This is a genomic window from Streptomyces sp. NPDC001594, assembly GCF_042893675.1.
GTDB lineage: Bacteria > Actinomycetota > Actinomycetes > Streptomycetales > Streptomycetaceae > Streptomyces.
In genome coordinates this window covers 115344-225154 of the sequence record NZ_JBIAVB010000008.1, presented here as the reverse complement: position 1 = coordinate 225154, position 109811 = coordinate 115344, and the positions used below count along the sequence as shown (strand labels likewise).

The window sequence follows — 109811 nt, the reverse complement described above, 5'->3', positions numbered from 1 at the left end:
CTTCAGCTCCAGGTCGGGGCGGTGGAGGATGACGCGGCGGAGCCGCCCGGTCTCGGAGTCGACATGGAATCCCATGCCGTAGACGTACCCAGACCGGACGGCTTTCCGACCCGGCGTCGGGTGTGCCTCTCAGCGCAGGCCGAGGAGCGCCGACGGGGTGCCGATGAGCTCCGGGGCGACCACGCCCAGCTTGGGGGCGGTCAGGTTCGGGATGCCCCGGTTGCCGGCGTCCGGCATGGTCAGCGGGGCGCCGACGACCGCGCCGGGCGTCCGGGTGAGCAGGGTGGTGGCGGGCGACTCGAGGGAGCCCTCGCCGTCCGTCTCCTTGGAGCCCAGCAGGTTGGGCACCGGGGAGGTGATCCTGGTCAGCCCGAGGTCGGTGGCCACCGGGACCGCCGGGAGCAGTGGGTTGGGGAGCAGGTCGCCCTTGTGGAGGACGGGTGCCTCGGGCGCGCCGACGACCGGCATCGGGACGGCGGTGCCCACCTGCGGCGTGGGTACGCCGAGCGTGGTCTCCACGGCGTCCAGCGGGACACCCACCGGAACCGTGGCGGCCGTGGCCGGGGAGGCCGCTGCGGCCGCGGCCATACAGGTCATGAGCGCCGCAATGCTTCCGCGCGCGGTCATCTTCATAGGTGACGTTCCGTCCTTCCAGGGTCGCGGACATTCCGCTGCCCTGGTTGAACGATCCCGCCACCGGTTTCCCCGGCCTTCTCGGCGAAAGTTCCCCCATACGACCTAATTCCGGGCCGTACGGGGGCCTTCGCTTTACGCGGTCCTCCCGCCGCGCGGCGGGGGCCGGCTCACAGCCGGGGGTCGACCGGCTCCGACTCCAGGGCGAGGACGGCGAACACCGCCTCGTGGACCCGCCACAGCGGTTCCGCCGCCGCCAGCCGGTCCAGCGCCTCCAGCCCGAGCGCGTACTCGCGCAGGGCCAGCGAGCGCTTGTGCCCGAGGAACCTCTGCCGCAGCCGCTCCAGCTGGTCGGGGCGGGTGTACTCCGGGCCGTAGATGATCCGCAGGTACTCGCGCCCGCGGACCTTCAGCCCGGGCTGGACCAGCCGCCCCTTGCCGTCCCGGGCGTACGCCTGGAGGGGTTTGACGACCATGCCCTCGCCGCCCGCCCCGGTCAGCTCCAGCCACCAGTCGGTGCCCGCCCGGACGGAAGCGGCGTCGTCGGTGTCCACGTACACGCGGCGGGTGCGGCGCAGCAGCGGGGCGGCGGACCGCTCGTCGGCGTCGGCGAGGCGGTCCAGCCAGGCCAGCTGCTCGTCGTGCGGTACGGCCGCCAGCGACCGCCCTGCCGCGGCGAGCAGCTGGAACGGCGCGAACCGTACGCCGTCCAGCCCGTCGGTGGTCCAGCAGTAGCGGCGGTACGCCTCGGTGAAGGCCTCGGCGTCGCCGGCCCGGCCGCGCTGGCGCTCCAGCAGCCCGCCCGTGTCCACGCCCCGGGCCTCGGCGGCCGCGAGGGCCGCCACGGCCTCCGGGAGGACCGTGCGGGAGGCGGCTCCCACCGCCGCGTACTGGCCCTGCAGCAGGCCGGTCGACTTCAGGGACCAGGGCAGCAGTTCCCCGTCCAGCAGCAGCCAGTCCGTGCCCAGCTCCTCCCACAGGCCGGCGCCGTCCACGGCGGCGCGGAGCCGGGCGAGGAATTCCTCGGCGAGCTCCCGCTCCTGGAAGAAGGGGCGTCCCGTGCGGGTGTAGACGGAGCCGGTGGGGCCGTCCTCGACGCCGAACCGGGTCCGGGCGGTGGCCGCGTCCCGGCACAGCAGGACGGTGGCACGGGAGCCCATGTGCTTCTCCTCGCACACGACCCGGCCGATGCCGTCGGCCCGGTACTGGGCGAAGGCCTCGGCGGGGTGCTCCAGCCAGCCGTCCTCCGCGGAGGTGGCGGTCGGCGCCATGGTCGGCGGCAGGTACGGCACCAGGCGGGGGTCGACGGCGAACCGGCTCATGACCTCCAGGGCCGCGGCCGCGTTCTCCTCGCGGACCCCGACGTTGCCCAGGTGGCGGGTCTCCACGACCCGGCGGCCCTGGACGTCGGCCAGGTCGAGCGGGCGTCCGTCCAGCCCGCCGGGCGTCGCGGCGGCCAGCGGCCTGACCGGCTCGTACCAGACCCTCTCGGCCGGTACGTCGACCAGTTCGCGCTCGGGCCAGCGCAGGGCGGTCATCCGGCCGCCGAAGACGGCGCCGGTGTCGAGGCAGATGGTGTTGTTGATCCAGGAGGTGTCCGGGACCGGGGTGTGGCCGTAGACCACGGCGGCCTTGCCCCGGTAGTCCTCCGCCCACGGGTAGCGCACGGGCAGGCCGAACTCGTCGGTCTCACCGGTGGTCTCGCCGTACAGGGCGTGCGAGCGGACCCGGCCGGAGGTGCGCCCGTGGTACTTCTCGGGCAGCCCGGCGTGGCAGACCACCAGCCGGCCGCCGTCGAGGACGTAGTGGCTGACCAGGCCGGAGATGAACTCCCGCACCTCCTTCACGAACTCCTCGCTCTCCCGGGAGAGCTGCTCGACGGTTTCGGCGAGGCCGTGGGTCTGCTGGACCTTGGAGCCCTTGAGGTAACGGCCGAGCTTGTTCTCGTGGTTCCCGGGCACGCACAGCGCGTTGCCGGACCCCACCATGCCCATCACCCGGCGCAGCACGCCCGGGCTGTCCGGCCCGCGGTCGACGAGGTCTCCGACGAAGACCGCGGTACGGCCGGCGGGGTGGACCCCGTCCTCGTAGCCGAGCTTTGCGAGCAGGGTCTCCAGCTCGGAGGAGCAGCCGTGGACGTCGCCGATGATGTCGAAGGGGCCGGTGAGGTGGGTGAGGTCGTTGAAGCGCTTCTCCAGCACCACCTCGGCGGAGTCGGCCTCCTCCGGGGTGCGCAGGACGTGCACCTTGCGGAAGCCCTCGCGCTCCAGTCCGCGCAGCGAGCGGCGCAGTTCGGAGCGGTGGCGCTGGATGACGCGGCGCGGCAGGCCGGCCCGGTCGGGGCGGGCCGCGTTGCGTTCGGCGCAGACCGACTCGGGCATGTCGAGGACGATCGCGATGGGCAGGACGTCGTGTTCGCGGGCCAGGCGGACGAGCGCGCGGCGGGACTCCTGCTGGACGCTGGTGGCGTCCACGACGGTGAGGCGTCCGGCGGCCAGCCGTTTGCCGGCGATGTAGTGCAGGACCTCGAAGGCGTCCTTGCTGGCGCTCTGGTCGTTCTCGTCGTCGGCGACCAGGCCGCGGCAGTAGTCCGAGGAGAGGATCTCGGTGGGCTTGAAGTGCTTGCGGGCGAAGGTGGACTTGCCCGATCCGGTGGCCCCGACGAGGACGACGAGGGCCAGGTCGGTGACGGGGAGTACGCGGTGGTCCGTACGGGTGGTCATGCTGCCTCTCCCTCCTTCGGGGTGGCGGTGGTCGCGGTCTCCGCGCTCTGTGCGGTCTCTGCGCTCTCGGCGGGGGCGTCGGCGCGGGTGAAGACGGCCATCTGGGTCGGCGGGCCGACCTCGGGGTCCTCGTCACCCACGGGCCGGTACGCGACGGCGTAGCCGTGCCGGGCGGCGACCCGCCCGGCCCAGGCCCGGAACTCCTCGCGGGTCCACTCGAAACGGTGGTCGCGGTGGCGGACGTGTCCGGCCGGCAGGGACTCCCAGCGGACGTTGTACTCGACGTTCGGGGTGGTCACGAGGACCGTGCGGGGGCGGGCCGAGCCGAAGACGGCGTACTCCAGGGCGGGCAGCCTGGGCAGGTCCAGGTGCTCGATCACCTCGCTGAGCACGGCCGCGTCGTAACCGGCCAGCCGCTTGTCGGTGTAGGCGAGGGAGCCCTGGAGCAGCCGGACGCGCGAACTCTGCCGCTCCCCCATGCGCTCCAGCCGCAGCCGGCGGGAGGCGGTGGTCAGGGCCCGCATCGAGACGTCCACGCCGACGATCTCGGTGAACGCGGTGTCCTTCAGCAGCGCCTGGACCAGCCGGCCCTCCCCGCAGCCCAGGTCGAGGACCCGGGCCGCACCGGCCTCGTGCAGCGCGTCGAGGACGGCATCGCGGCGGCGTACCGCGAGGGGCACGGACCCCTCGCGGGCCGCGTCGGCCGCGTCGTCCTGCCCGGCCGCGGTGCCGTCGACGGCGTTGTCGAGTTCTTCGGCCTCGCTGCCGTCGGCCTCGGCGAGGCGGGCCAGTTCCAGGCGTTCCATGGCCCTCTCGGTGAGCCGCTTGTGTCGGGCCAGGTAGCGGGAGGTGATGAGCGCGTGCTCGGGGTGCGCCGCCAGCCAGCCGTCTCCGGCGCGCAGGAGCTTGTCCACCTCGTCGGGGGCGATCCAGTAGTGCTTGGAGTCGTCGAGCACCGGCAGCAGCACGTACAGCTGGCGCAGCGCGTCCTCCAGTCGGAGCTCTCCCTCCAGGACCAGCCCCAGGTAGCGGCTGTCGCCCCAGTCGGGGAACCGTTCGTCCAGGACGATCGGGGTGGTCTCCACGCGGTCCCAGCCCAGCGGGGCGAACAGCCTGCGCACCAGGCCGGCGCCGCCGCGGGCGGGCAGCACCGGGATCTCGACGCGCAACGGACGCGGCTGCCCGGGGAGTTCGGGCCGGGCGGCGCACTGGCCCTTGAGGGCGGTGCGGAACACCGCGCTCAGGGCGACGGCGAGCAGCGAGGAGGCCGCGTACGGGCGGTCGTTGACGTACTGGGCGAGGGTGGCGTCCGGGGCCGCGCCCCGGCCCTTGCCCTGGCCGCGCCGGACGAGCGCGACCGGGTCCACTTCCAGGAGCAGCGCGGCCGTGCACTTCCGGTCACTCGCCTCGGGATAGAACACGTGGGCCGTGCCGTGGGAGGTGGCGAAGGCCTGCGTCTTCCCGGGATGCTTGTGCAGCAGGAATCCCAGGTCAGTGGCGGGTTTCTCCGGGGAGCCGGTCGTGCTGATCGTCAGGAACATGCGCTTCAGTATGTGCCGGGGCTCCCCGGCGGCCCACTGGTTTTCATACCTCCGGCGGCGGGGGTCCGAGGGCTGCGCGGAGCCCGGCGATCCAGGGCGGGCCGACCCGGCAGCAGCCGCCGACGAGGCGGGCGCCGGCCGCCCGCCAGGCGGCGACGGGCCAGGGGGCGGGGTGCGCGGGGACGTGCCAGGTGCGGGTGGCGGCCTCCCACACGGAGCCGTCGTTGGGGTACGCCAGCAGCGGCTTGGCCGTGACGGACGCGGCCGCCTCGAGCGCGGGCAGCACGTCGCGCGGATCACAGCAGTTGACGCCGACCGCGATCACCTCGGGGGCGTCGGCGGCCAGGGCGAAGGCCTCCCGCAGGGGCTGCCCGGCCCGGGTCCGGCCGCCCTCGACGGTGTAGCCGAGCCAGGCCCGCGCCCCGGTGCCGGCCAGGACCCGCAGCAGGGCCTCGGCCTCGTCGGAGTCCGGGACGGTCTCCAGCGCCAGGACGTCCGGCCCGGCCGCGAGCAGCGCCTCGATCCGGGGGCGGTGGAAGGCAACCAGCGCGTCCCGGCTGAGCCCGTACCTGCCCCGGTACTCGGAGCCGTCCGCCAGGACGGCCCCGTACGGGCCCACCGAGGCGGCCACCCACACCTCGTGCCCGGCGGCCCGCGCCGCGCCGTCGGCCACCCGGACGGAGCGCTCCAGCAGGCCGGGGTCGTGGCCGAGCTGGTAGCTCGCGGTGCTCACCACTTCGGCGCCGGCCCGGACGTACGCCGTGTGGGCGGCCGCCACCTGTTCCGGGCGCTCGGCCAGCACCCGGCCGGTCCAGAGCGCGCCGGACAGGTCGCAGCCCTGGTCGGCGAGCTGGTTGCTCAGCCCGCCGTCCAGCAGCACGGGCCTGCGGGCGAGGGCATCGGCGAGCGGGCCGGTGGCGCGGGGCACGGTGCGGTCCTCCGTCCTGTGGTGCGGTGCGGCCGGGCCGGGCGGCTCAGCCGAGCTGGGACATGACCTGGCCGGCGATCAGCTCCAGGTGGTCCAGGTCGTCGAGGTCGAGGACCTGGAGGTAGGCGCGGGAGGAGCCGATGGCGGCGTAGGTGCCGAGCTTCTCGACGACCTCGGCCGGGGAGCCGGCCAGGCCGTTGGCCTTGAGCTCGTCGACCTCGCGGCCGATGGCGGCGGCCCGCCGGGCGACCTCGGCGTCGTCCTTGCCCACGCACACCACCAGGGCGTTCGAGTAGACGATCTCCTCCGCCTTGCGCCCGGTCTCGGCGGCGGCCTCCCGGACCCGGGAGAACTGCCGGCGGCTGTCCTCGACCGAGGCGAAGGGCATGTTGAACTCGTCCGCGTACCGGGCGGCGAGGCGCGGGGTGCGCCGCGCCCCGTGCCCGCCGACGAGGACGGGGACCTTGGCCTGGGCCGGCTTGGGCAGCGCCGGGGAGTTCTCCACCTGGTAGTAGGTGCCCCGGAAGTCGAAGGACGCGCCGGGCTCGGTGGCCCACAGCCCGGTGACGATGGCCAGCTGCTCCTCCAGGCGGGCCATCCGCTCCGCCGGGAAGGGGATCCCGTACGCCTTGTGCTCCTCCTCGAACCAGCCCGCGCCCAGCCCGAGTTCGATGCGGCCGCCGGACATGGCGTCGACCTGCGCCACCTGGATGGCGAGGACGCCGGGCAGCCGGAAGGTGCCGGCCGTCATCAGCGTGCCCAGCCGGATCCGCTTGGTCTCGCGGGCCAGGCCCGCCAGGGTGATCCAGGCGTCGGTGGGGCCGGGCAGCCCGTCGACCGACCCCATCCGCAGATAGTGGTCGGAGCGGAAGAACGCGTCGAACCCGAGTTCCTCGGTGGCCTTGGCTACGGTCAGCAGGGTGTCGTAGTCGGCGCCCTGCTGCGGCTCGGTGAAAATGCGAAGATCCATGACTCCATCCTGCCCCGCCCGCTCCCCTGCCGGGTGAATCTGCGTCAACCGGGAGGCGCGCGCCCCGCCGCGTCAGTGACCAGCGCGGATGGGGCTCGTTGGCTCGGACGGGGCCGGACCGCCCGGCCCGCGCGCCGGCGGCCTCCCGCCGGTACGACCACCGCCCCCTTCCGCACCGGAAGGGCCAGGGCCGAGGAGGCCGCCATGTCCCACGAGTCCGTGCCCGAGTACCCCGGACAGACCGGACAGGCAGCACACGACCACGCACACCAGGAGCCGGCGGTGCCCGCCCAGGGCGGCGCACCGAAGGGCCTGCTGCAGCAGATGGAGGAGCTGATGGCCGCGCTCAACGCCGACCTGTCCCAGCTCGACGCCGACCTCCAGCACTCCGCGGACCGCACTCCCCCCGCCGAGCCGGTCACCCCGGGCAGCCGCGCCCACGAGAGCGAGCGCAGCTCCGACCGGTCCTTCTGACCGGCCGGGGGTCCCGTCGCACGCGGCGGGACCCCTCCACCGCACACGCCTCCACCGCACACGCCTCCACCGCACACGCCTCCGCCCGCCCGTCTCAGAGCACGCCCGAGGCCGACCCCCGTTCCCTGACGGCCATCCGGCGCAGCAGGGCCCGCACCCGGTCGCTCGACTCGTCCGCCGCGTCGATCGACTCTATGCACTGCCAGTAGAGGCCCTCGTCGTCCGTCGCGCAGGCCACTCCGACGAGCGCTATACCGACCTCGCCGAGCAGCGCCTGGAGTCCCAGCAGCGCCTGCCGTACGTCGGCCACACCCGTCAGCTGCGCCGCCCGCGGCGGCTGGTCGGGCGCAACTCCCTCCCCCTCGCCCAGGGCGGAGCGGTCTATGGCCCCGCAGCCTCTGCCTCCGGCTTCCCCCAGCCCCCTCGACTCCGCTCTGAGCTCCGGCGGCCCCTGCACCGCCAGCCAGCTCCCCACTCCCTGGGCCAGCGCCTGGGCCTGCCAGGCCTCGCCCACGATGTCCCACGCGGCCGCGCTCCTTGCCAGCGCGTGCCGGCCGGCCGCGATGAGCCGTACCGCATCCATATGCCGTCCCCCGTCCGCACGACACCCCGCCAATCTCCACTACCCAGAGTGAAGGCAACGAGCCAGTAAAGCCAGGGGTATTCGGAAATCTGTGGACACAATCAAGGTTGTGGACGACGCCATCACTCCGAAGAGTGACGATCTGGGGTCCATGTCTCGCTCGCCGGGAAACGGTGTTCGTTCCGTTCGATCTTCGCGGCGAGCGCATCCAGCACATCCACCCCGAGAACCTCACAGAACTGCAGCAGATACGCCAGCACGTCGGCCACCTCATCGGTCACCCGGTGGGCGCTTTCGGGCTCTTCCATGATCGCCGCCGACTGTTCCGGTGTCAGCCATTGGAAGATCTCGACCAGTTCGGAGGCCTCCACGCTCAGCGCGACGGCCAGGTTCTTGGGCGTGTGGTACGGGGCCCAGTCCCGGGCGGCCGCGAACTCGGCCAGCCGTCGCTGGAGTCGGTACAACCGTTCGCCTCGCGGTGGCGGCTCCGGCCCGTCGTCCGTGGGTGCAGCACTCATGGGGACAGGTCTACCACTGAGACGCCGGGGACCTCCCGGGCGGTTCCCGCGGTGTCCTCGCCGACCGCCCCCACCAGGCGGATGTGGCCGCGTTCCCCGGACAGCAGGGCCAGGCGCAGCAGTTCGGCGGTCTGCCGCCGGTCCAGGCCCCGGTCGATGCCGTCGGCGAGCACGGTCAGCGCCTGCCGGGCGGAGAGGAGTTCGGCCGCCGGGTCCACGGCCAGCACCCCGGGGCCGGTGAGCAGGACGAGGGCCAGGGCCAGGAAGCGGAGTTCACCGTCGCCGAGCCGGGCGAACTCCGTGGCGGGCAGCCCCGAGCCGCGCTCCAGCAGGGCCGTCACCAGCCCGCCGGGCCGCCCGGCTCCCGCCCCGGCGCCGCCCGGGCCGTCCTCCCGTACCTCCAGCCCGGCCACCGGCCCCGCGCACCCGGTCCGCGCCGCCCCGGCCAGCAGGGCGTGGCGGGTGCCGCATTCGTGCCGGGTCCGGCGCAGGACGTCGGCCAGGTTCCCGCAGTCGCCCCGCAGCCGGCCCTCCCCGGGCGGCACCGGCGCCCGCATCGTGGCGGGTCGGGGGTCGCACGGGAACACCGACCGCAGCGCCACCACCACCTGTTCGGCGGCGGCCAGCACCCGCCGCTGCCCGGCCGTGGCCCCGGAGACGCGCAGCGGCAGCAGGGCGGTGCCGAGCCGGTCGCCGGGCAGCGGAGCGCGGGTCATGCCGGCGGTGCCTCCGGTCAGCCAGGCGGCCTGGACGGAGGGCCGGCGGGGGTCGCGCAGGGCGGTGGCGAGGAGCACGGTCCCGTCCTGGGAGAGCCGTTCACCGGCGATCCGCAGCGTGGGTTCCGCCTGTACGGCGAGGTCGAGGCGGACGGGGCCGGCCGGGCCGTCGACGGTGCAGCCGATCCGGAAGCCGCGCCGGCCGCCCGCGTCGGGACGGGCCGCTTCCGGCACCCGGGCCGCCGGGTCCGGGAAGACCTCCTCCAGCGCGGCCCCCGAGGCGAGCCGGGACAGGGCCGCGTAGGCCTCCAGCGCCTGGGACTTGCCGCTGCCGCTGGGTCCGGTGAACAGGGTCAGCGGGCCCAGCGGGAACACCGCTGCCCGGTGCCGCCCGAAGGCGGACAGCCGTAACCCGGTGACGGCGGGCCGCCGGTGCCCGACGGCTCCGCGGGCATCGGCGCGCGCGGGGCCGGCGGCCCGGTCCGGGGCCGTCCCGGCCGCGCCGGAGGGCTCGCACGACAGGTCGTCAGGAGTGGTCGCGGCGCGGGGCGGCGTACCGGGAAGGGCGGCGAGGGCGGGCGTCCCCGCCGTGTCCAGTGTGGCGTCCATGGCCGGACGGTACGGTCCACGGGACCCGGGCCGGGTCCGGCGAACCGTTCCACCGCCGCCACCTTCCTACGATCGGGGGACGGCCGCGGCGGCGATCCCCTCGACCTCGGTCCCGACCGGCGCCAGCAGGAAGACGTTCCGGTCGACCCGGTGCATCCCGCTGCCCAGTCCGAAGACCACACCGCTGCTGAAGTCGAGGATCCGCTTGGCCACTTCGGTGTCCGCGCCGGTGAGGTCCAGCAGCACCGGGATCTGCGCGATCAGGTACTCCGCCACCTCCCGCGCGTCGGCGAAGATCTGGACCCGGATCACCACGAAGCGCCGCTGCCGTTCCGCCGAGGACGCTCCGGCGGCCTTGGGGATCGTGCGGTGGTCCACCCGGGAGGGCCATTCGTTGCGACTGCGCAGCGGCACCACCTGCGCGAGTCCCTCCCATTGCTCGTCGGTGACGTCGTACCTGCTCACCGGGCCCCCTCGGCCGTGCGCTTCATGTGCATCCCCCCATCCTCTCGCGTTTCACCCGTTCGGCCCAACACCGACACGGAGCACGTAGGGTCGCCGCCATGACCAATGGCGACGAGGTCCGCACGTTACGCGACGTCGCGGGTGCGGTTCCCCTCCGGCGCGCCGCCGCGGGGGCGTCCGGCGCGGGTGCCGGGCGGCCGTCGCGGCGCGAGGAGGCGATCCGCAACCACGCCCAGATCCTCGCGGCCGCCGAGCAGTTGTTCACGGAGCGGGACCCGCGCAGCGTGACGATGGACCAGATAGCCAAGGCCGCCGGGGTGGGGCGGGCGACGCTCTACCGCCGTTTCCCCGATCCGCCGGCGGTGGCCGCGGCCCTGCTCGACGAGCACGAGCGCATCCTGCAGGGCCGCCTCGCCTTCGGCCCGCCCCCGCTGGGCCCCGGCGCGCCCCCGGCGCAGCGGCTGGCGGCCTTCTACGGCGCCGCCGTGGACCACCTCGAACGACACCTCCCGCTGACCCTGGGCATCCGTCCCGGTCCGGCCCGCTTCGCCGCGGGCGCCTACCGGCACTGGCGCGCGCACGTCCGGTCCCTGCTGGTGGAGGCCGGCTCCCCCGATCCCGACGTCAGCGTGGACGCGCTGCTGAGCCCGCTCGCCCCGGAGGTCTACCAGTTCCAGCGGCACACCCTCGGCTTCCCGCCCGAACGGATCGCCGAGACCCTCGGGCGGCTGGCCCGCGGGGTACTCCCCGAATCACGGATGGGTTAGGTTAGGCATGCCTAACCTGCTTTCCGCTGAACGAGGGAGAGATCCGCATGCGCCTGCCCGGTGCCCCCGCCGCCACGCCCGCCGCCGCCCGGCCCACCGACGCCGAGCGGGTCCGCTCCGTCCTGGCCGCCGCCCACTCCATGACGGTGGTCGTCGAGGGCGTGCGCCACGAGGTCCGCCACCTCGACGACGGCGACCCCCTCGGCCGGCTCCATCTGCACCCGGCGGCACCCGCCGCCGGGGACCCCGCCTCCCTCCTCGGCGACGGCCGGCCCTCCATCCGGCTGGAGTTCACCGACATCGCCCCGACCCCGGTCCGCGACCGGGTGCGGGCCCGGGTCACGGTGCTGGGCCGCCTGCTGGGCCCGTACGCCGACCGGGAGGCCGGCCCCGGCGCCACCACCTGCGTGGAATACGGCCAGGCCGTCCTGGAGACCGCGGAGGGGACCTCGTACCTCGGACTGGAGGAGCTGGACGGGGCCTGGCCCGACCCGCTCGCCCCCTACGAGGCGGGCATGCTGACGCACCTCCTCGACGAACACCCCGAACTGGTCACCCTGCTGTTGCGGCTGGTCCGGCCCCGACCCACGGCCGCCGTCCAGCGCGCGCTGCCGCTCGCCCTGGACCGGTACGGGATCACCCTGCGCCTGGAGGAGCGCTCCGGGCACCGCGACGTACGGCTGCCCTTCCCCTCGCCGCTCGACGACGTGGAGCAGTCGGGGGCGCAGATCCAGGCCCTGCTCAGCGCGGCCCGGCGGCGCTCGCACCCCAACACCCTGCCCGCATGACCGTACCGCGCGCCCGAAGGCCGCCGGAGGGTTGCCGAAGGAGTGCCGGAGAAGCGGACGAAGGCCGGTGGAGGACCGCCGGAGCGCGGGAACCGGGCGGAACACCTTCCCCCGCACCGTTCGTTGCCCCCTACATGAAGGCAATCACCTACAGCAGCTACGGAACTCCCACCGCCCTGGGGCTCGTTGAGGTACCCGAGCCCAAAGTGGGTCCCGGCGAGGTGCTGATCCGGGTCAGGGCCGCCGGGGTCAACCCCGTGGACTGGAAGCTGGCCGCCGGCTTCCTCGGGCACGTCCTGGAGGTCCGCCACCCGGTGATCCCGGGGTGGGACGTGGCCGGCGTCGTCGAGGCGGTCGGCCCCGACACCGACGACTACGCCGTGGGCGACGAGGTCTACGGGTACGTCCGCAAGGAATGGGTCCAGCTGGGCACGTACGCGGAGCTGGTCTCGGCCCCCGTGCGCACGCTCGCCCGCAAGCCCGCGACGCTCTCGTTCGAGGAGGCCGCGGGCCTGCCCCTGGCCGGACTCACCTCCTACCAGGCCGTCACCCGCGCCGGTGTCGGCGCCGGACAGACCGTCGTCATCCACTCCGCCGCCGGCGGGGTCGGCTCGCTCGGCGTCCAGATCGCGGTCGACCTCGGCGCCCGGGTCATCGGCACCGCGAGCGCCCGCAACCACGACTACCTGCGCTCGCTCGGCGCCGAACCGGTGCTCTACGGGGACGGCGTGGCCGAGCGGGTCGCCGCGCTGGCCCCCGAAGGCGTCGACGTCGGGCTCGACTTCTACGGCGAGGGCGGCGTCGAGCTGCTCCAGTCCATCGTCCGGCCGGGCGGTCCGGTGATCTCCGTCGCCGACAACGACGCGGGCGAGAAGGGCGCCAAGCACATCTGGGCGCGCTCCTCGGCCACCGACCTCACGCGCCTCGCGGAGCTCGCCGACACCGGGAAGATCACCGTCAAGGTGGGGCACGTCCTGCCGCTGGCCGAGGCCGGCCGGGCCTGGGAGCTCAGCGCGGCGGGCCAGGCCCGAGGCAAGATCGTCCTCTCGGTCTGACGCCTCCTCGCGGCCTCCTCCCACGGGGGCGACGCGCCCGGGGGCGGGTGGAGCTCCGCGTGCGGGACTCCACCCGCCCCCGGGCGTGGGACGGCAGGGTCAGGCGTACCGGTTGGCGGGGCGCGCCAGGCCGTAGTGCTCGCGCAGGGTGCTGCCGGTGTACTCGGTGCGGAAGAGGCCGCGGCGCTGGAGGACCGGTACGACGTGGTCGACGAAGTCGGTCAGGCCGGTGGGCAGGACGGGCGCCATGATGTTGAAGCCGTCGGCGGCCCCCTGGGTGAACCACTCCTCCAGCTGGTCGGCGATCTGCTCCGGGGTGCCGGCGTACACGCGGTGGCCGCGGCCCGCGCCCAGGCGGGCGATCAGCTCGCGCAGGGTGAGCCCGTCGCGGCGGGCGAGTTCGGCGACGAGGGTGAAGCGGCTCTTGTTGCCGTTGATGTCCCGTTCCTCGGGGAGGTCGGGCAGGGGGCCGTCGAGCGGGAGGCCGGTCAGGTCGGTGCCGAGCATGCCGGAGAGCTGGGCGAGGCCGTACTCGGGGACCTGGAGCTCGGTGAGCTCCTGCTCCAGCGCCTTCGCCTCGGCCTCGGTGGAGCCGATGACGGGGGCGATGCCGGGCAGGACCAGGAGGTCCTCCTCGGCCCTGCCGTACCTGGCGAGGCGGGACTTGAGGTCCTTGTAGAAGGTCTGGCCGTCGGCGAGGGTCTGCTGGGCGGTGAAGACGGCCTCCGCGTACCGGGCGGCGAACTCCTTGCCGTCCTCGGAGGAACCGGCCTGGACGAGCAGCGGCCGGCCCTGGGGCGAGCGGGGCACGTTGAGCGGTCCGGCGACGGAGAAGTGCTCGCCGCGGTGGGCGGCCGGGTGCAGCTTGTCGGTGTCGGCGTAGACGCCGCGCTCCTTGTCGAGGACGATCGCGTCGTCCTCCCAGCTGTCCCAGAGCTTGGTCGCGACGTCGAGGAACTCGTGGGCGCGCTCGTAGCGCACCGCGTGCTCCAGGTGTTCCTCGCGGTTGAAGTTGCGGGCCTCGTCGACGGTGCCCGAGGTGACGATGTTCCAGCCGGCCCGGCCGCCGCTGATGTGGTCGAGGGAGGCGAACTTGCGGGCCAGGTTGTAGGGCTCGTTGAAGGTGGTGGAGACGGTCGCGATGAGCCCGACGCGCGAGGTGACGGCGGCGATCGCGGACAGCAGGGTCAGCGGCTCGAACCCGCCGAGGGCGTTGTGGCGGGCCTTGCCCCACAGGGCGACCCCGTCGGCGAAGAAGATCGAGTCGAGCAGGCCGCGTTCGGCGGTGCGGGCGAGTTCCTGGAAGTACGCGACGTCGGTGATCCGCTCGGGGCTGGCGGCCGGGTGGCGCCAGGCGGCGTCGTGGTGGCCGGCGTTCATCAGGAAGGCGTTGAGGTGGAGGGTGCGGGGAGCTGCGGGCATGTCTGTTCCCTTGGGACGGCGGGGCGGGTCAGGCGGGGACGCGCCAGAGGCTGAGGCGGCGTTCGACCGCGACCAGGAGCTGGTTGAAGGCCACCCCGATCACGGAGATCGTGACGATCCCCGCGTACATCTGGGGGATGGCGAAGTTGAACTGCGAGGCGTTGATCAGATAGCCGAGCCCGGCCTTGGCGCCGATCATCTCGGCGGCCACGAGGACCAGGATCGAGACCGCTCCGGCGAGCCGGATGCCCGTGAAGACGGCGGGCACCGAGGCCGGGAGGATCACCTTCTGGAACAGCCTGGGGGTGGACAGGTCCATCGAGCGGGCCAGCCGGACCAGGGTGGGGTCGGCGTTCCCGACGGCGCTGATGGTGTTCAGCAGGATCGGCCAGACGCAGGCGTAGACGACGATCGACACCTTCGAGGTCTCCCCGATGCCGAGGAGGAGCACGAAGACGGGCAGCAGGGCGAGGGCCGCCGTGTTGCGGAACAGCTCCAGCAGCGGCCCGAGGAAGACGGCGACGGGCCGGTACCAGCCGATCAGCAGGCCGAGCGGGACGGCGATCAGCACGGCGATGGCGAAGCCGCCGAACGAGCGGGTGAGGCTGGCCCGGGTGTGCTCGCCGAGCTGCCCGTCGGCGAGCAGCTCCCACCAGGCCCGGGCCACCTCGCTGAAGGGCGGCAGGAACGTGGCGTCGACCAGCCCGAGCCGGGGCGCGGCCTCCCACAGCACGAGCAGGGCGAGCACCGCCGCCGACCGCAGCAGCCCGGTCCGCAGCCGGCGCAGCACGGCCGCGGCCGCGCCGGGGCGGCGGACGGGGGCCGCGGGCTCCGCGGGGGCGGGGGCGGGGGCGGCCGGCCGCGGGCGGACCCCGGCGGGCCGTGCCGGGTGCGCGGGGTCCCGTACGGCTGCCCGGGCGGGGGCCGGGGCGGGGTCGAGGGCGGGTTCCGCCCCGGGGGCGGGACGGACGGGAACGGGGGTCTCGGTGCTCATGCGGCGGCCTCTTCCTTCTCCAGTTGCCGGGCGCGGGCCACCTCGTCGTGGAGCAGGGTCCAGATCTCGTGGCGGTGACGGGCGAACTCGGGGCTGGAGCGCAGGTCCTCGCCCGTCGCCCCGGTGGACCGGTCGCCGAGGGAGACCGGCACGACCTCCTTGACGCGGCCCGGGCGGGAGGTGATGACGGCCACCCGCTGACCCAGGTACACGGCCTCCTCGATGCCGTGCGTGATGAAGACGACGGTCTTGCCGGTGCTCTGCCAGATGCGCCGCAGCTCGTCCTGGAGGGACTCGCGGGTCTGCGCGTCGAGCGCGGCGAACGGTTCGTCCATGAGCAGCACGTCCGGGTCGTACGCCAGCGAGCGGGCGATCGCGACCCGCTGGCGCATTCCGCCGGACAGCTCGTGCGGGTGCCGGTCCTCGAATCCGGCCAGGCCCACCAGCTCCAGGAACTCACGGGCCCGCGCCGCGCGTTGTCTGCGCGGGACGCCGGTCGCCTCCAGGCCGAAGGCGACGTTGCCGAGCGCGGTGCGCCAGGGCAGGAGGGCGTACTGCTGGAAGACGATGCCCCGGTCCAGGCCCGGGCCGGTGACGGGCCGGCCGTCGAGGAGGATCTGTCCGGAGGTGGGGCGGGTGAGGCCGCCGAGGAGGTCGAGGAGGGTGGACTTGCCGCAGCCGCTGGGGCCGACGACGACGAGGAACTCCCCTTCCCCGATCTCCAGGTCGATGCCGTCGAGGGCGGTGAACTCCTCCCTGCTCCTGCCCTTGACCGGGAAGGTCTTCGTCACCGACCGGAATTCGATCTTCGCCATGGCCGGTTCAGCCCTTCCCGTACCCGTTGAACTCGTTCGTGTACAGATCGGACGGCTTGAGCTGCCCGGCCTTGATCTCCCCGCGCTCGGCGAGCCAGTCGAGCCAGAGGGCGAACTCCTTGTCCTCGATGCGGCCGCCGGTCTCGGCGACCCCGTACGAGCGCCAGTACTTGAGCGTGGCCGTGTCCTCGTTGCGGCCGCGCTTCTTGATGATCGACTCCATCCGGGCTACGACCTCCTCGCGCGGGGTGGTGCGGGACCACTCGATGGCCTTGGCGACGCCGGTGGTGAAGGTGCGGACGGTGTCCGGGTTCTCCTTGATGAAGCGCTTGGTCATCACGTAGGAGCCCGCGCTGAACTTGCCGAGCAGGTCGAAGTCGCTGAACAGCGGGCGGATCCCGCCGGCGGCGAGGGCCTTGTCGCGCAGGACGCCGCCCAGCACGCCCACGTCGATCTGCTTCTGGCGCAGCGTCTGCTCGGTGTTGACGGGCGGTACGACCAGGGCTTCGACCTTGGCCGCGTCGGCCTTGGCGACGCCGCCCCGGCCCAGGTAGATGTCGAGGATGGCCTGGGAGTGCGCGCCCAGGGTGTTCATGCCGACCTTCTTGCCGAGCAGGTCGCGCGCGGAGCGGATCGGGCTGTCCTCCAGGACGTAGTAGCCGCTGAAGACGTCCTTGTCGACCCCGTAGTAGGAGATGACGGCCTGGATCGGGGCCTTGCCGGCGGCCAGTTTGATGATCGCCCCGTTGAAGGCGCCGCCGAAGTGGATCTGGCCGGTCGCGGCGGACTGGATGTCCTGCGGGCCGCTGATGGTGTTGCCGACCCACTCCAGGGTGAGGCCGCCCAGGTAGCCGAGGTCGGCGGCCAGCTCGGGCAGGGTGACGGCGCCGACGTTGCCCTGGTACTTGAGGGTGGTGACCTGGCCGCCCGGCCGGGCGGACCCGCCACTGGCGGTGGCGGTGCCGCAGCTCACCGCGGCCGCCGAGATGCCGAGCAGGGTGAGGAACTGGCGCCGGGTGCGGGTGGCCGGGGTGACGGGTGCTGCGGGCATGGCGGGTCCTTGTCGGTACGGGTTACGGGGTGGCGGCGAGGGTCGGCGCCGTGGCGCGCAGGGCTTCGGCGAACTCGTCGACGGCCTGGTAGAGGTCCAGTTCCGCCTCGGGGCGCAGCCGGTCCGGTCCGGCGCCGCGTTCGACGGAGGAGTCCAGGACGAAGCGGCCGGCGGTGACGTGGCGGGCGCCGAGGGCGGCGAGGACCGGGCGCAGGGCGTAGTCGATGGTCAGGACGTGCGCGAGGCTGCCGCCGGTGGCGAGCGGCAGGATCGTCTTCCCGGCCAGGCCGTCCTGCGGGAGCAGGTCCAGGAAGGCCTTGAGCAGTCCGGTGTACGAGGCCTTGTAGACCGGGGTCGCAATGACCAGGCCGTCGGCTTCGGCGACGGCCTCCAGGGCGCGGCGGATCTCCGGCTCGCCGCGCCGGGCCGACAGCAGGTCGGCGGCGGGCAGCAGGCGTACGTCCAGGTGGGCGGTGTCGAACCCGGCGTGGTCGAGGCGGCGCAGCACGTGCTCGGCGACGACGACGGTACGGGAGTGGGCGGAGGGGCTGCCGGTCAGGGCGAGCAACTTGGGCACGGGGGCTCCTCGTGGACGGGTCAGGCGGAGGTGGAGGCGCCGGAGGCGATGCCGAAGGCGGGGTCCGGGACGGTGTCGGGGCTGATCAGCCGGGAGGGCGTGCCGTCGGGGCCGACGGGGACGTCGCCGTCGACGGTGACGCGGCGCAGGGTGCGCTCGTGGTCGTCGGAGTCGTCGACGCCGTAGTGCTGGGTGGCCCGGTTGTCCCAGATGGCGACGTCACCGGTCCGCCACTGCCAGCGGACGGTGTTCTCGGGGCTCTCGATGTGGGCCTGGAAGAGGTCGAGGAGGGCGCGCGAGTCCCGGCCGGTCAGTCCGGCGATGCGCTGGACGAAGTTGCCGAGGAGCAGGGTGCGTTCGCCGGTCTCGGGGTGGACGCGGACCACGGGGTGCTCGGTGAGGAAGGTGGTGGAGGTGAACACCTCGCGGTACTGGGCGAGGGCCTCGGGGAGGGCGTCCGGCTTGAGGGCGGCGTAGTCGTACTCGTTGGAGTGAACGGCGCGCAGTCCGTCGGCGAGGGCGCGGAGCGGGGCGGGCAGCTGGGCGTAGGCGGTGGCGGTGTTGGCCCAGAGGGTGTTGCCGCCGTACGGGGGGACGGTGACGGCGCGGAGGATGGAGAAGGCGGGGTAGGCGGGGACGAAGGTGACGTCGGTGTGCCACTGGTTGGCCCGGGCGCCGTGGTGGGAGTCGATGCCGAGGGCGTAACGGCCGTCGGCGGAGGGGACGGTGGGGTGCGCGACGGGGGTCCCGAGCAGCCGGGCGAAGTCCTCGTGGGCGGCCTCGTCGAGGTGCTCCTGGCCGCGGAAGAAGACGACCTTGTGGGCGAGGAGGGCGGCGCGGACCTCCGCGACGGTGGCGGGGTCGAGGTCGCCGCCGAGGCGGACGCCGCCGATCTCGGCGCCGATGCGGCCGCCGAGGCGGGTGACGGTCGTGGCGGTGGCGGTGGTCATGGGGGCTCCTGGAATACGGCGTGGCTCCGCCGGACGGCGGGGCGGGACGGCGGCTCCGCCGGGGCGGCCGAGCCGAGGGCTCTGCCGGGGGGGGCGGGGAGGTGAGCGGGCGGCGCGGGTCCGCGGCGGACCGGTCCCGGGATCACCGGGCGGCGGGTCCCGGCCGCCGACGCGCTGCGGGGTCCGGGCCCTCGGGGCCGGCGGGCGGACGGTGCGCCGCCCTCCCGGCGGGCCGGCCCTACCGGGCGGGCCCCGCCGGGGTGGCGGGTTCGGGGGTCAGGCCCCGAGGAGGGCCGGACAGCGGCCCGGACACGCGCCCGGCGCGGTACAGGGGCCGGGGGTGTGGAGCCGCGGGGCGAGGTGCGCGGTCGCGGTCATGGCTCGGAGCGTGTCAGCGGGGGCCGACGGGGTCAAGCCGCGGCCGGGGGCGCGGCGGGGGGCGGCGTACCCGGGCTGAGCTGGGCTTTTGCCGGGCGGGGCGGCCGGAAAGGCGTGGCTGGATTTCATGGGGCCGCAACGCCGTTGCCATCCGGCTTTCGTGTGGCGCCGTCGAGCGGCTGCGCGAGCAGTCCCCGCCCCGCCCTTCCCCCGTTCCCTGGAGCTCCGCCCCAGCCCCCTCCGGGACCGCAGCCCGCCCGCCTGCGGACCGCGTCCTGGGGCTCCGCCCCAGACCCCGCGCCTCAATCGCCGGCGAGGCTGGATTTCGCCCAGCCGGGACCAGACAGGCACCCCCAGCGCCGGCTAGGCGGATTTTGGCGGCCGGGGCCGAACACGGACCCCCAGCGCCAGCCAGGCTGGAATTTAGCGGCCGGCACCACACAGGGACCCCCAGTGCAGGCCAGGCTGGAATTTGGCGGCCGGGGCCGAACAGGGACCCCACCCCAGGCGCTGATGAGGTTTCCCGGTCTGCCCGGTCGGGGGCGGGGACGGGGTGGGGTGTCGTCCGGGGCTAAAACGAGATGACTTCGGCGCCCTGGGGAGTTCCACGACAGTGATCCGGCCCGGAGCGCCGAACATCGACGCCCGCCCCGGACGGCACCCCGCCCCGGCACCGACCCCGGCCACCCCCGACCCCGCCAACCCCCACCCCGCCCGGCCAGGGCAAAGGCCGACCCCGTAACCGCCCGGCCAGGGCACGGGCTCATCTGAGAGGGGGAGATCACATCCGGTGGTTCTGGTACCGCCGAGTAGCCACCCCTAGCATTCGGGCCATGACGGTCCTGCCTGACGACGGGCTCTCCCTGGCCGCCGAGTTTCCTGACGCGACACATGAGCAGTGGCAACGCCTCGTCGAGGGCGTACTGCGCAAGTCCGGCAAGGAAGTCTCCGGCGAGGCAGCGGAAGCAGCGCTGTCCACCACGCTCGAGGACGGGCTCACCACCCGCCCGCTGTACACGGCGCCTTCCGGCGCGGACGCGGAGGCCCGCACCCCCGGTACCGGCTTCCCCGGTTTCGCGCCCTTCGTCCGCGGCGGCACCCCGGACGGAACCAGCGCCTCCGGCTGGGACGTGCGCCAGCGGATCGCGGGCAGTGACCCCGTACGCGTCAACGAGGCGGCCCTGGCCGACCTGGAGAACGGCACCACCTCCCTCTGGCTGACCGTCGGCCGCCACGGGATCCCGGTGGCGCAGCTCGGCCGGGCCCTGGACGGGGTGTACCTCGACCTGGCGCCCGTCACCCTCGACGCCGGCGCCGACTTCGCCGAGGCCTCCCGCGCGCTGCTCGCCCTGTACGCGGAGCGCGGCGTGGCCCCCGAGGCCGCCCGCGCCGCGCTCGGCGCCGACCCGCTGGGCCACGAGGCCCGTACCGGGGAGGCCCTGGACCCCGCACCCGCCGTCGAGCTGGCCCGGGAGGCGGCCGCGTCCTGGCCGGGCGTGCGCGCCCTGACCGTGGACGCCCTGCCCTACCACGAGGCCGGCGGCTCGGCCGCCGAGGAACTCGGCCTGTCCCTGGCCACCGGGGTCGCCTACCTGCGCACCCTCACCGACGGCGGCCTCGGCACCGAAGCCGCCCTCGGCCAGCTGGAGTTCCGCTACGCGGCGACCGCCGACCAGTTCCTGACCATCGCCAAGCTGCGCGCCGCCCGCCGTCTGTGGGCCCGGGTCGCCGAGGCCTGCGGCGCCCCGGAAGCCGGCGCCCAGCGGCAGCACGCCGTCACCTCGCCGGTGATGATGACCCGCCGCGACCCGTGGGTGAACATGCTGCGGACCACCGTCGCCTCGATGGCGGCCGGCGCGGGAGGCGCGGATTCCGTCACCGTGCTCCCGTTCGACAGCGAACTCGGCCTGCCCGACGCCTTCGCCCGGCGCATCGCCCGCAACACCTCCACCATCCTCCTGGAGGAGTCGCACCTGGCCCGGGTGATCGACCCGGCCGGCGGCTCCTACTACGTGGAGCAGCTCACCGACGAACTGGCGCACGCCGCCTGGGAGTTCTTCCAGACCGTCGAGCGTGCCGGCGGTCTCGCCGCCGCCCTGCGCTCCGGCCTGGTCGCGGAGCGCCTCGCGGCCACCTGGGCGGCCCGCTCGAAGAAGCTGGCCACCCGCCGCGAACCGATCACCGGCGTCAGCGAGTTCCCGCTGCTCTCCGAGAAGCCCGTCGTGCGCGAGGCCGCCCCGGAGGCGCCGTCCGGGGGCCTGCCCCGGGTGCGCCGGGACGAGGCGTACGAGGCGCTGCGCGCCCGCGGCGACGCCCACCTGGAGTCGACCGGCGCCCGGCCGCGGATCTTCCTGGCCGCCCTCGGCCCGGCTTCCGCGCACACCGCCCGCGCCACCTTCGCCTCGAACCTCTTCCAGGCCGGCGGCATCGAGCCCGTGCACGACCCGGTGTCGGTGGACGCGGCGACCGCCGCCGGGGCCTACGCGGCCAGCGGCGCGGACGGCGTGGCGGTGCTGTGCTCCAGTGACGCCCTGTACGAGGAGCAGGTCGAGGCGGTGGCGGCGGCCCTGCGCGCGGCCGGCGCCTCGACGGTGTTCCTCGCCGGCCGGCCGGGCACCGCGGCCGGCGCCGTGGACGAGTACGTCTTCGCCGGCTGCGACGCGGTCGCCGTGCTGTCCTCCGTACTCGACCGGATGGGAGTCTCGGCATGAGCATCCCCGATTTCTCCGAGCTCGCCCTCGGCGCGGCCGCTCCGGCCGCCACCGAGGACCAGTGGCGCGCGGCGGTGAAGGAGTCCACCGGGGCCGCCACGGGCGACCTGGTGTGGGAGACCCCCGAGGGCATCGGCGTGCAGCCGCTGTACACGGGCCGGGACCTGGAGGGCCTGGACTTCCTGGGGACGTACCCGGGCGTGGCCCCGTACCTGCGCGGCCCGTACCCGACGATGTACGTGAACCAGCCCTGGACGATCCGGCAGTACGCCGGCTTCTCCACGGCCGAGGAGTCCAACGCCTTCTACCGGCGCAACCTCGCGGCCGGCCAGAAGGGCCTGTCGGTCGCCTTCGACCTGCCCACGCACCGCGGCTACGACAGCGACCACCCGCGCGTGACGGGTGACGTCGGCATGGCGGGCGTGGCGATCGACTCGATCTACGACATGCGCCAGCTGTTCGACGGCATCCCGCTGGACAAGATGTCGGTGTCCATGACGATGAACGGCGCGGTGCTGCCGGTCCTCGCCCTGTACATCGTGGCGGCGGAGGAGCAGGGCGTCTCCCCCGACAAGCTCGCCGGGACCATCCAGAACGACATCCTCAAGGAGTTCATGGTCCGCAACACCTACATCTATCCGCCGAAGCCCTCGATGCGGATCATCTCGGACATCTTCTCCTTCACCTCGCAGAAGATGCCGCGGTACAACTCCATCTCGATCTCCGGGTACCACATCCAGGAGGCGGGGGCCACGGCCGACCTGGAGCTCGCGTACACCCTCGCCGACGGCGTGGAGTACCTGCGGGCCGGGCAGGGCGCCGGGCTGGACGTGGACGCGTTCGCGCCGCGCCTGTCGTTCTTCTGGGCGATCGGCATGAACTTCTTCATGGAGGTCGCCAAGCTGCGCGCGGCGCGCCTGCTGTGGGCGAAGCTGGTGAAGCAGTTCGACCCGAAGAACACCAAGTCCCTCTCCCTGCGCACGCACTCGCAGACCTCGGGCTGGTCGCTGACCGCGCAGGACGTGTTCAACAACGTGACGCGCACCTGTATCGAGGCGATGGCCGCGACCCAGGGCCACACCCAGTCGCTGCACACCAACGCCCTCGACGAGGCCCTCGCCCTGCCGACGGACTTCTCGGCGCGCATCGCCCGCAACACCCAGCTGCTGCTCCAGCAGGAGTCGGGGACCTGCCGGTCGATCGACCCGTGGGGCGGCAGCGCGTACGTGGAGAAGCTGACGTACGACCTGGCGCGCCGGGCCTGGCAGCACATCCAGGAGGTCGAGGCGGCGGGCGGCATGGCGCAGGCCATCGACGCGGGCATCCCGAAGCTGCGCGTGGAGGAGGCCGCGGCCCGCACCCAGGCGCGGATCGACTCGGGCCGGCAGCCGGTGATCGGCGTCAACAAGTACCGCGTGGAGAACGACGAGCAGATCGACGTCCTCGTGGTCGACAACTCCTCGGTGCGCGCGCAGCAGATCGCCAAGCTGCGGCGGCTGCGCGAGGAGCGTGACGAGGCGCGTACGCAGGACGCCCTGCGGGCGCTGACGAACGCGGCCGAGCGCGGGGCGGGCCAGGGGCTGGAGGGCAACCTGCTCGCCCTGGCGGTGGACGCGGCGCGGGCCAAGGCCACGGTCGGGGAGATCTCGGACGCCCTGGAGAAGGTGTACGGGCGGCACGCGAGCCAGATCCGTACGATTTCCGGTGTGTACCGCACCGAAGCAGGCGAGTCCCCGTCCCTGGAGCGCACCCGTGCGCTCGTCGACCGGTTCGAGCAGGCGGAGGGCCGTCGTCCGCGCATCCTGGTCGCGAAGATGGGCCAGGACGGCCACGACCGCGGCCAGAAGGTGATCGCCACGGCCTTCGCCGACCTGGGCTTCGACGTGGACGTGGGCCCGCTGTTCCAGACCCCGGCGGAGGTGGCCCGCCAGGCCGTCGAGGCGGACGTCCACGTGGTGGGCGTCTCGTCGCTGGCGGCCGGCCACCTGACCCTCGTACCGGCGCTGCGCGAGCAGCTGGCGGAAGAGGGCCGTGAGGACATCATGATCGTGGTGGGCGGTGTCATCCCGCCGGCCGATGTCCCCACGCTGCTGGAGATGGGCGCGGCGGCGGTGTTCCCGCCCGGAACGGTCATCCCGGACGCGGCCCACGACCTGGTGACGCGGCTCGCCGCGGACCTGGGCCACGAGCTGTAGGCGGACGCGGGATGCCCCCGAAGATCGACATCGACGTGTACGTGAAGGGCGTGCTCGACGGGAAGCGCGCGCAGATCGCGCGCGCCATCACCCTGGTCGAGTCCACCCGGGCCGACCACCGGGCCCTGGCGCAGCGGCTGCTGACGGAGCTCCTCCCCCATGCGGGGAAGGCGCGCCGGATCGGCATCAGCGGGGTGCCGGGGGTGGGCAAGTCCACCTTCATCGACGCGTTCGGCACGATGCTGACGGGCCTGGGCCACCGGGTGGCCGTCCTCGCGGTCGACCCCTCGTCCACGCGGACGGGCGGCTCCATCCTGGGCGACAAGACCCGGATGGAACGCCTGTCGGTGGACCCGTCGGCCTTCGTCCGCCCCTCCCCGTCCGCGGGCACCCTGGGCGGGGTCGCGAAGGCCACGCGCGAGTCGATGATCGTGATGGAGGCGGCGGGCTACGACGTGGTCCTGGTGGAGACGGTCGGCGTGGGCCAGTCGGAGACCACGGTCGCCGGCATGGTCGACTCCTTCCTCCTCCTTTCCCTGGCCCGCACGGGCGACCAGCTCCAGGGCATCAAGAAGGGCGTCCTGGAACTGGCGGACGTCCTGGCGGTGAACAAGGCCGACGGCCCGCACGAACGCGACGCGAAGGCCGCCGCCCGGGAACTGTCGGGCGCCCTGCGCCTGATGCACCCGGCGGACGCGGCGTGGACCCCGCCGGTGCTGACGTGCAGCGCACGGGAGTCGGCGGGGCTGGACGAGGTCTGGAACCGCCTGGAACAGCACCGGACGGTCCTGGAGACGGGCGGCCGCCTGGCCGCGAAGCGGGCGGCGCAGCAGGTGGAATGGACCTGGTCGATGGTCCGCGACGCACTCCTGGAACGCCTGCGCGCCAACCCGTCGGTCCGCGAACTCGCCCCCGCCCTGGAGGCGGGCGTCCGAACGGGCACGATCACCGCCACGTCGGCGGCGGACAGGATCCTGGCCGCGTTCACGGGTGGTTGACCGCGGGTGCGGGCCCGGGGTACCGGGCCCGCACCGGGATCGTTGCGGGGAACCCGATGGCGCCCGGGGCTCCGGCGGGTCGGAATCGGCTCAGGCGTCGACGAGGGCCGGGTCGTCCTCCGACAGGGATGCGCGCAGGACGCGGGCCTGTTCGGCCGGGTCTTCGGAGGACAGGAGGGCGGAGAGGACCGCGATGCGGGCCTGGCCGGCGCGCAGGGTGCCGGTGGGGACGGCGCCGGCGGCGACCAGGTCGACCGCGCCGCCGTGGGTGTAGATCTCGGTGACCGGGCCGGCCGGGACGCGGGTGGTCAGGGCGACGAGCACGCCGCGGGCCACGGCCTGCCGCACCGCTTCGACGATCTCGGGGGTGGCGTTGCCCGCGCCGGTGCCGACGAGGACGATGCCCCGGGCGCCGGCCGCCACGGCGGCGTTCAGGAGCACCGGGTCGCCGTCGGCGTGGTGCATCACCATGTCCACGCGCGGCGGGAGCTCCGGCATCGCCGGGAGGGAGAGGGGCTGCGGGCGCCGCGGGTGGCGCAGGACGGTGACCTTGCCGAAGCCGATCTTGCCGAGGAGTTCGCGCGAGGGGTCCGCGAACGCGTCCAGGGCCACGGCCTGGGTCTTCATGGTGCCGCGGGCGGCGTGGACGCGGCCGGCGAAGGCGACCAGGACGCCGAGCCCGCGCGTGGTCGCCGCGGTGAGCAGGGCGTCGTACAGGTTGCCGGGGCCGTCGCCCTCGGTGGAGCCCATGGGCAGCTGCGAGCCGGTGAACACGACGCTGCGGGGGTCGTGGTGGTGCAGGTCGACCAGGAAGGCGGACTCCTCCAGGGTGTCCGTGCCGTGGGTGACGACGATGCCGTCGACGGCCGGGTCGGCGAGGACCTCGTGGACGGTGCGCAGCAGGGTGAGCTGGTGGGCGGTGGTCAGGCGGGGGCTGTTCACGCTGAACAGGTCGACGACCTCGACGGTGATGCCCTCGGGCAGCGGCGCGGTGGCCATGACCTCGCGGCCGTCGGCCTCGGCGGCGAAGCCCGAGCCCGTCCACCGGCTGGCTATCGTCCCGCCGGTGCTGATGACGACGATGCGCCCCATGGCCACCCTTCCCTGACTCTGTCTGGACCCCCGAGCGGGGCTCGCACGAATTTTCTGGAAAGGGCAATGATAGTGAGATCTACGCGCAATGCGATTGCGCGTTGGCGGTCCAGCCTGTGAAATCGTGGGGGATAATTGCGCGATGGACGCCATTGATCGTGAAATCTTGCGCGAGCTTCAGCGCGACGGAAGGCTCAGCAACCAGGAGCTGGCCCAGCGCGTGGGGCTGACCCCGTCCCCGTGCATGCGCCGGGTGCGGCAGCTGGAGCAGGACGGGGTGATCCAGGGGTACCGCGCGGTGATCGACCCCGAGGCGGTGGGCCGGGGCTTCGAGGTGCTGGTGTCGGTGGAGGTCCGCCGCGACCGGGAGGCCGTCGAGGCCTTCGAGGCGGCCCTCCAGGACATCCCCGACGTGATCGAGGCCTACCGCCTGTTCGGGAGCCCGGGCTGCCTGCTGCGCATCGCGGTGGGCGACCTCCGGGCGTACGAACGCCTGTGGATCGAGCGGCTGACGGCCCTTTCCGGGGTGACGGAGGTCAACTCGCAGATCATCATGAAGCGGATCAAGGAGCCGACGGGTCTGCCGGTGTGAGGCCACGGCCACCGCCGGGCCTGCCGCTTCCCGGGCCTCGGACGTCGCCCTGGACCAGGGCGTGCAGGTGCTCGTCGTGCCAGCCGTCCTCGTGCAGCAGGGCGCTGCGCATCGTCCCCTCCAGGAGGAAGCCGGTCTTCTGCGCCACCCGGCACGAGGCCGTGTTGGCCACCGCGTGGCACAGCCGGAGCCGGTGCAGCCCGAGGTCGTCGAACGCCCACCGGCTGACCCGCTCCACGGCCTCGGCCACCGCCCCGCGGCCGCGCCCCTCGGGCAGGATCCAGTACACGATCTCGGCGCTCCCGCCGGCCAGGTCGACGTCGCCCCAGCCGATCAGGCCCACGGCCCCACCGCCGCCGGGCCGGGCCAGCGCCCACAGCACGCTCTGCTCGTTGCGCCGGCGCTCGTGCATCCGCCCGATCCGCAGGCGCGCCTCCTCCTCGGACGCGACCACGAGCCGGTTCCACTGCCGGATGGCCGGCTCCCGGGCCGCGGCCACCAGCACGCCGGCGTCGCCCGCCTCCCACGGCCGCAGCTCCAGGCCGCCGGGGAGCGGGAGCACGGGCTGTTCCATGGCGGCCAGGCGGCCTGCGGGGACGACGGGCGGGACGGGCGGGACGGGCGGGACGGGCGGGACGGGCGGGACGGGCGAAGTGATCATCACCGCATCGTGCCGGATCCCTTCCCGCGGCGGAAGGCCAGCAGGACCACCACCGCGCCCGCCGCGGCCACGGCCCCGCCCAGGACCGAGGCGACGTGCATCGCGTGGACGAAACCGTCGTCGGCCGCCGCCCCGAGGTCCGGGCGGGAGAGCCGGGCGGCGAGCTGGCGGGTCGCCTCCGCCGAGGCACCCGCCGCCCGGGACACGGGGGCGGGCAGCGGGGCCAGGGCGGGTTCGATCTGCGCGCGGTAGGTGGTGGTGAGGAGGGAGCCCAGGACGGCGACGCCCAGGACGCCGCCGATCTGACGCATGGAGTTGTTCACGGCCGACCCCGCACCGGTCCGCTCCGGCGGCAGGACCGCCATCACCGCCTCGGTGGTCGGCGCCATGGCGGCGCCCATCGCGGCGCCCTGGACGAACAGCAGCAGCCAGAACCAGGCCATCGGGGTTCCCGTCCCGATGCCCGTGTACGCCAGGAAGGTGCCGGCGGCGACCAGCATGGCCGGGCCCACCACCGGACCGAGGCCGAAGCGGCGGACCAGGCCGGCCGACAGGGGCGCGCCCGTCAGGACGCCGGCCGCCACCGGCACCAGGTTCAGCCCCGCCTCGAACGGGGTCTGGCCCCGGACGCCCTGGAGGTAGAAGGCGGTGTAGAACATCGACCCGGAGAGGCTGAAGTAGGTCAGCATCACCGAGACGGTCGCCCCGGAGAAGCGGGCGTTGCGGAAGAGGCGCACGTCGAGGCTGGGGGTGCTCACCCGCAGCTCGACCAGGACGAAGACCACCAGCACGACCGCGCCGCCCGCGATCGGGGCGAGGACGGCGGGATCGGTCCATGCGTTGCGGTGGCCGCCCTCGATCAGGCCGTAGACGACCGCCAGCAGGCCGACGGTGGACAGCAGGACGCCCAGCGGGTCCAGCCCGGTGCGGCTCGTGCTCCGCGCCGCCGGCAGCAGGAGGACCGCGCCGAGGACCGTGACGGCCGCCAGCGGCAGGTTGACCAGGAAGACCGACCCCCACCAGAAGCGCTCCAGCAGCGCCCCGCCGACCAGCGGGCCGGCCGCGATGGCCAGTCCGCTGGAGCCGGACCAGACGGCGATGGCCATGGCCCGCTCACGGGCGTCGAACACGGCCGAGATCAGGGAGAGGGTGGCGGGCATGATCAGCGCGCTGCCGACGCCCATGGCCCCGCGTGCGGTGATCAGTTCGCCGGGTCCCCCGCTGAGGCCCGCCCACAGGGACGAGGCGGCGAAGACCGCCGTTCCCACGAGCAGCATCCGGCGGTGGCCGTACCGGTCGCCGAGGACCCCGCCGCTGAACAGCATCACGGCGAAGATCAGCGTGTAGGAGCTGATGCTCCACTGGAGCTGGTTGGTGCTGGCGCCCAGCCCCTCCCGCGGGTCGGCGAGGGTCTTGAGGGCCACGTTGAGGATGGTGTTGTCCAGCCAGACCGTCAGCTGCGCGAGCACCAGTACGGCGAGGGCCAGGCGCCGACGCCCCGCCGGGATCCGGGGGGCGTCGGGCGCGGACTGCTCCGGCTCCTGCCCGGCAAGCTGCTGAACCACGGGGATGCGACCTCTCGATGCGATCGGGGAGGAGCCGGGAGGCCGGCCCGCGACCGATCGTCCAGGGCGGCCCGGAGGAGGGTCAATTGATCGCGCCCTACTGGCAGTTAGCTGCCAACGGGCCCTTTCCGCGCCGCCGCTGTCCGCTCGGCGAGGGCCCCCAGGGTGGCGAGCTGGCGGCGCATCATGAACAGGTCGCCGCGGGCCATGATCCGGAGCCGGGCGGCCCCGAGGCGGCCGGGGCGGCGGCCCACCATCAGCTTGACGACGAGCCGGGTGGTCCGCGCGTCCACCGGGTCCGCCCGGTAGGTGATCGCGAACTCCCCGAAGGCCCGGACCGCCCAGGGGGTGGTGAGCAGCAGGGTGAGGTGGCGGTCCGGTTCGAAGCCGACGAGTTCGAAGATGGTCATGACCCGTTGCCCGGTCTCCAGCCGCTCCGCCCCCGGGGTGAGCGTGCGGGGGCTGCGGCGGCCGAAGTTGTCCAGGCTGTCGTAGCTGTACGGGGCCACCTTCAGCTGGCACAGCCAGCGGAAGACCACGGGGGCCGGCGCCCGTACGGTCACGGCTCGCAGCCAGGGCTCGGCCGAGGGGCCGAGCAGGTCGTCACAGGGGTAGGCGGCGCCCCGTTCCCCGGGCGTCGCCCCCCATACGCGAGGGTCTCCCACGGCGGCCGCTACCCCAACGCCCGCTTGAGGAAGTCCAGGACCGCCGTGCGGTACCGGTCGGGGTCGGTCTTCATCCCCTGGAGGTGTTCCGTACCCGGCAGGACCTCGATCTCCGCCCGCGGGTAGCGGGCCGCGAGGGCCCGCGCCCCCTCGACGGGGATGATGCTGTCGTCCTCCCCGGCCAGGATCAGCACGGGGGTGTCCATGTAGGCGCCCTCGGCCGGCGGCGGCCACTGGGCCCGCAGCATGGCCGTGCCCAGCCGGGAGAACACCGCCGTCAGCACCGCCCAGGAGGGGCCCGAGCGCAGCGGGCGCGGTACCGGGAGCCCCTTGGCGCGCAGGAAGTTGCGGAACAGCGGCTCCAGTTCGAGCGCGGGGCCGCTGTCGCAGACGATCGCGTCCACCGGGAGGTCCGGGCGCCGCAGCAGGTAGAGCGAGGGGAAGGTGGAGAAGGAGAAACCGAAGACCGCGAACCGCGCGTCCTGGTACCCGTCGCTCCCCCGCAGGTGGTCGACGACGGCCACCACGTCGTCGGTGTGGCGCTCGCTGAGCCCCCAGAAGGCCTTGTCGGAGTCGCTGAGCCCGTGGTTGCGGTGGTCGAACAGGGCGACGGTGTACCCCGCTTCGTGCAGGAAGGCCGCCTGGGCCAGGCTCGCCGACTTGCTCAGGCCGATGCCGTGGCCGATCACCACGACCCGGTCGGCGCCCCCGCGGCAGAGCCAGACGTGGAGGGTGCGGCTGCCGCCGGGGAGGGGGACGGAGACCTCCTCCAGCGGCAGGCCGAAGTCCCGCGGGTGCTTGTGGTGGGGGCGGCGGGGCGGGTGGTAGACGAGGTACGAGAGCAGCGCCCCGTACACCGGCGCCGCGGGCACCGCCAGGGCCGGGAGGAGACCGCCCACGAGGCCGCCGCGACGGGGCGGTTTGGAGGATCCGCTTTCCGTCGCCGCGCTTTCTCGTATTTCCGTCCCGTTGCCTCTTGCCTGCATGTGAATTCCCTCCCGGTGAATACCGTGGTGCGGCCGTCCGGACCGTTCGCTTCAGCCGCAGCCGCCGGCGTGACCCCCGTCAGCCGACCTGGCCACGGTATCCGCCGGGGCGTTCGGAGAACCGGATTTCACGCTTTTCCGATTCCCGCCCTCCGCCGCCCGCCCGCGAACCGAGCGGGCGAAATCGGATATCCGGTCCGTTCCCCAGAATTTGTCGTGTCCGTCGATGAGAAAGGGGACGCCGAACACCCCGTCCCGCCAGACGTCGAGGAGCGCCGACACCCCGCGCCGGCGCAGCTCCGGGTCACGGGCGGCGCCGGCCAGCCGCTCGGCGGGCAGGCCCAGCTCCGCGCCGAGCTCGCCGATCACCGAGGGGTCGCAGACGTCGCGCCCCTCCTGCCAGCGCGCCCGGTAGACCCGGCCGACGAACTCCGGTCCGCGTCCCGCGTCCTGAGCCACCAGCCAGGCCAGGTGCGGGACCTCCCAGCAGGGCTCGCGGTCCACCGGCCAGGTCGGCTCCAGCCCGCGCTCGCGGGTCAGCCGCCGGACGTCCTGGAGGATGTACAGGTGCTTCTCGCGGGACATGGCCACGTACGGGAAGCGGCCGCCGGAGGCTTGCAGGGCCCGGGCGCTCTCCTCGTCCGGCTCCCAGAACGGCCGCCATTCGAGCCGTTCCACCACGTCCGGGTGGTGGGCGAGCAGGTCCTGGTGGGCGAGCCAGGAGTACGGGCTGCGCAGGGAGAAGTAGAAGCGCGGCGGGGTCTGCCCGCGCGCCCTGGGTGACGGGCCTGCCTCAGACAACGAGGCCCCCGTCGATCTGCAGCACCGAGCCGGTCACGTACTCGGCCCCGACCAGGTACGCGACCGTGTCCGCGACCTCCTCGGGACGGCCCAGCCTGCGCAGCGGGATGCCGCGCAGCGCCTTCTCCCTGACCTTGCCGGACAGCCCGGCGGTCATGTCGGTCTCGATGAACCCGGGGGCGACGGCGTTGGCCCGGATGCCGTAGGGGCCGACCTCCTTGGCGAGGGCCTTGGTGAAGCCGATGATGCCCGCCTTGGACGCGGAGTAGTTGGTCTGGGTGGCGTGCCCGTAGACCCCCGCGACCGAGGAGATGTTGACGATGCAGCCGCTCTTGCGCTTCATCATCTCGAAGACCACCGAGCGGCAGACGTGGTAGGTGCCGTCCAGGTTGACGCGGAGCACCTGCTGCCAGTCCTCGTCCGCCATCATCAGCAGCGGCTGGTCGCGGACGATGCCGGCCGAGGTCACCACGACGTCGATGCCGCCGAGCCGGTCCTCGACCCCGGCGACCAGGGCCCGTACCGCGTCCGGGTCGGAGACGTCCGCCTGGTGCCCGTGGACCCGGACCCCCAGTTCGGCGGCCTCCTTCTCCAGTTCGGCGGCGGCGTCCGGCCGCGAGGCGTAGCAGAAGGCCACGTCGTGGCCGTCGCGGGCGAGGCGCAGGACGGTGGCCCGTCCGATGCCGCGGGTGCCGCCGGTGACCAGGGCGACCTTGGGCGTGTTGTCCGACATGTGCGTACTCCTCACTGCACGCCGGCGGGACGGGCCGCCGGGCTCTGTTCGCGGGCTCCGGTCAGCTCGGCGGCCGGGCGCATGGCCATGACCACCCGTCCGACCTCCATGACGGTCTCGCCGCCGACCAGGGCCTCGCCCTCGAAGATCACGGTGTCGCTGAGGGCCCGGACCAGCCGGACCCGGTGCTCCAGTACGTCGCCGGGGTACACGGGCCGGTGCAGGACGACGTCGGAGATGCTGCCGAAGAGCATCACCTGGCCCGACAGCACGTCCGGGTTGGGCGTGTCCCACGCGGCCAGCACGCCGGCCGCCTGGCACCAGGACTCGACGAGCAGGGTCTGCGGATAGCCGTGCCCCTCGTCGTCCGCGTCCTCGGCGAGCCCCTCGTACCAGGGTTCGTTGCAGGTGACCGCCTTGAGGGCGGTGAGGCGTTCCTCGGGGACCAGTTCGGTCACCCGGTCCACCAGCAGCATGGGGTAGCGGTGCGGCAGCACCCGCTTGATCCCGGTGGTGGTCAGCACGGGGTGCTCCCTTCGGTGAAGCGCAGCCGGACCGTCGCGGCGCGGCCCCGGTCGGTGGCGGCGACCGCCTCGCAGCGCCAGTGCCCGTCGCGGGGCGTCCACTTCAGTTCGATCGTGAGGCGGTCGCCGGGGAAGACGGGGCTGAGGAAGCGGGTGGACTCGACGGCGCGGAGCGTGAGGCGGGCGCCGGGTGCGGGGGCGGTGGCCAGTGCGCTGCGGTGGACCAGTTCGACGACGCACACGCCGGGGAAGATGGGGAAGCCGGGGTAGTGGCCGGGGAAGACCCGTTCGTCCGCGTCGATGCGGACCGTGGTGCGCGGGGCGCCGTCGGCGCCGTCCCGGTCGAGGAGCGGGACGGCGCGTACGGGGCCGGCGGCGGGAGCCGCCATCAGGCGGCCGTCAGCTTGGCGTCGAGCAGGTCGTACGCCTTGCGCAGGCAGGTGACCTCCTTGAGTTCGGACTCGCCGAGCTTGACGGCGTACTTCTTCTCCAGGACGACCATGACCTCCAGGGCCATCAGGGAGTCGACCCCGAGGTCGTTCACGAAGTCGGCCTCGTCGGTCAGTTCGGCCTCCTCGACGTCGAGGACGTCGGCGACGGTGCGGCGCAGGTTCTCGAGTTCGAGGACGGCGGGAGCGGTGGTCTCGGACATGTGTTTCTCCTTGGTGTGCTTCGGACGGTTGGGGTGCGGCGGTTCGGTCGGTCGGTCAGCGCAGGCGCAGGACGGCGCAGCCGACCACGCCGTCGCGGTCCACCGAGGTGATCAGGCCGACGGAGCCGGCCAGGCCGGGACGGCCCTCGGCGGTGGCGAGCAGGGCGGCGGTCTGGAAGGACGCGGAGGCGGCGTGGGTGTCGCCGATCAGCTCGGCTCCGGGGACGCGTTCGGGCTCGTGGTCCGCGAACACCGCCGCGAGGGCTTCGCGTTCGGCGGCGCCGCGGACGCCGTGGGCCCGGGAGTCGGCGACGAGGGCGACCTCCCGCACCTGTACTCCGGCCCGGTCCAGGGCGCGGCGGACGCTGTCGGCGAGGACGGGGGCGACCTGGGCGTCGGTGTGGAAGACGCCGAACTCGAGGGCGAGCACCTCGGCCAGGCCGGGCCGGCCGTGCTCGGCGGCGGCCTCGGCGGACTCCAGGAGCAGTACCGCGGCGCCCTCGCCGAGGATCCCGTCGGCCTCGTCGGGCCTGCGGGTGTGGAACTCCAGCCAGGCCCGGGCCGGGGAGAACTCCTCGACCGCCCCGCACAGCACGGTCCTGGTGTGCCCGGACTTCTGCAGCCGCAGGGCGTAGTTGAGGGCGAGGAGCCCGGAGGCCCGGCCGCCCGCGACGGTGGTGTTGGGGCCCTTGAGCTTGTGCCAGATGGCGCACTGGCCGGCGGCGCAGTTCATCACCGTGTTGGGGAAGCGCATCGGGTCCACGTAGAAGGGCTTCTCCTGGACCACGGAGTCGCGGGTGAAGTCCATCATGCTCTGGGCGCTGCCGGTGTTGGTGCCGAGGACCAGTCCGGCGTCCTCGCCGACGCCGGGGATGCGCGCTCCGTCGGGGTCCTGGAGGAGCCGGCCGACGGCGGTGACGGCGAGGCCGGTCACCCGGTCCATGGAGCGGGTGCCCTTGCGGCCCAGCACGGCCTTGCTGTCGAAGCCGGGCACCAGGCAGGCGGTGTCGACGGGGCCGTCCCAGACGCTCCGGTCCAGTGCGGCCGCCGCGCTGCGCCCGGCGGTGATGCCGGCGGTGAACTCCGGGCGCTCCAGCCCGTACGGCGAGACGGCCGACCAGGCGGTGATGAGCGGCCCTCGGCGGGCGGTGGCGGTTTCCATGGGTCGCGGTGCTCCTTCGGTGGCTTCGGTGGGGCGTACGGGCCTGGGCCCGCCGGTCGCGGTCACGGCCGCGGGGGTGGTCACAGGAAGTGCACGCCCTGGTAGGCGGACCAGTCCGGGCGGCTGTCGGGGCGGGCCCGGCGGACCCCCGGGAGCAGCCGGTCCGGGGCCGTTCCGAGGCCGGCCAGGTCGGCCTCCTCGGCCCAGACGCCGGCGCCTTCGGCCAGCAGCGTGCGCAGGGAGGCGCGCGGGTCGGGGAGGGTGTCGAGGTCGATGCGGCCGATGCGGACGGTCCGCGCCGGGGCGTCGTCGTCGGCGGCGGTGGCGAAGGTGACGGCGAGGCCGCGCAGCAGGACGTCCAGGCCGCCCTGCTGCCGGTTCAGTTCGCGGGCCAGGTAGAGCACGTCGGCGAACTGGGTCTCGACCGAGCCGCGGTAGGCCCGTTCGACGACCAGCAGCCGGCGCCCGGTGGTGGGCTGTGGTGCCACGGTCAGCACACCCCCAGGAAGAAGGCCTTGTCGGCGGCGTCGAGGTGTTCGGTGAACTTGAACGGGGCGCGCAGCCGGATCCCCGGGATGTGGGCGTCGGCGCCGCGCTCCTGGCTGCAGAACCGGCACGCGTACCAGTGCAGGGTGGTGGGGAAGGCCGCCAGCAGTTCGGCGGCCAGGGCGGCCGTCGTCGGGTACTCCCGGGCCCAGTCCACGACGTTGCGCGGTTTGCCGGTGCCCAGGGCCTGCCGGGTGAGGCCCGTGGCGTGGCCGCAGGTCCACAGGTGGACGCGGGCGCCCCGGGCGAGGAGGGCCTGGGAGAGCCGGAAGGCGGAGGTGACCAGGTCACCGGTGTGCGGGGCGCCCATGATCGCGATCAGTAGGTCCGCGCGCGGCAGGGGGTTGGCCATGTCAGTGCCACACTCCCCGCACCTCGGGCCGCAGCAGCCGCTCGGCGACCTCGTCCATCTCCACCGCCCGGACCCCGGGCGCGAGCCGCCGCGCGGACAGGGCGCGCTGGTCCAGCGAGAAGGCGTCCGCCCAGACCTCGCCGCCGGCCGCCAGCACCCGGCCGACGGCCGGTCCGGCGGCGGCGAGGCCCTCGGTGACCCCGTTCTCGATCAGCAGCACGGCCACGCCGTGCCCGGCGCGGGCCAGCCGGACGGCGTCACCGAGGAAGGCCTCGGCGCCGGGTCCGGCGTAGCCGCCCTGGGATTCCACGAGGAGGTACTCAGCCATGGCGGACCGCCTCCTTCCTGCGGTCGGCGGCGGCCTCGAAGGAGGCCTCCAGGAAGCCGAGGACGCGCGCACGGTATTCGGCCGCGTCGAAGCGCAGGGCGTTCATGTGCATGGCCTGGGGCGCGGTCCAGCGTTCGGCGTCGGGGTAGCGGTCGGCGACGCCCATGATCTGGGCCTCGGCGATGACGGGGTCCTGGGCTCCGGCGATGAACATCAGCCGGGTGGGGAGCCCGGCGAGGTCCGGGGGCCAGTTCCGCACGGCCAGCATGTGCATGCAGATCCGGGAGAAGAGGCGGCGGTAGAGGGTGTAGGCGGCGCCCGTCCGCACCGGTTCGGGCAGCTGGGACCGGCGCAGGCCGGCGAAGTCGCGCAGGCCGGCGGCGGTGTCGGACATGGGGCCGCTGTCGCAGACGACGGCGGCGACCGGGGTGCCGATGCGGCGCAGCACGTGCAGGGAGACCCAGGTGGAGAACGAGAAGCCGATCAGCGCGAGTTCCCCGGCGCCTACCTCGGGGTCCCGGCGCACGGCCGCGATCACGTCGGCGAGGTCGCCGGTGTAGCGCTCGGACATGCTGCCGTACTTGCGGTCGCGGCCGCTCTCGCCGTGGTTGCGCATGTCGTACGCGACCACGTGGTGGCCCGCTTCGTGCAGCAGGGCGATGTGGCCGAGGACGCTGGACTTGGTGCGGCCCATGCCGTGGCAGATCACCACCGTGTGCGGTCCGCGCCCGGGTACGACCCACGCGTCGAGGGTCACCCGGTCGCGGGTGGTGGTCACCGACAGGGAGCGGACGGGCAGGCCCTTGTGGGCGGGGGTCCGGCCGGGGCGGGCGGCGGGCGGGTGGTACAGCTCGTGGGCGTGCCGGGCGGCGAGTGCGGCCCCGGTGGCGAGGGCGGACACGGCGGACAGCAGCGCGCGCGGGGAGCGGCGGCCGGGCGGGCGGTGCCCCTGGCCGGGGGCGGAGGGTCGGGTGCGCATCAGGTGGTCAGCGCCTCGCCGCCGTCGACGCCGATGACGTTGCCGGTGATCCAGGAGGAGTCGGTGCGGGCCAGCGCGACGACGGCGTCGGCGACGTCCTCGGGGCGGGTGAGGCGGCCGTGCGGGTTGCTGCGGGCGGCGAGTTCGACCAGCCTCTCGTGTTCGGGGATGCGCTCCAGCGAGGGGGTGACGGTCACGCCGGCGCGCAGGGAGTTGACGGAGACGCCCTGCGGCGCGAGTTCGAGGGCGAGCTGGCGGACGTGCGATTCGAGGGCGCACTTGGCCGCCGAGACGGCGCCGTAGTGGGCGGTCACCCGCTGGTCGCCGGCGCTGGTCATCGCGAAGATCTTCGAGCCCGCGCCCAGCAGTCCGGCCGCGTCGAGGCTCTGGGTCCAGTAGACGAGGGAGTGGGCCATCACGTTGAGCGTCATGTCCATCTGGCGGGCCGTCAGGGCGGGTCCGCCGTCCGCCGGCAGGTAGGGCAGCAGGGTGCCGAAGGCCAGGGAGTGCAGGACGACCCGCAGCGGCGCGCCGCCCGTCAGCTCGGCGAACCGGGGCACCAGCTCGCCGCGGGTGGCCGGGGAGGCCGCGTTGGCGTTGAAGAAGTGGGCCCGTACCCCGGTGGAGCGCAGCTCCTCGACGGCCGCCTCGGCCTTCTCCTGTCCCTCGGCGGTGTCGAAGTGGACGCCGAGGACGTGGGCCCCCTCGCGGGCCAGGGCCCGGGCGTTGGCCAGGCCTATCCCGCTGGAGGCGCCGAGAACGAGGCACCAGGAACCCTCGAGTGACGTCGTCATGAACTCCCTCTCTTCTTCGTGCTGGTGGTACGCGGGGTGCGTCGTGTTCAGGCGGCGGGGGCCGCGGGGACGGCCGCCTGAGCCGGTCCGGCGGGTGCGTCCTGCGCCGGGGTGAGCAGGGCGAGGGCGAGGTTGCCCTGCGCCGCCGCGGTGACGACGAGGACCGGGCCGGGCAGCGCGGCCAGCGCGCCCGCCGCCTGCAGCAGGGGCTCCAGGGCTCCCGCGCCCGCCGGGACCGTCTCGGCGCCCGGGCCGAGGGCCTGGGCCACGGCGCGTCCGACGGGCGAGCCGTCCAGTACGGCGATCACCCGCGCGGCGCCGGCCGGGCCGGCCCCCCATGCGGTCAGGGCGGCGTCGATCAGCTGCCGGGCCCGCTGCGCGCCCCGGCCCGCGGCGGCGGTGCGCGGCGGCAGGAACAGGCTCCGGACCCGGCAGTGCCCGTAGGCCCGGCCGCCGCGCGCCCGGACGGACTCCAGCGGCTCCAGGACGAGCGCGACGGCGCCCCGTTCGGAGTCGGCGTGCCCGGCGTGCGCGGGGTCGAGGGCCTCCTCGGTGGCCCCGGCGAGCAGCCAGGCGGCCCGGCCGGCGGCGACGGCCCGGGCGCCGGTCTCCAGGGATTCCAGGCCGGCGACGCGCGGCGAGGTGACGGTGAGGTTGAAGGCCTTGAGCCCGTGTTCGGTGGCCAGCCGGCTGCCGAAGAGGTTGATGGAGAAGTAGGGCGCGGTGACGGGGCTCAGCGCCGCGGCGCCCTCGGCGAGCACGGTCCGGTCCATGGCCTCGTGCAGGGCGGCGGCCGAGCTGTTGGTCCCCACCGCGGCCCCGCGCAGCTCGGCGGGCCAGTGCTCCGGTTCGTCCCGGGCGTCGGCCAGGGCCTCCTTGGCGGCGGCCAGGAAGTACTGGGAGGCGGCGGGCAGGTACTTGTAGCCGCGCGGTCCCAGCCGGGCGCGGTGGTCGAACCAGTCGCCGGCCTGCGCCGCCGCGGCCGGGCGGGCGCTGCGGGCGGCTTCCACCGGGCGGTCGCCCCGGGGGGTCACCACGCCGATGCCCGACACCACCAGCGGCGCGTCCCGGTACGCCGTGGACGGGGGGGTGGTCATGCGCGGGCCTCCTGGAGGACGAGGGATACGTTGTTGCCGCCGAACGCGTAGGCGTTGACCAGGGCGAAGCGTCCCCGCAGGGGCGCCGGCTCGACGGGCAGCAGCACGTCGCAGTCCGGGTCCCGCTCCTCGACGGGGCGGTTCGGCGGCACGGTGCGGTGGTGCAGGACCAGCGCGGCGGCCACGGCGGCGAGGGAGGCGGCGGCCCCGCCGGTGTGCCCCACCAGGGCCTTGAGGCTGTACAGCGGGGTGTGGCCGGCCGCCGCGCCGAGCACCTCGTGCAGGGCGCGGCTCTCGACGGCGTCGTTGAGTTCGGTGCCGGTGCCGTGGGGCACCACGCAGCCGACCTCGCCGGCGCCCGCCCCGGCCCGCTCCAGCGCCTCGCGCATGGCGCGCACGATCTGCGTGCCGCCGGGTTCCGGCGCGGTCGCGTGGTGGGCGTCGCAGCTCCATCCCTCGCCCGCGAGCCGTGCGTACACGCGCGGGGCCCGGCGGGCCTCGGCGTGCGCGGCGGACTCCAGCACGAGGACCCCGGCGCCCTCCCCGAAGACGGTGCCGCGCCGGCCCGCGTCGAAGGGCCGGCACCGCTCCGGGTCGACGGCGCCCAGCCGGTTGAAGCAGGCCAGCGCCACCCGGGAGTAGGCCTCCGCTCCCCCTGCAAGCACCACGTCGGCGGCGCCCGTACGGATCAGCTCGGCGGCGGCCGAGATGCCGAATCCGCTCGCGGCGCAGGCGTTGCTGATGCTGGTGTTGGGTCCTTCGGCGCCGAGCCACTCGCCGAGGGCGGAGGCCACGGAGAAGACCGGGGCCCACTCCCCGCCCGGCGGGTGCCCCTCCGCCCGCCACCGCTCGTGCAGGGTCGCGTCGCCCATGCCGGTGCCGATGACCACCGCGACCCGCTCCGGCGCCACCTCGCCGAGGGCGGAGTCCGCCAGCGCCTGCCGGGCCGCCTCGACGGCGAAGCGCGCGGCGGGGCTGGGGCCCTCGGCGGGCCCGTCCGGCTCCGGCGTTCCCGGGACGGAGTACATCAGCGGGACGTCCATCCTGGCGTGCGGGTCGGCCGCCGGCTCGGGGTGGCTGCGCGCCCGCATCAGGCCCTGCCAGAGGGCATCGGCGCCGGAGCCGAGGTGCGAGACCGCGCCCAGACCTGTGATCAGCACTTCTTCCATCGGGGTCTCCTCCGGGATGCGGGGGACGGAAAGGGGCAGGGGGGGTCAGGCCTGCGGGAGGCCGCCGTTCAGCGCGCGCACGACCCGCTCGTCGAAGCCGACCAGGCTCCAGTCGCGGCGGTTCTCGAACACCGCGTAGCCGTGGGTGATCCGGCCGGTGGCGGTCTGGACGAGGCGCCCGTCGCGCACCACGTAGAAGTCGGTGCGGGCCGTGTAGGTGAAGTCCTTGAAGACCTCCTCGACGGTGAAGACCGTGTACAGGTCCTCCTCCATCAGGGCCTCGTCCAGGAAGGTGACCCGCGAGCGGGGCACCACGGGGATCCACTTGCGGTCGTCCAGCAGCGTCTTGATCGAGATGCCGCGGTCGGCGAGGAACAGGTCGACGACCTCCTCGACCTGGCGCAGGTAGCCCGACAGCGCGAGGCGCTCGTTGAAGTGGCAGTACGGGTAGGGGATCCGCCACTTCCAGCCGAAGGCGTTCTCTCCGGCGAGCAGCTGCTCCAGCACCGGGTCCGCGCCGGTGGTGCCGCGGCCGGCGGCCAGGGCGGTGTTGTCGGCGACGGCCGTCTCCTTGCCGTCCCAGGGGCCGCGCCCGGTGGCGTCGCCGAGGCGCTCCACCGTGAAGCGGGCGAGTTCCCGGGGGTGGGCGAGCGGGGCGAGGTAGTCGTCGGCGCGCAGGGAGACCTCGGCCTTGGAGGTGACGGCCTTCAGCTCCTTGCCTTCGCGCTCGACGTACAGGGTGACGGAGAAGCGGAAGCGGGTGTCCTCGTCCCGGGTGGTCGGGACGACGACGGCGCGGGCCTCGTCGTCCTGGTGGAAGGCGTGCAGGATGCGGGTGTCGAGGTCGACGACGTCGAGGCCGAGGCCGTACTCCTCGAACAGCTCCCGGGAGGGCAGTCCGGCGCTGCGGAAGTGCTCCAGGACCGCTTCCTCGACGAGGTAGTTGACGTGCTTGAAGCCGATCCAGGTGTTGATGTTGGAGCCCTCGAAGCGGGGGCGCACCCGGACGGTGGTCTCCGTCCCCAGCAGGTACTTGACGGCCGTTTCGGCGTGGGTGGTCATGTCGGTCGCTTCCTTGTCCTTGTCGGCGGTTCGGTTGCGGGTCGGCGGGCGGCGCGGGCGCAGCGGGCGTCGTCAGGCGACGGACTGGAGGAAGTCCTCCGTCAGGCGGGCGAACTCCGCCGTCCGTTCGGTCATCGCGAAGTGCCCGCAGCCGGGCAGGATCTCGGCCTTCGCGTAGGGCAGTGCCGCGCACAGGGCCTCGCTGTCGGCGGGGAAGGACGCGAAGTCCCGTTCGCCGCCGACGATCAGGCAGGGCATGGTCATGCGGTCGGTGCGCAGGTCGGGGGTCCGCAGGTAGGTGTCGAAGAAGCTCACCCAGCCGTACGGGCCGATCCGGTCGCGCACCTTGAGCGCCATCTCCCGGCGCAGGTCGTCCGGGAGGCGGCCGCCGGAGCGGACCCGCAGGCCGTCGGCGAGGATGCGGTCGAAGTCGTTCAGGTAGTACGAGATCGCCTCCCAGCCGAAGTCCTCGGGCCGGGGCCGGTAGAAGGGCGAGACCAGCACCACGGCGCGGGGCCGTGGGGCGGGGCCGCCCTCCTGCTCCTCGTCGAGCAGGGCGAGGAGGGCGTTGGCCCCGAACGAGTGGGCGATCACCACGTCCGGGCCGCCCGGTACCCGGTCCGCCGCCTGCCGGACCCAGTGGGCCGGGGAGTGCCCGGTCCAGCCCGGCACCCCTTCGGCCCGCCAGGGGAGTTCGGCGGTCCAGACCTCGTGCGGGGAGCCGGCGGTGTGCTCCAGGAGGGCGTCCCAGACGTTGGCGCCGCCGGCCAGACCGTGCAGCAGCAGGACGCGCAGCGGGCCGGTACCGCGGCCCGGCCGGCGCAGCCGTACGGACACCGGCGCGGGTCCCCCGGTCACGGGGCGGCCGGCAGGGGGGTGAGCAGGAACCCGGCGGAGGCGTCGTCGCGGTCGCCGCCGGAGGTCACCAGTACGGGCCCGGCCCGGTGGTCCCCGCCGTGGGCGGAGAGCCGGCCGGCGGCGGCCGCGCACTGCAGGACGCCGAGGGCGCCGGAGGCGCTGCCGAAGCGGTGGGTGAGGTCGTGGCGGGGGACGTCGCCGGCCTCGTTCCCCCGGTGGCCCTCGGGGACGAACCACAGCGCCGGTGCGCGGCGGTTGTCGGCCCGGTCGCCCAGGAGCCGGTCCAGGCAGGCCGCCACCCCGGCCTCCCGGGCGTAGGCGCCGAGGACGGCCAGGCCGGGGGTACCGCGCTCGGCGGCGGCGGAGGCCCGTTCCAGGACCAGGGCGACGGCCCCGTCGAGGAGTTCTGCGGAGGGCCGGCCGAGCAGTCCCTCGACGTAGCGGTTGGCGGTCTCGACGCCGACCACGAGGACCCGGTCGGCGCGTCCGGCGCGGATCATCACCGCGGCCCAGTGGACGGCGTCGAGGCCGGAGGTGGCTCCGTTGCAGACCATCAGGTTGGGGCCGCGCAGGCCGTGGCGGATGGCGAGGGAGGAGGCGGGGACGTTGCTGGAGGCGTTGGGCAGGCCCATCGGGCTGATGCCGGCGACCCCGTGCTCCTTGATGCCGTCGGCGACCTCGCAGACGGTGTCGAGGTTGCCCAGGTTCGAGCTGACCACGACGCCCGTGGAGGTGGCGGGGACGGACAGGGCTCCGTCGGCCAGCAGGCCCGCGTCGCGCAGGCCGGCCTCGGCGGCGCAGAGGGCGAGCTGGGAGGCCCGGTCCTTGTAGCGCAGCCCGCGCCGGCCGATCAGGGCGCCGGGGTCGACGGGGTGGTGTTCCCGGGCGGGGCGAGGGTCGAGCAGGCCGGCGGGGCCGGTGAGGCCGGGCAGGGCGGTGCCGATGCCGGTCACCAGGACCTCGGCGGCCGGAACCCCGGCCGCGTCCCGGCCGTTGGGGGAGTGGGTCACCGTGCCGCCCTTTCCACCACGGCGACCGCGTTGACGCCGCCGAATCCGAAGGCGTCGACCTGGGCGAGGACCGGCCGCGCGGTGGTCTCCCGGTCCCGGACGAGCCGGAAGCCGGCCGCCTCGTCGATCGGTTCCCGCAGCCCGATGACGGGCGGTATCCGGCCCGACTCCAGGGCCTTGAGCGCGACGATCAGGCTGAGCAGCCCGGAGCCGCCCGAGGTGTGCCCGGTCATCGACTTCACCGCGGTCATCAGCGGGGTGCCGGCCTCCGGTCCGAAGACGTCGCCGATGGCGGCCGCCTCGGCCTCGTCGTTGAGCAGGGTGCCGGTGCCGTGCAGCATGACCAGGCCGATGTCCTGGGGTTTGACGCCCGCCTCGCGGTGGGCGCCGCGGACGGCTTCCGCGATGCCGTCCCGGTCGGGGGCGGTGACGTGGTAGCCGTCGCAGTTGACGTGCACCGAGCGCAGCCGACTGCGTACCGCGGTGCCGTCGGGCGCGGAGCCCGTACGGTCGCCGCGGCGCAGGACCACGGCGGCGGCGCCCTCGCCCATGAGGACGCCCTTGCGGTCGCGGTCGAAGGGCCGCAGTACGTCCGGGGCTTCCATGTGGACCCGGTCCAGGAGTCCGTACATGCTCTCGGTGAGGGTGTCCACCCCGGCCACGACGACGGTGTCGGCGGTGCCGGCCGCCAGCAGGTCGCAGCCCAGGGCCAGCGCGTAGAGGGAGGCGGAGCAGGCGTTGGAGAAGGTGTGCGTGCGGACCGCCCCGAAGCGCTCGCGCAGGGCGGTGCCGAAGTGCAGGCCCGCCATGTCGAAGTCGGCGCCGTCCCTCCAGCGCAGCTCCGCCGAGCGCAGTTCGCGCAGGCCGGTGCCGATGAGGACCGGTACGTCGGAGAGGTCCTCGCCGAGTCCGGCCTCGCGGGCGGCCTCCTCGATGGCCGCGATCAGCCAGCGGGTGGCGCGTCCCGGCTCGTCGGTGCCGGGGGCCGGACGGTCGTCGATCTCGTAGGCGTGCTGGGCGCGGAAGCCGGAGCGGTCGAAGCCGCGGAGCTCCGCGCGTCCGCTGCGGCCGGCGCACAGGGCCTCGAAGACCTCGTCGACTCCGGTGCCGATGCTGGCGATGGCGCCGAGGCCGGTGAAGACCAGGTCGGGCAGGGCGGATTCCGCCGGGGCGGGGCGTGGGGTCATGTCCGGGCCTCCTCGTACTTGCCGAAGATCACTACGGAGTTGTTGCCGCCGAAGGCCAGCCCGTTGTTCTGGACGACCCGGAGCTCGGCGTCGATGGCGTGGTTGGGTACGCAGTCCACGCTGCATTCGGGGTCGGTCTCGACGTGGTTGATCGTCGGGGGGATGAACCCCTCGGTGAGGGCGAGCGCGCAGCCGATCGAGGCGAGGGCGCTGGCGGCCCCCATGCTGTGGCCCAGCATCGACTTGATCGACACGGTCCGGGGGGTGCGGTCGCCGAACACCTGCCGGATGGCGCGGGCTTCGGTGACGTCGTTGGCCTTGGTGCCCGTGCCGTGGGCGGAGATGAAGTCCACGTCCTCGGGCCCCACCCCGGCCGCGTCGAGGGCGAGCTGCATGCACTGCGCCACGCTGTCCTGGTTCGGGGCGACGGGGTGGTGGGCGTCGCAGTTGAGCCCGTACCCGAGCACCTCGGCGTGGATGCGGGCGCCGCGCGCCAGGGCGGAGTCGAGGGTTTCGAGGAGCAGGACCCCCGCCCCCTCTCCGGTGAGGATGCCCTTGCGGTCGATGTCGAAGGGCTGGCAGCGCTCCGGGGCGATGGTGCCGAGCCGGTAGAAGCCGGTGAAGGTCTTGCGGCAGAGGGCGTCGGCGCCGCCGACGAGGGCGTAGTCGACCTCTCCGGTGCGGACCGCGTCGAAGCCGTAGCCGATGGCGTAGTTCCCGGCCGCGCAGGCGGTTGGCAGGGTGACGGCCTCGACGCGGCTGAGGGCGAACTCGTGGGCGATGGCGGCCGAGAGCCGGCCGGCGGGCACCCGGGCGGTGACGGTGGGGTCCATGTGCTCGGCTCCCCGCCGCACCTCGGTCTCGACGAGCTGGTCGAGGTCGCGGGACTCCCCGTCGGTGGTGCCGATGGAGATGAGGCACCGGCCGGAGCGCAGGTCCGCCTCGGCCAGCGCCGCGTCGTCGAGGGCCATGCGCGCCGCGGTCACCGAGAACTGGCTGGCCCGGCCCAGGGTTTCGGGTTCGAGGTTCTTGATCCAGTGGGTGGGGTCGAAGTCGACGATCTCGCAGCCGTTCGCGTGATCGAAGCCCTCGGTGTCGAACGCGGTGATCGGCTTCGCGGCGCTACGGCCCGAACGCAGCCCGGAAAGGAACTCGGAGGCGCCCAGCCCGATGCTGGAGACCGCGCCGAGTCCGGTGATGACCACCCTGTTCGCCGGTACATCAGTCATGTTCATCCCGCTATCTCGCGAGGCCGGCGGACCGGCCGTTCCCAAGGTGTTCCGTCCGTGGTCACAGCGCCGCCCGGCCCTACTTCCAGTCGGCGGCTTCCGCGACGACCTCGTACACGCCGTCCAGGTTCACCATCCGGCCGAGTTCGGTCTGGTTGATGACGACGTTGAATTCCTTTTCCAGGGAGGCCAGGATCTCGATGGCGCGCAGCGAGTCGGCGTCGTGGTCCTCCTTGAAGAGGCTGGTGGCGGTCACGTCCTCGGGGTCGATTTCGAGGATGTCGCAGACGATGTCCTTGATGGTCTCGCGGCGTTCTTCGGTCGTAGCGGCCACAGGAATTCCCCATTCGTGGTGAAGGTGGTCCGGATGCCCGGACGATGACGCGGCTTGCTTCCGCTTCGCTTTCGAATCTATTCAGTCGGCGAGCCCCGCGAAAGGGCTCTGTCAGTTAGCTGCCAGACCTGCTCAGAGCAGGGTTCCGGGGCGGGCCGGCTGGCATTTTCCGGTCGGCCGGCGCCCGGGGTCGCCACGTCGCGGAAGTGCCGGCGGATTTCCGGAAAAGGGGTCAGGCGGTACGCCGCCAGGCGCCGGGGGCGGTGTACCGGCCCCGGCGGCGCGGGCCCCGGAGGCCGGGGGCCGAGGGGGCGGGCGGCGGGTCGGCGCCGGGGCCGGCGGCCCGGGCGAGGAGTACGGCGGTCAGCGCGGCCAGTTCCTCCGGGCCGGGCTCGCCCCGCAGGACCCGGAACAGCGGTGCGCCCCGTTCGGTGTGTCCCATGCTGGTGTCCCTCCCGTCACATCGGCGGGTTGCCGTGCTTGCGGTCGGGCTGTTCCGCGTACTTGGCGCGCAGCATCGCCAGGGAGGCGGCGAGCACGGAGCGGGTGTCGGCGGGGTCGATGACGTCGTCGACGAGGCCCCGTTCGGCCGCGTAGTACGGGTGCATCAGCTCGGCCTGGTACTCCTTGATCTTCTGGGCCCGGGTCGCCTCGGGGTCGTCGGCGGCGTTGATCTCGCGGCGGAAGATCACGTTCGCCGCGCCCTCGGCACCCATCACGGCGATCTCGTTGGTGGGCCAGGCGAAGGAGAGGTCGGCTCCGATGGAGCGGGAGTCCATGACGATGTACGCGCCGCCGTACGCCTTGCGCAGGATCAGCTGGACGCGGGGCACGGTGGCGGCGCAGTAGGCGTAGAGCAGCTTGGCGCCGTGCCGGATGATGCCGCCGTGCTCCTGGTCGACGCCGGGCAGGAACCCGGGGACGTCGAGCAGGGTGACGAGTGGGATGTTGAAGGCGTCGCAGAGCTGGACGAACCGGGCGGCCTTGTCGCTGGCGTCGATGTCCAGGACGCCGGCGAGCGACTGCGGCTGGTTGGCGACGATGCCGACGGTGTGGCCGTCGACGCGGGCCAGCGCGCAGAGCACGTTGGTGGCCCAGCGCTCGTGGACCTCCAGGAACTCGCCGTCGTCGACGATCTCCGCGATCACCTCGCGCATGTCGTACGGGCGGTTGCCGTCGGCGGGCACGAGGGTGTTCAGCGCCTCGCAGCGACGGTCGGCGGTGTCGCCGCCGGTGACGGCCGGCGGGGGCTCCTGGTTGTTGCGGGGCAGGAGGGAGAGGAGGTAGCGGACTTCCTCGATGCAGGTCTGCTCGTCGTCGTAGGCGAAGTGCGAGACGCCCGAGACGCTCGAATGGACGTCGGCGCCGCCGAGGCCGTTCTGGCTGATCTCCTCGCCGGTCACCGCGCGCACCACGTCCGGGCCGGTGATGAACATCTGCGAGGTCTCACGGACCATGAACACGAAGTCGGTGAGGGCCGGGGAGTAGGCCGCGCCGCCGGCGCAGGGGCCCAGCATCACCGAGATCTGCGGGATGACCCCGGAGGCCCTGGTGTTGCGCTGGAAGATGCCGCCGTACCCGGCGAGGGCGGTGACGCCCTCCTGGATCCGGGCGCCGGCTCCGTCGTTGAGGGAGACGAGCGGGGTCCCGGCGGCGAGGGCCATGTCCATGATCTTGTGGATCTTCTGGGCATGGGCCTCGCCGAGCGCTCCGCCGAATATCCGGAAATCGTGGGCGTACGTGAATACGGTGCGCCCGTCGACCGTTCCCCAGCCGGTGATCACACCATCGGTGTAGGGCTTCTTGTCCTCCATTCCGAATCCGGTGGCCCGGTGCCGGCGCAGCGGTTCCACCTCGTGGAAGGAGCCTTCGTCCAGGAGCAGTGCGATGCGTTCGCGCGCCGTGAGCTTCCCCTTGGCGTGCTGGGCGGCGGTCGCCTGTTCACCCGGCCCGCGCCGGACCTTTTCGCGCAGCTCGCGGAATTCCGCGAGCCGGTCTCCGCTGCCACCCGTCGGTACAGAATTCATCGGCCGTCCCCCCGGCGATCGGTGGAATGTCCGCGCCGGGACGAACGACGACCGGCGCGCACGCGGTTTCGACCGCGCCGGAATCACGGTAGGGATTCCGGCGCGACCGGACCACATTTCACGGCCGTGCTGTCCACAAGGTGTCGTACCGCCCGGTAGGGCCCCGCACATTCCCGCGGGGAACCGGGGGAATGGCAGTTAGCTGCCTAGGGCCTGTCCGGCGGGTCAGGGTCGGGCAGGCCCTAGGCCGGCTGGACGCTGCGCCGGTGCGGGACGCGGTGGGCGTCGGGGCGGGCGAGCTTCTCGGGGTGGCGGTGCCGGACGGCGGGGTGGCCGCGCTGTTCCGGTACCAGCGGGGCCGGCGCGCACAGCAGCCCGCTCTCGGCGGCGCGGACCCCCGCCTGGAAACGTGACTTCGTCCCGAGGGCCTCCATGATCTCGGCGACGTGGCGCCGGTAGGTCCGTACCGACACCCCCAGTTCGCGGGCCGCCGCCTCGTCGGTGCTGCCCGTGTGCAGCTGCTGGAGGATCCCGGCCGCGAACGCCGTCCGCAGCGGGCTGGCCGGTCCGATGCCGCCGCCCGGCAGGGCGGCGTTGCGCCAGGCGCTCGCGAAGAGCGCCTGCACGGGCACGAGCACGGCGGCCGCGCGGACCACGGAGGCGCCGCCGCCGCTCTCCGCCCGCACGAGCGCGACCTCCTCGTCCACCACCAGCATCTCCAGGCACGGGACGTGCGCCACCCGGATCCGCAGCGGGTGGTCCTCCCTCAGGAAGTCCCGGAAGGCCTCCTGCCCCGCCGTGGCGTGCGTGCACAGCACCCGGACCCGGACCGTGGACCGTTCACCGGTCAGCAGGTTCGACAGCGCGGTGCACAGTTCCACCGCCAGCTCCGCCTCGGCCGCGATGACGACGTCCACGCTGCGCCGGGCGCCGGAGATCAGTCCCCGCGCCACCTCCCTCGTCCCCTCGAAATCCGGTCCGACGCGGGTGACGGGACGGCTGCGGCCGGCCCACTCCCGGTACTTCGAAACCGCTTCGTCGATGAGTTCGCGTACGTCCGCGAGCCCCGCGTCGAATCCCTCTCCCCCGGACATGCCGGTGAGGCCTTCCCCCGTCACTTCTCCCCCACACACATTCGCCGCTATTCGTCGTTCTTCAACAGCCCGAGCCGCACTGCCCGGGCCCCCGCTTGAAAACGTGAACTCGCGTCCATTTCCCGCATGATTTCGGCGACGTAGCGCCGGTAGGTACGCAGCGGAATCGCGAGCTCCCGCGCCGCGGCCTCGTCCGTGCGGCCGTCGCGCAGGGCCTCCAGGATCCGCTGCCCCGTCTCGCTGCGGGCCCGGCCCGCGGACTCCTCCCAGGCCCTCGCCCCGTTCCACACCGCGCCGAACAGACCGGCGAGCGCGGAGACGGACGCGGGGTCCTGGACGAGGGAGACGCTCCGGTCGGCGCCTTCGCCGCCGAGCCAGACGAGTGCCATCGAATCGTCCGTCAAAACCGCTTCGTTCAGGGCGCATTCGGCCACCCTGACGACACACCCGGACCCGTCGGCGAGGACCTCCCGGAACGCGGGGGCCCGCACCACGGCGGGCGAGCACAGCAGCCTGACCCGCACGCCCCCGTGCAGGGCGCCCCGCACGGCGCCCGAGGCGCGGCCGTGCCCCAGGAGCGCCAGCGCCACCGCGGCGGCCTCCGAACCGGCGCTCTGCACCGTCACGCCGACGCTCCGGCGGGCCTTTTCAATCAAACGACCGAAAATACCGAGGACGTCCTCGCCGGATTCCAGCATTCGGACAGAATGATCGGAACTCGTACGGGAGCGGTCCCTTTTGGCCGCCTCTATGAGTCCCTGTACCTCCAGCAAGGCCCGGCCGACTTCGTCATCGACCGACTCCGTCTTCCTGATAACCACTACCCCCGTCCTCACCCCGCCGCGCCCGAGCCCGAGGCTAGCCGTCCTCAAGTCGGACGGTCAACAACGGTCTACAGTGGGTGATTTTTGAACGATCTTCATCTGCAGCAATTCCGATGAACGCACGCCACCCCACAGGAAATTCGCCGCGCCGGTTTCGGTTCCCGCGCCCGGCGCCTTTCGCAGGAAGCTGCCCGAGCAGAGCCCCCTACGGCTCCGCCGGGCGAACTGACCAACGCGTACGGTGACACCCCTGACACCCGCTGGCATATTGCTGCCAGCGCCCTCGCAGGGCCCGCGCCACGCCTCCTACAGTCACGGGGCCCGTCCGGTTCCGCTCCGGACGCCGACGGAAGCAGCGAAGGTGACCAGGAGCACACCCGTGGACATCTGGTGGTGGACCAGCACCGGCCCCTCCCCCCACCCCGAGGACGCGGCGGTCCTCACCGCGGCGGAGCGGACGGCGGCCGCCCGGCTGCCCGCCGACCGCGGGGCGGAGGCCGTCGCCCACCGCGCGGCGGTCCGCCACGTCCTGGGCCGGCTCCTCGAAGTCCCGCCCGCGGAAATCGAGTTCGGCCGCCGCCCCTGCCCCGGCTGCGCCGACGCCGCGCACGGGCCCCCGTACGTCCGCCACCCGGACAACGCCCTGTGGATCAGCATCTCCCACACCAGGGGCTGCGGCGTGCTGGCCGTGGCGGACCACCCGGTCGGCGTCGACGTGGAACACGAGGCCCGCTCCTGGACCCCCGAGGCCGCAGCCAAGGCCCTCACCCCGTCCGAACGGGCCCACCTCGACTCACGCCCGACCCCTCAGGCCCGCACGCACGCCTTCCTGACCTGCTGGACCCGCAAGGAGGCCGCCCTCAAGGCGGCGGGCATCGGCATCATCACGGACCTCTCGACAGTGGAAACCCACCCGTCCACCCCCGGCCCGGTCACCGTCCACACCCCGCCCCCGACACCCCCCACCCCCTGGCACACCGGCCCGGTCCCCCTCCCACCCCCGTACCTGGCCTCCCTCGCCCAGTCCACCCCGCCGACAGCCCTCCGCCTGCACCGGTACGGGGCCCGGCCGGGGATGGCGCCATCGCCGGGACACTGACCCGGCTCAGCCGTTCCTCTCGACCGGCTCCAGGCCGTGGCTGCCGAGCGGGCCAAGCTCACCGGCGGCACTGCCCCCGATGCTGGGGCCGCCGCGTGAGCGCTGCCCTCATCCTGGACGGCGAGGGCCTGGCCAAGGCCGTGCAGCGCGACCGGGAGGTCCACGAGTGGCTCACCGCCCCCCGCGACGCCGCCCTTCCGGTGATCACCCCGGCCGCAGTCCTCGTCGAGGTGATCCACCCCAGGGTCAACGACGCCGCTCTGCAATGGACGCGCACTCCGCGCCGGGGCCCGACGAGCCTTCCGGCCGCGTCCCTTCCCGTCGGGCATCGCCCGTCGGCCCCGAGCATGACCGCAGGGACGCGGGTACCCTGGGAAACAGGGCGGTATCCCGTCGGCCACCAGGTGTCGGCGGCGCCGCGCAGGAGGCGGCGCGTGACGTCATGGCCCGCGCGGTCCGAGCCGACGACGTCACCCAGGCCGCGGAGATCCTCGTCGCCACGCTTCCCGAACCCGCGACCGGCCGCGAGGAGTCGACATGATCCGGATGGCGGACATCCGTGAGTGGCGGACCCACGACGTGCTGGACAACCGGGGCCACAGGATCGGAGCGCTGGAGGCGATCTACGTCGACACCGGTACCGACGAGCCGGCCATGGCCACGGTCCGGATCGGCCTGCCGACCCGGCAGCGTCTGGTGTTCGTCCCGCTGGAAGGGGCGATGGTGGGGCCGGGCTATGTGCAGGTCGTTCACGACAAGGCGCTGGTGAAGCAGAGCCCGTCGATCGGCACCGACGACGTACTGCCCGCCGAGGACGAGGAAGCGGTCTTCCAGCACTACGGCCTCCCCTACGAGCCCGGGGCGAAGGGCGAACGGCAGCTGGCCCGGCGCTGAGCCGCCCCCCGACCGACCGAGGGAGCATCCCCCATGACGCTGTTCCTGGCCCTGATCATCGTCGCGTTCGTGCTGGGCATCATCGGTGCCACCGTGCACGGACTGCTCTTCCTGCTGTTCATCGGCATCGTGGTACTCGTGGCAGCCGTCCTCTACATGGCCCTGCGCACCCGCCACTCCGCCCGACACCGCCCGCTCAGGTGAATCGTCCGCGACGAACCGCTCGTGAAGTGGTGGACCGCGATCCGCGCGTCGTGCTGGGCGTTCAGCAGATGGATCCAGCGCGCTCCGACGGCAATCGCGAGGATGATCACCCCGACGAGGACGAGCGTCTCCACGAAGCTCACCTCCAGCCGTTTCCGGGCATCCGGAGGACACCGGCGGTGAGCACGCTGCCCGGGATCGCGGCGGCGGCCATCAGCCGGGCCGCGGCGTGCGCCCGTCCCATGTGACCTTTTGCGGGACGGCAGGCCGGCGGGGTTCCTCCAGGGCGGCGGCGAGCCGGGGGGAGCTCGGCCTCGGGATCGCGGGAGGCGGTCCGGTCGAGGATGGTGGTCATGATGCGGGCCTGCCCCCGGGCCGCCCGTCGGCAGCCCGGTCTTGAGGCGATCGCCGGAAACGACACCCTCGTGAAAGCCGGTGTGCGAAGTACTCCCGGTGCTTTAACAGTACTCCCGTTGGATGGACCCTGACCGGCGCAGCCGGCGGGCTCCGGGCGAGCGGTGCTCTGGTCAGAGCCCTTCGTCGTGCAGGTCCTCTTCGCGCAGCAGGTCGTTCTCGCCGCGGCGCGGGGTCTCCTCCCGGCCGGGCTCCTGTCCCCTCTCGCGGGACTGCCTGCCCGGCTGGGGCTGCGCGGGGTCACCGGGGCGACGGTGTTCCTGCGCCTCGCTGCCCTTGCCCGGGTCCTGACGCTTGTCCTGCCTACCGTCCATGACGGCGTCTCCTCTCTCTGCGGGGTACGGACATCCCTCTCCGATCACGCTGACACGCACAGCGACGGTCCGCATCACGTCGCACCGTGCACGACACGCCGTCAAAAGCGGATTCTCTCGATCCGGCCGTGTCAACCTGCTGGCTGTGCATGGTTTTCGAGCGGAGGTAAGCGTCCCGTGGGCGTCACCGTCAATCCCACCATCAGCAGGCGCCGGCTGGGGTCGGAGCTCCGCAGGCTCCGGGAGAGCAGCGGGATGACGACACAGCAGGTGGCGGAGCACCTGCTGATCTCCCAGCCCAAGATCAGCCTGCTGGAGAACGGCCGCCGCCTCGTCAAGCCGCGCGATGTGCGCGATCTCTGCCGCCTGTACGGAGTCCAGGACCAGCGGAGTGTGGACCGACTGCTGCGGCTGGCCCGGGAATCGGGTCAGCAGGGATGGTGGAACGCCTACGGCGACATCCCCTACGGCCCCTACATCGGCATGGAGGCCGAGGCGGCCGCGATCCGGCTCTACGAGCCGCTGGTGATCCCCGGCCTGCTGCAGACCCCCGACTATGCCCGGGCGGTCATCGCAGGAACGATCCCTCACGCCACGGCCGAACAGGCCGCCGCACGCCTCCAGGTGCGACTGCGGCGCCAGGACCGGCTCGGCGCCCCACGCGACCCGCTGCGCTTATGGGCCGTACTGGACGAATCCGCACTCCGGCGCGTCGTGGGCAGCCGTGAGGTCATGCGCGAGCAGCTGGACCACCTGAACCGTCTCGGTGGCCGGCCCCACATCACCGTGCAGGTCCTCCCCCACGATGTAGGCGCGCACCCGGGTGTCCTGGGGCAGTTCTCGCTGCTCGAGTTCACCGACGCCACCGATGCGAGTGTGGTGTATCTGGAACGGTTCACCAGCGACCTGTATCTGGAGAAACCTTCCGACGTGCTGCTCTACAGGGAGATGTACGCGCACTTGCAGGCCCAGGCACTGAGCCCGGACAGCACCCGGCGTCTCATCGACGAAGCCGTCAAGGCGTACGACGGCCCGGAACCACCCGCTCTGCGCCGACCGGAACCATGACCCCGTCGGCCAGTGCGCCGGTGAACCCGGACGCTCGTCGCGTGAGCACGCGATCTCGCGAGCGCGCCGGGCTCCTGGACGAGGTGTCCAGGAGCCCGGCGGCCGAACGGTGAACGGGACGTCCTACGTGCTGGATCGGGCTTCAGCCCCTGCCGCCGATGCGTACCCGCCCGTCGGTGACGGGAGGGTGGAACACGCGCCGGTCCCCCGAGTGGCCGGGACCGAAGGGTCAGGGGCGTGAGGACGCCACGTCCGCGGCAGGGCTAGCCCTGTCGAGTTGTCGTACCTCGCCGGATCCTCTTCCTGGCGAAGAGGAGCGTGCCTCCGACGAATGCCAGCACTGCCGCAGAGGCGGCCATGATGCCGGTCCCGCCGGTTGAGCCGGCCGCCGTCGGCTGCTGGCCGGTGGCCGCGCTCACGGGGGCGAAGTTGACGTTTTTGGCCGCCTGGCCGGGACCACCGTCTGGGTGGTTCGGCATGACGTCGGCCCACGGTGGCTTGCCCTCGTCGCGGCCGTCCTGACCGCCCTCGCCCTTGTCGTGGTCGTGGTCGTGGTTGCCGTCGTGGTCGTGGTCGTGGTTGCCCTCGGGGCCACCGTCGTGGTCGTGGTTGCCGTCGTGGTCGTGGTTGCCGTCGTGGCCACCGTCGTGGTCGTGGCCGTGGTCGTGGTGGCCCTTCTCGCCCTTGTCACCGCGAGGCCCCTTGGGTCCTGCGGGCCCGGTGGGTCCGGTCGGTCCGACAGGTCCTGCAGGTCCTGCAGGACCGGTGGGGCCGGGGGCACCGGGGCTACCCGTGGGGCCGGGGCTGCCCGTCGGTCCGGGGGAGCCGGTGGCACCGGGGCTACCCGTGGGGCCGGGAGCGCCGGTGGCACCGGGGGAGCCGGTGGGGCCGGGGCTGCCGGTCGGACCGGGGGAGCCGGTCGGTCCGGGGGAGCCGGTGGCACCGGGGCTACCCGTGGGGCCGGGGCTGCCCGTCGGTCCGGGGGAGCCGGTGGCACCAGGGCTACCCGTGGGGCCGGGAGCGCCGGTGGGTCCCGGGGAGCCGGTAGGTCCGGGAGCTCCGGTGGGTCCCGGGGAGCCGGTGGCGCCGGGGCTGCCCGTGGGTCCGGGGCTGCCCGTGGGTCCCGGGGAGCCGGTAGGTCCGGTGGCGCCGGTCGGGCCGGTGGCGCCGGTCGGGCCGGGGCTGCCGGTCGGGCCGGGGCTGCCGGTCGGGCCGGGGCTGCCGGTGGGGCCGGGGGGCCCGGGTGGGCCAACGGCGCAGTCCGGCCTCGTAATGGTGTTGTTGTCCATCGTGACCGCGCCATTACGCGCCAGGGCGCGGCCTTGGATCACGGCGCTGTTGTTCAGCGTGATGGATTCCAGGGCCAGGATGTTGCCCTTGAACTGGGTGGTCGTGTCGATGGTGGCGGAACTGCCCACCTGCCAGAACACGTTGCAGGCACTTGCTCCGTTGATGAAGCTGACGACACTCGCCGGAGCCGTGGTCAGGGTCGAGGGGATCCGGAAGATGAAGACGGAGTTGGGGTCGTTCTGGCCGTCGAGTGTGACCGTCCCGGTGAGCTGCACGAACGACGGGGCCGTATAGACGCCGGGTGCCAGCGTCAGTCCGCCGATCTCGGCCGAAGCGAGCACGGTCCCGGGTCCCCGGCCTGCCGCGTCGTCATAGGCGACGACGAGGTCGGACTTCGCCTGGCCGGCCGCGGCGTTGGGGAATACGCGCTTGACTCCGTTGATGATGCCGGGGGGAAAGCCGGTCACCGATGTACCCGGATAGAGCCCCAGGTCGCCATTGATGATGGTGGGGTTCGTGTTGGTGATCGTCGAACCGGCCAGGACCGCGTAACTGGTGGCCGTCCCCAGTCCCACGGTGGATTCCGCGGCATGAGCGACGTTCGGGACCAGGGCGGCCGATGCCAGGAGCGCTGCGGGGAGCAGGGCGAAGGCTCCCTGTCTGAGCAGACTGCGATGAGGGCTCGTGTCGGGTGGAGCCGACCGGATGACGTCCAACGCCATAGCAGGACCTTTCTTGTTGCTTCGATGCAGGGTCCTCCGGAAGGAGGATCCCGAGCGCCCGCGACGATGACTGCTCAGGGCTGCACGTTCCTGCCTGCTCCGGCGCCGCCGGGCTCGCCCTGGGCGAGGAGGAGGCGACTCCCCGCCGGAGGTGATGATGCACCGTCATCCACCATGACTCGCGCATATTTCACAGCAATAGCCAATAAACCGGAAAAAAGGGACTATGTGAGTGACGGCCCATCGCCCCCGGCCGTCTTCGCCTCGCCCGGCCTGAGGGGGCCGCCATCGTTCTGTTCGCCGGCTTCCTGCCGGGGGTGACGTTCGGCTGCGCGACCGGACGCACGGCGGAATGCGGCAACGGATCGCGGCCGTTCGTGCGGTAGCGGCTCGCGTGCTCGCGACCACAAGGGCCCACGGCTCTGAGAATGTCGACGCGGGCGGGCGCAAGACCGAGACCGTGGTCGCCTGGTCAGGGAAGTACCTTCAGCTGACCCTGATGTCGATCCCGGTGGGTGAGGACATCGGCCTGGAGGCGCGCCCGGAGACCGACCGGTTCCTCCGGCTCGACGCGGGCCGGGGCCGCGTCCGGATGGGCAGCACGAAGGCCCGGCTCGACTACGACCGGGGGGCCGAGGACGGCTGGGCGATCTTCGTACCCGCCGGCACGTGGCACAACGTCACCAAGATCGGTGACGAGCGTCGGGCAACGACGAGCCGCCGAGCTGGTCGGTCCAGCCTGCCCGGCAGCCCTCGGACGAGTACGCCTGACCGGCGGGGGCCCACCGAGACGCCGCGCGGGCAGGGGGTTCGGCTGCCTGGGCTGCCTGGGTGGTGCGGCGGTATTCGGCGTTGGTGCGCCGGGCTTCCGCGAGCCGGTCCTCGACGCTGATGACGCGGCAGGCGGCTCCGATGGGGGCGCCCTGGTCGACGAGCTCCCGGGCGCGGGCTGCGATGCGCGGCCGGTAGCGGGAGCAGCGGCGGTGTCCGCCGGGCTCTCACCCCTGCCGTCGGGGCTTCCTAGACCGATTTCGCCGCGGTTCGGATCGTGTCGAGGACGAGCTCGGGGTCGGAGAGCATGGGGACGTGGCTCGTGTCCGCCTCGACGGTGGTGGAACCCATGCGCTGGGCCATGAAGCGTTCCAGATCGGGGTTGATGGCGTGGTCCTGCTTCGCCACGATGAACCAGCTGGGCTTCGACTTCCAGGCGGGACGGTCGGTCCTGGCGGTGGCGAGCAGGTCCGCGGGCGGCGCGCCCTGAGTCGCCCAGACGAGCTGTTGTTCCTGCTCGGACAGGTCTCCGCAGAAGTGCGAGATACCGTCCCGGGCGATCCAGATGCGCCCGTCCTCGACGTCGAGGTGGGAGAACAGCGGTGGGGCGTCGTACTTGGCGATCAGGTCCTGCGGGGTCTCGCCGGCGTCCGGGCCGAGTGCGGCGATGTAGACCAGTCCGGCGACACGGTCGTCGTTGCCGGCGGCGGTGATGACGAAGCCGCCCCACGAGTGACCCACCAGGATGGCCGGGCTGCTGACGCGCGCCAGCGCGCGGGAGACCGCGTCGACATCGCCTTTCAGCGACTCCAGGGTGTTCTGGGCGGACACCACCTCGTACCCCTCCTGCTGCAGCACGGAGATCACCTTGCTGAAGCAGGAGCCGTCGGCCCACAGCCCATGCGCGAATACGATGCTCGGTCTGGTCGACACCGCCATGGTGCGCTCCTCCACTCTGCACGGATCGCAAGCCCGCGCTCTCTGCTGGAGGTCCACCCCGGCTACGGCCCGGGCGCACCTCCGGTAACCCAACCGGGCTCCCGCGTCGACACGGCCAAGGCAACTCGCGCTCCGTCCAGGGTCCCGGCGTGGCGGTATCCCGAGCACTCGCCCGCCGTTCATGGTGATCAGATCCGGGGTCTCGGTGCTCCTCGGAAGAGGTCGAGGTGCTCGTGGAGGAAGGCTTCGAGGGTCCGGGGCGGCCGGCCGAGTATGCGGGTGACGGTGTCGTCGGGCTCTTCGGGGTGGGTGGTCGCCATGTGCTGGATCTCGACGATGTGGGAGGCCAGCCAGCCGGGCACGCGGGCCGTGCCGGTGAGGTGGCGGTGCAGGTCCGCGCCCGGCAGGTCGACGTACTGGACGTCGCGTTCCAGCAGGCTGCCGAGCAGGTCGGCGAGCTGGGGGTGGCTGTAGGTCCGGTCGCCGGTGAGGGTGTAGGTGTGCCCGGCGATTTCGGGGCGGGTCAGCGCGGCCGCCGCCACGTCGGCGATGTCGCGGCAGTCGATGTAGTTGCAGGCCGCGTCCGCCATGGCGCCGTGGATGATGCCGCCCGCAGCGACCCCGGGTGCGAGGAGGAGCAGTTTCTGCATGAACGCGTACGGGCGCAGGACGGTGCAGGTGGGACCCGAGCTCCGGAGGGCCACCTCGATGGTGTGGTGTCCGCGGGCGATGGCTACGGGAGAGTCGGGGCCGGCGCCGGGGGCGGAGAGTTTGACGATGTGCCCGATGCCGCTCTCGGCGGCTGCCGCGATCACGCCGGTCTCCAGGGAGACCTGGGCGGGGCTGTTGGCCATGGTGAGGAAGAGCTGGGTCGCGCCGGTGAACGCGGCCCGCAGGGACGCGGGGTCGGCGGCGTCAGCGGCCAGGACTTCGGTCCGCGAGAGGGTGGTGCTGTCGAGTCGGGTGCGGAGCCGGCCGGGGTTGCGGCTCAGAGCCCGCGTGCGTATCCCGAGTTCGGTCAGGCGGTGCAGGAGGGCGCTTCCGGTCGCTCCGGTGGCGCCCATGACGACGATCATTCCGTGTCCTTCCTTTGGGGCCCGCGTGCGTATCGCGCAGGAGCCCACCGATGTGGCCGATGCGGTGGAGGAGTTCAGTGGGTGACGCGGGTGGCCCCGCGCCAGCGCCAGGTGGTGATGGTGGCGGCGAGTGCCGCGGACAGCGGCAGGTCCAGTGGGAGGCGTCCGGGCCACGGCGTGCCGGACAGGAACGGCGCCGGCCATACGGCCAGGCCCTTGAGGGCGAGGTGCGCGGCCCCTGCCGCGACGGCTGCCGCCACCAGCCCTGCCCCTGCCGCCAGTACGGCCTTCGGCAGGGAGGCGGCCCAGCGGGGACGGATGCCGGAATGCTGGAGTCGGGCGCCGGTGAGGGCGGCCACGAGCGCCGAGGTGCCCGCGATGGAGGTGAGCGCGGCGACGGTCAGGTCCTGCCGGCCCGAGACGAGTCCCCCGGCGCCGGCGGTCAGAGCGGGAGCGGCGTAGGCCACCAGTACTTCGCGCCACAGGGTGAAGCGCGGCGGGGTGCGTTCCTCGGCGGTCGGGATGCTTCTTCGTCTACCCACGATGGCCTCTTTCTCGCTTTTCTGTTGCCTGGATCGCCAATAATTAGGTGCCTAACTATATGGACGTGCGAACCTGCGCATCCCGTGAACTCCTTGAACCTGTGGGACGTTGGGCGGTGCGATGGCGGTGGCTACTGGTCGGTCAGCGCGCCGATGCCCCGCGTGACCCGGGAGAGCAGGTCGAGGAAGACGGTCCGCTCCTCGACGCTCAGGTCGGCCACCATGGCCTGAAGGCGGCGGAAGTGGTCGGGGGCCAGGTCGCGTAGCTTCCGTGCGCCGCGAGCGGTGAGGACGACGACCGAGGCGCGCCCGTCCTCCGCGGACGGACGCCGAAGAACCAGTCCGTCCTTCTCCAGGGAGTCGATGAGCCCGCTGACCGTCGCGCGGGAGACGCCGAGGCTGGCGGCCAGGAGCGAGGGCGACTTCTCACCCTCACTGTCCTCCAGGTCCGCGAGAAGGCGGTAGCGGCCGGTGGACAGCCCGAACCGGGAGAAATGAACCTCGCTCGCCTGGCCGAGCCGGGCCCCCGCGGCCATCAGGCGCACCGCGACCAGTACGGCCTGCGGGTCGGACTCGAGGCCGTAGCGCCGGATCTGGCGCCTGGCCTGATCCAGCGTCGGGGCCTCCTCGGCCGGGGCCTTCTGTGCGTCCATGTAGATAATATGGAGCCTAACTAAGTGGGGTGTCAAGCCCGTTGGCTGCTCGGCGCACCGGGTGAGACCTCGGGCCCGGTCCTGGTCGACGTCTTCGCCGTCTCCTTATGGGCCGCCGCCGTACTGGCTTTCACCGCCGGCGCCGGTCTCGGCCTTCTGTGGCTGACGGCGGTCACGGCCCGTTCGGCCTCCACCCGGACCGAACGGCACGCCAACGACCTCGTCCGCCGACGACGGCGGCAAGTGATCCGGCCGGAACGCCGAGGCCGGCGTCCTCGCCCAGGCGGTCCGGCAGGTTGAAGAGAGGGAGTCAGACGTGCGTCAAGAGGTCAGACACCCTTTTCCGTGGGTTCAAGGATCGCCACGCACTCGACATGATGGGTCATCGGGAAGAGGTCGAAGACGCGGAGGGTGCGGACCTTGTAGCCCGACTCCTTGAAGTAGCCCAGGTCGCGGGCCAGGGCCGCCGGGTCGCAGGCGACGTAGGCGATGCGGCGGGCCGAGAGGCCGGCGATGTGGCGGACCGTCTGCTTGCCGGCGCCCGCGCGCGGGGGGTCCAGGACGATCAGGTCGCACTCGGTGATGCCGGTCTTCGGGAGGGCGGTGTCGACCTTGCCCTGTTCGATGCGGACCCGGGGGAAGTCCGCCAGGTTGTGGCGGGCGTCCTCCACCGCGCGCTTGCCCGACTCGATGCCGAGGACCGCCCCGGTCTCGCCCAGGCGCTCCGCCAGCGCGCCCGCGAAGATGCCGACGCCGCAGTAGAGGTCGAGGGCCATCTCGCCCTTGCGCGGCATCAGGCCCTGCATGACGGCCTTGATCAGGGTGTCGGCGGCCTGCGGGTGGACCTGCCAGAAGCCGCCCATGCCGACGCGGTAGGTGCGGCCGTCGGCGCGCTCGCGGACGAAGGGGCGGCCGTGGACGCGGTGGACCCCGCCGTCCTTCTCCTCGACCCGCAGGACGGAGACCGGGGTGTCGAGCTCGACCAGGGGCAGGCGGCCGCCCGGGCGGGGCGTGAGGACGACCTGGCGGTCGTGGGAGCCGGAGGCGGCGATCGCCTCGACCGAGGCCATCGCCGGCCAGGTGCGCTTCTCGATGCCGAGTTCCGTGACCCCGGGCGCCGCGATCATGCAGTGGTCGATCGGCTCGATGTCGTGCGAGCGGTGCTTGCGCAGGCCGACGCGGCCGTCCTCGTCGATGGCGTACTGGACGCGGGTGCGCCACTGCGGGACCTCGCCCGCCGGGAGCTTGTCGCCCTCGGCGGGGGCCACCGTGCCGTCCCAGCCGGCCTCCTCGGGGGTGAGGCCGGCGAGCCGCTTGAGCTGCTCGGCGACGACCTCGCCCTTGAGCCGGCGCTGGGCGCCGGGCTTGGCGTGCTGCCAGTCGCAGCCGCCGCACTTGCCGGGGCCGGCGAAGGCGCAGGGGGCCTCGACCCGGTCCTTGGAGGCGGTGAGGACGGTGATGGCGTCGGCGCGCAGGAAGCGGGAGTCCGCCTCGCCCTCCGTGACCCGGGCGACGACCTTCTCGCCCGGCAGGGCGTGCCGGACGAACAGGACGCGGCCGTCGGAGGTCCGCGCGATGCAGTGGCCGCCGTGCGCGACGGGGCCGACCTCGACCTCGTACTCCTCCCCGACCAGTGACTGCTTCTCGTTCTGCTCGGTCATGGTGGGGAGGCTCCAGGGAGGTTCAGGGGCGGAAAGACGCGAAAAGGCGAACGGCCGGACGACCGACCCACCAGTTTACGTGGATCTCGTCCGGCCGTTCGCCACCGATGCCGCCTACTTCGCCGCCGGGTCCTTCGGACGCTGCCGCGGGGTGTCGACGGGGCCTCGGCGCACCGCGCCCGGGGCGTTCCACTCCTGGCGCTTGCGGGCCCGCCGGCGGGCGAGCTCCGAGGACTCCAGCTGGTAGGGCACCGAGGTGACCATCACGCCGGGGGTGAAGAGCAGGCGGCCCTTGAGGCGCAGCGCGCTCTGGTTGTGGAGCAGGTGCTCGTACCAGCGGCCGACGACGTACTCGGGGATGTAGACGCTGACGGCGTCGCGCGGGTTCTCGCTGCGCAGCCCCTTGACGTACTCGACCACCGGGCGGGTGATCTCGCGGTAGGGCGAGTCGAGGATCTTCAGCGGGACGTTGATCCCGCGCCGCTCCCACTCCGCCTTGAGCGCCTTGGTCTCGGCCGGGTCGACGCTGATGCTGAGCGCCTCCAGGGTGTCCGAGCGGGTCAGCTTGGCGAAGGCCAGGGCGCGCAGGGTGGGCTTGTGGACCTTGGAGACCAGGACGATGGAGTGGACCCGGGAGGGGCGCACGCTGTCGTCGCTGGGGCCCTCGTCCGCGGCGATCTCGGAGGCGACCCGGTCGTAGTGCTTCCGGATGGCGGTCATGGTGCCGTAGAAGATCAGCATGCCCAGCAGGGCGACCCAGGCGCCGTGCGTGAACTTGGTCGCCAGGACGACGACCAGGACCAGCCCGGTGAAGATCGCGCCGAAGGTGTTGATGGCCCGGGAGCGGTGCATCCGGCGGCGGGCGGCCTGGTCGCGCTCGCTCGCCAGGTGGCGGTTCCAGTGCCGGACCATGCCGATCTGGCTGAGCGTGAAGGAGACGAACACGCCGACGATGTAGAGCTGGATCAGCTTGGTGGAGTCGGCGTCGTAGATCCACACCAGCAGCATGGCGGCGCCGGCCAGCAGCACGATGCCGTTGGAGAAGGCGAGCCGGTCGCCGCGGGTGTGCAGCTGGCGCGGCAGGTAGCGGTCCTGGGCCAGGATCGAGCCGAGCAGCGGGAAGCCGTTGTACGCGGTATTGGCGGCCAGGAAGAGGACCAGGGCCGTCGCGGTCGCCAGGACGATGAACAGGATGCTGCCGTTGCCGAAGACGGCCTCGGCCACCTGGGAGATCACCGGGTGCTGGACGAAGCCGTCGCCGACGGGCACGCCGTTGTCGAGCAGGTTGGTGGCGGGGGCCTCGGCCATGCGCACCTTGGTGGCCATGGCCAGGCCGATGATCCCGCAGAACATGGTGACGGCCAGGCCGCCCATGAGGGCGAGGGTGGTGGCGGCGTTCTTGCTCTTGGGCTTGCGGAAGGCGGGGACGCCGTTGCTGATGGCCTCGACGCCGGTCAGGGCGGCACAGCCCGAGGAGAAGGCGCGCAGCAGCAGGAAGACCAGCGCGAAGCCGGCGAGCCCCTGGTGCTCGGCCTTGATCTCCAGGTGGGCGGTGGGCGCGGTCATGGTGTCGCCCATGACGAGGCCGCGCCAGGCACCCCAGGCGATCATGACGAAAACGGCGCCGACGAACACATACGTCGGGATGGCGAAGAGCTTCCCGGATTCCTTCACTCCGCGCAGATTCATCAGCGTGAGGAGAAGGATCATGATGATCGCCGAGAGCACCTTGTGCTCGATGACGAAATCGACGGCGGAGCCGAGATTCTCGACACCGGAGGAAATGGACACGGCGACGGTCAGGACGTAGTCGACGAGCAGGGCGCTCGCCACCGTCAGCCCGGCCTTGGGGCCGAGGTTGGTGTTGGCGACCTCGTAGTCGCCGCCGCCGCTGGGGTACGCGTGGACGTTCTGCCGGTAGGAAGCCACGACGGTGAACATCAGCACGACGACCGCGACCGCGATCCAGGGGCTGAAGTGGTACGCCGACACACCCGCGATCGACAGGACCAGCAGAACCTCGCCCGGGGCATATGCCACGGACGAGAGCGGGTCGGAGGCGAAGACGGGAAGGGCGATCCGCTTGGGGAGGAGCGTTTCCCCGAGGCGGTCGCTGCGCAGCGCCCGGCCGATCAGGATCCGTTTGGGCACGTCGGTCAGTTTGGACACGCAGAGGATCGTAAGCGTTCGATATCGGACTGACGAACCCCCGGTCCGTGATCCTCACCAATGCGCCGCCAATGAGGCACCCGTCGGACCCCAAATGGTCACACCGGTGACCGCCCGTGTGTAGCTTGGGCCATGGTCTGAGACCCTGTTTAGCCAGAGCATGCAATGAGGCTGGAAACCAGCGAGCCGCTGACAGCCGGAAGGACGGCCGTGCACATCGTCATTATGGGCTGCGGAAGAGTGGGCTCCGCCCTCGCGCAGACCTTGGAGCAGCAGGGGCATACGGTCGCCGTCGTCGACCAGGACCCCACCGCATTCCGCCGGCTCGGGGCTTCGTTCGGCGGCCGCAGGGTCACCGGGGTCGGCTTCGACCAGGACACCCTGCGCGAGGCCGGGATCGAGGAGGCGGGGGCCTTCGCCGCGGTCAGCAGCGGTGACAATTCCAACATCATCGCGGCCCGCGTGGCCCGCGAGATGTTCGGCGTCGAGAACGTCGCCGCCCGCATCTACGACCCCAAGCGCGCCGAGGTCTACCAGCGCCTGGGCATCCCCACCGTCGCGACCGTGCGGTGGACCGCCGACCAGATGCTGCGCCGGCTGCTGCCGTCGGGCGCCGAGCCCCTGTGGCGCGACCCGAGCGGCGGGGTCCAGCTCGCGGAGGTGCACACCTCCGCCGCCTGGATCGGCCACAAGGTCAGCAAGCTCCAGGAGGAGACGGGCGTGCGCGTGGCGTTCCTCACCCGCCTGGGCGAGGCGATGCTGCCGACTTCGCAGACCGTGCTCCAGGAGGGCGACCTCGTCCACGTGATGATGCGCACGGACGAGATCGACAAGGTCGAGGCGGCCTTCGCCGAGGGCCCCGAGGAGGCACACGCATGAGGGTCGCGATCGCCGGAGCCGGGGCCGTGGGCCGCTCCATCGCGGGCGAGCTGCTGGAGAACGGCCACGAGGTGCTCCTCGTGGACAAGGCGCCGACCGCCATCTCGGTGGAGCGGGTGCCGCAGGCGGAGTGGCTGCTCGCCGACGCCTGCGAGATCACCTCGCTCGACGAGGCGGCGCTCCAGCGCTGCAACGTGGTCATCGCCGCCACCGGTGACGACAAGGTGAACCTGGTCGTCTCCCTGCTCGCCAAGACCGAGTACGGGGTCCCCCGGGTCGTGGCGCGGGTGAACAACCCGAAGAACGAGTGGCTCTTCAACGAGTCCTGGGGCGTCGACGTCGCGGTCTCCACGCCGCGCCTGATGTCGGCCCTCGTCGAGGAGGCCGTCAGCGTCGGCGACCTGGTGCGCCTGCTGCGCTTCAGCCACGGCGACGCCAACCTGGTCGAGCTGACCCTGCCGGCCGACTCCTCGGTCGCGGGCACCCAGATCAGCGAGATCAACTGGCCCGAGGACACCTCGCTGGTGACGATCATCCGCGGCAACCGGGTGCTCACCCCGCACGGCGAGGAGACGCTGGAGCCGGGCGACGAGCTCCTCTTCGTGGCCGCCCAGGCCCGCGAGGAGCAGCTGGAGGACCTCCTCCAGGCCAAGCACTAGCCAAGCACCGAGGCCAGGCACCGAGGCGAAGCCGAAGGGGCGGGGTGACCGCGGTCACCCCGCCCCTTCGGCGTCCTGCGGTTCAGCCCCGCTTCTCGCGGGCGGCCTCCTCGGCCTCGTACTCGGCGATCACGTCGATCGGCGGCGGCGCCTTCGCCAGGAAGACCCAGGTGAAGTACACGGCCAGCACCATCGGCGGGAGCTTCAGCGCGATCAGCACCCAGCCCAGCTGGGTCTCGTCACCCCACCAGTAGAGCGGGAAGAGGATCGCGTACTTCGCCAGGAAGATCAGGCCCCAGGCCAGGCTGGCCTTGGTGTACGCCTTCTTGCGCCCGGGGTTGCGGGTGCGCCAGGACAGGTTCTCCTTGAAGACCGGTCCCAGGATCACGCCCAGCAGCGGGAAGCCGACCAGCGCCGACAGCGTGAAGGCCGCGCCCAGGCCGACCCCGTAGATCATGCCGGGCAGGTAGAAGCCCTTCGCGGTGCCCGTGAACAGGGCGAAGGCCACGCCCACGCCGACGCCGAAGACCCCGCTGAAGGCGTGCTTGACGGTGTCCTTGCGCAGCAGCCGCACGATCACCAGCAGCACCGCGACCACGCCCGCCGCGATGGCGGACATCTTCACGTCCTTGTTGATCGTGTAGATCATCACGAACAGCAGGCCGGGGAGCATCGTCTCCACCGTGCCCCGGATGCCGCCGAAGGCGTCGAACAGCGCCGCCTGCGTGACCTCCTTCTGGTCCCCGGGCGGGGTGGAGGGGGTGGGCCCCGGCGTGGTCGGTCGGTCGAGTGACGTCACCGGTCAGTGCTCCTGTCCGAGGGGGCGGAGTTCGTACTTCGGGTTGAACAGGACCCGGCGGCCGTGGCTCATCGCGATCCGCCCGGAGGCGATCATGCGCCGCCCGGGCTCGATTCCCACGATCGAGCGACGCCCGAGCCACACCACGTCCAGCGCGGCCGAGCCGTCGAACAGCTCCGCCTCCAGGGCGGGTACGCCCGCACGCGGCCGCAGGGTGACGGTACGCAGGGTTCCGGTCACCTTGACTATCTGGCGGTCGTGGCAGTCGCAGATCCGCGTGCACCCCGCGGCTTCTGCGTCCTCCTGCAGTTCCGCCGAATGCAGCTCCTCCTGGGAGGTGGAAAGCCGCTCTATCATCCGGCGGAACCGGCCCGCCGGCCTGGCCGGTTTCGCGGGCTTCTCGGGACGCGGTTCAGCACTCATACAGGAAGCGTACCGGCGCCCCACCTCCCCCTCGAAGCCCCACTACTTCTCGAAGCGGTAGCCCATGCCCGGTTCGGTGATGAAGTGCCGGGGGTGCGAGGGGTCCGCCTCCAGCTTGCGGCGCAGCTGGGCCATGTAGACCCTCAGGTAGTTGGTCTCGGTCCCGTAGGAGGGCCCCCAGACCTCCTGGAGGAGCTGTTTCTGGCTGACCAGCTTCCCCCCGTTGCGCACGAGCACCTCCAGCAGGTGCCATTCGGTGGGGGTGAGCCGTACGTCGCGTCCCTCGCGGACCGCCTTCTTGGCCGCGAGGTCCACCGTGAACCCCTCGGTCGCCACGACCACCTCGTCCCCGCCCGCCCCCGCGGCCGGCTCGGCCCGGCGGACGGCCGCGCGCAGCCGGGCGAGCAGCTCGTCCATGCCGAAGGGCTTGGTGACGTAGTCGTCCGCGCCCGCGTCGAGGGCCTCGACCTTCTCGTCGGAGCTGTGCCGGGCGGAGAGGACCAGGATCGGGACGCGGGTCCAGCCGCGCAGGCCCCTGATCACCTCGACGCCGTCCATGTCGGGCAGGCCGAGGTCGAGGACGACCACGTCGGGGTGGCGGGCGGCCGCGAGTTCCAGGGCGCCCGCCCCGTCGGCGGCGGCGTCCACCTCGTACTTGCGGGCCTTGAGGTTGATCACGAGGGCTCGGACGATCTGCGGCTCGTCGTCCACCACGAGCACCCGGGTCATCGCGGTCCTGCTTTCTGTCGTGCGGAGGGGCCGGAGGGGTCCCCGGTCGGCGGGGTTCCGGGGGGATCCGCCTGGTCAACGCCGTCGGGGCGGTCCGTGGTTCCGGCGGGCCTGGCGGGCGAGGCGGGCCCGGCGGGATGCGAGGCCGCGCGGAGGGTGAGCACCATGGTCAGGCCGCCGCCCGGGGTGTCCTCGGCGGTGAGGGTGCCGTCCATGGCCTCGGCGAAACCCCGCGCCACCGCCAGGCCCAGGCCCACGCCCGCCCCGCGCGGGGCGTCGCCGTACCGCTGGAACGGGGCGAAGATGCGGTCCTTGGCCTCGTCGGGAACCCCGGGCCCGCGGTCGACGACCCGGACCTCGACCCGGTCGCCGAGGGCGCTGGCCGCGACCAGCACCCGCCGGCCCCTGGGGCTGTACTTGACGGCGTTCTCGACCACGTTGGCCACGCTCCGCTCCAGCAGACCCGGGTCCACCCGCACCATCGGCAGGGTCTCCGGCACGTCGAGCAGCACGCTGTCCTCCGGTACGCCGCCCAGCGCCATCGGGACCACCTCGTCGAGGTCGATCTCCCGGATCAGCGGGGTCACGGTGCCGGTCTGGAGCCGGGACATGTCGAGCAGGTTGCCCACCAGGTGGTCGAGCCGGTCGGCGCCCTCCTCGATGCCCTCCAGCAGCTCGGCGCGGTCCTCCTCGGACCACTCCACGTCGGCGGAGCGCAGGGAGCTGACGGAGGCCTTGATGGAGGCCAGGGGCGTGCGCAGGTCGTGGCTGACGGCGGCCAGCAGGGCGGTGCGGATCCGGTTGCCCTCCGCCAGCCTGCGGGCCTCCTCGGCCTCCCCCACCAGCCGCTGGCGGTCCAGGGCCACGACGGCCTGGGCGGCGAAGGCGCCCAGCACCCGGCGGTCCTCGGCGGGCAGGACCCGCCCGGACAGGGCCAGCGCCATGTGGTCGCCGACCGGCATGTCCACGTCGGCGTCCTCCGGCCGGGCCACCGGGGCGGGCCCCACGCTGCCGGCCGGGGTCCAGGGCTCCAGCTCGCCGGCCCGCTCCAGCAGGGCCACCGACTCCATCGCGAAGGTCTCGCGCACCCGCTCCAGCAGCGCGTCCAGGGCGGTCTCCCCCCGCAGGACGCTCCCGGCCAGGGTGGACAGGATCTCCGACTCCGCCCGCAGCCGGGCGGCCTGGTGGGTGCGCCGGGCGGCCAGGTCCACCACGGAGGCCACCGAGACGGCGACGCCGAAGAAGACCGAGACGGCCATGATGTTGCGGGGGTCGGAGATGGTGAACCGGTGCAGGGGTTCGACGAAGAAGTAGTTCAGCAGCAGCGACCCGAAGGCGGCGGAGGCGAGCGCCGGCCAGAGCCCGCCCAGCAGCGCGGCCGCCACCGTCAGCCCCAGGAACAGCAGCATGTCGTTGGCCAGGCCCGGGTCCGTGCTGATGTGGGTCAGCAGCAGGCACAGCAGCACCGGGAAGACCACCCCGACCAGCCAGCCCGCGACGATGCGGGGCCGCCCGAGCCGGGCGGCGGAACGGGCCACGGGCAGTCCGCGCCCCTTGGCCACCTCCTCGTGGGTCACGATGTGCACGTCGAGGTCGGGTCCCGAGTCGCGGGCGACGGTCGCGCCCACCCCGGGGCCCAGGACGTACTGCCAGGTCTTGCGGCGGCTGGAGCCGAGGACGATCTGGGTGGCGTTGACCCCGCGGGCGAAGGCGAGGAGGGCTTCGGGGACGTTGTCGCCGATCACATGGTGAAACGTTCCTCCTAGGTCCTCGACCAGGGTCCGCTGGACCGCGAGCTCCTTGGGGGAGGCGGAGGTCAGCCCGTCGCTGCGGGCGATGTAGACGGCCAGGATCTCGCTGCCGGAGCCCTTGGCCGCCATCCGCGAGGCCCGGCGGATCAGCGTCCGCCCCTCGGGCCCTCCGGTCAGGCCGACGACGATGCGCTCGCGGGCCTGCCAGGTGGAGCGGATGCCGTGCTCGCCGCGGTACCGCTGGAGGTACTCGTCGGCCCGGTCGGCCGTCCACAGCAGCGCCAGCTCGCGCAGGGCGGTGAGGTTGCCCGGCCGGAAGTAGTTGGACAGCGCCGCGTCGACCCGGTCGGCCCGGTAGACGTTGCCGTGGGCCATCCGCCGGCGCAGGGCCTGCGGGTCCATGTCGACCAGCTCGACCTGGTCGGCCCGCCGGACCACCTCGTCGGGGACGGTCTCGCGCTGGCGCACCCCGGTGATCGTCTCGACCACGTCCCCGAGGGACTCCAGGTGCTGGATGTTGACGGTGGTGATCACGTCGATGCCGGCGCGCAGGAGCTCCTCGACGTCCTGCCAGCGCTTGGCGTTGCGCGAGCCGGGGACGTTGGTGTGCGCGAGCTCGTCGACGAGGGCCACGGCCGGGCGGCGCGCCAGGACCGCGTCCACGTCCATCTCCGTGAAGGTGGCGCCCCGGTGGACCAGCTCCCGCCGGGGGACCTGTTCGAGGCCGCGCAGCATGACCTCGGTGCGCGGCCGCCCGTGGTGCTCGACGAAGCCGACGGCGACGTCGCCGCCCCGCTCCACCCGCCGGTGGCCCTCGGAGAGCATGGCGTACGTCTTGCCCACACCGGGTGCCGCGCCCAGATAGATCCTCAGCCTGCCGCGTCCCATGCGCTCATTCTCGGGGACGTTCCCGCAGTTCACGCACAGATCGGCCGCCGGACGGAGATCCCTGACGCATCCCTGACGCCCGGCGGGTACGGCAGCGGGCCGTACCCCCGGAATCGCCGGAGGAGTACGGCCCGCGGTGTGGAACGGGTGTCGCCGAGGTCCGCCGGGTCAGCGGATCTCGGTGATCATCGGGCCCTGCTCCAGCTGGCCCATGCCGCCGGAGAAGCGGGAGCTCTCCTGGTCCTCGGCCGTCTGCACGCCGTCCGGCACCATCTGGGCGTCGTTCGGCAGCTTCAGGACGATGGGGTCGCGCGGGGCCATCGGGCCCTCGCCGCGCACGACGACGGTGTCCCGGAAGATCTGCTCCAGCACGCCGGCCGACTCGGGGCGCACCGCGCCCTGGCCGGAGATGACGCCGCGCAGGAACCAGCGCGGGCCGTCGACGCCGACGAAGCGCACCAGCTGGGCGCCGGTCTGGCCGTCGGGCAGCGGAACGGGGACCTGCGCGCGCAGCTCCCAGCCCAGCGGGCCGTCGACCTCGTCGATCAGACCGCCCTGCTGGGTGATGCCCGAGGCGATCTCCTCGCGGACCTCGCCCCAGATGCCCTCCTTCTTGGGGGCGGCGAAGGCCTGCAGCTGGACGGCGCTGTCGCGCAGGACCACGGTGGCGGCGACGATCGCGTCACCGGCGACCTCGACGCGCAGTTCCATGCCCTCGACACCGGGGACGAGGATGCCGCCGAGGTCGACCCGGCCGTCCGCGGGGTTGCCGGGCACCTCGGAGACGTCCCAGGGGCCGTCGGGCCGCGGGGCCGGAGGCAGGTTCACCCGCCGGGGTTCCCCGGCTTCGGCCGCCTCGTCGGCGCGCACGCCGTCGACCTGCTCGGCCGCGCCGCCGTCGTCGGCGGAGTCGTTCTTCTTGCGACGTCCGAACACGTCACTGTCCTTCCCGGTCGGTTACGACCGAAGCGTAGCCATTCCCACCCTGCTGACCAGCGCCGGATCCGGCCACGGCCGCATGACCGCCGGTGGAGCCGAACCCCCCGTCGGCCCGGGCCGAGCCGGGAAGTTCCGCCACCTCGTGGAAGCGGACCTTCTCGACCCGCTGGACAACCAGCTGGGCAATGCGGTCGAAGCGCTCGAACCGGACGCTCTCGCGCGGGTCGAGATTGACCACGATCACCTTGATCTCCCCACGGTACCCGGCATCCACCGTCCCCGGGGCATTCACGAGCGCGAGCCCGCAGCGGGCGGCCAGGCCCGAGCGCGGGTGCACGAAGGCGGCGTAGCCGTCGGGCAGCGCGATGGAGATGCCGGTGGGCAGGACGGCCCGCTCCCCGGGCTCCAGCTCGGCGGCCACGGTGGTCACCAGGTCGCAGCCGGCGTCGCCGGGGTGCCCGTAGGCCGGGAGCGGCACCTCGGGGTCGACGCGGCGGATCAGCACGTCGACGTCATGGCGGGGGCCGTGGTTCGTCTGGGACATCAGGGGTTCACCTCGAAGGCGCGGGTGCGCCTGACCTGGTCCGGGTCGGCCATCGCCGCCCGGATCTCCTCGGGCCGACCGTTGTCGATGAAGTGGTCGACCTTCACCTCGATGAAGAGCGCGTCGGCGCGGACGGCGACCGGCCCGTCGGGGCCGCCGATCCGGCCCACCGCCGTGGAGTAGATCTTCCGGCCCGCGACGGCCGTGACCTCGGCCTCCAGGTGCAGCACGGTGCCCACCGGGACGGGCCGCACGAAGTCGGTCTCCAGCCGGCCGGTCACGGCGATGACGCGCAGCAGCCAGTTCAGGGAGCCGAGCGTCTCGTCGAGCGCGGTGGCGAGCACCCCGCCGTGGGCGAGGCCGGGCGCGCCCTGGTGGGCGGGACGGACGGTGAACTCGGCGGTGACGCGTACGCCCTCGCCCGCGCGGGCCTCCAGATGGAGCCCGTGGGGCTGGCCCCCGCCGCACCCGAAACAGTGTTCGTAGTGCGCACCGAGGAGCTCTCCGGGTGCCGGGGCATCGGGATGCCGGACCGGAGCGACGGCATCGGCCGGGGGCGTCAATGCTGGGATTCGTCCACTCACAGCCGCAGACCTTACCCGCGCGGCTACCCGCCGGTCGCCTCGTGGGAGGCTTGAAGGCATGCAGCTCTCCCCCGCGCACCACGACGAACGCCTCTCCGCCCCCCGCTCCTGGTGGGGCATCGCCGCCCTGACCGGGGTGGCCGGCGCCCTGATCACCCTCCCGCTCGGCACCCTGCCGCTGCTGGCGGGGTTCGTCGGCGGCGGCGCGCTGGCGGGGATGCTGGTGAGCTCGATGGGCTCCGCGCGGGTGCGCGTGGTGAACGGGGTGCTCGCGGCGGGCGACTCCCGGATCCCGGTGTCGGCGCTGGGCGAGCCCGAGGTGCTGGAGGGCGAGGAGGCCCGGGCCTGGCGCACGTACAAGGCCGACATGCGGGCCTTCATGCTGATGCGCAGCTACATCCCGACGGCGGTCCGGATCGAGGTCACCGACCCGGCGGACCCGACCCCGTACGTGTACGTCTCCACGCGCGAGCCCCGGGCGCTGGCGGCCGCGGTCCGCGCGGCGCAGGAGGCCTCCGCCCCGCAGGCCTGAGGGCCGGGGGCGGTCAGCGGCCGAAGCCGTCGGGGTCGGGGGGCTCCAGTGCGGCCGGGGCGGCCCCGGGAAGGGGCTGGGCGGGGCGCTGCGCGGGTCCGGCCGCGGGGAGGGCCGCCCAGGGCACGGCCCGGCGGCGCAGGTCCGTACGAACCTTCTCGGCGAGTTTCCTGGTGTCCCGGCGGTTGAGGACCGCGCCGACCGCGGCGCCGACCATGAACGGCATCAGGTTGGGCAGGTTGCGGACCATCCGCTTCGTGATCTGCTGGCGCAGTTCGCGCTTCATCTGGCCGCCGAGCGCCGCGTTGAGCGTGGTCGGCTTGGTCAGGTCGATCCCGCGTTCCTCGGTCCAGGCCGTGAGGTAGGCGAGGCTGCGGTCCTTCAGGGTGCCGGGCGGCCGCTGCCCGTAGACCTCGTGCAGTTCGGCGACGAGCTTCAGCTCGATGACGGCGACGCCGGTGATCTCGGCGGCCAGCTCGGCCGGCATGGCGGGCGGGACCGGCATCATGGCGGCCGCGCCGATGCCCGCGCCCACCGTGGAGGTGGCGTTGGCGGCTCCGGCGATCAACTTGTCGGCCAGTTGTTCGGGGTCGAGGCCGGGGAACTGCGCGCGCAGGGTCGCGAGGTCCCGGACCGGAACGCGCGGGGCGTTCTCGATGATGAGGTCGGTGATGTACAGGGCGGCGTTTCTCGCACTCTCGCCGCCCTTGCGCACACCGTTCTTGACGGCTTGCATCCGACGCGTCCCGGGCCTGCCCCGGGACTCCTCGTCCGCCACTGTGGCCGGCGGCACCGCCGGGGCGGTGTCGGACGGCACGACAGTCGTGCCGGAGGCCGGGTCGCCGACGGCCCCGGGGCCCGTTTCCGGGCCCGTGGCTTCCGCCCGCGCTCCTGCCGCCGGATCGCCGGTCTTCCGAAAGCGGAGCTTCCGGAACGGCGTCGAGCCGGTCACGGCCGAGACCTAGTCGCAGTCGCGGCAGATCGGCTGGCCGTCCTTCTCACGAGCCAGCTGGCTGCGGTGGTGCACCAGGAAGCAGCTCATGCAGGTGAACTCGTCGGCCTGCTTGGGCAGCACCCGGACGGCCAGCTCCTCGTTGGAGAGGTCCGCACCCGGGAGCTCGAGGCTCTCGGCGCCGTCGAAGTCCTCGATGTCGACGCTCGAAGTGACCTTGTCGCTGCGCCGCGCCTTCAGCTCTTCGATGCTGTCGTTGTCGACGTCGTCGTCGGTCTTGCGTGGGGTGTCGTAGTCCGTTGCCATTTTGTCGCTCTCCCCCTCTGGGATTTAGCGGTGTCTCAGCGCACGTAACGCGCGAGAGGCCGGACTTGTGCCCGACCTGAGGCGGAGATTTTGCCTCACATCAAGGTCTGTTACTCAATCGACACCCAGCCTCACGCCCGCAGGGGCCCGTGGCTGGGATGACGACCGGGACCGTACACGGTCCCGGGGGCGTCTTGCACAAACGCCACCCCGTGTATTTCCCGCCATTGAGGGGGCCGGAAACCCGGACTTCCCGGGCTTTCCGGCCTTCTCGGGGTCACGGAACGCGCATGCTCGGACACTCGACAATGTGATCGATCACACAGCTCAGAGCCCCGCTCCGCCGGGCCATTCCGCTGACAGCGAACAGCCTGGAGGGTGGATCAAAGGGGCAACGTGACACGCATCACCAGGCCGCCGCCCTCGCGCGGGGTCGCCAGGATGCGGCCGCCGTGTGCGCGCGCCACGGAGCGCGCGATGGACAGGCCGAGGCCCACACCCTTGTCGCTGCCCGTTCGCTCCGTACGCAGCCGTCTGAAGGGCTCGAAGAGGTTGTCCACCTCGTACGCGGGAACCACGGGACCCGTGTTCGAGACGAGCAGCACCGCCTGGCCGTGCTGGACCTCGGTCGTGACCTCCACCCAGCCGTCCTCCGGCACGTTGTACCGGACGGCGTTCTGCACCAGGTTGAGGGCGATCCGCTCCAGCAGCACGCCGTTGCCCTGGACCACGGCCAGGGCGCGCTCGCCGCGGATCTCCACGCCCTTCGCCTGCGCCTCCCCGTGCGCCTGGTCGATGGCGCGCGAGGCGACCTCCGCCAGGTCGACCGGCTTGCGCTCGACGATCTGGTTCTCGCTGCGGGCCAGCAGCAGCAGGCCCTCGACCAGCTGCTCGCTGCGCTCGTTGGTGGCCAGCAGCGTCTTGCCCAGCTGCTGGAGCTCCACCGGCGCACCGGGATCCGACAGGTGCACCTCGAGCAGCGTGCGGTTGATGGCCAGCGGGGTCCGCAGCTCGTGCGAGGCGTTGGCCACGAACCGCTGCTGGGCGGTGAAGGCCCGCTCCAGGCGGTCGAGCATCTCGTCGAAGGTGTCGGCGAGCTCCTTCAGCTCGTCGTCCGGCCCGTCCAGCTCGATCCGCCGGGTCAGGTCGGAGCCGACCACCCGGCGGGCGGTGCGGGTGATCTTGCCCAGCGGCGAGAGCACCCGGCCGGCCATCGCGTAGCCGAAGGCGAAGGCGATCACGCTCAGGCCCAACAGGGCCATCAGCGAGCGGCTGAGCAGGTCGTCCAGCGCGTGCTTGCGCTGGTCGAGGATGCACTGCCCGATCGCGGCGTTGAACTGCTCGATGGACTGGTCGATGCCCACGCCGGGGCAGGTGCTGCTGGAGACCTCGACCTTCTGGCCGCCCACGATCTTGAACGGGAGCGCGTTGCCCTCCCGCAGGGCCTGGGCGGCCAGCAGGTAGATGATCGACAGCAGCAGGATCCCGGCGATCAGGAACATGCCGCCGTAGAGCAGCGTGAGCCGTATGCGGATGGTGGGCCGCAGCCAAGGGAAAGGACCCTCGGGCTGGCCGGGGTCCCAGGTCGGTTTCGGTGGCGCCGGTGGTGGCGAGGGGGTCGCGGCCATCGGGTCAGATCCGGTAGCCGGAGCCGGGCACCGTCACGATGACCGGCGGCTCGCCCAGCTTGCGGCGCAGGGTCATGACCGTGACCCGGACCACGTTGGTGAACGGGTCGGTGTTCTCGTCCCAGGCCTTCTCCAGCAGCTGCTCGGCCGAGACCACGGTCCCCTCGCTGCGCATGAGCACCTCCAGCACCGCGAACTCCTTGGGCGCCAGCTGTACCTCCCGGCCCTCGCGGAACACCTCGCGCCGGTTCGGGTCGAGCTTGATGCCGGCCCGCTCCAGCACGGGCGGCAGCGCCACGGTCGTCCGCCGGCCCAGGGCGCGGACGCGGGCGGTCAGCTCGCTGAAGGCGAAGGGCTTGGGCAGGTAGTCGTCGGCGCCCAGCTCCAGACCCTCCACCCGGTCGCTGACGTCGCCGGAGGCGGTGAGCATGAGGACGCGGGTGGCCATGCCGAGTTCGATGATCTTCCGGCAGACGTCGTCGCCGTGCACCAGCGGAAGGTCCCGGTCGAGCACGACCACGTCGTAGTCGTTCACCCCGACGCGCTCCAGGGCCGCGGCGCCGTCGTACACGACGTCCACGGCCATGGCCTCCCGGCGCAGGCCCGTGGCCACCGCATCGGCGAGCAGCTGCTCGTCCTCGACGACGAGTACGCGCACGTCGTTTCCTTCCTTCGAGCCCTGAGGGCAGTCCTGAGGGCACACCTGTATTGCGCCTCCATCCTGCCGGTTTCGGCCGTAAACCGGCTGTAAGGCGCCCCTGAGCCCCTTCTCGGGCGCCCGCAGGGGTCGGAAGTGAGGATTCCCTCGCCTTACGAGGTTTCTGGGCCCAGCGTGCCGGGGAGGACGTCTGCACACCCCATCCACTCCCTGACGGCGGACTGCCCCGCGCAGGTACGCCGCGACCCACGAAGAGGGGGCGCACCCACCATGGACGCATTCACCGCGGGTCTCCTGCAGCGCATCAGCGCCACGCAGTCGGACCTGAGCAAGGCCCGTGAGACGGGCGACGACTACCTCGCGGATGTGGAGCAGGCCGCGCTGGAAGACCTCCAGCGGCTCGCCGCGGAGCACGGAGTGGCGGTCAAGGCGGCCTGACCGGGGCCCCCGCCCCGGTCTGTCCGCTTCCCGCCGTCTCGGCCCGAGCGACACCGCCCGGCCCGGGCCCCGGCTCCGGGAGGGCACCAGGAACGGCGACGGACCCCCTGCCGCACCAGCGGCGGGGGGTCCGTTCGCATGTGCGCGGGGCCCGGGTTCGGCGGACCGGGCTCAGTCGTGCCAGGCCCCGGCTTCGTCCAGGAGCGGCTGGAGCGAGGCGAAGACCGCCGGGCTCGCCGCCACCGCCAGTTCCCCGGAGAGCGGCTCGCCGGGCCGGCCGCCGGTCAGCGCGCCCGCCTCGCGGGCGATGAGGTCGCCCGCCGCGAAGTCCCAGGGGTTCAGCCCGCGCTCGTAGTACCCGTCCAGCCGGCCGGCCGCGACGTCGCACAGGTCGAGCGCCGCCGAGCCGCCGCGCCGGACGTCCCGGACCAGCGGCACGATCCGCCGGACCACCTCGGCCTGGGCCTCGCGACGGCTCTTGAGGTAGCCGAAGCCGGTGGCGACCAGCGCCTGGTCCAGCGGGACGGCGGCCCGGCAGGACAGCCGGGCGCCGCCCGCCCAGGCCCCGCCGCCGAGCACCGCGTGGTACGTCTCCCCGCGCATCGGGGCCGCCACCACGCCCACCACCGTCTCGCCCCGGTACTCGGCGGCGACGGACACGCCCCAGGCGGGGAGCCCGTAGAGGTAGTTGACGGTGCCGTCCAGCGGGTCGACGACCCAGCGGACCCCGCTGGTGCCGACCACGTCCGCGCCCTCCTCGCCGAGCAGCCCGTCGTCGGGCCGCCGCTCCGCGAGGATCCCGGTGATCAGCTTCTCCGCCGCGAGGTCCATCTCGGTGACGACGTCGATCGGGCTGGACTTGGTCGCGGCCACCGCGAGGTCGGCCGGACGGCCGTCGCGCAGCAGCTCCCCGGCCCGCCGGGCGGCCTCCAGGCCCACTTCCAGCAGTTCGGTCTTCAGCTCCGGTGAGATCACGTGCTCCCCCTAGGCGTACGGGCTGTCCGCGCCGGCGGCCGCCGGGCGGGGCGCGCGCGCCGGGCAGCAGCCCACCGCGCACAGGTCGTGGCTCTGGCCCAGGGTGCCCAGCCAGCACTCCGCGGGCCGCTCGCCGCGCTCGCGGGCGGCCCGCTCCAGCACGAGCTCCCGTACGGCCGCGGCGAACCTCGGGTCGGCGCCGACGGTGGCGGAGCGGGCGACGGGCAGGCCCAGTTCGGCGGCCTTGGCGGTGGCCTCGGTGTCGAGGTCGTAGAGGACCTCCATGTGGTCGGAGACGAAGCCGATGGGGACCATGACGACCGCCGGCGCGCCCTCCCCGTGCAGGGCCTCCAGGTGGTCGCAGATGTCCGGCTCCAGCCACGGGATGTGCGGGGCGCCGCTGCGGGACTGGTAGACGAGCTGCCAGGAGCGGGCCGTGCCGGTCTCGGCCTCGACGGCGTCGGCGATCACCCGCGCGACGTCGAGGTGCTGCTTGACGTAGGCCCCGCCCTCGCCGCCCCCGGTGTGGTCCTCGACCGGGCCGGAGGCGTCGGCGGCGGCCGTGGGGATGGAGTGGGTGGTGAAGGCGAGGTGGGCGCCGTCGCGGACCTCCTCGGGCAGGGCGGCGAGGGAGGCCAGCACCCCGTCGACCATGGGCCGGACGAAGCCGGGGTGGTTGAAGTAGTGCCGCAGCTTGTCCACCCGGGGGAGCTCCAGGCCCTCCTCGACCAGGGTCGCCAGCGCGTCGGCGAGGTTCTCGCGGTACTGGCGGCAGCCCGAGTACGAGGCGTAGGCGCTGGTGGCGAGGACGGCGATGCGGCGGCGGCCGTCGCGGACCATCTCGCGCATCACGTCGGTCAGGTACGGGGCCCAGTTCCGGTTGCCCCAGTACACGGGCAGGTCCAGCCCCGCCTCCGCGAAGTCCCGCCGCAGCGCGGCCAGCAGCTCGCGGTTCTGCCCGTTGATCGGGCTGACCCCGCCGAAGCCGAAGTAGTGCTGCCCGACCTCCTTGAGGCGCTCGCGCGGGATGCCCCGCCCGCGGGTGACGTTCTCCAGGAACGGCACGACGTCGTCGGGTCCCTCGGGGCCGCCGAAGGACAGCAGCAGGAGGGCGTCGTAGGGGGCCGCGAGGCCTTCGGCCGCGGGCGCGTCGGGGGCACGGAGCTGGTCTGACATGCCTCGAATCCTGCCACCCGGGGTGCGCGCGGGAGAACCGGCCGGTCCGCATGCCGGACCGACTTCCAGGTAAGGTGACCCTAAGTTCCACCGTCTGAAATGTCGGTGCCGCCCATTTCCCCGTGCGGGTGCCCCGGAGGCGGCCGTAACCTGTATGGGCCTATGACGTCCCTTACGGAGAGACCTTGCCCAGTCCCTACCGCGCGATATTCGCGGCCCCCGGCACCAAGGCCTTCAGCGCCGCCGGCCTCGTAGGCCGGCTGCCGATCTCCATGGTCGGCGTCGGGATCCTGACGATGATCTCGGAGATCACCGGCCGCTACGCGATGGCCAGCGCCCTCACCGGAACCCTGGCCCTGGCCGCCGCGGTGATGGGCCCCCATGTCTCCCGGCTGGTCGACCAGTACGGGCAGCGGCGGGTGCTGCGGCCCGCGACCCTGGTCTCCGTCGCCTCCGTCACCGCACTGGTCCTGGCCGCCGCGGGCGGCCTGCCCGACTGGACCCTGTTCGTCTTCGCCGCCGTCGCCGGCTGCGTGCCGAGCGTGGGCTCGATGGTCCGCGCCCGCTGGACCGTGCTCTACCGGGACGCGCCGCGCGAACTGCACACCGCGTACTCCTTCGAGTCCGTGATCGACGAGGTCTGCTTCATCTTCGGCCCCATCCTGGCCATCGGGCTCTCCACCACCTGGTTCCCGGAGGCCGGCCCGGTGATCGCCGCCGGCTGCCTGCTCGTCGGCGTCTGGCTCCTCACCGCGCAGCGCGCCACCGAACCCCCGCCGCATCCGCGCAGCTCCGACGGCGACCGCTCCTCCGCCCTGCGCTCCCCCGGCCTCCAGGTGCTGACGGCCACCTTCGTGGCGACCGGCGCCATCTTCGGCTCCATCGACGTCTCCACCCTCGCCTTCGCGGAGGAGCAGGGCCACAAGTCCGCCGCCAGCTTCATCCTGGCCATCTGGGCGGCCGGATCCTGTCTGGCGGGCATCGTCTTCGGTCTGCTCCATCTCAAGGGGCGGCTGGAACGCCGGTGGGTACTGGGCATCTGTGCGATGGCCGTGAGTATGATCCCCCTCCTACTGGCCGGGAACCTTCCGTTTCTGGCCGTGGCGCTCTTCGTCTCGGGCCTCGCCATCGCTCCCACGATGATCACCACGATGGCCCTGATCGAAGCGCACGTACCACGCGCGAAGCTCACCGAGGGCATGACGTGGATCAGCACCGGCCTGGCGGTCGGTGTCGCGGTCGGCTCCTCCGTGACCGGTCTGGTCATCGACGCGGCCGGGGCCCAGCGCGGGTACGTCGTCTCGATCTCCTCGGGGATCGCCGCGGCGGCGGTGGCGTTCGCGGGTTACCGCCGGCTGACGAGGCCGGCGCAAGGGGAGGAGCCCTCGCGTGACGGCGACATCGGGGACAGCAGCGGAGAGCGGGCGGACCGCGTGGCGTAACTGGGCGGGCAACGTCCGCGCCACGCCCACGCGCGTGGTGACCCCCGCTTCGGTCGGTGAGCTCCAGGAGGCGGTCCGCCGGGCCGCCGAGGAGGGCCTGCGGGTGAAGGCGGTCGGCACCGGCCACTCCTTCACCGCGGCCGCCGCCACCGACGGCGTGCTGATACGGCCGCAGGCGCTCAGCGGGATCCTGTCGGTGGACCGGGCCGCGGGCACCGTCACCGTGGCGGCCGGCACCGCCCTGAAGGACCTCAACCGCGCCCTGGCCGCACAGGGCCTGTCGCTCACCAACATGGGCGACATCATGGAGCAGACGGTCTCCGGCGCCACCAGCACCGGCACGCACGGCACGGGCCGCGACTCCGCCTCCCTCGCGGCGCAGATCCGCGCACTGGAACTGGTCACCGCCGACGGCCGGCTGGTGAGCTGCTCCGAGAAGGAGAACCCCGAGGTCTTCGCGGCCGCCCGGCTCGGCGTCGGGGCGCTGGGCGTCGTCACCTCGCTCACCTTCGCGGTGGAGCCGCTGTTCCTGCTGACCGCCCGCGAGGAGCCGATGCGCTTCGACCGGGTGACCGCCGAGTTCGAACAGCACGTCGCGGAGAACGAGCACTTCGAGTTCTACTGGTTCCCGCACACCGGCAACTGCAACACCAAGCGCAACAACCGCAGCCAGGGCCCCGCCGCCCCGCCCGGAGCGGTCAGCGGCTGGATCGAGGACGAGCTGCTGTCCAACGGGCTCTTCCAGGCCGTCAACTCGCTGGGCCGCGCCGTCCCGGCGGCCGTCCCCTCCATCGCCCGGATCGCCAGCCGCGCCCTGTCGGCGCGCACGTACACCGACATCCCGTACAAGGTGTTCACCAGCCCGCGCCGGGTCCGGTTCGTGGAGATGGAGTACGCCCTCCCGCGCGAGCGGGCGGTGGAGGCACTGCGGGAGCTCAAGGCCATGGTCGACCGCTCCGACCTGCGGATCAGCTTCCCGGTGGAGGTGCGCACGGCCCCGGCGGACGACATCCCGCTGTCCACGGCCTCGGGCCGGGACACGGCGTACATCGCGGTGCACATGTACCGGGGCACCCCGTACCAGGCCTACTTCACGGCGGCCGAGCGCATCTTCACCGCCCACGGCGGGCGCCCCCACTGGGGCAAGGTGCACACCCGGGACGCGGAGTACCTGGCCGCGGCCTACCCGCGGTTCGGGGAGTTCACGGCGCTGCGCGACCGGCTGGACCCGGACCGGCTGTTCGGCAACGACTACCTGCGGCGGGTGCTGGGGGACTGACGCCCGCTCACTCCCGGTCGGCGGCACCGCTCCCGCCCGGTACGCCGCTCCCGGCGCCGGTGCTCGGGGCGGGGTCCGGGCGGGGGGTCTGCCCGGAGGGCGTCGGGGACGGGTCGGGGCGGGTCGAGCCGGAGGGGGTGGGCGTGGGCGTCGGGTCGGGTGCGCCCCCACCGTGCGGGGCCGAGGGGCTCGGGGAGCTCCCGGAGCCGGAACCGCGTCCGTCCGTCCCGTCCTTCTTCCCGTCCTTCGTCCCGTCCGTGCCGTTCTTCCCGCCCTGTTGACCCCGCCCGCCGCGGTCCCCGGAGTCCGGCCCGTCCCTCCGCTCCGAGGGGCGGTGGTCGGGGGCCGTGCGGAAGCCGCCCGACAGCAGGGTGCCTCCGCCGCTGCTGACGGAGGTGCCCGCGAAGGCCTCGTAGGTCCCGAGGCCGCCGATGGCGAGGGCGAAGGCGGCCCCGGAGGCCACCGCCGTGCGCTTCCAGCCCCGCACGCGGGTGCCGTGCACGGTGGCCTCGCCGAACTCCCCGGCCGGCGGCGGGACGCCCACCGTCCCCGCGGGCACGGGCACCTGACGGTCCCTGGGGCGGACGCCCCCGCGCAGCCGGTCGCCGGTGCGGCGGAAGGCGTGCTGGATGACCGGGCCGCCGGCGGTCGCCACCACGCTGACCACGCCGGCGCCGAGGATGGTGCCGTAGACGCCCAGCTGGGAGGCGAGCAACGCGGCCGCGACGGTGGCGAGGGAACTGCCGGCGACCTGGGCCACGCTCAGGTCGAGCTTCCCGCGCTCCGCGCCCGTGCCCCCGCCCTCGCTCTCGCCCTCGGGACCGCCCGGTCCGCCTTCCCCTGCCGTCTTCTGACCCATCGCCATCCCTTGCGTGTCCTGCCCCTTGCGCTTCTCCTCTTCCAGCAGTTACTGACACCTGAGCGAAATGAGAAGTTCCGTTTCTGTGGATTCTGTGAAGCAGGACACCCCGAAACGGCCGCGTGCGCAGGTGGACCGGGATCCGGACCCGATTCCGGGCAGGCCAACTCCCGCCGCCCCGGACAACTTCGGCGGCGCGGCGGTCCACCCAGGTGGCCCGAATGGAGTACTGTGGCGAGCCCTGGGGCCGTCCTTCCTTTCGGATGTCCGGACCCGGGAGAGGGGGCCGGCTGACGGAGAAGCGGCGCTCAAGACCGGTGATGCCGCGGTATCGCACGGGCTCCTGCTGCGCACAGTAACCACGTGGTCACTGTGCGTGCCCAACAGGTAACCGTGCCATAACGTCGATCAAGGGCGCATGCCCGACACGCCGGTTTAACTCGGCAAGGTTGTGGCAGGCTGCACCCGGGCAGGCCACACTCGACTAGCGGAAGCAGCGACGCACGTGACGTCGGCAGGCACCACCCGGGAGGTCCCCATGCCCGAACTGCGTGTCGTGGCCGTCTCGAATGACGGAACACGACTGGTGCTCAAGGCTGCGGACAGCACGGAGTACACGCTTCCGATCGACGAGCGGCTGCGGGCTGCCGTGCGCAATGACCGCGCGCGCCTGAACCAGATCGAGATCGAGGTGGAGAGCCACCTCCGCCCCCGTGACATCCAGGCCCGCATACGGGCCGGTGCCTCCGCCGAGGAGGTCGCACAGCTCGCCGGCATCCCCGTCGACCGGGTCCGGCGCTTCGAGGGCCCGGTCCTGGCCGAGCGCGCCTTCATGGCCGAGCGGGCCCGCAAGACCCCCGTGCGCCGCCCCGGGGAGAACACCGGACCGCAGCTCGGCGAGGCCGTGCAGGAACGGCTGACGCTGCGCGGCGCCGACAAGGACTCGGTGCAGTGGGACTCCTGGCGCCGCGACGACGGCACCTGGGAGGTGCTGCTGGTCTACCGGGTGGTGGGCGAGCCGCACTCCGCCAGCTGGACGTACGACCCGCCGCGCCGGCTGGTCGTCGCCGTGGACGACGAGGCCCGCTCCCTGATCGGCGAGTCGGACGACCTGCCGTCGACCCCGGAGCCGAGCTTCCCGTTCGTGCCGAGGATCGCCCGGCTGCCGCGCGACCGGCCGCTGGACCGCGCCCTCGACCGGCAGATCGAGCGCCCCGCCCCGCCGCCCGCGCCGGAGCCCGAGGAGGAACGGGACACGCTGACCAGCCTGTTGGAGGCCGTCCCCAGCTTCCGGGGCGACCTGGTGGTCCCGGAGCGGACCGACGCGGCGGAGGAGGAGGCCGAGACGGAGGAGCCTCCGGCCGCGGCCGCCTCGGCCGGCGCCGGATCGGCGTACGCGGACGTGCTGATGCCGCGGACGGTCGCGGGACACCGCGAACGGCTGACCGGGACGACGGACCGGCAGGCCGAGGCCGACGGGGTCCGGCCGGGGCGCCGCGCGGCGGTGCCCAGCTGGGACGAGATCGTCTTCGGGACCCGGCGCAAGAAGCAGGAGTAGCCCGGTCCGGCGGTGCCCCGCGGGGCACCGCCGGACACGGACGGGTCAGGGGTTGGGGCCGGTGGCCACCGGGCGCGCCGGATCCGAGGACCAGTGCGACCAGCTGCCCGCGTAGAGGGCGGCCGGGATGCCCGCCACCTCCAGCGCGAGGACCTCGTGCGCCCCGGAGACCCCGGAACCGCAGTACACGCCCACCTCGGTGTCCGGGGTGGCGCCCAGCTCCGTGAACCGGGCCCGCAGGGTCTCCGGGGGCAGGAACAGGCCGTCGGGTCCCGTGTTCTCGGTGGTCGGGGCCGAGACCGCGCCCGGGATGTGACCGCCGACCGGGTCGATGGGCTCGACCTCGCCCCGGTAGCGCTCCCCCGCCCGGGCGTCCAGCAGCAGTCCCGTACGGGCCAGGGCGGCCGCGTCGTCGGCTTCCAGCAGGCCCAGCGCGCCGGGGTTTGGCTTGAAATCGCCCTCAGTCGGAGTCGGTACGTCGGCCGTCACCGGGCCACCCGCGGCGGTCCACGCGGCCAGGCCGCCGTCCAGGACTCGCACGTTCGGGTGACCCGTCCAGCGCAGCAGCCACCAGGCGCGGGCGGCCGCCCAGCCCTGGCCGCCGTCGTACAGGACCACCGGCTCGTCCGTGCGCACCCCGGCGCGGCGCATCACGACGCCGAAGGCCTCCGGGTCGGGCAACGGGTGGCGGCCGCCCGACCCGGGCGGACCTGCCAGTTCGCGGTCGAGGTCGACGTACACGGCGCCGGGCAGGTGCCCGGCCTCGTAGGCGGGGCGCTGGTCGGGGCCGCCCAGCTGCCAGCGGACGTCCAGGAGCACCGGCGGGCGGTCGGAGGCCAGCTCGTCCGTCAATGCGGAGGCCGAGAGGATCGCAGTCATGGGCCCATCTTCCTCCCCGCCCTCAGGCCCGTGTAACAAGCCGGACATCGACGGGCCGCAGTGATTCGGTCATCTGCGTCAGCCGCCGTGCCGTCCGGCCCGGTCGGGGCACGCGGCGCCCCGCGGAGTGGAAGCATCAGCGGCGTCATTCGGGACACGACGGAGGAGACTGCTGACATGACCAAGGCAGCGGGGGCTTCGCGGCGGCCGTCCGGCACACCGTGCTGGGTGAGCCTGATGGTGCACGGGCTCGGACGGACCGAGGACTTCTACGCCGACCTGTTCGGCTGGGAGTACGAGCCGGGACCCGCGCAGCTCGGCCCGGGCGTCCGGGCCGTCCTCGACGGGGAAGAGGTGGCCGGGATCGGCGAGATGCCGCCCGACCGGCACCTTCCGGTCGCCTGGACCCCCTACTTCGCCATCGACGACGCCGACTGCGCGGCCGAGGCGATCCGCTCCTGCGGGGGCACGGTGGCGGTGGGCCCGATGGACGCCGGGGCCGAGGGACGGGTGGCGATCTGCTCCGACCCGCTGGGGGCGATCTTCGGGATCTGGCAGGACTCGGGCCACGGGCGGCCCTACGGGGTGCCGGGGACCCCGGTGTGGAACGAGCTGGTCACCCAGGACACCTCGACGGTCGGCAAGTTCTACCAGCACGTCTTCGGGCACGAAGCGGAACGGCACCCGGCGGCCTCGGCCGACTTCGACTACCTGACCCTGCGGCTGGAGGGCCGGCCGGTGGCCGCGGTGCACGGCGTCGGCCGGTCGCTGCCGCACGACCGGGGCCCGCACTGGATGACGTACTTCGAGGTCCGCGACACCGACGCGGCGGCTGCCCGGGTCGCCGCACTGGGCGGACAGGTGCTCAGCCCGCCCCGGGACCGGATCCGGGGCCGGCTGGCCCTGGTGGCGGACCCGGAGGGGGCGGTCTTCGCCCTGGTGCGGTCGGCCGGGGAGGACTAGACGAGGGGCAGGGGGTGGGGGCGTTTGGCGGTGCGGCCGTCGCCCGAGGAGGCGCCGCGCAGCCGCCGGCCGAGCCAGGGGCCGAGGAACCCGGCCGCCCAGCCCACCTCGGACGCCACCGCACGGACGGCGCTGCGCGGCGGGCGGGGCGGCAGGGGCCGCTGCCAGCTGTCGTCGGAGCCCGGCAGGGCGAGGGCCTCGGCCAGGGCGGCGGCGATCCGGGCGTGGCCGAGAGGGCTCGCGTGCAGCCGGTCGGTGCTCCACAGGCGCGGGTCGGTCCCCACGGCCGCCCGGCCCGTCTCGGCGACCACGACCCCGTGGCGCCCGGCGGCGGCGCGGACGCGGGCGTTGAGCTCCGCCACGCGCGGGCGCAGCGGCCGGGCCAGGGGTGCGATCCGGCCCACGTCGGGGAAGGTGACGGTCGCCACCCGGGCACCGGCCGCGGTCAGCGCGGCGAACATCTCCTCCAGCTCCCCCACCACCTCCGCGGCGTCGAACCGGGGCCGGAGCACGTCGTTGACGCCGGCCACGACGGTGGCCACGTCGGGCCTCAGCTCCAGGGCCGGGGCCAGCTGCTGCGTGCGGACCTGGCCGGCGAGCCGGCCCCGGACGGCGAGGTTGGCGTAGAGCAGGCCGGGGTGGGCGGCCGCGAGGTGCCCGGCGAGGCGGTCGGCGAAGCCGCGCAGGCCGGTCGTGTCGTCGCCGTCCCCGAGCCCCTCGGTCTGACTGTCGCCCAGGGCGACGTAGCGCAGGGGTTCACCGCTGGGCATCGGTCTGCCGCCTTTCCCTCAGTACGGCCGCGGTCCGCAGGCACCAGTCCCGGTGCTCCCGTTCGAAGGCCAGGCCGCGCAGGCAGGTCAGGTACCGCCCGACCCGCTCGCCCCGCAGGAGGTACTCGGCCTCGTCCAGGTCGCCGCGCATGTTCACCAGGAGCTTTCCGAGGAGTTCGAGCTTGGCTCCGGCCGCTGCCGCCCGCTGCTCCAGCTGTTCGATGACGGGGCCGGTGCCGACGCGGTCGGCCGTCTGGACCTTGACCAGGAGGTCGTCGCGGATGGAGGAGGGCTTGGACGCGGCCTCGGCGAACCGCTCCAGCTCGGCCCGTCCGGCGTCGGTGACCCGGAAGAGGCGCTTGTTGGGGCGGGTCTCCTGGACCACCTCGCGGCCCGCGACCAGTCCGGCGGCCTCCAGCCGGGCCAGCTCGGCGTAGAGCTGCTGGGGCAGGGCGTGCCAGAAGTTGGCGACGCTGATGTCGAAGGCCTTCGCCAGCTGGTAGCCGCTGTACTCGTCGTCGAGCAGCGCCGCCAGGACCGCGTGCCGCAGTGCCATGCCGGGCCCCCTTCCCTTTCCTCGTACGTCTCGGCATCATACTCAAGAAAGTGACTAGTCAGATTGTTGAGTAGCACTCGGAGCACCACGTATTCCAGGAGGGGTCATGGAGACTGCCGAACGCTTCCGCGCCGCCGTGGAGAAGCGCGATCTCGCCGCGCTGGACGAGCTGTTCACGGACGACGTCCGCCTCTACAGCCCGGTGAAGTTCGTCCCGTTCGAGGGCAAGGCGATGGTCATGGGCCTGTTCGGGGTGCTGCTGCGCACCTTCGAGGACCTGCGCTACCTGGGACGCCTGGACGGGGAGGTCGAGACCACCGCCGACGGGGAGGCCGCCCCGACGGTGGTCCTGCCCTTCCGGGCGCTGGTGGCGGGCCGGCAGATCCACGGGATCGACCAGCTGCAGTTCGACGCGGAGGGCCGGATCAAGGAGTTCACCGTGATGGTCCGGCCCCAGTCCGCCGTCCACGCCCTGGGTCAGGCGGTGCTGGCCGGCCTGGTCGAGGACGGACTGGCCCCCGGCTCCGCCTGAGCGCCCGTCAGGCGCCCCTGACCGGGCGGTACTCCGCCCAGGTCTTCGGGGTCTCCGAGATCCTGACCGCCGTCAGCTCGGGGATCCGCTCCGTCCACTGGTCGAAGATCCACACGGCCAGGTTCTCGGCCGACGGAGAGATACCCCCCCCCCAGCGCCTCGTTGAGGTGCCGGTGGTCGAAGGTCTCGTCCATCCACTGCTTGAAGGCGTCCAGGTCCCGGTAGTCCCGCACGAACCCGGCCTCGGTGAGGTCCTCGCGGCGGCCGGAGAGCTCGATGACCACGGCGTAGTTGTGGCCGTGCATCCGGGCGCACGGGTGCCAGGACGGCAGCCGGTCCAGGACGTGGCTGGCCGAGAAGTGGAACTCCTTGGTGATGGTCAGCACGTTCCCTCCCCGTCGGCCGCGAGGAGGGAGCGGTTGAGCGGCACCGCGGTCAGGAACCGCTCGCGCAGCGCCTCGTCGCCGATCAGCCCCGCCTTGCGCAGGACCTCCCGCCGGGCCCGGTCGAACAGGCCCCGGGCCTCCTCCCCGGCCCCGCCCGCCGCGAGGGCCCGCCCGGCGTGCCAGAGGACCTCCTCCGTCCGCAGCACGGGCATGTCCCCCACCTCGTCCAGCATCCTCAGGGCCTCCCGGGCCTGCTCCACGGCCCCGGCCGGGTCGCCCGCGCGCAGCCGGATCCGGCTGCGCAGGGTGTACGCGGCGATCTCGCTGCGGACCATGCCGCTGCGCCGCGTCTCGACGCAGGTGGCGACGGCGAGCCGTTCCGCCTCCTGGAGGAGCTCCGCGGCGCCGGGGGCCCCCGGGTCCCCGTCCGCGCCGGCGAGGAGGACCTCGGCGCAGAGGTTGCGGACGATGGGGACGAGGTTGGCCAGCCAGGTCCGTTCGGTCTCCGCCCAGGCCTCCTCGGTCAGCCGCCGGGCCTCGCCCCGGGTCTCCGTGCGGTCGGCGAGGATCCGGGCGAGGAGCGCCGCGTTGTAGGCGTGCCAGGCGCTGTCGCCGCCCCGGTCCGCCTCGAACCCGAGGGCCTCGCGCAGCGCCTGGGCCGCGCCGGCGTCGTCGCCGAGGCCGAGGCGCACCTGGGCGAGGTAGTTGAGGGCCATGGGCAGCTCGGCGTTGAGGGGCTCCTCGCGCAGCCGGGTCACGCACCGCCCGAGGCGGCCCAGCGCCTCGGACAGGTGGCCGCTGTCGAAGAGGGTGATGCCGAGCTGCATCTCGCCGAGGTTGCGGGCGTGCTGGAGGACCGGGGTGGCTCCGCCTCCCAGGCGCGGGTCCGAGGCGTACAGGCGCTCGGCCTCGCGCAGCTGGGCCAGGCCGTCGGCGAGCCGGCGCTTGGAGACCTGGCGGCCGTACTCGACGCGGGCCACGAACAGGGCCGCCGGGTCGCCGTGTTCCTCGGCCAGGTCGACGGCCGCCCGCAGCTTCTCCAGCGACGGGACGAGGCCGCGGGTGGCCAGCAGGGTCTTGCCGCGCAGCAGGGTGGCCCGGATGACGAGGTCGGGGTCGGCGCAGCGGGCGGCGGCGGCCTCCGCCTCGGCGGCCAGGGCGTCGATGTCCGGACCGCCGGCGGGGGTGCTCTGGCCGCGCCAGCGGACCTCGGTCAGCGAGAGCAGCAGTTCGACGACGCGGACCAGGCGCCGGTCGCGGCCCTCGGTGCCGGCGGGCAGCTCCCGTACGGCGCGGATGACCTCCTCGCAGTGCCGCTCGGCCTCGGCGAAGGAGAGCCCCTGGGTGGCCGCGTCGCGGGCGAGTTCGAAGTGGGCGTCGGCCGAGGCGAGGAGGCAGGAGGGGCCGCCGTGGCGGAGGTGGCGGGCGACCTCCAGGCGGCGCTCCAGCGACATGGTCTCCGGCGGGCCCTGGCCGAGGGCGTGGGCGATGCGGGCGTGGCGCGAGCGCGCCTGTTCGGCGCTCTGCTCCGTGTAGACCACGCTCCACAGGGCCCGGTGTTCGAAGCGGTAGCAGTCGGCGGACTCCCAGCGGGCCCACGCGGGCGGCGTCGCGGGGACGACCAGGCGGTGGCCGCGGGCGATCAGCCGCAGCCGCTCCATGACCAGGTCGTGGGGCAGGCCCGCCGCGGCGGCGACGGTGTGCGAGAGGAACACGTCGCCCTGGGTGGCGGCGGTGGCCAGCAGCAGCCGGTCCTGGTCGGTCAGGGCGCGCAGCCGCTCCTCGACGACGCGGGAGAGGCTGGCCGGCAGGGGCACTTCGCCGCCGTCCTGCGGGGTCCATTCCTCCAGGCAGAGCGAGACGAAGATGGCGTGCCCGCCGGTCAGTTCGGCCAGCCGGCGGGAGAGGGCCGGCGGGGCGGCGGGATGCCGCTGGGCGACGAGTTCGGCGATGGCGTCCGGGGGCAGCCCGCGCATCGTGCGGCGCCGCAGCAGCCCCTCGCCGGCCCAGCTGTGGAGCAGGGCCTCGACCTTGGACTCCTTGCCGTCGGCGTGGGCGGCGTCGCTGGCGTGGCTGAGGACCACGGCCAGCGGTTCGCCGGCGAGGGCGCGCAGCAGCTGGTCCAGGACGAGCTGGCTGCTCTCGTCGATGTGCTGGACGTCGTCTATGACGACGACGGTCGGCGGCCCCTGGCGCACCAGGTCGAGCAGGCCCTCCGCGATCCGCAGGGCGGCCGCGTGCCGGAAGGGCAGGAGGCTGTCGAAGGGCATGGAGCCGGAGTCGAGGGAGGCTTCGGTGATCTCCCGGCCCAGGGTGAACACGGCGCCGAGCCCCGGAACGATCGCCGAGAGCACCTCGGGGGCCGACCGGACCACCCCCTGCCCGGTGGCGCCGAGCATCCGCCGCAGCCGTCCGCGCCGCCGGGGCTCGGCCTCGCCCAGCTTCAGCAGCAGGTCGAGGACCGGCCCGTACATCAGGTCGGGGCCGATGCCGGGCCGGCACCGGGTGGACACGACGCGGCAGCCGGCGGGCGCCTCGGCCTCGAAGGCCCGCAGCAGCGCCGACTTGCCCATGCCCGACACCCCGTCGACCGCGATGGCCTGCCCGCCCCGCCCGTCCCCGAGCGCGGCGACGACCGAGCGCAGCTCGTCCATGTGCTCCACGCGGTCGACAAATCCGATCGGCACGCCCATGCCCCCGTCTCACGCCCTACCAGCAGGTGCCGCCCACGGTAGATCATGCCGCTCCGCCACAGGCACGACCCGACGCGTTCCGGCCACTCACCCGGACTCGTACGGCGATATGGACACTGCCACAGTCCGAACGAGCCGCGCTGCGCGGCGCCGCGCGCATCGAGGCCGGCGCGCGGAGGCGGGGCCGCTGGCACGCCGGGTACCTGTGGGCGTTCGCCGGATGGCAGCTCGTCCTCGTGCCGACGGTGCTGCTGTGGCACGGGCCGGTCGGCGCGCTGGTGTGCGGGCTGTCGAGCGCCCTGGTGGTGACGGTGCTGTCCGTGTTCGCGCTGCGGCAGCCGGTGGTTGCGCGCGGGTACGCCCGCCGGCACCTGACAGCGGTCGGGGTCTGGGCCGCCTGCTACATGGCGGCGCTCGCCGTCGGCCTGGCCGGCTTCCCGGACAGCGTCGGCTTCGCGGCCGCCGCCGCGCTCGTGTGCGCGCTTCCGCCCGCCGCGGCGGCCTGGCGGGGGGCGCGGGCCGCATGAGCGCGCAGACCCCCGCGGGTACGCACCCCCGCCACGGCCTCGCCCCGCTGCTGTCGTCGGCGGTGCGGCTGTCGATCGTGGCAGTGCTCGCGCCCGTGGAGAAGGCCGAGTTCGCCGCCGTGCGCGACCTCGTGGAGATCACCGACTCCGCGCTGTCGAAGCAGGTCACGCGGCTTGAGGAGGAGGGCTGGGTGGCCGTGGAGAAGGGGCGGGTCGGGCGCAGGCCGCGGACCTGGCTGCGGCTGACGGAGCAGGGCCTGGGCGGCTACCGCCGGCACCTCGCCGCCCTGACGGCGATCGCGGGCCCGCTGGGCTGATCGTCCGGGCCCGTCAGAGCGGGGCCCCCGGAGCCGGTACCCGGCGGGGCTCCGGGTCCGCCTCGTCCTCCACGCGGGCCATGGCGAGGCGCAGGAGGGGCGGCGCCATGAGCGAGGTCACGATCGCCACGAGGATGACGACGGTGTACGTCTCGGGTCCGAGGATCCCGAGCCGCAGGCCCGTCATCGCCACGATCACCTCGATCACCCCGCGGGAGTTCATGCCGGCCCCCAGGGCGAGGGCCTCCCAGCCGCTGAGCCGGCTCAGCTTCGCCCCGGCATAGGCCCCGGCGAACTTGCCGAGGACGGCCACGGCCAGGACCGCGCAGGCCGCGGCCGCCGCCTCCCGCCCGGCCAGCGCCGTCAGGTCCATCCGAAGCCCGGCCGTGGCGAAGTAGAGCGGCGCGAGGAAGGCCAGCACCGTGGTGCGCAGCGGGGCCAGCTTCTCCCGGTCCAGCCGGCCGCTGGTGCCGATCAGCACCCCGGCCACGAATGCCCCGAAGACCGGCTCCAGGCCCAGGGCGTGCGTACCCGCCGAGCCGAGCAGCACGGCCAGCGCCGCCACGGCGACGGTCGGCCCGGGCTCGGGCGAACGGCCGGCCGCGCCCAGGGCGAACCGGACGGCGGGCCGCCCCGCCAGCAGGGCGAACAGCACCACGCCCACGGGGTACAGCAGGGCGGCGGTGAGCCGGCCGGCGGTCAGCCCGGACGTGGCCATCGCCGAGACGACGGAGAGCAGGAACCAGCCGACGACGTCGTCGATCACCCCGGAGGCGAGGGTCAGCTGCCCGACCTCGCGGTGCAGGAGGTCCATGTCCAGCAGGGTCTTGGCGATCACGGGGACGGCGCTGACGCACAGGGCCACGCCGAGGAAGAGGGCGAACACGGTCGGGTCGGTCCCGGCGGGCAGCAGCGAGCCGGGCAGCAGGTACCCCGTGGCGACGCCGAGCCCCAGGGGCAGGACCAGACCGGCGGCGCTCACCCGTACGGCGGTGGCGCCGCGGCGTCTGACGAGGCCGGGCCGCAGTTCCATGCCCGTGATCCCGACGAGGAGCAGGACGCCGAGCTGCCCGACCGCGTCGAGGAGGTGCATCTGCTCGGGCCGCTCCGGCAGCAGCCGGGCGGCGAGGCCCGGCAGCAGGTGCCCGAGTAGGGAAGGGCCGACGAGCACCCCCGCGCAGAGCTCTCCGACGATCGCGGGCATCCGGAAGCGCGCGGCCAGCCGGCCCAGGCAGAGGGCGAGGAGCAGCAGGAGCGCCAACTGGAGCAGGAGCACCAGCAGGGCGTCGTGGGTGAGGACGGGAACGGGCGCGGCTGCGGTCGTCACCTCACGAAGCGTAGGACGGGCCCTTCACACCCGGCCCCGCCGAGCGGGCAGGTCGTGGCGAGTTGCGGAAGTCCGGCCGCGGCCGCCCCGGTTCAGGCGTGGTTGACGGGCAGGACGTCCGGGGAGAGGGCGCCCGCGTGGGCCGAGGCGCTCGTCATCCGCTTGCGGTGGTGGCGGCGGCACAGGACCTCGTAACCGATCTCCTCCGCCGGGCGGTTCACGTCGCCGACCACAACCTGGGCGCCCTCGACCACCATCTCCCCGCCCACCGTGCGGGCGTTGTGCGTGGCGCGGGCCCCGCACCAGCACAGGGCCTCCACCTGGAGCTGCTCCAGCCGGTCCGCCAGCTCGATCAGCCGCTGGGAGCCGGGGAAGAGCTTGGTGCGGAAGTCGGTGGTGATGCCGAAGGCGAAGACGTCCATGTCGAGGTCGTCGACGATGCGCGCCAGCTGGTCGATCTGCTCGGGCGCGAGGAACTGCGCCTCGTCCACGATCACGTAGTCGGCCTTGCCGCCCTTGGACAGCAGCTCCACCAGGTAGGCGTACAGGTCCATCCCCTCGGCCGCCTCGACCGCCTCGGTGACCAGGCCGAGCCGGGAGGAGATCTTGCCCTCGCCCGCCCGGTCGTCACGCGTGAAGATCACGCCCTGGAGGCCCCGGGCGGAGCGGTTGTGGCCGATCTGGAGAGCCAGTGTGCTCTTTCCGCAGTCCATCGTTCCGGAGAAGAACACCAGCTCGGGCATGGGAAGTACGGGACCTTTCGGGTCATGGGGCGGGGGTGGGGAGGAGGGGCGGGGCGACAGCGGGTCAGGTGCGGACTTCGAGGAGCGGGACCAGCTGTTCCGCCGCCGTCATGGAGCCGTGCATGCCGGTGAGGGCGGACTCGTTGGGCTCGTTGCGGGAGGCGGTGATCGCCACGTCGGCGTGGGCGGCGGCGACCACGTCGCCGATCCGGCCGAGGACCCGCTCGTCGCACTCCCCCGGCGCCCCGAACCAGCCCAGTTCCAGGGCCTCTTCGCGACTCGCGATCCAGAAGCGGTCGCCCAGCACCTCGCGCCATACGGTCAGCACGTCCGCCTCGGCGCCGGGCACCGCGTAGACGTGCCGGGCGCGGCCCTCGCCGCCGAGCAGGGCGACTCCGGCGCCGAGCTCCCAGTCCTCGTCGAAGTCGATGCGGGAGTCCTCGTCGAAGGGGACGTCGACCATGCCGTGGTCGGCGGTCACGTAGAGCGCGGTGCGCGGCGGCAGCTGCTCGGCGAGCCGCTGCACGAGCCGGTCCACGTACATGAGCTGGCCGCGCCAGGCGTCGGAGTCCACGCCGTGGCGGTGTCCGGCCCCGTCGAGCTCGCTGTAGTACGTGTAGACGAGGGAGCGCTCACCGGCCGCGAGCTGGATCGCGGCGAGGTCCATCCGCTCCTCGCCGGTCATCCGGCCGTGGAAGGTGCCGCCGCTGAGGGCGATCTGGGTGAGCGGGGTGCTCTGGAAGTTGGGGGCGGACACCTGGGCGGTGTGCACGCCGGCCGCGTCCGCGAGCTGGAAGACCGTGGGGTACGGCTGCCAGGGCTTCGGCGGGGTCCACGGGTGCCAGCGGAGCTGGTTCATCAGCTCGCCGGAGGCCGGGTTGCGCACGGCGTAGCCGGGCAGGCCGTGCCGGGCGGGCGGCAGGCCGGTGCCGACGGAGGCGAGGGAGGTGGCGGTGGTCGCCGGGAAGCCGGCGGTGACCGGACGGCCCGTGCCGCCGCGCGAGCTCGCGAGGAGGGAGGTCAGGAAGGGGGCGTACTCCGGGTGGGCCTTGATCTGCTCCCAGCCCATGCCGTCGACGAGGAAGACGCAGTTGCGGTCCGCCGGGGTCAGCTCGGCGATCCCGGCGGTGAGCCCGGGGACGCCCTGGCCGGCCGCCAGGGTCGGCAGCAGGTCGGCGAGGGAGCCCGTGCCGTAGTGCGGGACCGGGGCGCCGGCGAGGTCGAGGAGTTCCGGGTCGTCCTGCCAGTTCGGCGGCACGGAGTACGACATCAGCGGGTCGTGGCCGCGGTGGCCTCGGAGAGCGCCTGGGCGAAGAGCAGGGTCTGGCGGACGGTCTCGGGGCCGTCGCCGGCCTCGCTGACGCGCAGGCTGAGGTCGTCGGCGGTGGAGTTGCCGGTGTAGCCGTGGTCGGAGTCGCAGTTGGGGTCGCCGCAGGCGGCGGGCTCCAGGTCGATGCGCGAGACCGCGCCCCAGCCGATGGTCAGGACGACCTCGCGGGGCAGCTGGCCGGGCGTGTAGGACTCCGGGTTGGCGACGACGCGGCTGAGCACCACCGAGGAGATCGAGCCGAGCTTGACCGACTCCGTCGAGGTGGTCGCGTACGGGGAGGGGGACCCGGCGTCGGCGGCCTGCTCGTCGGTGTGGCTGACGATGAACCGGTTGTCGGTGAGGACCAGCACGGTCACGTGCCGGCGCACCTCGTTGGAGTCGAAGGTGGTCTCCTGGTGGACCACGTACGACGAGACCGGCTCGCCGCCCACCGCGGCCTCCACGGCCTCGGCCACGAGGGCCGGGTAGTAGCCGCTGCGCTCGATCGCCGCGCGCAGCCCCTGGGTCGTCGTACCGGATTTCGCCATGAGGTCCATCCTAAGGCCCGTCCGGGGTCCCCCTACCTGCCCGGCGGTCAGTAGCTGGGCAGGGTTCGCGGTCCGAGGTCGGTCCGTGCGGGCGGGTGGGCGACACGGACGGTGGCGCTGAGCACGGTGAGGCCCTCCGTGGCCACGACGACCGGCTCCAGGGAGATTCCGGTCACTTCGGGATGGTCGTCCACCAGCCGGGACAGCCGCAGCAGCAGTTCCTCCAGGGCCGGGGTGTCGACGGGGTCGCTGCCGCGCCAGCCGAAGAGGAGGGGCGCGGCGCGCAGGGCGCGGACCAGTCCGGCGGCGTCCCGGTCGGTGACGGGGACCAGCCGGTGCGCGGTGTCCCCGAGCAGCTCGGAGGGGACCCCGGCGAGCCCGAAGGAGAGGACGGCGCCGGCGGCGGGGTCGACGACGGCGCGGACGACGGTGTCCACCCCGCGCGGGGCCATCGACTGGACGACGGGCAGCAGCTCGGCGGGCTTGCCGAGGGCCTCGGTGAGCTCCTCGTACGAGCGCCGCAGCTCGGCCTCGGTGGTGAGGTCGAGGCGTACGCCGCCCAGGTCGGCGCGGTGGCGCAGGTGCGGGGCGGTGGTCTTGAGGGCGACGGGGTAGCCGAGGACGCGGGCCGCGCGGACGGCGGCGTCGGCGCTGGGGGCGGGGAGGACGGGGAGGACGCGGATCCCGTAGCGGGCGAGGAGCTCGCGGGCGTCGAGCTCGTCCAGGGTCAGCGCGGCGCCCTCGGCGACCCCGGCGAGGAGGGCGGCGAGCCGGTCGGCGGCGCCGCTCTCGTCGATGTCCTCGTACTCGGGGACGTGCCCGGCGTCGGCGTTGGCGCGGCGCCACTGGGCGTAGCGGACGGCTTCGGCGAGGGCCTTCACGGCCCGCTCGGCGGCGGGGTAGGCGGGGATCCGCCCGGCGGGGGCGGGGGCCGGAGCGGGGGCCGTGGCGCGGGCCGGGTCCGGGGTGCGGTCGTGGGGTGCGGGGGCGGCGGGCGGCGGCGTGGCGGGCCCGGGAGTGGCGGCCGGGCCGGTGGCCCGGGCGGCGGAGAGGGCCTCGACGAGTTCGCCGAGCTCGACGTGGACCACGGCGACGGGTTTGCCGGGGACCTCGGCGACGGCCTCGCGCAGGGCCTCCGCGAGGTCGTCGGCCAGGGCCCGCTCGCCGACCCAGGGGATGGCGGTGACGACGACGGCGTCGCAGTCCTCGGAGGCCAGGGCGGCGGTGAGGGCGGTGCGGAAGTCCTCGGGGGTGGCGGCGGTGGTCAGGTCCAGCGGGGGCGAGGGCCGCAGCCCCTCGGTCAGGCAGGCGTCGTACGTGAGGACGCCGAGGGACTCGGAGTTGCCGAGGATGGCCACCCGGGGCCCGGCCGGCAGGGGCTGGCCGGCCAGCAGGAGCCCGGCGTCGACGAGCTCGGTGACGGTGTGGACCCGGATGACGCCGGCCTGGCGGAGCAGCTCGGAGACGGTGGCCTCGGGGAGCCGGGTGCCGGGGACGAGGTGTCCGGCGGGGGTGTGGCGGCCGCCGAGGGCGACGACGACGGGCTTGACGGCGGCGGTGCGGCGGGCGAGGCGGGTGAACTTGCGCGGGTTGCCGAGGGTTTCCAGGTACATCAGGGCCACGTCGGTGGACCCGTCCTCGTACCAGTACTGGAGGATGTCGTTGCCGGAGACGTCCGCCCGGTTGCCGGCGGACACGAAGGAGGACAGGCCCTCCCCGCGGCGCAGCAGCCCGGACAGCAGGGCGATGCCGATGGCCCCCGACTGCGTGAACAGTCCGGTCCGCCCGCGCGCGGTGGCGGGGGCGGGGGCCAGGGAGGCGTTGAGCTCCACGTCCGGCGCGGTGTTGATCACCCCGAAGGCGTTCGGCCCGATGAGGCGCATCCCGTACGAGCGGACCTGGCGGACCAGTTCGCGCTGGCGGTCCAGGCCCTCCGGGCCGCTCTCCCCGTACCCGGCCGACAGGACGACCAGCCCCTGCACCCCGTGCTCCCCGCAGGCGGCGACGGCGTCCGGCACCCGCTCGGCGGGGACGGCGATCACGGCGAGGTCCACGGGGGCCCCGATGTCGGCGACGGTGCGGTAGGCCCGCACCCCGTCCAGCAGGTCGCCCTCCATCCCGGCCGCCCGGGCCTCGTTGACGGCGTAGAGGTGCCCGTGGAAGCCGCCGTCGCGCAGGTTGCGCAGGGCGGCGGCGCCGACCCCGGATCCGGAGCGGCTGACGCCGATCACCGCGACCGAGCCGGGGGCGAGCAGCCGCTGGACGGAGCGGGCCTCGGCGCGCTGTTCGCGGGCGCGCTGGACGGCGAGGGACTCGGCGGTGGGTTCGAGGTCGAGGGTGAGGTGGACGGAGCCGTCCTCGAAGCTGCGCTTCTGCTGGTAGCCGGCGTCCGTGAACACCTTGATCATCTTGGTGTTGGCGGGCAGCACCTCGGCCGCGAAGCGGCGGATGCCGCGCTCCCGGGCCACGGCCCCGATGTGTTCGAGCAGGGCGGAGGCGACCCCGCGGCCCTGGTGGGCGTCCTGGACGAGGAAGGCCACCTCGGCCTCGTCGGCGGGGGCGGAGGCGGGGCGGCCGTCGGGGCCGATGCGGTCGTAGCGGACGGTGGCGATGAACTCCCCGCCGATGGTCGCGGCGAGGCCGACGCGGTCCACGTGGTCGTGGTGCGTGAACCGGTGGACGTCGCGGTCGGAGAGGCGGGGGTAGGGGGCGAAGAACCGGTAGTACTTCGACTCGTCCGAGACCTGCTCGTAGAAGCTGACCAGGCGGCCCGCGTCCTCGGTCGTGATGGGGCGGATCCGGGCGGTGCCGCCGTCGCGCAGCACGACGTCCGCTTCCCAGTGGGCCGGGTACGAGGGGTCCGACGCGATGGTCATGGGGCCAGGGTAAGGGGAAGATCCGGCCAGGTGGCCGGGCGGCTCCGACAGGCCGGACGGCACGTGGTCCGGGAATGAGGCGCACGGGGGCGAATCAGTGCAAAGCTGAGGAGGGCCGAACGGCGGCGGGATCGGGCCGAAGGTCGGTCCGACCATTCCGGGTGACGTGAGAGACTGGTCTAGACAACCTCCAGAACCTGAAGGGCATCACCATGGCAGAGCGCCGCGTCAACGTCGGCTGGGCCGAGGGCCTGCACGCTCGTCCCGCCTCGATCTTCGTCCGCGCGACGACCGCCTCCGGCGTCCCGGTGACCATCGCGAAGGCGGGCGGCGACCCCGTCAACGCCGCGTCGATGCTGGCGGTCCTGGGCCTGGGCGCCCAGGGCGGCGAGGAGATCGTCCTGGCGTCCGAGGCCGAGGGCGCGGAGGCCGCGCTGGACCGGCTCGCGAAGCTGGTGGCGGAGGGCCTGGAGGAACTCCCCGAAACGGTCTGACCCGACCCTTCACCGAAGCCGCGGCCCCCACCACCCCGGGAGCCGCGGCTTCGGCGTTTCCCGGGCCCCGACCGGCCGGCACCGCACCGAAAAGCCCCCCGCAACCCCCGATGAAAATCGGCCGGAAATCACGCCCGATTCCATTCGGGGCGGAATTCCGCCACCCCCCGCCCTTTCATACGCGCCCCGCGTTAATTCCGGCCACTCCCCGTGTTTACGGCAGGTTGCAAACTCCTCACCCGCAGCCGGAAAACCCCCGCCGTCCGCTCCGCGTAGAGCGCGGCCAGCGCACGGGCGCGTTCCGCGTCGCCCCGGGCCACGGCGTCCACCACCGCGCCGTGCTCCGCCCAGCAGTCCACCGGCCGGCCCGGGGTCCCCGCCTCGTACAGCCAGGCGATCTTGCGCCGGGTCTGGGTGAGGAGCGCGATCAGCCCCGGGCTGCCGGAGGCCTGCGCCAGGGTCTCGTGGAACCAGGTCTCCAGCGCCCTGAGATCCTCCCCCTGCCCCCGCCTGGCCCGCTGCTGGCCCAGCCGTACCAGGCCCCGCAGCACCTTCAGGTGCGCGTCGGTGCGCCGCCGGGCCGCACGGGCCGCCGCCAGCGGCTCCAGCAGCGTCCGCAGCTCCAGCAGGTCCTCGGCCTCCTGCTCGCCCGGCTCCGCCACACAGGCCCCCGCGTGCCGCCGCGTGGTGACGAACCCCTCGGACTCCAGCGTGCGCAGCGCCTCGCGCACCGGCACCCGCGAGACCCCGTACCGGCGGGCGAGCACCTCCTCGGTCAGCCGGCCGCCGGGCCCGAAGAAACCGGAGACGATATCGTCGCGAATGGCTGTGCACACCGCGTGCGCCGGAATACGCAAGGCCGGACCTCCGCTGGGTTTCGTTCCGATCGACCGTGCCGCCCCTGCGACTCTATTGCAACAGGCGGGGATTTCCGAGAAAGCCCGGAAATTCGAAACGAAAACACGGAAGGCCCCGGCTCGGGGAGCCGGGGCCTTGCGCGAACGGGAAGCGGGGGTCGGGTCAGATGCCGACGCCGTGCTGGCGCAGGTAGGCCAGCGGGTTGATGTCCGTGCCGTACGTGGCGCCGGTGCGGGCCTCGAAGTGCAGGTGCGGGCCGCTGGAGTTGCCGGTGGAGCCCGACAGGCCGATCTGCTGGCCCGCGGTGACGGTCTCGCCGACCGAGACGCTCAGCGACATCAGGTGGCCGTACTGGGTGTAGGTGCCGTCGTTGTGGCGGATCACGACGTTGTTGCCGTAGGCGCCGCCCCAGCCGGCCTCGACGATGGTGCCCGCGCCCACGGCGTGGACGGACGTGCCCTCGTCGGCGTGGAAGTCGATGCCCGTGTGGCTGCCGGAGGACCACATGCCGCCGCCCGCGCCGTACTGGGTGCTGACGTAGGAGCCGTCCACCGGGGCCACGAAGGTGTTGAGGCGCTTGCGGGCCTCCTCCTGGGCGGCCTTCTCGGCGGCCTCGCGCTCGGCCTTCTCCTTGGCCTCGGCCATGCGCTTCGCCTCGGCGGCGCGCGTCTTGGCGTCGGCCTCGGCCTGCGCCTGGGCGGCGACGGACTCGGCGGCGGTCTGCTGGGTCTCGGCCTGGACCTGGATGTCGTCCTGGAGACCGTCGGCGACGACGATCGCGTTCAGGGCGCCGGTGTCCTCGAGGGACGGGCCCCCGTGGGAGTCGGCGGCGAAGGCCGGGGCCGCCAGGGTGCCGACCACGCCCGTGGTGGCGAGGGCGGCTATACCGGCGTAGCCGGCGGTCTTGCGGCTCATACGGCTCGAACCACGGTGCTTACCGGAACCGGCTGCACGACTGCCAAACGCCATGGCGGGGGTGATCCTTTCCTTCCCTCTCGCCTACCGGGTTAGCTGACGGGTTCGGAGCAGGAAGGTCTCCTACGGGCCCCCTCTGGCGAGGCGGTCCGATTCACCCCAGGGACTGATGTGGGTCCCCGGCTCCCCAGGCTCGCGCCTGACGGGGACTCGGCGATCGCTGTCCGGTGCCGCGGGTGCGGCTGGCACAACTGACGGACAGCACGCCTGACGCTAGGCGGATCATCAGTCGATCGCCAAACAGACGACCGGATTTGTTGCGTACGCCACACCGCATACCTGAAACCACACCACCAAACGGACAAAGAGGGCCCGGCGGACGTCCCGCCGGGCCCCTTCAAGGCAGGTCGACCACCGGCCAGTTGCCGGCCGGCCGCCGGTCAGTTGGCGACGACCGCGACCTCACCGATCCCGAGGGCCCGCACCGGCTCCTCGATCTGCGCCGCGTCGCCCACCAGGACGGTGACCAGACGGTCCACCGGGAAGGCGCTCACGACCGCCGAAGTGGCCTCCGCCGTACCGGTTTCGGCCAGCCGCGCGTACAGCCGCGCCTGGTAGTCGTCCGGCAGTTCCTGCTCCACCTGGTCGGCCAGGGTCCCGGCGACCGAGGCGGCCGTCTCGAACTTCAACGGGGCCACGCCCACCAGGTTCTGCACCGCCACGTCGCGCTCGGCGTCCGTCAGGCCCCCGGCGGCGAGGGTGCGCAGCACCTGCCACAGGTCCTCCAGCGCCGGACCGGTGTTGGGGGTGTCCACCGAGCCGCTGATGGCGAGCATCGAGGCGCCCTTGCCGTCGGCCGTGGAGCGCAGCACCTGGGCGAAGGCGCGCACGCCGTAGGTGTAGCCCTTCTCCTCACGCAGCACCTTGTCCAGACGGGAGGTCAGGGTGCCCCCCAGGCAGTACGTGCCGAGGACCTGCGGGGCCCAGACGATGTCGTGCCGGTCCGGGCCGATCCGGCCGATCAGCAGCTGCGTCTGGACCGCGCCGGGCCGGTCCACGATGATCACGCGGCCCGTGTCGTCGGCGGTCACCGGCGGCACCGGCAGGGGGGCCGCGGTGTTCCCCGTCCAGGCGCCCAGGGTGGCGGCGAGGGCGGCGTCGAGGTCGATGCCGGTCAGGTCGCCGACGACCACCGCGGTGGCGGTGGCGGGGCGTACGTGGGCCTCGTAGAAGGCGCGTACGGCGGCCGAGTCGATCCGGGCGACCGTCTCCTCCGTGCCCTGGCGCGGGCGGGACATGCGCAGGGTGGCCGGGAAGAGCTCCTTGGAGAGCTCCTTGGCCGCCCGGCGCTGCGGATTGGCCTGCTCGTGCGGGATCTCGTCGAGCCGGTTGCGCACCAGCCGGGAGACCTCGCCGTCGTCGAACGCGGGCGCGCTCAGCGCCTCGGCGAGCAGTCCGAGCGCCTTGGGCAGGCGGGAGGCGGGGACCTCCAGGGAGACGCGCAGGCCGGGGTGGTCGGCGTGCGCGTCGAGGGTGGCGCCGCAGCGCTCCAGCTCGGCGGCGAACTCCTCGGCGGAGTGCTTGTCGGTGCCTTCCGACAGGGCGCGGGCCATGATCGTGGCCACGCCGTCGAGGCCCGCGGGCTCGGCGTCGAGCGGGGCCGCGAGGTTGACCTCGACCGCGACGACCTGCTGGCCGGGGCGGTGGCAGCGCAGCAGGGTCAGCCCGTTGCCCAGGGTGGAGCGCTCGGGGGCGGGGAAGGCCCACGGCCTGGCCTCGCCGGCCTCCGGACGCGGGTGGAAGGTCATCGTGACGGCTGCGGTGTCGCTCACTGCTCCGCCCCCTCGTTCTCGTCGCTCTCGTCGTTCTCTTCGGCGCCGGCCAGCGGCTCGTAGACCAGGACCGCGCGGTTGTCGGGGCGCAGCCGGGCGGCGGCCACGGCCTGCACCTCCTCGGCGGTGACCTCCAGGACCCGCTGGACGGCGGTCAGCGCCAGCTGCGGGTCACCGAACAGCACCGCGAAGCGGCACAGTTCGTCGGCGCGGCCGGCGACCGTGCCCAGCCGGTCCAGCCATTCGCGCTCCAGCTGCGCCTGGGCGCGCTCCATCTCGTCGGCGGTGGGGCCCTCGGCGGCGAACCGGGCGAGCTCCTCGTCGACGGCCGCCTCGATGGCGGGCACCTCGACGCCGCTGGAGGTCTTGACGTCCAGCCAGCCCAGGGAGGGCGCGCCGGCCAGCCGCAGCAGGCCGAAGCCGGCCGCGACGGCGCTCTGGTCGCGGCGGACCAGGCGGTTGTGCAGGCGGGAGGACTCGCCGCCGCCGAGGATCGTCAGCGCCACGTCCGCCGCGTCGCACTCGCGGGTGCCGTCGTGCGGGAGGCGGTAGGCGGCCATCAGCGCGCGGGCCGGGACCTCCTCGACGATCTCCTCGCGCAGCTGCCCGCCCATGATCTCGGGGAGGGTGCCGTCGCGGGGCGGCTGCTTGCCGTCGTGCGCCGGGATGCTGCCGAAGTACTTCTCGACCCAGGCGAGGGTGCGCACGGGGTCGATGTCGCCCACGACCGACAGGACGGCGTTGTTGGGCGCGTAGTACGTACGGAAGAAGTTCCGGGCGTCCTCGAGGGAGGCGGCGTCCAGGTCGGCCATGGAGCCGATCGGGGTGTGGTGGTACGGGTGGCCCTCGGGGTAGGCGAGGGCGGTCAGGCGCTCGAACGCCGTGCCGTACGGGACGTTGTCGTAGCGCTGGCGGCGCTCGTTCTTGACGACGTCGCGCTGGTTCTCCATGGACTCCTCGTCCAGGGCGGCCAGCAGCGAGCCCATGCGGTCCGCCTCCAGCCACAGCGCGAGCTCCAGCTGGTGGGCGGGCATCGTCTCGAAGTAGTTGGTGCGCTCGAAGCTGGTGGTGCCGTTCAGCGAGCCGCCGGCGCCCTGGACGAGCTCGAAGTGCCCGTTGCCCGGTACGCTCGCCGATCCCTGGAACATCAGGTGCTCGAAGAGGTGAGCCAGACCGGTCCGCCCCTTGACTTCGTGGCGGGAGCCGACGTCGTACCAGAGGCAGACGGCGGCGACCGGGGTGAGGTGGTCCTCGGACAGCACCACGCGCAGGCCGTTGGCCAGCCGGTGCTCGGTCGCTGTCAGGCCGCCGGAGCCGGCCTGAGCTGTGGCCGTGTGACCCATGGGCATGTGGTCCCTTCGATCGCGATGCAGAGATTTCTTATCGACCTGCCACTGTATGCAAGCGCGCAGGTGCGCGGAGAAGTTCCCGGCCCTCACCTGGGTCGGAGTCGGCGTTGTCGGTGCCTCGGGCCACAATGGTCCGCGTCGACCCCGTCGCACACCCCAGCACGTACACCCCCCGATCTTGGTTAGGAGCGCCGCAGCGATGGCCCGCCGCAGCACGAAGACCCCGCCGCCGGAGGATTTCGAGGAGCGGATCCTCGACATCGACGTCGTCGACGAAATGCAGGGCTCCTTCCTCGAGTACGCGTACTCGGTGATCTACTCCCGGGCCCTGCCCGATGCCCGGGACGGCATGAAGCCGGTGCACCGGCGCATCGTCTACCAGATGAGCGAGATGGGCCTGCGCCCCGACCGCGGGTACGTGAAGTGCGCCCGCGTCGTCGGCGAGGTGATGGGCAAGCTCCACCCGCACGGCGACCAGTCGATCTACGACGCCCTCGTGCGCATGGCCCAGCCGTTCTCGATGCGGCTGCCGCTGGTCGACGGCCACGGCAACTTCGGTTCGCTCGGCAACGACGACCCGCCGGCCGCGATGCGCTACACCGAGTGCAAGATGGCCGACGCGACGTCGCTGATGACGGAGTCGATCGACGAGGACACGGTCGACTTCGCCGCGAACTACGACGGCCAGGAGCGCGAGCCGGTCACCCTGCCGGCCGCCTACCCGAACCTGCTGGTCAACGGCGCGTCCGGGATCGCCGTCGGCATGGCCACGAACATGGCCCCGCACAACCTGGGCGAGGTCATCGCGGCCGCCCGCCACCTGATCCGGTACCCGGAGGCGGACCTCGAGGCACTGATGCGCTTCGTCCCGGGCCCCGACCTGCCCACCGGCGGACGGATCGTGGGCCTGTCCGGCATCAAGGACGCCTACGAGAGCGGCCGGGGCACGTTCAAGATCCGTGCGACCGTCTCCGTGGAGGACGTGACGGCCCGCCGCAAGGGCCTGGTCGTCACCGAGCTGCCCTTCACGGTCGGCCCCGAGAAGGTCATCGCGAAGATCAAGGACCTGGTCGGGTCGAAGAAGCTCCAGGGCATCGCCGACGTCAAGGACCTCACGGACCGGGCGCACGGCCTGCGCCTGGTCATCGAGATCAAGAACGGCTTCCACCCGGAGGCCGTGCTGGAGCAGCTCTACAAGCTGACGCCGATGGAGGAGTCCTTCGGCATCAACAACGTCGCGCTGGTCGACGGGCAGCCCCTGACGATGGGTCTGAAGGAGCTGCTGGAGGTCTACCTGGACCACCGCTTCGAGGTCGTCCGCCGGCGCAGCGAGTTCCGTCGCGGCAAGCGCCGCGACCGGCTGCACCTGGTCGAGGGCCTGCTGGTGGCGCTCCTCGACATCGACGAGGTCATCCGCCTCATCCGCGACAGCGACAACTCCGCCCAGGCCAAGGAGCGCCTGATGGAGCGCTTCTCGCTGAGCGAGGTCCAGACGCAGTACATCCTGGACACCCCGCTGCGCCGGCTCACCCGCTTCGACCGGATCGAGCTGGAGTCCGAGCGCGACCGGCTGACCGCGGAGATCGAGGAGCTGACCCGGATCCTGGATTCGGACACGGAGCTGCGCAAGCTGGTCTCCGCGGAACTGGCCTCGGTCGCCAAGAAGTTCGGCACCCCGCGCCGTACCGTGCTGCTGGAGTCGGCGGGCACGGCCGTGGCCGCCGTGCCGCTGGAGGTCGCGGACGACCCCTGCCGGGTGCTGCTGTCCTCCACGGGCCTGCTGGCCCGTACGGCGAACGCCGAGCCGCTGCCGGCCGACGAGGGCGCGGACCGCGCCAAGCACGACCTGATCGTCTCCCAGGTGGCCGCGACCGCCCGGGCCGACGTGGGCGTCGTGACCTCCTACGGGCGGCTGCTGCGGCTCTCGGTGATCGACCTGCCGCAGCTGCCCGACACGCACGCCGCGCCCAACCTGGCGGGCGGGGCTCCGGTCTCGGAGTTCGTCTCGGGGCTGGAGGCCGACGAGACGGTGGTCTGCCTCACCTCGCTGGACGAGTCCTCGCAGGGCCTGGCCCTGGGCACCGAACAGGGCGTGGTCAAGCGCGTCGTGCCGGACTACCCGGCGAACAAGGACGAGCTGGAGGTCATCACCCTCAAGGAGGGCGACCGGATCGTCGGCGCGGTCGAGCTGCGCACCGGCGAGGAGGACCTGGTCTTCATCACGGACGACGCCCAGCTGCTGCGCTACCCGGCCGGCCAGGTGCGCCCGCAGGGCCGCCCGGCGGGCGGTATGGCGGGCATCAAGCTCTCCGAGAACGCCAAGGTGATCCACTTCTCGGCGGTGGACCCGGCCCGGGACGCCCTGGTGTTCACGGTGGCGGGCGGGCAGGGGACGCTCGAGGGCTCGCCGAGCTCGGGCAAGCTGACCCCGTTCGACCAGTACCCGCGCAAGGGCCGGGCCACCGGCGGCGTGCGCTGCCAGCGGTTCCTGAAGGGCGAGGACGTCCTGGTGCTGGCCTGGGCGGGCAACGCCCCGGTCCGCGCCGCCGCCGCGAACGGCAGCCCGGCCGCGCTCCCGGCCCCGGACCCGCGCCGCGACGGCTCGGGCGCGGCGCTCCCGGCCGAGGTCGCGGCGCTGGCGGGGGCCGCGCTGTAGGAGCGCGGGGGCGGCGTTCGGGTGGTGCGACCGGGGGGACGTACCACCCGAATGCCGACTAGTGTTTTCCTCATTGGCGTCGGTGGGGGGAGTACACGGCTGATGACGCATCGGGCGGGCGGAGTGATCGGGGACTGGGCCGAGTCCCAGCGCCGGCAGCAGCAGACCCAGGTGATCCAGCATCGCGAGGCCGAACGCCGGGAGCGCGACCGCGAACGGGAGGCGAACCGCAGCCACCGCCAGTACCGCGAGGCCGAGGCCGTGCGCCGCAGCGCCGAGCTCGAAGCCGAGGTCGAGGCCCTCAAGGGGCTGCTGGTCGCGGGGTGCGCCGCACCCCCGTTCCGTACGTCCTCCCTCGTCCGCACCGAGTGGCTGGAGCCCTTCGACCCCGGAGCCCTGGGGCAGCCCGTGCCGATGCCCCGCATCGAGGACTTCCGGCAGCCGGGCGGCGGTTGGGCGCCGGGCCCGCAGCAGCGGGCGCAGGCGGAGCGGGAGGCGCACGACCGGTACACCGCCGCCTGGCAGGCGGCGAACGCAGCGGAGGCGCAGCGCCGGCAGCAGCTGGCGGCGTACCGCGAGCAGTACGACCGGTGGGCCGCGGAGCAGCTCGCCGCAGCGCGCGCCCACAACAGCGGGCTCGCCGCGCTGACCGACGCCCTGCGCGCGGGTCGGGCCGACGCCGTGGTGGAGTACTTCTCGGCCGCCCTGTACGCCTCGGCGGCTTGGCCCGAGGCACTGCCGCGGCAGGTGTCGGCCGCCTACGACCCGGCCGCCCGTCAGCTCGTGCTGGACTGGGAACTGCCGGGGTTCGCGGTGGTTCCGGAGGCCCGGTCCGTCCAGTACCTGCCGAGCACGGACCAGGACAAGATCAGGCCGCGCCCCGTCACGGAGCGCCGCGCGCTGTACCGGGACCTGCTCGCGCAGTGCATGCTGCTGGTGGTGCGGGAGCTGTACGCCGCCGACGAGTTCGGCGTCCTCGACTCGGTCGTCGTCAACGGGTTCGTGGACTGCCACGATCCGGCGACCGGGCAGGAGGCGAGGTTCGTCCTGTCCACCCTCCCGGCCGGGCGGAGCGCCTTCGCCGGGCTCCGGCTGGAGCAGGTCAGCGCGGTGGACTGCCTGGTGTCGGGGCTGGGCGGGCAGTTGTCGGCGCGCCCCGACCTGCTGACGGAGGTGCGCCCGGGCCGGCGGCCCGCCGAGGTCGGCGACGTGGTCAGCCACGGCGGGGGCGCCGGGGGCGGCGAGGACGAGCCGGACCTGTTCACGATGGACCCGATCGTCTTCGAGAACCTGGTCGCCGAACTGTTCCGGGCGATGGGCATGGAGGCGGTGACGACCCAGCGCTCGGGCGACGGCGGGGTGGACGTCGAGGCACTGGACCCGACCCCGATCCGGGGCGGGCGGATCGTGGTGCAGGTCAAGCGGTACCGCAACACCGTGCCCCCGACGGCGGTCCGGGACCTGTACGGCACGGTCCAGGACAAGGGGGCGAACAAGGGGGTGCTCGTCACCACCGCGTCCTTCGGGCCCGGGTCGTACACCTTTGCCAACGGCAAGCCGCTGGAGTTGGTTCCCGGCGCCGAGCTGGTGGAGCTGCTGCACCAGTACGGGCTCCGCGGGCGGCTGGGCCCCGCGGCCCCCGCCGGCCCTCCGGCCCCCGGTCCTTCCGCGCCGTCCTCCCCGGCGCCGACGCTCGTCGACACGCCCCTGGCCGCGCCCGCCGACCACAACGTCCTCGGCATGTACTGGTCGGGCGCGGTGGCGCTCGACGTGTGCGCGCTGGTCTGTACGGGCGGCCGGGTGCTGAGCGAGGACCACTTCGTGTTCTTCAACAACCCGCACACTCCGGACGGTTCGGTCCGCTCCCGCCCGCACTCCGCCCCGGACAAGGCCGCCGTCGAAGTGGCCTTCGACGCGCTGCCCGCGCAGGCCGACCGGCTGGTGCTGGTGGCCGCCGTGGACCCCGAGGTCAATCCGGACGCGGACCTGGCGGGCTTCACCGACGCCCACATCCGGCTGCTGGACGCGGCGGGCGGGGAACTGGGCCGCCTGGAGGTGTCCGACGGCCGCGCCGGGGAAACGGCGCTGGTGCTCGGCTCGTTCCGGCGCCGGTCGAACGGCGACTGGGACTTCGTGATCGGCGGGAAGGGCTACCGCGAGGGGCTGGAGGCCCTGCTGGGCGACTTCGGCGTCGAGGTCGCCTAGGCGGGGTCCTCGACGTCCTCCCCCGGCGGGCGGGGGACGTACCGGAGCACCCCCCACATGCTCTCGGGGGCGGCCCGCCCGGGGTCGGCCTCGCGGCAGGCGTCGAGTTCGTCCAGCAGGCCCGGGCCGTCGATGCCCTTGCCGATCAGGACGAGCCGGGTGCGGCGCGGTTCGCCCTGGCCCCAGGGGCCGGGGTCGAAGCGCAGGAAGCGGCCGACGGCGTGGACCTCGTACCGCTCGGTGTGGCCGGGGACCCCGAACCAGACGAAGCCCTTGACCCGGTAGAGGCCGGCGGGGCGGCGGTCGAGGAAGTCGATGAACCGGCGCGGGGAGAGGGCCTGGTCGGTGGTGAAGGAGACGCTCTCGTAGGCCGCGTGCGCGTGCCCGGCGTGCTCCTCGCCGTCCCCGTGCGCGTGCTCGCCGGCCTCCGCGAGGAGGTCCTCGAAGGAGAGCTGTCCGCGGGTCTCGGTCCAGGGGCGGCGGTCGAAGAGGAGTTCCGGGTCGATCCGTCCGTGGTCGGCGCCGACCAGCGGGGTCCCGGGGGCGGCGAGGGCGGACACTTCCGCCTCGATGCGGGCCCGTTCGGCGGGGTCGACCCGGTCGGTCTTGTTGAGCACCACCAGGTCGGCGACGGCCAGGTGGCGGTCGGTCTCGGGGTGTGCGGCCCGGGTGGCGTCGAACTCGGCGGCGTCCACGACCTGCACCAGGCCGCCGTAGCGGACGGCCGGGTTCTCGTTGGCCACCAGCATCCGGACCATCTCCTGGGGCTCGGCGAGCCCGCTGGCCTCGATGACGATGACGTCGATCCGGTGGGCGGGCGCGGCGAGCTTCTCCAGGTAGGCGTCCAGTTCGCTGCCGTCGACGGCGCAGCACAGGCAGCCGCCGCCGAGGGAGACCATCGAGTCGCCGACCTGGCCGGCCACCGACATGGCGTCGATCTCGATCGAGCCGAAGTCGTTGACGACGACCCCGATCCGGGTGCCCCCGCGGTGGGTGAGGAGGTGGTTGAGGAGCGTGGTCTTGCCGGAGCCGAGGAATCCGGAGAGGACGACGACGGGGATGGGCTGGACGCTGTTCACCCGGTCGATCGTAGTCAGCCCAGCGGGGGTACGGGCTGGGGCGGGGTGGGGCCGGTGTAGCGCGCGGCAGGGCGGATGATCTTCGAGTCGGCCGCCTGCTCCAGGACGTTGGCGCTCCAGCCGACGACGCGGGCGGCGCAGAAGGTCGGGGTGAACATCTCGCGCGGCAGCCCGCAGAGCTCCATGACCACCCCCGCGTAGAACTCCACGTTGGTGTGCAGCTCCCGGCCCGGCTTGAGCTCGGCGAGGATCTCCTCCACCTGCCGCTCGACCTCCACGGCGAATTCCACGAGCGGTCCGCCGAACTGCCGGGCGATGTCCCGCAGCATCCGCGAGCGCGGGTCCTCGGTGCGGTAGACGGGGTGCCCGAAGCCCATGATCCGGTCCCCGGCGAGCACCCGTTCGCGGATCCAGGGGCCGATGCGGTCGGTGGTGCCGATGGCGTCCAGGGTGTCCAGGGCCCGGCTGGGCGCACCGCCGTGGAGCGGGCCGGAGAGGGCGCCGATCGCTCCGGTGAGGCAGGCCGCGACGTCGGCGCCGGTGGAGGCGATGACGCGGGCGGTGAAGGTGGAGGCGTTGAAGCCGTGGTCGACGGTGGAGATCAGGTACCGCTCGACGGCGCGGGCCTTGACGGGGTCGGGCTCCTCGCCGGTCAGCATCCACAGGTAGTTGGCGGCGTACGGGAGGTCGTCGCGCGGGGCGACCGGCTCCAGGCCCCGGCCGAGCCGGTGCAGGGCGGTGAGCAGGGTCGGTACGGCGGCGCAGGCGGCGAGCGCGTCGGCGGCCCGGCGGGCGGGGTCGAGGTCGTAGACGGGGCGGAAGCCGGCGGAGGCGCCGAGGAGGGAGAGCGCGGTGCGCAGTCCGGCGAGCGGCCCGGAGAGGGCGGTGGCCCGGGCGAGGGCGGGCAGGGCGTCCGCGACCTCGGCGGGCAGGTGGCGCAGGGGGACGGTCTCGGCGGTGAAGGCGGCCCGCTCGGCGGGGCCGGCCGGGAGGGCGCCG

Annotated in this window: 108 protein-coding genes, 3 pseudogenes and 1 riboswitch (2 of these 112 cut by a window edge); of the genes and pseudogenes, 28 read left to right on the top strand and 83 right to left on the bottom strand. The window is 73.4% G+C overall.

All coding sequences use genetic code 11. The features are described 5' to 3' along the window. The 6 genes from ACFY0O_RS18345 to ACFY0O_RS18320 all read right to left on the bottom strand — a co-directional run. A protein-coding gene (locus tag ACFY0O_RS18345) for an arginine deiminase (protein WP_358891738.1) crosses the window boundary here: on the bottom strand, positions 1-75 show its beginning. The gene continues 1152 nt to the left of window position 1, outside the view; the window shows 75 of its 1227 coding nt (coding positions 1-75); the start codon lies at positions 73-75; the stop codon falls past the left edge of the window. Between the two features lie 54 nt (positions 76-129). After that, positions 130-597 (bottom strand): hypothetical protein, encoded by a 468-nt coding sequence (locus ACFY0O_RS18340; protein ID WP_358891739.1) that lies wholly within the window; start codon positions 595-597, stop codon positions 130-132. Between the two features lie 206 nt (positions 598-803). Then, positions 804-3356 (bottom strand): polynucleotide kinase-phosphatase, encoded by a 2553-nt coding sequence (locus tag ACFY0O_RS18335; RefSeq protein WP_388947682.1) that lies wholly within the window; start codon positions 3354-3356, stop codon positions 804-806. Further along, positions 3353-4897: a 3' terminal RNA ribose 2'-O-methyltransferase Hen1 gene (locus ACFY0O_RS18330; RefSeq protein WP_388947681.1), complete on the bottom strand. Its 1545-nt coding sequence runs from the start codon at positions 4895-4897 to the stop codon at positions 3353-3355. The genes ACFY0O_RS18335 and ACFY0O_RS18330 overlap by 4 nt, the downstream gene beginning before the upstream one ends. 43 nt (positions 4898-4940) lie before the next feature. Continuing rightward, entirely contained in the window at positions 4941-5825 is an 885-nt protein-coding gene (gene mmuM, locus ACFY0O_RS18325) for a homocysteine S-methyltransferase (RefSeq protein ID WP_388947680.1), read from the bottom strand. Between the two features lie 46 nt (positions 5826-5871). Next, complete coding sequence (locus ACFY0O_RS18320) at positions 5872-6795, bottom strand: LLM class F420-dependent oxidoreductase (protein ID WP_388947679.1); 924 nt, start codon at positions 6793-6795, stop codon at positions 5872-5874. A 204-nt stretch (positions 6796-6999) separates the two neighbouring features. On the opposite strand from ACFY0O_RS18320, the gene ACFY0O_RS18315 reads away from it, so the two are divergent. Then, the gene (locus tag ACFY0O_RS18315; RefSeq protein ID WP_388947678.1) at positions 7000-7269 is read left to right on the top strand and encodes a hypothetical protein; all 270 of its coding nucleotides are present in this window, start codon (positions 7000-7002) and stop codon (positions 7267-7269) included. A gap of 94 nt (positions 7270-7363) precedes the next feature. Here the strand turns inward: ACFY0O_RS18315 and ACFY0O_RS18310 are convergent, their stop codons facing one another. From ACFY0O_RS18310 to ACFY0O_RS18295, 4 genes are all read right to left on the bottom strand, one after another. Further along, positions 7364-7852 carry a DUF6099 family protein gene (locus ACFY0O_RS18310; RefSeq protein WP_388947677.1) on the bottom strand — a complete coding sequence of 163 codons (489 nt, stop codon included), beginning with the start codon at positions 7850-7852 and terminating at the stop codon, positions 7364-7366. Positions 7853-7974: 122 nt separating this feature from the next. Beyond that, positions 7975-8370, bottom strand: a complete 396-nt coding sequence (locus ACFY0O_RS18305) for a nucleotide pyrophosphohydrolase (RefSeq protein WP_388947676.1) — start codon at positions 8368-8370, stop codon at positions 7975-7977. Further along, on the bottom strand, positions 8367-9695 hold the full coding sequence (locus ACFY0O_RS18300) for an ATP-binding protein (RefSeq protein WP_388947675.1): 1329 nt from the start codon (positions 9693-9695) through the stop codon (positions 8367-8369). Before ACFY0O_RS18300 ends, ACFY0O_RS18305 begins: the two co-directional genes overlap by 4 nt. 66 nt (positions 9696-9761) lie before the next feature. Further along, positions 9762-10160, bottom strand: coding sequence for a cell division protein SepF (locus ACFY0O_RS18295; protein ID WP_388947674.1), 399 nt, complete (start codon positions 10158-10160; stop codon positions 9762-9764). A gap of 98 nt (positions 10161-10258) precedes the next feature. On the opposite strand from ACFY0O_RS18295, the gene ACFY0O_RS18290 reads away from it, so the two are divergent. From ACFY0O_RS18290 to ACFY0O_RS18280, 3 genes are all read left to right on the top strand, one after another. Then, complete coding sequence (locus ACFY0O_RS18290; RefSeq protein WP_388947673.1) at positions 10259-10927, top strand: TetR/AcrR family transcriptional regulator; 669 nt, start codon at positions 10259-10261, stop codon at positions 10925-10927. A gap of 47 nt (positions 10928-10974) precedes the next feature. Then, complete coding sequence (locus ACFY0O_RS18285) at positions 10975-11715, top strand: DUF2470 domain-containing protein (RefSeq protein WP_388947672.1); 741 nt, start codon at positions 10975-10977, stop codon at positions 11713-11715. Positions 11716-11849: 134 nt separating this feature from the next. Beyond that, on the top strand, positions 11850-12770 hold the full coding sequence (locus tag ACFY0O_RS18280) for an NADP-dependent oxidoreductase (RefSeq protein WP_388947671.1): 921 nt from the start codon (positions 11850-11852) through the stop codon (positions 12768-12770). A gap of 99 nt (positions 12771-12869) precedes the next feature. Here the strand turns inward: ACFY0O_RS18280 and ACFY0O_RS18275 are convergent, their stop codons facing one another. Genes ACFY0O_RS18275 through ACFY0O_RS18250 form a run of 6 tightly spaced genes read right to left on the bottom strand, consistent with a single transcriptional unit; the run spans position 12870 to position 18579 of the window. Next, on the bottom strand, positions 12870-14192 hold the full coding sequence (locus ACFY0O_RS18275; protein ID WP_388947670.1) for an LLM class flavin-dependent oxidoreductase: 1323 nt from the start codon (positions 14190-14192) through the stop codon (positions 12870-12872). 28 nt (positions 14193-14220) lie between these two features. Beyond that, a complete protein-coding gene (locus tag ACFY0O_RS18270; RefSeq protein ID WP_388947669.1) occupies positions 14221-15186 on the bottom strand; it encodes an ABC transporter permease in 966 nt (321 codons plus the stop codon). Next, positions 15183-16001 (bottom strand): ABC transporter ATP-binding protein, encoded by an 819-nt coding sequence (locus tag ACFY0O_RS18265; RefSeq protein WP_388947668.1) that lies wholly within the window; start codon positions 15999-16001, stop codon positions 15183-15185. Before ACFY0O_RS18265 ends, ACFY0O_RS18270 begins: the two co-directional genes overlap by 4 nt. 7 nt (positions 16002-16008) lie before the next feature. Next, a complete protein-coding gene (locus ACFY0O_RS18260) occupies positions 16009-17052 on the bottom strand; it encodes an ABC transporter substrate-binding protein (RefSeq protein WP_388947667.1) in 1044 nt (347 codons plus the stop codon). A 22-nt stretch (positions 17053-17074) separates the two neighbouring features. Then, on the bottom strand, positions 17075-17629 hold the full coding sequence (ssuE, locus tag ACFY0O_RS18255; RefSeq protein ID WP_388947666.1) for an NADPH-dependent FMN reductase: 555 nt from the start codon (positions 17627-17629) through the stop codon (positions 17075-17077). A 20-nt stretch (positions 17630-17649) separates the two neighbouring features. Next, positions 17650-18579: a TauD/TfdA dioxygenase family protein gene (locus ACFY0O_RS18250; RefSeq protein WP_388947665.1), complete on the bottom strand. Its 930-nt coding sequence runs from the start codon at positions 18577-18579 to the stop codon at positions 17650-17652. Between the two features lie 1211 nt (positions 18580-19790). On the opposite strand from ACFY0O_RS18250, the gene ACFY0O_RS18245 reads away from it, so the two are divergent. The 3 genes from ACFY0O_RS18245 to meaB are packed head-to-tail and all read left to right on the top strand — an operon-like array spanning position 19791 to position 24861. Beyond that, positions 19791-21668 (top strand): methylmalonyl-CoA mutase family protein, encoded by a 1878-nt coding sequence (locus tag ACFY0O_RS18245; protein WP_388947664.1) that lies wholly within the window; start codon positions 19791-19793, stop codon positions 21666-21668. Next, positions 21665-23863: a methylmalonyl-CoA mutase gene (scpA, locus tag ACFY0O_RS18240; protein ID WP_388947663.1), complete on the top strand. Its 2199-nt coding sequence runs from the start codon at positions 21665-21667 to the stop codon at positions 23861-23863. Before ACFY0O_RS18245 ends, scpA begins: the two co-directional genes overlap by 4 nt. Positions 23864-23874: 11 nt before the next feature. Continuing rightward, positions 23875-24861: a methylmalonyl Co-A mutase-associated GTPase MeaB gene (gene meaB / locus ACFY0O_RS18235; protein ID WP_388947662.1), complete on the top strand. Its 987-nt coding sequence runs from the start codon at positions 23875-23877 to the stop codon at positions 24859-24861. Positions 24862-24951: 90 nt separating this feature from the next. Here meaB and ACFY0O_RS18230 read toward each other — a convergent pair whose 3' ends face one another. Then, positions 24952-25953, bottom strand: coding sequence for an asparaginase (locus ACFY0O_RS18230; protein ID WP_388947661.1), 1002 nt, complete (start codon positions 25951-25953; stop codon positions 24952-24954). Positions 25954-26095: 142 nt separating this feature from the next. On the opposite strand from ACFY0O_RS18230, the gene ACFY0O_RS18225 reads away from it, so the two are divergent. Further along, positions 26096-26545, top strand: coding sequence for an Lrp/AsnC family transcriptional regulator (locus ACFY0O_RS18225; protein ID WP_045948661.1), 450 nt, complete (start codon positions 26096-26098; stop codon positions 26543-26545). Here the strand turns inward: ACFY0O_RS18225 and ACFY0O_RS18220 are convergent. The 27 genes from ACFY0O_RS18220 to ACFY0O_RS18090 form a co-directional block, all read right to left on the bottom strand. Beyond that, on the bottom strand, positions 26517-27206 hold the full coding sequence (locus tag ACFY0O_RS18220; RefSeq protein WP_388947660.1) for a GNAT family N-acetyltransferase: 690 nt from the start codon (positions 27204-27206) through the stop codon (positions 26517-26519). The genes ACFY0O_RS18225 and ACFY0O_RS18220 overlap by 29 nt on opposite strands. Continuing rightward, positions 27206-28771 carry an MFS transporter gene (locus ACFY0O_RS18215; RefSeq protein WP_388947659.1) on the bottom strand — a complete coding sequence of 522 codons (1566 nt, stop codon included), beginning with the start codon at positions 28769-28771 and terminating at the stop codon, positions 27206-27208. The genes ACFY0O_RS18220 and ACFY0O_RS18215 overlap by 1 nt, the downstream gene beginning before the upstream one ends. Positions 28772-28878: 107 nt before the next feature. Beyond that, a complete protein-coding gene (locus ACFY0O_RS18210; protein WP_388947658.1) occupies positions 28879-29436 on the bottom strand; it encodes a hypothetical protein in 558 nt (185 codons plus the stop codon). 8 nt (positions 29437-29444) lie between these two features. Beyond that, complete coding sequence (locus ACFY0O_RS18205) at positions 29445-30335, bottom strand: alpha/beta hydrolase (RefSeq protein WP_388947657.1); 891 nt, start codon at positions 30333-30335, stop codon at positions 29445-29447. A 138-nt stretch (positions 30336-30473) separates the two neighbouring features. After that, on the bottom strand, positions 30474-31223 hold the full coding sequence (locus ACFY0O_RS18200) for a 2-hydroxychromene-2-carboxylate isomerase (RefSeq protein WP_388947656.1): 750 nt from the start codon (positions 31221-31223) through the stop codon (positions 30474-30476). Then, positions 31216-31956 carry a 3-oxoacyl-[acyl-carrier-protein] reductase gene (gene fabG, locus ACFY0O_RS18195; protein ID WP_388947655.1) on the bottom strand — a complete coding sequence of 247 codons (741 nt, stop codon included), beginning with the start codon at positions 31954-31956 and terminating at the stop codon, positions 31216-31218. Before fabG ends, ACFY0O_RS18200 begins: the two co-directional genes overlap by 8 nt. 11 nt (positions 31957-31967) lie before the next feature. Next, complete coding sequence (locus tag ACFY0O_RS18190) at positions 31968-32432, bottom strand: 3-hydroxyacyl-ACP dehydratase FabZ family protein (RefSeq protein WP_388947782.1); 465 nt, start codon at positions 32430-32432, stop codon at positions 31968-31970. Between the two features lie 41 nt (positions 32433-32473). Next, positions 32474-32869 carry a 3-hydroxyacyl-ACP dehydratase FabZ family protein gene (locus tag ACFY0O_RS18185; RefSeq protein WP_388947654.1) on the bottom strand — a complete coding sequence of 132 codons (396 nt, stop codon included), beginning with the start codon at positions 32867-32869 and terminating at the stop codon, positions 32474-32476. Beyond that, positions 32869-33132, bottom strand: coding sequence for an acyl carrier protein (locus ACFY0O_RS18180; protein ID WP_358891771.1), 264 nt, complete (start codon positions 33130-33132; stop codon positions 32869-32871). The genes ACFY0O_RS18185 and ACFY0O_RS18180 overlap by 1 nt, the downstream gene beginning before the upstream one ends. Positions 33133-33187: 55 nt before the next feature. After that, positions 33188-34294, bottom strand: coding sequence for a beta-ketoacyl synthase N-terminal-like domain-containing protein (locus ACFY0O_RS18175; protein ID WP_358891772.1), 1107 nt, complete (start codon positions 34292-34294; stop codon positions 33188-33190). A gap of 80 nt (positions 34295-34374) precedes the next feature. Further along, complete coding sequence (locus ACFY0O_RS18170; protein ID WP_388947653.1) at positions 34375-34782, bottom strand: hypothetical protein; 408 nt, start codon at positions 34780-34782, stop codon at positions 34375-34377. Positions 34783-34784: 2 nt separating this feature from the next. Further along, entirely contained in the window at positions 34785-35192 is a 408-nt protein-coding gene (locus ACFY0O_RS18165; RefSeq protein WP_358891774.1) for a hypothetical protein, read from the bottom strand. A 1-nt stretch (position 35193) separates the two neighbouring features. After that, entirely contained in the window at positions 35194-35520 is a 327-nt protein-coding gene (locus tag ACFY0O_RS18160; RefSeq protein WP_358891775.1) for a hypothetical protein, read from the bottom strand. Beyond that, positions 35513-36499, bottom strand: coding sequence for an alpha/beta hydrolase (locus ACFY0O_RS18155; protein WP_388947652.1), 987 nt, complete (start codon positions 36497-36499; stop codon positions 35513-35515). Before ACFY0O_RS18155 ends, ACFY0O_RS18160 begins: the two co-directional genes overlap by 8 nt. After that, a complete protein-coding gene (locus ACFY0O_RS18150; protein WP_358891777.1) occupies positions 36499-37293 on the bottom strand; it encodes an SDR family oxidoreductase in 795 nt (264 codons plus the stop codon). The genes ACFY0O_RS18155 and ACFY0O_RS18150 overlap by 1 nt, the downstream gene beginning before the upstream one ends. A gap of 47 nt (positions 37294-37340) precedes the next feature. Next, positions 37341-38390 carry a beta-ketoacyl synthase N-terminal-like domain-containing protein gene (locus ACFY0O_RS18145; RefSeq protein WP_388947651.1) on the bottom strand — a complete coding sequence of 350 codons (1050 nt, stop codon included), beginning with the start codon at positions 38388-38390 and terminating at the stop codon, positions 37341-37343. Further along, positions 38387-39559: a beta-ketoacyl-[acyl-carrier-protein] synthase family protein gene (locus tag ACFY0O_RS18140; RefSeq protein WP_358891779.1), complete on the bottom strand. Its 1173-nt coding sequence runs from the start codon at positions 39557-39559 to the stop codon at positions 38387-38389. Before ACFY0O_RS18140 ends, ACFY0O_RS18145 begins: the two co-directional genes overlap by 4 nt. A 45-nt stretch (positions 39560-39604) precedes the next feature. Further along, entirely contained in the window at positions 39605-40621 is a 1017-nt protein-coding gene (locus tag ACFY0O_RS18135; RefSeq protein WP_388947650.1) for a thioesterase family protein, read from the bottom strand. A gap of 72 nt (positions 40622-40693) precedes the next feature. Continuing rightward, the gene (locus ACFY0O_RS18130; RefSeq protein WP_388947649.1) at positions 40694-41479 is read right to left on the bottom strand and encodes an alpha/beta fold hydrolase; all 786 of its coding nucleotides are present in this window, start codon (positions 41477-41479) and stop codon (positions 40694-40696) included. Then, positions 41476-42489, bottom strand: a complete 1014-nt coding sequence (locus ACFY0O_RS18125; protein ID WP_388947648.1) for a beta-ketoacyl synthase N-terminal-like domain-containing protein — start codon at positions 42487-42489, stop codon at positions 41476-41478. Before ACFY0O_RS18125 ends, ACFY0O_RS18130 begins: the two co-directional genes overlap by 4 nt. Beyond that, entirely contained in the window at positions 42486-43676 is a 1191-nt protein-coding gene (locus tag ACFY0O_RS18120) for a beta-ketoacyl-[acyl-carrier-protein] synthase family protein (RefSeq protein ID WP_388947647.1), read from the bottom strand. The genes ACFY0O_RS18125 and ACFY0O_RS18120 overlap by 4 nt, the downstream gene beginning before the upstream one ends. Next, complete coding sequence (locus ACFY0O_RS18115; RefSeq protein ID WP_388947646.1) at positions 43673-44905, bottom strand: beta-ketoacyl-[acyl-carrier-protein] synthase family protein; 1233 nt, start codon at positions 44903-44905, stop codon at positions 43673-43675. The genes ACFY0O_RS18120 and ACFY0O_RS18115 overlap by 4 nt, the downstream gene beginning before the upstream one ends. 79 nt (positions 44906-44984) lie before the next feature. Beyond that, a complete protein-coding gene (locus tag ACFY0O_RS18110) occupies positions 44985-45239 on the bottom strand; it encodes an acyl carrier protein (RefSeq protein WP_358891785.1) in 255 nt (84 codons plus the stop codon). A gap of 232 nt (positions 45240-45471) precedes the next feature. Further along, the gene (locus ACFY0O_RS18105) at positions 45472-45681 is read right to left on the bottom strand and encodes an acyl-CoA carboxylase epsilon subunit (protein WP_388947645.1); all 210 of its coding nucleotides are present in this window, start codon (positions 45679-45681) and stop codon (positions 45472-45474) included. Between the two features lie 16 nt (positions 45682-45697). Then, positions 45698-47266: an acyl-CoA carboxylase subunit beta gene (locus ACFY0O_RS18100; RefSeq protein WP_388947644.1), complete on the bottom strand. Its 1569-nt coding sequence runs from the start codon at positions 47264-47266 to the stop codon at positions 45698-45700. Between the two features lie 242 nt (positions 47267-47508). After that, positions 47509-48384 carry a LuxR family transcriptional regulator gene (locus ACFY0O_RS18095; RefSeq protein WP_388947643.1) on the bottom strand — a complete coding sequence of 292 codons (876 nt, stop codon included), beginning with the start codon at positions 48382-48384 and terminating at the stop codon, positions 47509-47511. Positions 48385-48407: 23 nt separating this feature from the next. Beyond that, a complete protein-coding gene (locus tag ACFY0O_RS18090) occupies positions 48408-48986 on the bottom strand; it encodes a DNA-binding response regulator (protein WP_388947642.1) in 579 nt (192 codons plus the stop codon). Positions 48987-49545: 559 nt separating this feature from the next. On the opposite strand from ACFY0O_RS18090, the gene ACFY0O_RS18085 reads away from it, so the two are divergent. The 5 genes and pseudogenes from ACFY0O_RS18085 (at position 49546) to ACFY0O_RS18065 (ending at position 51629) form a co-directional block, all read left to right on the top strand. After that, a complete protein-coding gene (locus tag ACFY0O_RS18085; protein WP_388947641.1) occupies positions 49546-50283 on the top strand; it encodes a 4'-phosphopantetheinyl transferase family protein in 738 nt (245 codons plus the stop codon). 95 nt (positions 50284-50378) lie between these two features. Beyond that, a pseudogene (locus ACFY0O_RS18080) lies at positions 50379-50555 on the top strand (DNA-binding protein); the annotation flags it as partial. Positions 50556-50820: 265 nt separating this feature from the next. Continuing rightward, on the top strand, positions 50821-51177 hold the full coding sequence (locus ACFY0O_RS18075; RefSeq protein ID WP_388947640.1) for a PRC-barrel domain-containing protein: 357 nt from the start codon (positions 50821-50823) through the stop codon (positions 51175-51177). Positions 51178-51210: 33 nt separating this feature from the next. After that, positions 51211-51381 carry a hypothetical protein gene (locus tag ACFY0O_RS18070; protein ID WP_388947639.1) on the top strand — a complete coding sequence of 57 codons (171 nt, stop codon included), beginning with the start codon at positions 51211-51213 and terminating at the stop codon, positions 51379-51381. Positions 51382-51410: 29 nt separating this feature from the next. After that, positions 51411-51629, top strand: a complete 219-nt coding sequence (locus tag ACFY0O_RS18065) for a hypothetical protein (RefSeq protein ID WP_388947638.1) — start codon at positions 51411-51413, stop codon at positions 51627-51629. 279 nt (positions 51630-51908) lie between these two features. On the opposite strand, the gene ACFY0O_RS18060 is transcribed toward ACFY0O_RS18065, so the two are convergent. After that, entirely contained in the window at positions 51909-52109 is a 201-nt protein-coding gene (locus ACFY0O_RS18060) for a hypothetical protein (protein WP_388947637.1), read from the bottom strand. Between the two features lie 177 nt (positions 52110-52286). On the opposite strand from ACFY0O_RS18060, the gene ACFY0O_RS18055 reads away from it, so the two are divergent. Continuing rightward, entirely contained in the window at positions 52287-53177 is an 891-nt protein-coding gene (locus ACFY0O_RS18055; protein ID WP_358891794.1) for a helix-turn-helix transcriptional regulator, read from the top strand. A gap of 263 nt (positions 53178-53440) precedes the next feature. Here ACFY0O_RS18055 and ACFY0O_RS18050 read toward each other — a convergent pair whose 3' ends face one another. The 8 genes and pseudogenes from ACFY0O_RS18050 to ACFY0O_RS18015 form a co-directional block, all read right to left on the bottom strand. Continuing rightward, positions 53441-55042, bottom strand: coding sequence for an ice-binding family protein (locus tag ACFY0O_RS18050; protein ID WP_388947636.1), 1602 nt, complete (start codon positions 55040-55042; stop codon positions 53441-53443). Positions 55043-55989: 947 nt separating this feature from the next. After that, positions 55990-56181: pseudogene (locus ACFY0O_RS18045) on the bottom strand (MerR family transcriptional regulator); the annotation flags it as partial. A gap of 28 nt (positions 56182-56209) precedes the next feature. Next, positions 56210-56899, bottom strand: coding sequence for an alpha/beta fold hydrolase (locus tag ACFY0O_RS18040; protein ID WP_388947635.1), 690 nt, complete (start codon positions 56897-56899; stop codon positions 56210-56212). A 188-nt stretch (positions 56900-57087) separates the two neighbouring features. Then, positions 57088-57975: an NmrA family NAD(P)-binding protein gene (locus tag ACFY0O_RS18035; protein ID WP_388947634.1), complete on the bottom strand. Its 888-nt coding sequence runs from the start codon at positions 57973-57975 to the stop codon at positions 57088-57090. Between the two features lie 74 nt (positions 57976-58049). After that, entirely contained in the window at positions 58050-58517 is a 468-nt protein-coding gene (locus tag ACFY0O_RS18030; protein WP_388947633.1) for a hypothetical protein, read from the bottom strand. Between the two features lie 131 nt (positions 58518-58648). Next, positions 58649-59170, bottom strand: a complete 522-nt coding sequence (locus tag ACFY0O_RS18025) for a MarR family winged helix-turn-helix transcriptional regulator (RefSeq protein WP_388947632.1) — start codon at positions 59168-59170, stop codon at positions 58649-58651. 329 nt (positions 59171-59499) lie between these two features. Next, on the bottom strand, positions 59500-60831 hold the full coding sequence (locus tag ACFY0O_RS18020; protein ID WP_388947631.1) for a class I SAM-dependent RNA methyltransferase: 1332 nt from the start codon (positions 60829-60831) through the stop codon (positions 59500-59502). A 114-nt stretch (positions 60832-60945) separates the two neighbouring features. After that, positions 60946-63000: an APC family permease gene (locus ACFY0O_RS18015; protein WP_388947630.1), complete on the bottom strand. Its 2055-nt coding sequence runs from the start codon at positions 62998-63000 to the stop codon at positions 60946-60948. A gap of 210 nt (positions 63001-63210) precedes the next feature. On the opposite strand from ACFY0O_RS18015, the gene ACFY0O_RS18010 reads away from it, so the two are divergent. Together ACFY0O_RS18010 and ACFY0O_RS18005 are read left to right on the top strand one after the other, a co-directional pair. After that, positions 63211-63879, top strand: a complete 669-nt coding sequence (locus ACFY0O_RS18010; protein ID WP_358891940.1) for a TrkA family potassium uptake protein — start codon at positions 63211-63213, stop codon at positions 63877-63879. Next, entirely contained in the window at positions 63876-64538 is a 663-nt protein-coding gene (locus ACFY0O_RS18005; RefSeq protein WP_079430188.1) for a TrkA family potassium uptake protein, read from the top strand. The genes ACFY0O_RS18010 and ACFY0O_RS18005 overlap by 4 nt, the downstream gene beginning before the upstream one ends. 82 nt (positions 64539-64620) lie before the next feature. Here ACFY0O_RS18005 and ACFY0O_RS18000 read toward each other — a convergent pair whose 3' ends face one another. The 7 genes from ACFY0O_RS18000 to ACFY0O_RS17970 all read right to left on the bottom strand — a co-directional run bounded on the left by ACFY0O_RS18000 (position 64621) and on the right by ACFY0O_RS17970 (position 71195). Further along, on the bottom strand, positions 64621-65337 hold the full coding sequence (locus ACFY0O_RS18000; protein ID WP_388947629.1) for a DUF3159 domain-containing protein: 717 nt from the start codon (positions 65335-65337) through the stop codon (positions 64621-64623). Positions 65338-65340: 3 nt separating this feature from the next. Continuing rightward, positions 65341-65760 (bottom strand): OB-fold nucleic acid binding domain-containing protein, encoded by a 420-nt coding sequence (locus ACFY0O_RS17995; protein WP_079430186.1) that lies wholly within the window; start codon positions 65758-65760, stop codon positions 65341-65343. Between the two features lie 42 nt (positions 65761-65802). Further along, positions 65803-66489 carry a response regulator gene (locus ACFY0O_RS17990; protein WP_388947628.1) on the bottom strand — a complete coding sequence of 229 codons (687 nt, stop codon included), beginning with the start codon at positions 66487-66489 and terminating at the stop codon, positions 65803-65805. Further along, entirely contained in the window at positions 66486-69128 is a 2643-nt protein-coding gene (locus ACFY0O_RS17985) for a DUF4118 domain-containing protein (protein WP_388947627.1), read from the bottom strand. The genes ACFY0O_RS17990 and ACFY0O_RS17985 overlap by 4 nt, the downstream gene beginning before the upstream one ends. Positions 69129-69296: 168 nt before the next feature. Then, positions 69297-70064, bottom strand: coding sequence for a DUF3710 domain-containing protein (locus ACFY0O_RS17980; protein WP_358891944.1), 768 nt, complete (start codon positions 70062-70064; stop codon positions 69297-69299). Between the two features lies 1 nt (position 70065). Next, positions 70066-70611 carry a dUTP diphosphatase gene (gene dut, locus ACFY0O_RS17975; RefSeq protein ID WP_358891945.1) on the bottom strand — a complete coding sequence of 182 codons (546 nt, stop codon included), beginning with the start codon at positions 70609-70611 and terminating at the stop codon, positions 70066-70068. Continuing rightward, entirely contained in the window at positions 70611-71195 is a 585-nt protein-coding gene (locus ACFY0O_RS17970; RefSeq protein ID WP_388947626.1) for a PaaI family thioesterase, read from the bottom strand. The genes dut and ACFY0O_RS17970 overlap by 1 nt, the downstream gene beginning before the upstream one ends. A gap of 58 nt (positions 71196-71253) precedes the next feature. Between ACFY0O_RS17970 and ACFY0O_RS17965 the strand changes: the two genes are divergently transcribed. Then, the gene (locus tag ACFY0O_RS17965) at positions 71254-71727 is read left to right on the top strand and encodes a DUF3093 domain-containing protein (RefSeq protein ID WP_045948699.1); all 474 of its coding nucleotides are present in this window, start codon (positions 71254-71256) and stop codon (positions 71725-71727) included. A gap of 13 nt (positions 71728-71740) precedes the next feature. Here the strand turns inward: ACFY0O_RS17965 and ACFY0O_RS17960 are convergent, their stop codons facing one another. From ACFY0O_RS17960 to ACFY0O_RS17945, 4 genes are all read right to left on the bottom strand, one after another. Continuing rightward, complete coding sequence (locus ACFY0O_RS17960; RefSeq protein WP_388947625.1) at positions 71741-72679, bottom strand: hypothetical protein; 939 nt, start codon at positions 72677-72679, stop codon at positions 71741-71743. Between the two features lie 9 nt (positions 72680-72688). Next, on the bottom strand, positions 72689-72985 hold the full coding sequence (locus ACFY0O_RS17955) for a DUF4193 domain-containing protein (protein WP_042809536.1): 297 nt from the start codon (positions 72983-72985) through the stop codon (positions 72689-72691). A gap of 383 nt (positions 72986-73368) precedes the next feature. After that, positions 73369-74613, bottom strand: a complete 1245-nt coding sequence (locus ACFY0O_RS17950; RefSeq protein ID WP_388947624.1) for a sensor histidine kinase — start codon at positions 74611-74613, stop codon at positions 73369-73371. A 4-nt stretch (positions 74614-74617) separates the two neighbouring features. Continuing rightward, positions 74618-75271, bottom strand: a complete 654-nt coding sequence (locus tag ACFY0O_RS17945) for a response regulator transcription factor (RefSeq protein WP_042809534.1) — start codon at positions 75269-75271, stop codon at positions 74618-74620. A gap of 270 nt (positions 75272-75541) precedes the next feature. Here ACFY0O_RS17945 and ACFY0O_RS17940 point away from each other — a divergent pair, with 270 nt between their 5' ends. Then, complete coding sequence (locus ACFY0O_RS17940; protein WP_167747608.1) at positions 75542-75709, top strand: hypothetical protein; 168 nt, start codon at positions 75542-75544, stop codon at positions 75707-75709. Positions 75710-75880: 171 nt separating this feature from the next. Here ACFY0O_RS17940 and ACFY0O_RS17935 read toward each other — a convergent pair whose 3' ends face one another. Both ACFY0O_RS17935 and ACFY0O_RS17930 read right to left on the bottom strand, forming a co-directional pair. Next, complete coding sequence (locus ACFY0O_RS17935; RefSeq protein WP_388947623.1) at positions 75881-76684, bottom strand: inositol monophosphatase family protein; 804 nt, start codon at positions 76682-76684, stop codon at positions 75881-75883. Between the two features lie 9 nt (positions 76685-76693). Beyond that, a complete protein-coding gene (locus ACFY0O_RS17930; RefSeq protein ID WP_388947622.1) occupies positions 76694-77860 on the bottom strand; it encodes a ferrochelatase in 1167 nt (388 codons plus the stop codon). Between the two features lie 185 nt (positions 77861-78045). Between ACFY0O_RS17930 and ACFY0O_RS17925 the strand changes: the two genes are divergently transcribed. After that, positions 78046-79302 (top strand): MFS transporter, encoded by a 1257-nt coding sequence (locus ACFY0O_RS17925; protein ID WP_388947621.1) that lies wholly within the window; start codon positions 78046-78048, stop codon positions 79300-79302. After that, positions 79250-80581 (top strand): D-arabinono-1,4-lactone oxidase, encoded by a 1332-nt coding sequence (locus ACFY0O_RS17920; RefSeq protein WP_388947620.1) that lies wholly within the window; start codon positions 79250-79252, stop codon positions 80579-80581. The genes ACFY0O_RS17925 and ACFY0O_RS17920 overlap by 53 nt, the downstream gene beginning before the upstream one ends. 7 nt (positions 80582-80588) lie before the next feature. Here ACFY0O_RS17920 and ACFY0O_RS17915 read toward each other — a convergent pair whose 3' ends face one another. Then, complete coding sequence (locus ACFY0O_RS17915; RefSeq protein WP_388947619.1) at positions 80589-81440, bottom strand: hypothetical protein; 852 nt, start codon at positions 81438-81440, stop codon at positions 80589-80591. Between the two features lie 538 nt (positions 81441-81978). Between ACFY0O_RS17915 and sepH the strand changes: the two genes are divergently transcribed. Next, positions 81979-82998, top strand: a complete 1020-nt coding sequence (gene sepH, locus ACFY0O_RS17910) for a septation protein SepH (RefSeq protein ID WP_358891954.1) — start codon at positions 81979-81981, stop codon at positions 82996-82998. Positions 82999-83043: 45 nt separating this feature from the next. Here the strand turns inward: sepH and ACFY0O_RS17905 are convergent, their stop codons facing one another. Beyond that, positions 83044-83877: a sulfurtransferase gene (locus ACFY0O_RS17905; RefSeq protein WP_388947618.1), complete on the bottom strand. Its 834-nt coding sequence runs from the start codon at positions 83875-83877 to the stop codon at positions 83044-83046. A 177-nt stretch (positions 83878-84054) separates the two neighbouring features. On the opposite strand from ACFY0O_RS17905, the gene ACFY0O_RS17900 reads away from it, so the two are divergent. Continuing rightward, a complete protein-coding gene (locus ACFY0O_RS17900; protein ID WP_388947617.1) occupies positions 84055-84840 on the top strand; it encodes a VOC family protein in 786 nt (261 codons plus the stop codon). Here ACFY0O_RS17900 and ACFY0O_RS17895 read toward each other — a convergent pair. Both ACFY0O_RS17895 and ACFY0O_RS17890 read right to left on the bottom strand, forming a co-directional pair. After that, a complete protein-coding gene (locus ACFY0O_RS17895) occupies positions 84837-85610 on the bottom strand; it encodes an SGNH/GDSL hydrolase family protein (RefSeq protein ID WP_388947616.1) in 774 nt (257 codons plus the stop codon). The two genes, ACFY0O_RS17900 and ACFY0O_RS17895, sit on opposite strands and share 4 nt — an antisense overlap. Next, entirely contained in the window at positions 85597-86166 is a 570-nt protein-coding gene (locus tag ACFY0O_RS17890) for a PadR family transcriptional regulator (protein ID WP_388947615.1), read from the bottom strand. Before ACFY0O_RS17890 ends, ACFY0O_RS17895 begins: the two co-directional genes overlap by 14 nt. Before the next feature lie 106 nt (positions 86167-86272). On the opposite strand from ACFY0O_RS17890, the gene ACFY0O_RS17885 reads away from it, so the two are divergent. Then, complete coding sequence (locus ACFY0O_RS17885) at positions 86273-86698, top strand: nuclear transport factor 2 family protein (protein ID WP_388947614.1); 426 nt, start codon at positions 86273-86275, stop codon at positions 86696-86698. 7 nt (positions 86699-86705) lie between these two features. Here ACFY0O_RS17885 and ACFY0O_RS17880 read toward each other — a convergent pair. Together ACFY0O_RS17880 and ACFY0O_RS17875 are read right to left on the bottom strand one after the other, a co-directional pair. Then, positions 86706-87084: pseudogene (locus ACFY0O_RS17880) on the bottom strand (6-pyruvoyl tetrahydropterin synthase family protein). Next, positions 87078-89777, bottom strand: a complete 2700-nt coding sequence (locus ACFY0O_RS17875) for an AAA family ATPase (protein ID WP_388947613.1) — start codon at positions 89775-89777, stop codon at positions 87078-87080. The pseudogene ACFY0O_RS17880 and the gene ACFY0O_RS17875 overlap by 7 nt, the downstream one beginning before the upstream one ends. 236 nt (positions 89778-90013) lie before the next feature. Between ACFY0O_RS17875 and ACFY0O_RS17870 the strand changes: the two genes are divergently transcribed. Beyond that, a complete protein-coding gene (locus ACFY0O_RS17870) occupies positions 90014-90304 on the top strand; it encodes a hypothetical protein (protein WP_388947612.1) in 291 nt (96 codons plus the stop codon). Then, the gene (locus ACFY0O_RS17865) at positions 90301-90621 is read left to right on the top strand and encodes a winged helix-turn-helix domain-containing protein (RefSeq protein ID WP_388947611.1); all 321 of its coding nucleotides are present in this window, start codon (positions 90301-90303) and stop codon (positions 90619-90621) included. Before ACFY0O_RS17870 ends, ACFY0O_RS17865 begins: the two co-directional genes overlap by 4 nt. A gap of 13 nt (positions 90622-90634) precedes the next feature. Here ACFY0O_RS17865 and ACFY0O_RS17860 read toward each other — a convergent pair whose 3' ends face one another. From ACFY0O_RS17860 to ACFY0O_RS17840, 5 genes are all read right to left on the bottom strand, one after another. Further along, complete coding sequence (locus ACFY0O_RS17860) at positions 90635-91948, bottom strand: cation:proton antiporter (protein ID WP_388947610.1); 1314 nt, start codon at positions 91946-91948, stop codon at positions 90635-90637. 92 nt (positions 91949-92040) lie between these two features. Beyond that, on the bottom strand, positions 92041-92691 hold the full coding sequence (locus ACFY0O_RS17855) for a thymidine kinase (RefSeq protein ID WP_358891964.1): 651 nt from the start codon (positions 92689-92691) through the stop codon (positions 92041-92043). A 64-nt stretch (positions 92692-92755) separates the two neighbouring features. Then, positions 92756-93961, bottom strand: a complete 1206-nt coding sequence (locus tag ACFY0O_RS17850; RefSeq protein ID WP_388947609.1) for an alkaline phosphatase family protein — start codon at positions 93959-93961, stop codon at positions 92756-92758. After that, the gene (locus tag ACFY0O_RS17845) at positions 93961-94548 is read right to left on the bottom strand and encodes a DUF5998 family protein (protein WP_358891966.1); all 588 of its coding nucleotides are present in this window, start codon (positions 94546-94548) and stop codon (positions 93961-93963) included. The genes ACFY0O_RS17850 and ACFY0O_RS17845 overlap by 1 nt, the downstream gene beginning before the upstream one ends. A 47-nt stretch (positions 94549-94595) precedes the next feature. Beyond that, complete coding sequence (locus ACFY0O_RS17840; RefSeq protein WP_388947608.1) at positions 94596-97424, bottom strand: GNAT family N-acetyltransferase; 2829 nt, start codon at positions 97422-97424, stop codon at positions 94596-94598. Positions 97425-97636: 212 nt separating this feature from the next. Between ACFY0O_RS17840 and ACFY0O_RS17835 the strand changes: the two genes are divergently transcribed. After that, the gene (locus ACFY0O_RS17835) at positions 97637-97918 is read left to right on the top strand and encodes an HPr family phosphocarrier protein (protein ID WP_079430157.1); all 282 of its coding nucleotides are present in this window, start codon (positions 97637-97639) and stop codon (positions 97916-97918) included. Positions 97919-98109: 191 nt separating this feature from the next. Here the strand turns inward: ACFY0O_RS17835 and ACFY0O_RS17830 are convergent, their stop codons facing one another. The 4 genes from ACFY0O_RS17830 to ACFY0O_RS17815 all read right to left on the bottom strand — a co-directional run bounded on the left by ACFY0O_RS17830 (position 98110) and on the right by ACFY0O_RS17815 (position 102866). Beyond that, a complete protein-coding gene (locus ACFY0O_RS17830; protein WP_388947607.1) occupies positions 98110-98775 on the bottom strand; it encodes a GntR family transcriptional regulator in 666 nt (221 codons plus the stop codon). Positions 98776-98938: 163 nt separating this feature from the next. After that, positions 98939-99745 carry a M23 family metallopeptidase gene (locus ACFY0O_RS17825; RefSeq protein WP_388947606.1) on the bottom strand — a complete coding sequence of 269 codons (807 nt, stop codon included), beginning with the start codon at positions 99743-99745 and terminating at the stop codon, positions 98939-98941. 12 nt (positions 99746-99757) lie between these two features. Then, positions 99758-99917: riboswitch (cyclic di-AMP (ydaO/yuaA leader) on the bottom strand. 214 nt (positions 99918-100131) lie between these two features. Further along, positions 100132-101499: a M16 family metallopeptidase gene (locus ACFY0O_RS17820; protein ID WP_388947781.1), complete on the bottom strand. Its 1368-nt coding sequence runs from the start codon at positions 101497-101499 to the stop codon at positions 100132-100134. Between the two features lie 20 nt (positions 101500-101519). Continuing rightward, complete coding sequence (locus ACFY0O_RS17815) at positions 101520-102866, bottom strand: M16 family metallopeptidase (protein WP_388947605.1); 1347 nt, start codon at positions 102864-102866, stop codon at positions 101520-101522. A gap of 205 nt (positions 102867-103071) precedes the next feature. Here ACFY0O_RS17815 and ACFY0O_RS17810 point away from each other — a divergent pair, with 205 nt between their 5' ends. Both ACFY0O_RS17810 and ACFY0O_RS17805 read left to right on the top strand, forming a co-directional pair. After that, positions 103072-105528, top strand: a complete 2457-nt coding sequence (locus ACFY0O_RS17810) for a DNA topoisomerase (ATP-hydrolyzing) subunit A (RefSeq protein ID WP_388947604.1) — start codon at positions 103072-103074, stop codon at positions 105526-105528. Between the two features lie 102 nt (positions 105529-105630). Next, a complete protein-coding gene (locus ACFY0O_RS17805) occupies positions 105631-107733 on the top strand; it encodes a restriction endonuclease (RefSeq protein ID WP_388947603.1) in 2103 nt (700 codons plus the stop codon). Here ACFY0O_RS17805 and ACFY0O_RS17800 read toward each other — a convergent pair. Beyond that, a complete protein-coding gene (locus ACFY0O_RS17800) occupies positions 107730-108812 on the bottom strand; it encodes a CobW family GTP-binding protein (RefSeq protein ID WP_388947602.1) in 1083 nt (360 codons plus the stop codon). The genes ACFY0O_RS17805 and ACFY0O_RS17800 overlap by 4 nt on opposite strands. 14 nt (positions 108813-108826) lie before the next feature. After that, a protein-coding gene (locus ACFY0O_RS17795; RefSeq protein ID WP_388947601.1) for a citrate synthase/methylcitrate synthase crosses the window boundary here: on the bottom strand, positions 108827-109811 show its 3' portion. The gene runs 170 nt beyond the window's last position; the window shows 985 of its 1155 coding nt (coding positions 171-1155); its start codon lies off the right edge, out of view; its stop codon occupies positions 108827-108829.

What these genes read in the sequence shown, in the direction of transcription:
- ACFY0O_RS18340 (WP_358891739.1), bottom strand. Translation starts at nt 597, where the DNA reads ATGACCTGTATGGCCGCGGCCGCAGCGGCCTCCCCGGCCACGGCCGCC.
- ACFY0O_RS18335 (WP_388947682.1), bottom strand. Translation starts at nt 3,356, where the DNA reads ATGACCACCCGTACGGACCACCGCGTACTCCCCGTCACCGACCTGGCC.
- ACFY0O_RS18330 (WP_388947681.1), bottom strand. Translation starts at nt 4,897, where the DNA reads ATGTTCCTGACGATCAGCACGACCGGCTCCCCGGAGAAACCCGCCACT.
- ACFY0O_RS18320 (WP_388947679.1), bottom strand. Translation starts at nt 6,795, where the DNA reads ATGGATCTTCGCATTTTCACCGAGCCGCAGCAGGGCGCCGACTACGAC.
- ACFY0O_RS18315 (WP_388947678.1), top strand. Translation starts at nt 7,000, where the DNA reads ATGTCCCACGAGTCCGTGCCCGAGTACCCCGGACAGACCGGACAGGCA.
- ACFY0O_RS18310 (WP_388947677.1), bottom strand. Translation starts at nt 7,852, where the DNA reads ATGGATGCGGTACGGCTCATCGCGGCCGGCCGGCACGCGCTGGCAAGG.
- ACFY0O_RS18305 (WP_388947676.1), bottom strand. Translation starts at nt 8,370, where the DNA reads ATGAGTGCTGCACCCACGGACGACGGGCCGGAGCCGCCACCGCGAGGC.
- ACFY0O_RS18300 (WP_388947675.1), bottom strand. Translation starts at nt 9,695, where the DNA reads ATGGACGCCACACTGGACACGGCGGGGACGCCCGCCCTCGCCGCCCTT.
- ACFY0O_RS18290 (WP_388947673.1), top strand. Translation starts at nt 10,259, where the DNA reads ATGACCAATGGCGACGAGGTCCGCACGTTACGCGACGTCGCGGGTGCG.
- ACFY0O_RS18285 (WP_388947672.1), top strand. Translation starts at nt 10,975, where the DNA reads ATGCGCCTGCCCGGTGCCCCCGCCGCCACGCCCGCCGCCGCCCGGCCC.
- ACFY0O_RS18280 (WP_388947671.1), top strand. Translation starts at nt 11,850, where the DNA reads ATGAAGGCAATCACCTACAGCAGCTACGGAACTCCCACCGCCCTGGGG.
- ACFY0O_RS18275 (WP_388947670.1), bottom strand. Translation starts at nt 14,192, where the DNA reads ATGCCCGCAGCTCCCCGCACCCTCCACCTCAACGCCTTCCTGATGAAC.
- ACFY0O_RS18270 (WP_388947669.1), bottom strand. Translation starts at nt 15,186, where the DNA reads ATGAGCACCGAGACCCCCGTTCCCGTCCGTCCCGCCCCCGGGGCGGAA.
- ACFY0O_RS18265 (WP_388947668.1), bottom strand. Translation starts at nt 16,001, where the DNA reads ATGGCGAAGATCGAATTCCGGTCGGTGACGAAGACCTTCCCGGTCAAG.
- ACFY0O_RS18260 (WP_388947667.1), bottom strand. Translation starts at nt 17,052, where the DNA reads ATGCCCGCAGCACCCGTCACCCCGGCCACCCGCACCCGGCGCCAGTTC.
- ACFY0O_RS18250 (WP_388947665.1), bottom strand. Translation starts at nt 18,579, where the DNA reads ATGACCACCGCCACCGCCACGACCGTCACCCGCCTCGGCGGCCGCATC.
- ACFY0O_RS18245 (WP_388947664.1), top strand. Translation starts at nt 19,791, where the DNA reads ATGACGGTCCTGCCTGACGACGGGCTCTCCCTGGCCGCCGAGTTTCCT.
- scpA (WP_388947663.1), top strand. Translation starts at nt 21,665, where the DNA reads ATGAGCATCCCCGATTTCTCCGAGCTCGCCCTCGGCGCGGCCGCTCCG.
- meaB (WP_388947662.1), top strand. Translation starts at nt 23,875, where the DNA reads ATGCCCCCGAAGATCGACATCGACGTGTACGTGAAGGGCGTGCTCGAC.
- ACFY0O_RS18230 (WP_388947661.1), bottom strand. Translation starts at nt 25,953, where the DNA reads ATGGGGCGCATCGTCGTCATCAGCACCGGCGGGACGATAGCCAGCCGG.
- ACFY0O_RS18225 (WP_045948661.1), top strand. Translation starts at nt 26,096, where the DNA reads ATGGACGCCATTGATCGTGAAATCTTGCGCGAGCTTCAGCGCGACGGA.
- ACFY0O_RS18220 (WP_388947660.1), bottom strand. Translation starts at nt 27,206, where the DNA reads ATGATCACTTCGCCCGTCCCGCCCGTCCCGCCCGTCCCGCCCGTCCCG.
- fabG (WP_388947655.1), bottom strand. Translation starts at nt 31,956, where the DNA reads ATGTCGGACAACACGCCCAAGGTCGCCCTGGTCACCGGCGGCACCCGC.
- ACFY0O_RS18190 (WP_388947782.1), bottom strand. Translation starts at nt 32,432, where the DNA reads ATGCTGCTGGTGGACCGGGTGACCGAACTGGTCCCCGAGGAACGCCTC.
- ACFY0O_RS18185 (WP_388947654.1), bottom strand. Translation starts at nt 32,869, where the DNA reads ATGGCGGCTCCCGCCGCCGGCCCCGTACGCGCCGTCCCGCTCCTCGAC.
- ACFY0O_RS18180 (WP_358891771.1), bottom strand. Translation starts at nt 33,132, where the DNA reads ATGTCCGAGACCACCGCTCCCGCCGTCCTCGAACTCGAGAACCTGCGC.
- ACFY0O_RS18175 (WP_358891772.1), bottom strand. Translation starts at nt 34,294, where the DNA reads ATGGAAACCGCCACCGCCCGCCGAGGGCCGCTCATCACCGCCTGGTCG.
- ACFY0O_RS18165 (WP_358891774.1), bottom strand. Translation starts at nt 35,192, where the DNA reads ATGGCCAACCCCCTGCCGCGCGCGGACCTACTGATCGCGATCATGGGC.
- ACFY0O_RS18160 (WP_358891775.1), bottom strand. Translation starts at nt 35,520, where the DNA reads ATGGCTGAGTACCTCCTCGTGGAATCCCAGGGCGGCTACGCCGGACCC.
- ACFY0O_RS18155 (WP_388947652.1), bottom strand. Translation starts at nt 36,499, where the DNA reads ATGCGCACCCGACCCTCCGCCCCCGGCCAGGGGCACCGCCCGCCCGGC.
- ACFY0O_RS18150 (WP_358891777.1), bottom strand. Translation starts at nt 37,293, where the DNA reads ATGACGACGTCACTCGAGGGTTCCTGGTGCCTCGTTCTCGGCGCCTCC.
- ACFY0O_RS18145 (WP_388947651.1), bottom strand. Translation starts at nt 38,390, where the DNA reads ATGACCACCCCCCCGTCCACGGCGTACCGGGACGCGCCGCTGGTGGTG.
- ACFY0O_RS18140 (WP_358891779.1), bottom strand. Translation starts at nt 39,559, where the DNA reads ATGGAAGAAGTGCTGATCACAGGTCTGGGCGCGGTCTCGCACCTCGGC.
- ACFY0O_RS18135 (WP_388947650.1), bottom strand. Translation starts at nt 40,621, where the DNA reads ATGACCACCCACGCCGAAACGGCCGTCAAGTACCTGCTGGGGACGGAG.
- ACFY0O_RS18120 (WP_388947647.1), bottom strand. Translation starts at nt 43,676, where the DNA reads ATGACCCCACGCCCCGCCCCGGCGGAATCCGCCCTGCCCGACCTGGTC.
- ACFY0O_RS18115 (WP_388947646.1), bottom strand. Translation starts at nt 44,905, where the DNA reads ATGACTGATGTACCGGCGAACAGGGTGGTCATCACCGGACTCGGCGCG.
- ACFY0O_RS18105 (WP_388947645.1), bottom strand. Translation starts at nt 45,681, where the DNA reads ATGGGACACACCGAACGGGGCGCACCGCTGTTCCGGGTCCTGCGGGGC.
- ACFY0O_RS18100 (WP_388947644.1), bottom strand. Translation starts at nt 47,266, where the DNA reads ATGAATTCTGTACCGACGGGTGGCAGCGGAGACCGGCTCGCGGAATTC.
- ACFY0O_RS18075 (WP_388947640.1), top strand. Translation starts at nt 50,821, where the DNA reads ATGATCCGGATGGCGGACATCCGTGAGTGGCGGACCCACGACGTGCTG.
- ACFY0O_RS18070 (WP_388947639.1), top strand. Translation starts at nt 51,211, where the DNA reads ATGACGCTGTTCCTGGCCCTGATCATCGTCGCGTTCGTGCTGGGCATC.
- ACFY0O_RS18060 (WP_388947637.1), bottom strand. Translation starts at nt 52,109, where the DNA reads ATGGACGGTAGGCAGGACAAGCGTCAGGACCCGGGCAAGGGCAGCGAG.
- ACFY0O_RS18040 (WP_388947635.1), bottom strand. Translation starts at nt 56,899, where the DNA reads ATGGCGGTGTCGACCAGACCGAGCATCGTATTCGCGCATGGGCTGTGG.
- ACFY0O_RS18035 (WP_388947634.1), bottom strand. Translation starts at nt 57,975, where the DNA reads ATGATCGTCGTCATGGGCGCCACCGGAGCGACCGGAAGCGCCCTCCTG.
- ACFY0O_RS18025 (WP_388947632.1), bottom strand. Translation starts at nt 59,170, where the DNA reads ATGGACGCACAGAAGGCCCCGGCCGAGGAGGCCCCGACGCTGGATCAG.
- ACFY0O_RS18020 (WP_388947631.1), bottom strand. Translation starts at nt 60,831, where the DNA reads ATGACCGAGCAGAACGAGAAGCAGTCACTGGTCGGGGAGGAGTACGAG.
- ACFY0O_RS18005 (WP_079430188.1), top strand. Translation starts at nt 63,876, where the DNA reads ATGAGGGTCGCGATCGCCGGAGCCGGGGCCGTGGGCCGCTCCATCGCG.
- ACFY0O_RS17995 (WP_079430186.1), bottom strand. Translation starts at nt 65,760, where the DNA reads ATGAGTGCTGAACCGCGTCCCGAGAAGCCCGCGAAACCGGCCAGGCCG.
- ACFY0O_RS17990 (WP_388947628.1), bottom strand. Translation starts at nt 66,489, where the DNA reads ATGACCCGGGTGCTCGTGGTGGACGACGAGCCGCAGATCGTCCGAGCC.
- ACFY0O_RS17985 (WP_388947627.1), bottom strand. Translation starts at nt 69,128, where the DNA reads ATGGGACGCGGCAGGCTGAGGATCTATCTGGGCGCGGCACCCGGTGTG.
- dut (WP_358891945.1), bottom strand. Translation starts at nt 70,611, where the DNA reads ATGTCCCAGACGAACCACGGCCCCCGCCATGACGTCGACGTGCTGATC.
- ACFY0O_RS17965 (WP_045948699.1), top strand. Translation starts at nt 71,254, where the DNA reads ATGCAGCTCTCCCCCGCGCACCACGACGAACGCCTCTCCGCCCCCCGC.
- ACFY0O_RS17955 (WP_042809536.1), bottom strand. Translation starts at nt 72,985, where the DNA reads ATGGCAACGGACTACGACACCCCACGCAAGACCGACGACGACGTCGAC.
- ACFY0O_RS17950 (WP_388947624.1), bottom strand. Translation starts at nt 74,613, where the DNA reads ATGGCCGCGACCCCCTCGCCACCACCGGCGCCACCGAAACCGACCTGG.
- ACFY0O_RS17940 (WP_167747608.1), top strand. Translation starts at nt 75,542, where the DNA reads ATGGACGCATTCACCGCGGGTCTCCTGCAGCGCATCAGCGCCACGCAG.
- ACFY0O_RS17930 (WP_388947622.1), bottom strand. Translation starts at nt 77,860, where the DNA reads ATGTCAGACCAGCTCCGTGCCCCCGACGCGCCCGCGGCCGAAGGCCTC.
- ACFY0O_RS17915 (WP_388947619.1), bottom strand. Translation starts at nt 81,440, where the DNA reads ATGGGTCAGAAGACGGCAGGGGAAGGCGGACCGGGCGGTCCCGAGGGC.
- sepH (WP_358891954.1), top strand. Translation starts at nt 81,979, where the DNA reads ATGCCCGAACTGCGTGTCGTGGCCGTCTCGAATGACGGAACACGACTG.
- ACFY0O_RS17905 (WP_388947618.1), bottom strand. Translation starts at nt 83,877, where the DNA reads ATGACTGCGATCCTCTCGGCCTCCGCATTGACGGACGAGCTGGCCTCC.
- ACFY0O_RS17900 (WP_388947617.1), top strand. Translation starts at nt 84,055, where the DNA reads ATGACCAAGGCAGCGGGGGCTTCGCGGCGGCCGTCCGGCACACCGTGC.
- ACFY0O_RS17895 (WP_388947616.1), bottom strand. Translation starts at nt 85,610, where the DNA reads ATGCCCAGCGGTGAACCCCTGCGCTACGTCGCCCTGGGCGACAGTCAG.
- ACFY0O_RS17890 (WP_388947615.1), bottom strand. Translation starts at nt 86,166, where the DNA reads ATGGCACTGCGGCACGCGGTCCTGGCGGCGCTGCTCGACGACGAGTAC.
- ACFY0O_RS17885 (WP_388947614.1), top strand. Translation starts at nt 86,273, where the DNA reads ATGGAGACTGCCGAACGCTTCCGCGCCGCCGTGGAGAAGCGCGATCTC.
- ACFY0O_RS17875 (WP_388947613.1), bottom strand. Translation starts at nt 89,777, where the DNA reads ATGGGCGTGCCGATCGGATTTGTCGACCGCGTGGAGCACATGGACGAG.
- ACFY0O_RS17865 (WP_388947611.1), top strand. Translation starts at nt 90,301, where the DNA reads ATGAGCGCGCAGACCCCCGCGGGTACGCACCCCCGCCACGGCCTCGCC.
- ACFY0O_RS17855 (WP_358891964.1), bottom strand. Translation starts at nt 92,691, where the DNA reads ATGCCCGAGCTGGTGTTCTTCTCCGGAACGATGGACTGCGGAAAGAGC.
- ACFY0O_RS17850 (WP_388947609.1), bottom strand. Translation starts at nt 93,961, where the DNA reads ATGTCGTACTCCGTGCCGCCGAACTGGCAGGACGACCCGGAACTCCTC.
- ACFY0O_RS17845 (WP_358891966.1), bottom strand. Translation starts at nt 94,548, where the DNA reads ATGGCGAAATCCGGTACGACGACCCAGGGGCTGCGCGCGGCGATCGAG.
- ACFY0O_RS17840 (WP_388947608.1), bottom strand. Translation starts at nt 97,424, where the DNA reads ATGACCATCGCGTCGGACCCCTCGTACCCGGCCCACTGGGAAGCGGAC.
- ACFY0O_RS17835 (WP_079430157.1), top strand. Translation starts at nt 97,637, where the DNA reads ATGGCAGAGCGCCGCGTCAACGTCGGCTGGGCCGAGGGCCTGCACGCT.
- ACFY0O_RS17825 (WP_388947606.1), bottom strand. Translation starts at nt 99,745, where the DNA reads ATGGCGTTTGGCAGTCGTGCAGCCGGTTCCGGTAAGCACCGTGGTTCG.
- ACFY0O_RS17820 (WP_388947781.1), bottom strand. Translation starts at nt 101,499, where the DNA reads ATGACCTTCCACCCGCGTCCGGAGGCCGGCGAGGCCAGGCCGTGGGCC.
- ACFY0O_RS17815 (WP_388947605.1), bottom strand. Translation starts at nt 102,866, where the DNA reads ATGGGTCACACGGCCACAGCTCAGGCCGGCTCCGGCGGCCTGACAGCG.
- ACFY0O_RS17810 (WP_388947604.1), top strand. Translation starts at nt 103,072, where the DNA reads ATGGCCCGCCGCAGCACGAAGACCCCGCCGCCGGAGGATTTCGAGGAG.
- ACFY0O_RS17805 (WP_388947603.1), top strand. Translation starts at nt 105,631, where the DNA reads ATGACGCATCGGGCGGGCGGAGTGATCGGGGACTGGGCCGAGTCCCAG.